The organism is Yoonia maritima, assembly GCF_003003285.1.
GTDB classification, from domain to species: Bacteria; Pseudomonadota; Alphaproteobacteria; order Rhodobacterales; family Rhodobacteraceae; genus Yoonia; species Yoonia maritima.
In genome coordinates this window covers 1-112509 of sequence record NZ_PVTP01000006.1, presented here as the reverse complement: position 1 = coordinate 112509, position 112509 = coordinate 1, and the positions used below count along the sequence as shown (strand labels likewise).

General features: G+C 53.3%; 118 protein-coding genes and 1 pseudogene (1 of these 119 only partly in view). 77 read left to right on the top strand and 42 right to left on the bottom strand.

The genetic code is table 11. The features are described from left to right. The 4 genes from CLV80_RS10555 to CLV80_RS18750 all read left to right on the top strand — a co-directional run. Positions 1 to 326: the final stretch of an aldo/keto reductase gene (locus CLV80_RS10555; RefSeq protein WP_106357891.1), read on the top strand. The gene continues 484 nt to the left of window position 1, outside the view; 326 of the gene's 810 nt are visible here — the last part of the coding sequence; the start codon falls outside the window, past its left edge; it ends in the stop codon at positions 324 to 326. Continuing rightward, positions 323 to 751, top strand: a complete 429-nt coding sequence (locus CLV80_RS10550) for a VOC family protein (RefSeq protein ID WP_106357890.1) — start codon at positions 323 to 325, stop codon at positions 749 to 751. The genes CLV80_RS10555 and CLV80_RS10550 overlap by 4 nt, the downstream gene beginning before the upstream one ends. 460 nt (positions 752 to 1211) lie before the next feature. Then, positions 1212 to 2417 carry an aminopeptidase P family protein gene (locus CLV80_RS10545; RefSeq protein ID WP_106357889.1) on the top strand — a complete coding sequence of 402 codons (1206 nt, stop codon included), beginning with the start codon at positions 1212 to 1214 and terminating at the stop codon, positions 2415 to 2417. Between the two features lie 228 nt (positions 2418 to 2645). Beyond that, on the top strand, positions 2646 to 3857 hold the full coding sequence (locus tag CLV80_RS18750; protein WP_279338298.1) for a Hint domain-containing protein: 1212 nt from the start codon (positions 2646 to 2648) through the stop codon (positions 3855 to 3857). A gap of 122 nt (positions 3858 to 3979) precedes the next feature. Here the strand turns inward: CLV80_RS18750 and CLV80_RS10535 are convergent, their stop codons facing one another. Further along, positions 3980 to 5419 carry an IS1182 family transposase gene (locus tag CLV80_RS10535; protein WP_106357887.1) on the bottom strand — a complete coding sequence of 480 codons (1440 nt, stop codon included), beginning with the start codon at positions 5417 to 5419 and terminating at the stop codon, positions 3980 to 3982. A 36-nt stretch (positions 5420 to 5455) separates the two neighbouring features. Here CLV80_RS10535 and CLV80_RS10530 point away from each other — a divergent pair, with 36 nt between their 5' ends. From CLV80_RS10530 to CLV80_RS10480, 11 genes are all read left to right on the top strand, one after another. Next, complete coding sequence (locus CLV80_RS10530; RefSeq protein ID WP_106357886.1) at positions 5456 to 5899, top strand: Hint domain-containing protein; 444 nt, start codon at positions 5456 to 5458, stop codon at positions 5897 to 5899. Between the two features lie 134 nt (positions 5900 to 6033). Beyond that, entirely contained in the window at positions 6034 to 6822 is a 789-nt protein-coding gene (locus tag CLV80_RS10525) for a L,D-transpeptidase (RefSeq protein WP_243394510.1), read from the top strand. A 131-nt stretch (positions 6823 to 6953) separates the two neighbouring features. Beyond that, on the top strand, positions 6954 to 8036 hold the full coding sequence (locus CLV80_RS10520) for a coiled-coil domain-containing protein (RefSeq protein ID WP_106357885.1): 1083 nt from the start codon (positions 6954 to 6956) through the stop codon (positions 8034 to 8036). Next, positions 8033 to 8392 carry a hypothetical protein gene (locus CLV80_RS10515; RefSeq protein WP_106357884.1) on the top strand — a complete coding sequence of 120 codons (360 nt, stop codon included), beginning with the start codon at positions 8033 to 8035 and terminating at the stop codon, positions 8390 to 8392. Before CLV80_RS10520 ends, CLV80_RS10515 begins: the two co-directional genes overlap by 4 nt. Then, positions 8385 to 9500, top strand: coding sequence for a hypothetical protein (locus CLV80_RS10510; protein WP_106357882.1), 1116 nt, complete (start codon positions 8385 to 8387; stop codon positions 9498 to 9500). The genes CLV80_RS10515 and CLV80_RS10510 overlap by 8 nt, the downstream gene beginning before the upstream one ends. A 74-nt stretch (positions 9501 to 9574) precedes the next feature. Further along, entirely contained in the window at positions 9575 to 11515 is a 1941-nt protein-coding gene (locus CLV80_RS10505; protein ID WP_106357880.1) for an AAA family ATPase, read from the top strand. Continuing rightward, positions 11512 to 11889, top strand: coding sequence for a hypothetical protein (locus tag CLV80_RS10500; protein WP_106357878.1), 378 nt, complete (start codon positions 11512 to 11514; stop codon positions 11887 to 11889). Before CLV80_RS10505 ends, CLV80_RS10500 begins: the two co-directional genes overlap by 4 nt. Beyond that, complete coding sequence (locus tag CLV80_RS10495) at positions 11882 to 12226, top strand: hypothetical protein (RefSeq protein WP_106357876.1); 345 nt, start codon at positions 11882 to 11884, stop codon at positions 12224 to 12226. The genes CLV80_RS10500 and CLV80_RS10495 overlap by 8 nt, the downstream gene beginning before the upstream one ends. Before the next feature lie 22 nt (positions 12227 to 12248). Continuing rightward, a complete protein-coding gene (locus tag CLV80_RS10490) occupies positions 12249 to 13598 on the top strand; it encodes a DUF6638 family protein (RefSeq protein WP_106357873.1) in 1350 nt (449 codons plus the stop codon). Beyond that, on the top strand, positions 13598 to 13873 hold the full coding sequence (locus CLV80_RS10485) for a hypothetical protein (protein WP_106357870.1): 276 nt from the start codon (positions 13598 to 13600) through the stop codon (positions 13871 to 13873). Before CLV80_RS10490 ends, CLV80_RS10485 begins: the two co-directional genes overlap by 1 nt. A gap of 10 nt (positions 13874 to 13883) precedes the next feature. Then, on the top strand, positions 13884 to 14564 hold the full coding sequence (locus CLV80_RS10480; RefSeq protein WP_106357868.1) for a DUF1523 family protein: 681 nt from the start codon (positions 13884 to 13886) through the stop codon (positions 14562 to 14564). Positions 14565 to 14621: 57 nt separating this feature from the next. On the opposite strand, the gene CLV80_RS10475 is transcribed toward CLV80_RS10480, so the two are convergent. From CLV80_RS10475 to CLV80_RS10465, 3 genes are all read right to left on the bottom strand, one after another. Then, entirely contained in the window at positions 14622 to 16937 is a 2316-nt protein-coding gene (locus CLV80_RS10475) for an aldehyde dehydrogenase family protein (protein ID WP_106357866.1), read from the bottom strand. Between the two features lie 4 nt (positions 16938 to 16941). After that, positions 16942 to 17946 carry a deoxyribose-phosphate aldolase gene (gene deoC, locus CLV80_RS10470; RefSeq protein WP_106357864.1) on the bottom strand — a complete coding sequence of 335 codons (1005 nt, stop codon included), beginning with the start codon at positions 17944 to 17946 and terminating at the stop codon, positions 16942 to 16944. 98 nt (positions 17947 to 18044) lie between these two features. Continuing rightward, on the bottom strand, positions 18045 to 18881 hold the full coding sequence (locus CLV80_RS10465; RefSeq protein WP_106357862.1) for a helix-turn-helix transcriptional regulator: 837 nt from the start codon (positions 18879 to 18881) through the stop codon (positions 18045 to 18047). Positions 18882 to 18990: 109 nt separating this feature from the next. On the opposite strand from CLV80_RS10465, the gene rpe reads away from it, so the two are divergent. The 3 genes from rpe (at position 18991) to CLV80_RS10450 (ending at position 21505) form a co-directional block, all read left to right on the top strand. Next, the gene (rpe, locus tag CLV80_RS10460) at positions 18991 to 19674 is read left to right on the top strand and encodes a ribulose-phosphate 3-epimerase (protein WP_106357860.1); all 684 of its coding nucleotides are present in this window, start codon (positions 18991 to 18993) and stop codon (positions 19672 to 19674) included. A 242-nt stretch (positions 19675 to 19916) separates the two neighbouring features. Next, on the top strand, positions 19917 to 20597 hold the full coding sequence (locus tag CLV80_RS10455; protein WP_106357858.1) for a response regulator transcription factor: 681 nt from the start codon (positions 19917 to 19919) through the stop codon (positions 20595 to 20597). Beyond that, the gene (locus CLV80_RS10450) at positions 20582 to 21505 is read left to right on the top strand and encodes a sensor histidine kinase (protein ID WP_106357856.1); all 924 of its coding nucleotides are present in this window, start codon (positions 20582 to 20584) and stop codon (positions 21503 to 21505) included. The genes CLV80_RS10455 and CLV80_RS10450 overlap by 16 nt, the downstream gene beginning before the upstream one ends. Before the next feature lie 23 nt (positions 21506 to 21528). On the opposite strand, the gene CLV80_RS10445 is transcribed toward CLV80_RS10450, so the two are convergent. After that, positions 21529 to 22749, bottom strand: a complete 1221-nt coding sequence (locus CLV80_RS10445; protein ID WP_106357854.1) for a urate hydroxylase PuuD — start codon at positions 22747 to 22749, stop codon at positions 21529 to 21531. Positions 22750 to 22839: 90 nt separating this feature from the next. Here CLV80_RS10445 and CLV80_RS10440 point away from each other — a divergent pair, with 90 nt between their 5' ends. The 10 genes from CLV80_RS10440 (at position 22840) to CLV80_RS10390 (ending at position 33024) form a co-directional block, all read left to right on the top strand. Further along, positions 22840 to 23760, top strand: coding sequence for a LysR family transcriptional regulator (locus CLV80_RS10440; RefSeq protein ID WP_106357852.1), 921 nt, complete (start codon positions 22840 to 22842; stop codon positions 23758 to 23760). Between the two features lie 60 nt (positions 23761 to 23820). Then, complete coding sequence (gene puuE / locus CLV80_RS10435; RefSeq protein ID WP_375342196.1) at positions 23821 to 25221, top strand: allantoinase PuuE; 1401 nt, start codon at positions 23821 to 23823, stop codon at positions 25219 to 25221. Then, the gene (locus CLV80_RS10430; RefSeq protein WP_106357848.1) at positions 25218 to 25691 is read left to right on the top strand and encodes an ureidoglycolate lyase; all 474 of its coding nucleotides are present in this window, start codon (positions 25218 to 25220) and stop codon (positions 25689 to 25691) included. The genes puuE and CLV80_RS10430 overlap by 4 nt, the downstream gene beginning before the upstream one ends. 44 nt (positions 25692 to 25735) lie before the next feature. Next, positions 25736 to 27151, top strand: a complete 1416-nt coding sequence (locus tag CLV80_RS10425) for a uracil-xanthine permease family protein (RefSeq protein WP_106357845.1) — start codon at positions 25736 to 25738, stop codon at positions 27149 to 27151. A gap of 584 nt (positions 27152 to 27735) precedes the next feature. Next, positions 27736 to 28557: a phosphonate ABC transporter ATP-binding protein gene (gene phnC, locus CLV80_RS10415; protein ID WP_106357842.1), complete on the top strand. Its 822-nt coding sequence runs from the start codon at positions 27736 to 27738 to the stop codon at positions 28555 to 28557. A 59-nt stretch (positions 28558 to 28616) separates the two neighbouring features. Then, the gene (gene phnD / locus CLV80_RS10410) at positions 28617 to 29525 is read left to right on the top strand and encodes a phosphonate ABC transporter substrate-binding protein (RefSeq protein ID WP_106357840.1); all 909 of its coding nucleotides are present in this window, start codon (positions 28617 to 28619) and stop codon (positions 29523 to 29525) included. A gap of 71 nt (positions 29526 to 29596) precedes the next feature. Continuing rightward, positions 29597 to 30466 carry a phosphonate ABC transporter, permease protein PhnE gene (gene phnE / locus CLV80_RS10405; RefSeq protein WP_106357838.1) on the top strand — a complete coding sequence of 290 codons (870 nt, stop codon included), beginning with the start codon at positions 29597 to 29599 and terminating at the stop codon, positions 30464 to 30466. Then, complete coding sequence (gene phnE / locus CLV80_RS10400; RefSeq protein WP_106357836.1) at positions 30463 to 31764, top strand: phosphonate ABC transporter, permease protein PhnE; 1302 nt, start codon at positions 30463 to 30465, stop codon at positions 31762 to 31764. Before phnE (CLV80_RS10405) ends, phnE (CLV80_RS10400) begins: the two co-directional genes overlap by 4 nt. Continuing rightward, positions 31764 to 32408: an SDR family NAD(P)-dependent oxidoreductase gene (locus CLV80_RS10395; RefSeq protein WP_106357833.1), complete on the top strand. Its 645-nt coding sequence runs from the start codon at positions 31764 to 31766 to the stop codon at positions 32406 to 32408. Before phnE (CLV80_RS10400) ends, CLV80_RS10395 begins: the two co-directional genes overlap by 1 nt. A 1-nt stretch (position 32409) precedes the next feature. Continuing rightward, positions 32410 to 33024 carry an LbetaH domain-containing protein gene (locus CLV80_RS10390; RefSeq protein WP_106357831.1) on the top strand — a complete coding sequence of 205 codons (615 nt, stop codon included), beginning with the start codon at positions 32410 to 32412 and terminating at the stop codon, positions 33022 to 33024. A gap of 133 nt (positions 33025 to 33157) precedes the next feature. On the opposite strand, the gene CLV80_RS10385 is transcribed toward CLV80_RS10390, so the two are convergent. The 3 genes from CLV80_RS10385 to phnF all read right to left on the bottom strand — a co-directional run bounded on the left by CLV80_RS10385 (position 33158) and on the right by phnF (position 35925). Continuing rightward, complete coding sequence (locus CLV80_RS10385) at positions 33158 to 33697, bottom strand: cytochrome b (RefSeq protein ID WP_106357829.1); 540 nt, start codon at positions 33695 to 33697, stop codon at positions 33158 to 33160. Positions 33698 to 33953: 256 nt separating this feature from the next. Further along, on the bottom strand, positions 33954 to 35144 hold the full coding sequence (locus CLV80_RS10380; protein ID WP_106357827.1) for an alpha-D-ribose 1-methylphosphonate 5-triphosphate diphosphatase: 1191 nt from the start codon (positions 35142 to 35144) through the stop codon (positions 33954 to 33956). A gap of 70 nt (positions 35145 to 35214) precedes the next feature. Continuing rightward, complete coding sequence (gene phnF, locus CLV80_RS10375) at positions 35215 to 35925, bottom strand: phosphonate metabolism transcriptional regulator PhnF (protein WP_106357825.1); 711 nt, start codon at positions 35923 to 35925, stop codon at positions 35215 to 35217. Positions 35926 to 36030: 105 nt separating this feature from the next. Here phnF and phnG point away from each other — a divergent pair, with 105 nt between their 5' ends. The 7 genes from phnG to phnN are packed head-to-tail and all read left to right on the top strand — an operon-like array spanning position 36031 to position 41034. Continuing rightward, on the top strand, positions 36031 to 36486 hold the full coding sequence (phnG, locus tag CLV80_RS10370; protein ID WP_106357823.1) for a phosphonate C-P lyase system protein PhnG: 456 nt from the start codon (positions 36031 to 36033) through the stop codon (positions 36484 to 36486). Continuing rightward, positions 36486 to 37061, top strand: coding sequence for a phosphonate C-P lyase system protein PhnH (gene phnH, locus CLV80_RS10365; RefSeq protein ID WP_106357821.1), 576 nt, complete (start codon positions 36486 to 36488; stop codon positions 37059 to 37061). The genes phnG and phnH overlap by 1 nt, the downstream gene beginning before the upstream one ends. Continuing rightward, positions 37061 to 38143 carry a carbon-phosphorus lyase complex subunit gene (locus CLV80_RS10360; protein ID WP_106357819.1) on the top strand — a complete coding sequence of 361 codons (1083 nt, stop codon included), beginning with the start codon at positions 37061 to 37063 and terminating at the stop codon, positions 38141 to 38143. Before phnH ends, CLV80_RS10360 begins: the two co-directional genes overlap by 1 nt. Beyond that, entirely contained in the window at positions 38140 to 39009 is an 870-nt protein-coding gene (locus CLV80_RS10355) for an alpha-D-ribose 1-methylphosphonate 5-phosphate C-P-lyase PhnJ (protein WP_106357817.1), read from the top strand. Before CLV80_RS10360 ends, CLV80_RS10355 begins: the two co-directional genes overlap by 4 nt. Beyond that, a complete protein-coding gene (gene phnK / locus CLV80_RS10350) occupies positions 39006 to 39776 on the top strand; it encodes a phosphonate C-P lyase system protein PhnK (RefSeq protein WP_106357815.1) in 771 nt (256 codons plus the stop codon). Before CLV80_RS10355 ends, phnK begins: the two co-directional genes overlap by 4 nt. A gap of 35 nt (positions 39777 to 39811) precedes the next feature. Next, the gene (gene phnL / locus CLV80_RS10345; RefSeq protein WP_106357812.1) at positions 39812 to 40495 is read left to right on the top strand and encodes a phosphonate C-P lyase system protein PhnL; all 684 of its coding nucleotides are present in this window, start codon (positions 39812 to 39814) and stop codon (positions 40493 to 40495) included. Next, positions 40492 to 41034, top strand: a complete 543-nt coding sequence (gene phnN, locus CLV80_RS10340) for a phosphonate metabolism protein/1,5-bisphosphokinase (PRPP-forming) PhnN (protein ID WP_106357810.1) — start codon at positions 40492 to 40494, stop codon at positions 41032 to 41034. The genes phnL and phnN overlap by 4 nt, the downstream gene beginning before the upstream one ends. Here phnN and CLV80_RS10335 read toward each other — a convergent pair. Continuing rightward, a complete protein-coding gene (locus tag CLV80_RS10335; RefSeq protein WP_106357997.1) occupies positions 41016 to 41693 on the bottom strand; it encodes a DUF1045 domain-containing protein in 678 nt (225 codons plus the stop codon). The genes phnN and CLV80_RS10335 overlap by 19 nt on opposite strands. Before the next feature lie 34 nt (positions 41694 to 41727). Between CLV80_RS10335 and CLV80_RS10330 the strand changes: the two genes are divergently transcribed. After that, complete coding sequence (locus CLV80_RS10330; protein ID WP_106357808.1) at positions 41728 to 42873, top strand: alpha-D-ribose 1-methylphosphonate 5-triphosphate diphosphatase; 1146 nt, start codon at positions 41728 to 41730, stop codon at positions 42871 to 42873. Between the two features lie 72 nt (positions 42874 to 42945). On the opposite strand, the gene CLV80_RS10325 is transcribed toward CLV80_RS10330, so the two are convergent. Both CLV80_RS10325 and CLV80_RS10320 read right to left on the bottom strand, forming a co-directional pair. Beyond that, a complete protein-coding gene (locus CLV80_RS10325; RefSeq protein WP_106357805.1) occupies positions 42946 to 43155 on the bottom strand; it encodes a cold-shock protein in 210 nt (69 codons plus the stop codon). Between the two features lie 239 nt (positions 43156 to 43394). Beyond that, on the bottom strand, positions 43395 to 43601 hold the full coding sequence (locus CLV80_RS10320) for a cold-shock protein (RefSeq protein ID WP_106357803.1): 207 nt from the start codon (positions 43599 to 43601) through the stop codon (positions 43395 to 43397). Positions 43602 to 43875: 274 nt separating this feature from the next. On the opposite strand from CLV80_RS10320, the gene CLV80_RS10315 reads away from it, so the two are divergent. Both CLV80_RS10315 and CLV80_RS10310 read left to right on the top strand, forming a co-directional pair. Next, the gene (locus tag CLV80_RS10315) at positions 43876 to 44289 is read left to right on the top strand and encodes a BrnA antitoxin family protein (RefSeq protein ID WP_106357801.1); all 414 of its coding nucleotides are present in this window, start codon (positions 43876 to 43878) and stop codon (positions 44287 to 44289) included. 366 nt (positions 44290 to 44655) lie between these two features. Next, on the top strand, positions 44656 to 45315 hold the full coding sequence (locus tag CLV80_RS10310; protein WP_106357799.1) for a hypothetical protein: 660 nt from the start codon (positions 44656 to 44658) through the stop codon (positions 45313 to 45315). Positions 45316 to 45552: 237 nt separating this feature from the next. On the opposite strand, the gene ettA is transcribed toward CLV80_RS10310, so the two are convergent. From ettA to CLV80_RS10290, 4 genes are all read right to left on the bottom strand, one after another. Then, the gene (gene ettA, locus CLV80_RS10305) at positions 45553 to 47208 is read right to left on the bottom strand and encodes an energy-dependent translational throttle protein EttA (RefSeq protein WP_106357797.1); all 1656 of its coding nucleotides are present in this window, start codon (positions 47206 to 47208) and stop codon (positions 45553 to 45555) included. Between the two features lie 71 nt (positions 47209 to 47279). Further along, on the bottom strand, positions 47280 to 47678 hold the full coding sequence (locus CLV80_RS10300) for a hypothetical protein (RefSeq protein WP_106357794.1): 399 nt from the start codon (positions 47676 to 47678) through the stop codon (positions 47280 to 47282). Positions 47679 to 47762: 84 nt separating this feature from the next. After that, complete coding sequence (locus tag CLV80_RS10295; RefSeq protein WP_106357792.1) at positions 47763 to 48083, bottom strand: KAP family P-loop NTPase fold protein; 321 nt, start codon at positions 48081 to 48083, stop codon at positions 47763 to 47765. Positions 48084 to 48169: 86 nt separating this feature from the next. Continuing rightward, positions 48170 to 48604 (bottom strand): P-loop NTPase fold protein, encoded by a 435-nt coding sequence (locus CLV80_RS10290; protein ID WP_106357790.1) that lies wholly within the window; start codon positions 48602 to 48604, stop codon positions 48170 to 48172. A 352-nt stretch (positions 48605 to 48956) separates the two neighbouring features. Between CLV80_RS10290 and CLV80_RS10285 the strand changes: the two genes are divergently transcribed. Both CLV80_RS10285 and CLV80_RS10280 read left to right on the top strand, forming a co-directional pair. After that, positions 48957 to 49397 (top strand): universal stress protein, encoded by a 441-nt coding sequence (locus CLV80_RS10285; RefSeq protein WP_106357788.1) that lies wholly within the window; start codon positions 48957 to 48959, stop codon positions 49395 to 49397. Positions 49398 to 49409: 12 nt separating this feature from the next. Further along, positions 49410 to 50963: an alanine/glycine:cation symporter family protein gene (locus CLV80_RS10280; RefSeq protein WP_106357786.1), complete on the top strand. Its 1554-nt coding sequence runs from the start codon at positions 49410 to 49412 to the stop codon at positions 50961 to 50963. A 118-nt stretch (positions 50964 to 51081) separates the two neighbouring features. On the opposite strand, the gene CLV80_RS10275 is transcribed toward CLV80_RS10280, so the two are convergent. From CLV80_RS10275 to CLV80_RS10230, 10 genes and pseudogenes are all read right to left on the bottom strand, one after another. Then, positions 51082 to 52509, bottom strand: a complete 1428-nt coding sequence (locus CLV80_RS10275; RefSeq protein WP_165793367.1) for a type IV pili methyl-accepting chemotaxis transducer N-terminal domain-containing protein — start codon at positions 52507 to 52509, stop codon at positions 51082 to 51084. Positions 52510 to 52728: 219 nt separating this feature from the next. Beyond that, on the bottom strand, positions 52729 to 54321 hold the full coding sequence (locus CLV80_RS10270; RefSeq protein WP_106357781.1) for a phosphate ABC transporter substrate-binding/OmpA family protein: 1593 nt from the start codon (positions 54319 to 54321) through the stop codon (positions 52729 to 52731). 553 nt (positions 54322 to 54874) lie between these two features. Next, entirely contained in the window at positions 54875 to 55948 is a 1074-nt protein-coding gene (locus CLV80_RS10265) for a BMP family ABC transporter substrate-binding protein (RefSeq protein ID WP_106357778.1), read from the bottom strand. 24 nt (positions 55949 to 55972) lie between these two features. Continuing rightward, positions 55973 to 56887 carry an ABC transporter permease gene (locus tag CLV80_RS10260; protein WP_106357775.1) on the bottom strand — a complete coding sequence of 305 codons (915 nt, stop codon included), beginning with the start codon at positions 56885 to 56887 and terminating at the stop codon, positions 55973 to 55975. Continuing rightward, positions 56887 to 57967: pseudogene (locus CLV80_RS10255) on the bottom strand (ABC transporter permease). Before CLV80_RS10255 ends, CLV80_RS10260 begins: the two are co-directional and overlap by 1 nt. After that, positions 57954 to 59477 carry an ABC transporter ATP-binding protein gene (locus CLV80_RS10250; protein ID WP_106357772.1) on the bottom strand — a complete coding sequence of 508 codons (1524 nt, stop codon included), beginning with the start codon at positions 59475 to 59477 and terminating at the stop codon, positions 57954 to 57956. Before CLV80_RS10250 ends, CLV80_RS10255 begins: the two are co-directional and overlap by 14 nt. After that, complete coding sequence (gene xdhC, locus CLV80_RS10245) at positions 59474 to 60214, bottom strand: xanthine dehydrogenase accessory protein XdhC (protein ID WP_106357770.1); 741 nt, start codon at positions 60212 to 60214, stop codon at positions 59474 to 59476. The genes CLV80_RS10250 and xdhC overlap by 4 nt, the downstream gene beginning before the upstream one ends. Then, positions 60211 to 62511 carry a xanthine dehydrogenase molybdopterin binding subunit gene (gene xdhB / locus CLV80_RS10240; RefSeq protein WP_106357768.1) on the bottom strand — a complete coding sequence of 767 codons (2301 nt, stop codon included), beginning with the start codon at positions 62509 to 62511 and terminating at the stop codon, positions 60211 to 60213. The genes xdhC and xdhB overlap by 4 nt, the downstream gene beginning before the upstream one ends. Beyond that, positions 62508 to 63863 (bottom strand): xanthine dehydrogenase small subunit, encoded by a 1356-nt coding sequence (locus CLV80_RS10235; RefSeq protein WP_106357766.1) that lies wholly within the window; start codon positions 63861 to 63863, stop codon positions 62508 to 62510. Before CLV80_RS10235 ends, xdhB begins: the two co-directional genes overlap by 4 nt. A gap of 161 nt (positions 63864 to 64024) precedes the next feature. After that, a complete protein-coding gene (locus CLV80_RS10230) occupies positions 64025 to 64351 on the bottom strand; it encodes an ArsR/SmtB family transcription factor (protein ID WP_106357764.1) in 327 nt (108 codons plus the stop codon). A gap of 496 nt (positions 64352 to 64847) precedes the next feature. Between CLV80_RS10230 and CLV80_RS10225 the strand changes: the two genes are divergently transcribed. Continuing rightward, a complete protein-coding gene (locus tag CLV80_RS10225) occupies positions 64848 to 65840 on the top strand; it encodes an isopenicillin N synthase family dioxygenase (RefSeq protein WP_106357762.1) in 993 nt (330 codons plus the stop codon). A 38-nt stretch (positions 65841 to 65878) separates the two neighbouring features. Here CLV80_RS10225 and CLV80_RS10220 read toward each other — a convergent pair whose 3' ends face one another. Continuing rightward, positions 65879 to 66268: a RidA family protein gene (locus CLV80_RS10220; protein ID WP_106357760.1), complete on the bottom strand. Its 390-nt coding sequence runs from the start codon at positions 66266 to 66268 to the stop codon at positions 65879 to 65881. Positions 66269 to 66364: 96 nt separating this feature from the next. On the opposite strand from CLV80_RS10220, the gene CLV80_RS10215 reads away from it, so the two are divergent. From CLV80_RS10215 to CLV80_RS10175, 9 genes are read left to right on the top strand one after another with little or no spacing between them, the layout of a single operon-like run. Continuing rightward, positions 66365 to 67354 carry an ABC transporter substrate-binding protein gene (locus CLV80_RS10215; RefSeq protein ID WP_106357758.1) on the top strand — a complete coding sequence of 330 codons (990 nt, stop codon included), beginning with the start codon at positions 66365 to 66367 and terminating at the stop codon, positions 67352 to 67354. Positions 67355 to 67407: 53 nt separating this feature from the next. Next, on the top strand, positions 67408 to 68193 hold the full coding sequence (locus CLV80_RS10210; protein ID WP_243394508.1) for an ABC transporter ATP-binding protein: 786 nt from the start codon (positions 67408 to 67410) through the stop codon (positions 68191 to 68193). Then, positions 68190 to 69047 (top strand): ABC transporter permease, encoded by an 858-nt coding sequence (locus CLV80_RS10205; RefSeq protein ID WP_106357756.1) that lies wholly within the window; start codon positions 68190 to 68192, stop codon positions 69045 to 69047. Before CLV80_RS10210 ends, CLV80_RS10205 begins: the two co-directional genes overlap by 4 nt. 2 nt (positions 69048 to 69049) lie before the next feature. Beyond that, positions 69050 to 70339: a cytosine deaminase gene (locus tag CLV80_RS10200; protein WP_106357754.1), complete on the top strand. Its 1290-nt coding sequence runs from the start codon at positions 69050 to 69052 to the stop codon at positions 70337 to 70339. Beyond that, a complete protein-coding gene (locus CLV80_RS10195; RefSeq protein WP_106357752.1) occupies positions 70336 to 71739 on the top strand; it encodes an FAD-binding oxidoreductase in 1404 nt (467 codons plus the stop codon). Before CLV80_RS10200 ends, CLV80_RS10195 begins: the two co-directional genes overlap by 4 nt. Beyond that, positions 71740 to 72318, top strand: coding sequence for an NAD(P)H-dependent oxidoreductase (locus CLV80_RS10190; RefSeq protein WP_106357750.1), 579 nt, complete (start codon positions 71740 to 71742; stop codon positions 72316 to 72318). Further along, positions 72318 to 72914 (top strand): NAD(P)H-dependent oxidoreductase, encoded by a 597-nt coding sequence (locus CLV80_RS10185; protein WP_106357748.1) that lies wholly within the window; start codon positions 72318 to 72320, stop codon positions 72912 to 72914. Before CLV80_RS10190 ends, CLV80_RS10185 begins: the two co-directional genes overlap by 1 nt. A gap of 23 nt (positions 72915 to 72937) precedes the next feature. Continuing rightward, on the top strand, positions 72938 to 73861 hold the full coding sequence (locus tag CLV80_RS10180) for an isopenicillin N synthase family dioxygenase (protein WP_106357746.1): 924 nt from the start codon (positions 72938 to 72940) through the stop codon (positions 73859 to 73861). Next, a complete protein-coding gene (locus CLV80_RS10175; protein ID WP_106357744.1) occupies positions 73858 to 74640 on the top strand; it encodes a creatininase family protein in 783 nt (260 codons plus the stop codon). The genes CLV80_RS10180 and CLV80_RS10175 overlap by 4 nt, the downstream gene beginning before the upstream one ends. A gap of 119 nt (positions 74641 to 74759) precedes the next feature. Here the strand turns inward: CLV80_RS10175 and CLV80_RS10170 are convergent, their stop codons facing one another. The 5 genes from CLV80_RS10170 to CLV80_RS10150 all read right to left on the bottom strand — a co-directional run bounded on the left by CLV80_RS10170 (position 74760) and on the right by CLV80_RS10150 (position 78932). Beyond that, positions 74760 to 76379, bottom strand: coding sequence for an ATP-binding protein (locus CLV80_RS10170; protein ID WP_165793366.1), 1620 nt, complete (start codon positions 76377 to 76379; stop codon positions 74760 to 74762). 125 nt (positions 76380 to 76504) lie between these two features. Beyond that, on the bottom strand, positions 76505 to 77044 hold the full coding sequence (locus tag CLV80_RS10165; RefSeq protein ID WP_106357740.1) for a heme NO-binding domain-containing protein: 540 nt from the start codon (positions 77042 to 77044) through the stop codon (positions 76505 to 76507). Positions 77045 to 77385: 341 nt separating this feature from the next. Next, entirely contained in the window at positions 77386 to 77724 is a 339-nt protein-coding gene (locus CLV80_RS10160) for a phage holin family protein (RefSeq protein WP_106357738.1), read from the bottom strand. Further along, positions 77724 to 78047, bottom strand: coding sequence for an ElaB/YgaM/YqjD family protein (locus CLV80_RS10155; protein WP_106357736.1), 324 nt, complete (start codon positions 78045 to 78047; stop codon positions 77724 to 77726). Before CLV80_RS10155 ends, CLV80_RS10160 begins: the two co-directional genes overlap by 1 nt. A gap of 69 nt (positions 78048 to 78116) precedes the next feature. After that, entirely contained in the window at positions 78117 to 78932 is an 816-nt protein-coding gene (locus CLV80_RS10150; protein ID WP_106357734.1) for a response regulator, read from the bottom strand. A gap of 127 nt (positions 78933 to 79059) precedes the next feature. Between CLV80_RS10150 and CLV80_RS18460 the strand changes: the two genes are divergently transcribed. The 4 genes from CLV80_RS18460 (at position 79060) to CLV80_RS10135 (ending at position 81604) form a co-directional block, all read left to right on the top strand. Beyond that, entirely contained in the window at positions 79060 to 79215 is a 156-nt protein-coding gene (locus CLV80_RS18460) for a NepR family anti-sigma factor (protein WP_165793365.1), read from the top strand. Further along, positions 79202 to 79780, top strand: coding sequence for an RNA polymerase sigma factor (locus CLV80_RS10145; RefSeq protein WP_207766558.1), 579 nt, complete (start codon positions 79202 to 79204; stop codon positions 79778 to 79780). The genes CLV80_RS18460 and CLV80_RS10145 overlap by 14 nt, the downstream gene beginning before the upstream one ends. A gap of 1 nt (position 79781) precedes the next feature. After that, positions 79782 to 81338, top strand: a complete 1557-nt coding sequence (locus CLV80_RS10140) for a phospholipase D family protein (protein ID WP_106357728.1) — start codon at positions 79782 to 79784, stop codon at positions 81336 to 81338. A 92-nt stretch (positions 81339 to 81430) separates the two neighbouring features. Further along, positions 81431 to 81604 (top strand): DUF1328 domain-containing protein, encoded by a 174-nt coding sequence (locus tag CLV80_RS10135; protein WP_106357726.1) that lies wholly within the window; start codon positions 81431 to 81433, stop codon positions 81602 to 81604. A 57-nt stretch (positions 81605 to 81661) separates the two neighbouring features. Here CLV80_RS10135 and CLV80_RS10130 read toward each other — a convergent pair whose 3' ends face one another. From CLV80_RS10130 to pedA1, 9 genes are all read right to left on the bottom strand, one after another. Continuing rightward, on the bottom strand, positions 81662 to 83386 hold the full coding sequence (locus tag CLV80_RS10130; protein ID WP_106357724.1) for a sensor histidine kinase: 1725 nt from the start codon (positions 83384 to 83386) through the stop codon (positions 81662 to 81664). Between the two features lie 234 nt (positions 83387 to 83620). Next, on the bottom strand, positions 83621 to 84424 hold the full coding sequence (pedC, locus tag CLV80_RS10125) for a lanthanide ABC transporter permease protein PedC (RefSeq protein ID WP_106357722.1): 804 nt from the start codon (positions 84422 to 84424) through the stop codon (positions 83621 to 83623). Beyond that, positions 84421 to 85149, bottom strand: a complete 729-nt coding sequence (gene pedB / locus CLV80_RS10120; protein WP_106357720.1) for a lanthanide ABC transporter ATP-binding protein PedB/LutE — start codon at positions 85147 to 85149, stop codon at positions 84421 to 84423. The genes pedC and pedB overlap by 4 nt, the downstream gene beginning before the upstream one ends. A 3-nt stretch (positions 85150 to 85152) precedes the next feature. Then, positions 85153 to 85578, bottom strand: coding sequence for a cupredoxin domain-containing protein (locus tag CLV80_RS10115; RefSeq protein ID WP_106357718.1), 426 nt, complete (start codon positions 85576 to 85578; stop codon positions 85153 to 85155). Then, positions 85575 to 86183, bottom strand: coding sequence for an ABC transporter ATP-binding protein (locus tag CLV80_RS10110; RefSeq protein WP_106357716.1), 609 nt, complete (start codon positions 86181 to 86183; stop codon positions 85575 to 85577). The genes CLV80_RS10115 and CLV80_RS10110 overlap by 4 nt, the downstream gene beginning before the upstream one ends. After that, the gene (locus CLV80_RS10105) at positions 86180 to 86917 is read right to left on the bottom strand and encodes an ABC transporter permease (protein WP_106357714.1); all 738 of its coding nucleotides are present in this window, start codon (positions 86915 to 86917) and stop codon (positions 86180 to 86182) included. Before CLV80_RS10105 ends, CLV80_RS10110 begins: the two co-directional genes overlap by 4 nt. Continuing rightward, entirely contained in the window at positions 86917 to 87906 is a 990-nt protein-coding gene (locus CLV80_RS10100; protein WP_243394506.1) for an ABC transporter substrate-binding protein, read from the bottom strand. The genes CLV80_RS10105 and CLV80_RS10100 overlap by 1 nt, the downstream gene beginning before the upstream one ends. 22 nt (positions 87907 to 87928) lie before the next feature. Then, positions 87929 to 88915, bottom strand: a complete 987-nt coding sequence (locus tag CLV80_RS10095; protein WP_106357712.1) for a YVTN family beta-propeller repeat protein — start codon at positions 88913 to 88915, stop codon at positions 87929 to 87931. Positions 88916 to 88925: 10 nt separating this feature from the next. After that, on the bottom strand, positions 88926 to 90113 hold the full coding sequence (gene pedA1 / locus CLV80_RS10090; RefSeq protein ID WP_106357710.1) for a lanthanide ABC transporter ABC transporter substrate-binding protein PedA1: 1188 nt from the start codon (positions 90111 to 90113) through the stop codon (positions 88926 to 88928). Between the two features lie 207 nt (positions 90114 to 90320). Here pedA1 and CLV80_RS10085 point away from each other — a divergent pair, with 207 nt between their 5' ends. The 22 genes from CLV80_RS10085 to CLV80_RS09980 all read left to right on the top strand — a co-directional run bounded on the left by CLV80_RS10085 (position 90321) and on the right by CLV80_RS09980 (position 109662). Next, positions 90321 to 90854 carry an SRPBCC family protein gene (locus tag CLV80_RS10085; protein ID WP_106357708.1) on the top strand — a complete coding sequence of 178 codons (534 nt, stop codon included), beginning with the start codon at positions 90321 to 90323 and terminating at the stop codon, positions 90852 to 90854. Positions 90855 to 90873: 19 nt separating this feature from the next. Further along, a complete protein-coding gene (locus tag CLV80_RS10080) occupies positions 90874 to 91800 on the top strand; it encodes a YVTN family beta-propeller repeat protein (protein WP_106357706.1) in 927 nt (308 codons plus the stop codon). Then, positions 91801 to 93396, top strand: coding sequence for a sensor histidine kinase (locus CLV80_RS10075; protein WP_106357704.1), 1596 nt, complete (start codon positions 91801 to 91803; stop codon positions 93394 to 93396). It abuts the gene before it with no gap. Positions 93397 to 93405: 9 nt separating this feature from the next. After that, positions 93406 to 94068 (top strand): response regulator transcription factor, encoded by a 663-nt coding sequence (locus CLV80_RS10070; protein WP_106357702.1) that lies wholly within the window; start codon positions 93406 to 93408, stop codon positions 94066 to 94068. An 89-nt stretch (positions 94069 to 94157) separates the two neighbouring features. Further along, on the top strand, positions 94158 to 94259 hold the full coding sequence (gene pqqA, locus CLV80_RS10065) for a pyrroloquinoline quinone precursor peptide PqqA (protein WP_106357700.1): 102 nt from the start codon (positions 94158 to 94160) through the stop codon (positions 94257 to 94259). A 23-nt stretch (positions 94260 to 94282) separates the two neighbouring features. Then, the gene (pqqB, locus tag CLV80_RS10060) at positions 94283 to 95179 is read left to right on the top strand and encodes a pyrroloquinoline quinone biosynthesis protein PqqB (protein ID WP_106357697.1); all 897 of its coding nucleotides are present in this window, start codon (positions 94283 to 94285) and stop codon (positions 95177 to 95179) included. Further along, on the top strand, positions 95176 to 95931 hold the full coding sequence (gene pqqC, locus CLV80_RS10055; RefSeq protein ID WP_106357695.1) for a pyrroloquinoline-quinone synthase PqqC: 756 nt from the start codon (positions 95176 to 95178) through the stop codon (positions 95929 to 95931). Before pqqB ends, pqqC begins: the two co-directional genes overlap by 4 nt. Continuing rightward, entirely contained in the window at positions 95928 to 96212 is a 285-nt protein-coding gene (gene pqqD / locus CLV80_RS10050) for a pyrroloquinoline quinone biosynthesis peptide chaperone PqqD (RefSeq protein WP_243394504.1), read from the top strand. The genes pqqC and pqqD overlap by 4 nt, the downstream gene beginning before the upstream one ends. Continuing rightward, positions 96212 to 97345 carry a pyrroloquinoline quinone biosynthesis protein PqqE gene (gene pqqE / locus CLV80_RS10045; protein WP_106357689.1) on the top strand — a complete coding sequence of 378 codons (1134 nt, stop codon included), beginning with the start codon at positions 96212 to 96214 and terminating at the stop codon, positions 97343 to 97345. The genes pqqD and pqqE overlap by 1 nt, the downstream gene beginning before the upstream one ends. A gap of 103 nt (positions 97346 to 97448) precedes the next feature. Beyond that, positions 97449 to 98363 carry a hypothetical protein gene (locus tag CLV80_RS10040; RefSeq protein WP_133169771.1) on the top strand — a complete coding sequence of 305 codons (915 nt, stop codon included), beginning with the start codon at positions 97449 to 97451 and terminating at the stop codon, positions 98361 to 98363. Between the two features lie 54 nt (positions 98364 to 98417). Further along, positions 98418 to 99398: an AAA family ATPase gene (locus tag CLV80_RS10035; RefSeq protein ID WP_375342197.1), complete on the top strand. Its 981-nt coding sequence runs from the start codon at positions 98418 to 98420 to the stop codon at positions 99396 to 99398. After that, positions 99395 to 100270: a DUF58 domain-containing protein gene (locus tag CLV80_RS10030; RefSeq protein WP_106357684.1), complete on the top strand. Its 876-nt coding sequence runs from the start codon at positions 99395 to 99397 to the stop codon at positions 100268 to 100270. The genes CLV80_RS10035 and CLV80_RS10030 overlap by 4 nt, the downstream gene beginning before the upstream one ends. Continuing rightward, a complete protein-coding gene (locus CLV80_RS10025) occupies positions 100271 to 100642 on the top strand; it encodes a hypothetical protein (protein ID WP_106357681.1) in 372 nt (123 codons plus the stop codon). After that, positions 100635 to 101591 carry a VWA domain-containing protein gene (locus tag CLV80_RS10020; protein ID WP_106357679.1) on the top strand — a complete coding sequence of 319 codons (957 nt, stop codon included), beginning with the start codon at positions 100635 to 100637 and terminating at the stop codon, positions 101589 to 101591. Before CLV80_RS10025 ends, CLV80_RS10020 begins: the two co-directional genes overlap by 8 nt. Next, complete coding sequence (locus tag CLV80_RS10015) at positions 101588 to 102514, top strand: vWA domain-containing protein (RefSeq protein WP_106357677.1); 927 nt, start codon at positions 101588 to 101590, stop codon at positions 102512 to 102514. The genes CLV80_RS10020 and CLV80_RS10015 overlap by 4 nt, the downstream gene beginning before the upstream one ends. Continuing rightward, positions 102514 to 103197 carry a tetratricopeptide repeat protein gene (locus CLV80_RS10010; RefSeq protein WP_165793364.1) on the top strand — a complete coding sequence of 228 codons (684 nt, stop codon included), beginning with the start codon at positions 102514 to 102516 and terminating at the stop codon, positions 103195 to 103197. Before CLV80_RS10015 ends, CLV80_RS10010 begins: the two co-directional genes overlap by 1 nt. After that, positions 103191 to 104408 (top strand): BatD family protein, encoded by a 1218-nt coding sequence (locus CLV80_RS10005; protein ID WP_106357675.1) that lies wholly within the window; start codon positions 103191 to 103193, stop codon positions 104406 to 104408. The genes CLV80_RS10010 and CLV80_RS10005 overlap by 7 nt, the downstream gene beginning before the upstream one ends. Positions 104409 to 104482: 74 nt before the next feature. Continuing rightward, positions 104483 to 105208 carry a response regulator gene (locus CLV80_RS10000; RefSeq protein WP_106357673.1) on the top strand — a complete coding sequence of 242 codons (726 nt, stop codon included), beginning with the start codon at positions 104483 to 104485 and terminating at the stop codon, positions 105206 to 105208. 7 nt (positions 105209 to 105215) lie between these two features. Then, positions 105216 to 106382, top strand: coding sequence for an FIST N-terminal domain-containing protein (locus CLV80_RS09995; RefSeq protein WP_165793363.1), 1167 nt, complete (start codon positions 105216 to 105218; stop codon positions 106380 to 106382). After that, on the top strand, positions 106379 to 108637 hold the full coding sequence (locus tag CLV80_RS09990) for a hybrid sensor histidine kinase/response regulator (protein ID WP_106357671.1): 2259 nt from the start codon (positions 106379 to 106381) through the stop codon (positions 108635 to 108637). The genes CLV80_RS09995 and CLV80_RS09990 overlap by 4 nt, the downstream gene beginning before the upstream one ends. Positions 108638 to 108682: 45 nt before the next feature. Then, positions 108683 to 109318: a hypothetical protein gene (locus CLV80_RS09985; RefSeq protein WP_106357668.1), complete on the top strand. Its 636-nt coding sequence runs from the start codon at positions 108683 to 108685 to the stop codon at positions 109316 to 109318. Continuing rightward, entirely contained in the window at positions 109315 to 109662 is a 348-nt protein-coding gene (locus tag CLV80_RS09980) for a hypothetical protein (protein ID WP_106357665.1), read from the top strand. The genes CLV80_RS09985 and CLV80_RS09980 overlap by 4 nt, the downstream gene beginning before the upstream one ends. Here the strand turns inward: CLV80_RS09980 and CLV80_RS09975 are convergent. Then, complete coding sequence (locus CLV80_RS09975; protein WP_106357663.1) at positions 109659 to 110456, bottom strand: quinoprotein dehydrogenase-associated SoxYZ-like carrier; 798 nt, start codon at positions 110454 to 110456, stop codon at positions 109659 to 109661. The two genes, CLV80_RS09980 and CLV80_RS09975, sit on opposite strands and share 4 nt — an antisense overlap. A gap of 129 nt (positions 110457 to 110585) precedes the next feature. Between CLV80_RS09975 and CLV80_RS09970 the strand changes: the two genes are divergently transcribed. Further along, on the top strand, positions 110586 to 111629 hold the full coding sequence (locus CLV80_RS09970) for a quinoprotein relay system zinc metallohydrolase 2 (protein ID WP_106357991.1): 1044 nt from the start codon (positions 110586 to 110588) through the stop codon (positions 111627 to 111629). A gap of 4 nt (positions 111630 to 111633) precedes the next feature. Here CLV80_RS09970 and CLV80_RS09965 read toward each other — a convergent pair whose 3' ends face one another. Then, the gene (locus CLV80_RS09965; RefSeq protein WP_243394502.1) at positions 111634 to 112248 is read right to left on the bottom strand and encodes a hypothetical protein; all 615 of its coding nucleotides are present in this window, start codon (positions 112246 to 112248) and stop codon (positions 111634 to 111636) included. Between the last annotated feature and the right edge of the window lie 261 nt (positions 112249 to 112509).

Here is a 112509-nt window from a genome sequence, read left to right as displayed (position 1 = left end):
ACAAACCTATCGTGGATTATTGCCGCGCTAAGGGCATTCCACTGACCGCGTTTTCTCCGCTTGCGCGTGGTGCTGTTGTTGACGATCCTGTTCTGACGACAATTGGCAAAAGCCATGGCGCGACGGCTAGTCAGGTCGCCTTGGCATGGCTGTTGTCCGAAGGGCACATCGTCATCCCATCGTCAGGTAATCCTGACCGTATTCGTGAAAACCTAGCCGCCGCTGATCTGCAACTAACGCCAGAAGAACTAAAACGGATCGAAGGCTTAGAACGCGGTATGCGCCTTGTGAATGGCCCGTGGTGCCCAGAGTGGGACATCGCATGAGCACCCCACCATTTTCCCTGGTCGGTATTGACCACGTGGTGTTCATTGTTGACGACATGCCCAAAGCGCTGGCGTTTTATCACGATGTTCTTGGCTGCGTTCCCGGCTATTCATATCCCGCGATGGGGATGGAGCAGGTTTGGGCTGGCGCTGCACTGATCGTGTTATGGGATGTAACGCATCCGGGTGCCGCCAGCGCTGTGCCGCCTGTACCCGGCGGGCGGAACGTAGATCACGTCTGCATCGCCACCAGCCCTTTTGACCCGGCCGACATGCGCGCGCATTTATCAGCGCACGGTGTCACAATCGACCGCGAAGCCCAACACGGCGGCGCGCGCGGTGTCGGGCATTCGTTCTACATCTATGACCCATTCGGCAATAAGCTTGAGGTCAAAGGGCCAGCGGAATATCCTGACGGGCGATGAGTTGGGCTGGAGCCTAACGGCAGCTTTGAGGCTAAAGTTACGTTGGTTGACGCGTCGGGCGGTTACCCTCCACCGCTATCAGGTGGGCGATTTTACGACCCTAATTGTCACCGAAATTGTTTATTTACTGGCGCGTCATCGTTTTAATATCGCTTAGGTCAAGCAAAATCAAGTTTGGGAGATGAGGCTTTTGTTTTCTTGATCAACGGTAGTTTCGTCCGCACAGCAGACATTCCCTCAACTCAGCTTGTTGAGTTTTTAGCGTGGTGTGTGCCCGTAATCGGATCACGTCCACGGCGCTCAATATCCAGCATAGCGTGACGATGTGGCTTTCCGCTTAACCAATGACGGGCATTGATTTGGGTACGCACGCAGCTTAGCATTTTAACAACAACGATGGCGTCGTTGTGATTCCATACATGATGTCCTGAACGCCGGGACCTTTTCGCGAGGGTCTGACATGACTGCACGTCCGCAATTTTACCGTTTTCACCAAGGTGCCGAAGTCCTGCCATTTGCTGCTTCTGAATACGAAGCTCGGCTGGCTGGCCTGCGTCTTATTATGGCGCAACAGGGGATTGAGGCCGCTGTTTTCACGTCGATGCACAACATCGCCTATTATTCGGGGTTTTTGTACTGCGCTTTTGGGCGGCCTTATGGGCTGGTTGTGACGCAGGCGGATTGTGTGACGATTAGCGCGGGGATTGATGCCGCGCAGCCTTGGCGGCGCTGCTATGGAGACAACATCACCTACACGGATTGGGAGCGCGACAATTTCTGGCGTGCGATCGTCTCGGTGACGGGGCAGGGCCGGCATGTTGGGTATGAAGGTGATCACCTGACGATGCTTCAGCATGAAAAGCTCAAGGCATTCATGGCCCCCACTGCAATGACCGACATTGCCCCGGCGGCAATGCTGCAACGGATGCATAAGTCACAGGCAGAGCTGGACCTGATCCGCGCCGGTGCTGCTGTTGCCGATGTCGGCGGCTTTGCTATTCGTGACGCGATCAAGCCCGGCACCCGCGAGATTGACGTCGCAATGGCAGGTCGTGACGCGATGGAGCTTGAGATCGCAAAGCGTTTCCCGGACGCCGAATACCGCGATACGTGGGTCTGGTTCCAATCGGGGATCAACACAGATGGCGCGCATAACCCCGTGACGAGCCGCGTGTTAGAGCAGGGTGATATTCTGTCCCTGAATACTTTTCCGATGATCAGCGGGTATTATACAGCACTTGAGCGGACACTGTTCGTGGGGGAGGTCGATGATGCGAGCCTCGCTATATGGGAAGCAAACGTAGCCGCCCATGAGTACGGCATGTCGCTGTTGGTGCCGGGTGCAAAGTGTTCCGAGGTGACAGCCAAGATTAACGCCTTCTTTGAGGAACGAGATCTGCTGCAATATCGTACCTTTGGTTATGGGCATTCGTTTGGCGTGCTGTCGCATTATTATGGCCGCGAGGCGGGACTGGAGCTGCGTGAGGACATCGACACGGTGCTTGAACCTGGCATGGTGATCTCAATGGAGCCGATGTTAACCATTGCGGAAGGTCACCCGGGAGCAGGCGGATATCGTGAGCACGACATCCTATTTATTACTGATACGGGAAATGAGGATGTTACAAGCTATCCTTACGGTCCTAAGTATAACATGATCGGATAAGGTCGCATTGCCTGCCGTTTGGGTCGTTCGGCAGGCAATTTTCACTATTTTCCATTTGTCTAGGGTAAAATCGCAACAAAACTCCGCTTTGAGGCCTATACCTAAGAGTTTATTGTCTAATCCTATTACGCTTTGCTAAATAAAGGTAAGTGGTAAACATCTTTTGCGAGGATTGCCTGTATGGCAGATAACGATAGCACAAACCCTGCAACACAGGGTAATTAGACTATTTCTGGATCGAATGATGCTGACCAGCTTACAGGCGGGTTGGGTAACGATACTATAAATGGCGGTGCTGAAGATGGTGTCCTTCAGGGTGACGGCCCAGTTGCGGGTGCGTGGCACTTTGAAACCTTTGATCACAATTTTGGTTCAGGGTCCAATCAGGCTTTTGATATTGGTAGCGATGCGTCTGAACGGACCGCTTCTGGATATGTGACAGATTTCGATGTCGAGGGTATTACGAACACCGTCCGCGGAGTGGGCGGCAACCCAAATGATTTTGGCGTCATATACACGAACACGATTTCGGTTGGTTCTGGTGGATCGTATACTTTCTCGACAAGCTCAGACGACGGATCGACGCTTCAGATATTTGACTCTTCCGGTAATCCGGTCATTTGGGATTCACAAAGTTCCCCGATTGGCGATAATAGCTATTTGAATAATGACTTTCACCAGCCAGATACGTCACGTAGTGGGGCGATAACGCTGAACGCGGGTGAAACGTATACTGTTCAAATTCGATATTGGGAAAATGGTGGCGGGAACGTTCTTCGGGCAACTGTGAACGGGCCTGATACGGGCGGGGCAACGCAGGATTTACTGACAACGCCGATGCTGAACGGTGCCCCCGATCCTGACTGCTCTACAACGGGAATCGCAGCTGGTGTCGAAGGTAACGATATCCTGAATGGTGGCGCCGGCAATGACACTATTGATGGTGACGGCGGCGATGATACTATTACCGGCGGTGCCGATAACGATACCCTGACGGGTGGCGACGGAGATGATACGTTTGTGTATAATGTGGGTGACGGTAATGACGTTATCACTGACTTTAACACAGGCACTGGTCAAGACATCAACGACGGTGATCAAACGAACAACGATTTCCTCGACCTATCGACGTTTTACACGAACCTTGCCGAAGCACGTGCCGATCTGAATGATGATGGGGTACTGAATAATGCGTCGTTAGGTGGCGGTTCGATCACGTTGACCGGGGTTGCAGCCGAAGATCTGACTGCTGATAACGTCAATCTTGCATGCTTCACCCGCAGAAGCAGGATAACAACAACACGGGGTGAGGTTGAAGTCGAAGACCTACGCGCCGGCGACATGGTCCATACCGTAGATAACGGGCTGCAACCCGTACTGCACGTTGTTTCACGCAAAGTGTCTGCAACGGGCCGAGGCTGTGTAAAAACTCTTCGTTGAGCCTTCGGATTTTTCGATTTTATCGTCTGCGTTTTTTTCTCCGAACAGAGGGGCGCCAATTGGGTTCTAGTTTGATCCCGCGGTAGCATTTTGGGAACTAAATTGCGCCGGAATAGCTGCAATTAGGCCGTGATGGCCTTCATTAACGTGCCAACTCCGATCATGTTGATCATGCGTTTGATGTTGTAGGCAAGGACGTTCAGTGCCATTTCAGCGCCGACATTCGTTAATCTCCGTGTTAGGAAATGGGTGGTTCCCATCCAGGATTTCAGTGTCCCAAAGGGATGTTCGACAGTGCAGCGTCGCGTCCGCATCAGGTCTGGGTCACGTTCCATCCGCGCGGCTGCTTCGTTGATGAGATGTTCATGTTCCCAGCGCGTGATACGACGCTCTTTTCCCGTCGTGCATTGGGGCTGTAACGGGCATCTTTGGCATTCGTTTTGCCAATACCGGCGTTGCATCAGACCGCCTTCTTCGCGCGTGTATCGATATGTGAGGTGCTTGCCAGCGGGACAAATGTAGACATCGGTCTCGGCATTATAGGCAAAGTCTGCCTTCACAAACATACCCTTCTTACGGTTGCCAGAAGTCTCTGGGCGCGGAACAGTTGCCGTGATTTTAACTTGATCACAGGTCAGAATTTGTGACCCGTTGAAATAGCTACGATCAGCAATTGCTTCCAGTTTGTCGAGCTTGAGCACAGCTTTCGCAGCCTTGGCCATGGGGGCGAGTTGGGTGCGATCATTGCCGACCGTTGTGACCTCGTGTGCCACGATTAAATGCGTCTGGGTATCGACCGCTGTCTGAACGTTATATCCAACTAGCCCGGTGCCTTTGCCACGGGTTGCCATCGACCGCGCATCAGGATCCGTCAATGATATCTGGCCATCCGGCGTATCTTTCAACTGTTCTACTATGCTGTTCAGGCGATGTACCTCTGCCTGAACACGCTTAAGTTTGGTTTCCAAGTGGCGGACTTTATCAACGCGTATTTCGCGTGCTTCTTGTCGATCAACCCGAGTCATCTCTTCAAGATAACGAGCGGCACTTTGTTCAAGGTGGCCGATACGCAGCGCAATCTTTCGCGGTGTGAAGTTTCTATCTCGGTTGTTCACGGCCTTGAATTTACTCCCATCAATGGCGACACACCCGCCACCCAGAACACCAACCCGACGACAAAGTTCAACAAATTGCGCGCAGGTCTTTTTGATAGCGGTTGCGTTATACCTACGGAAATCTGCAAGCGTTTTGTGATCCGGTGCGAGGCGACCCATCAACCACATAACCTCAACATTCCGATTGGCCTCTCGTTCCAGGCGACGGCTGGATGGGACCCGGTTCAGATAGCCGTAAATGAAAAGCTTCAACAAAACGCTAGGATGATATCCTGGTCGACCCGTGTTGGCCGGAGCCACACGACCAAACCCGAGATCACTCAAATCCAATGCATCCACAAAAACATCGACGACACGAACTGGATTGTCTTCGCAAATCCAATCCTCCAAACGCGCGGGAAATAAACTGGCCTGACTACGGCCTGAACCTTCAATAAAACCTGACATAACGACCTCCAGTCCACGAGGTCACCCTATCAGAAAATACAGTTTTTACACAGCCTCGGCCGTTTTGCGCCGATTGTTATTTCGAAGGGCGCGCTGGGCAACGAGCGTGATCTGTTGGTGTCCCCACAGCATCGGATGCTTATGATCGGTTGGCAGGCGCAGGTCATGTTTGGTGAAGGTGAGGTTCTTGCCGCGGCTAAATATCTGGTCAACGGTGACACAATCTATCAAAAATTTGGGACCGAGGTGGAGTATTTTCACATCGTCTTTGAACGGCATGAAATCATCTATGCAGAGGGCATCGCCAGTGAGAGCTTTCTTGTGTCTGCTGAAAGCGTAAGCCAGCAAGAACAGCATACGTATGATGAGCTGATAGCGCTGTTCCCAGAGCTTACCACATCGCCAGAGCGTTTTAACAAATCGGCGCGGCGGACACTAAAGTCGCATGAGGCCTCTTTGTTAAGCCAGACAAAACACTAACTGCGTTGGAAACATGCTGCGTCAGTGCGTGATTGTCACGATTTGTAATGCATTCGCAGAAATCCGCTTGCTGGCTATTTTGCCTTGCCTAACTGCAGTGCTAAGACGGCAAAAGCGAAATATTGGGTGAGTGTATGCGATCTTTGACAATTCTAACGCGTCGATCTTTTGGAGCGATGATGCTGGCCAGCACCGCAGCGGCTTGTACGCCACGCGTTGCCGAAGAAGAACTGCCGCCTCCAGTAGAGTTTCTCGATGGGTATGGACCAATCGAGGACGCAGGGTATCGGCTGCCCGGAATTCCGTCAAAATACCTGCAAGGTGTAAACCGTCGTGTATCCGGAATTTATAACGGAGAGCAGCGCGGAAATACGATAGATGTGGATCCATACGCCAAGTTTTTATACCATGTCCGCGACGATGGTACGACGACACGCTACCCCGTTGGGGTTGGTCGCGCCGGTAAATCGATACGCGGAAACGCGACAATCCGTATGAAACGAAAGTGGCCGGGCTGGACACCGACCGCGAATATGTTGCGTACTGAACCTGAAGTGTATGGGGATTTGGCTGCTGGTATTCCAGGTGGTCTGCGTAGCCCGCTGGGCGCACGTGCATTGTATTTGTACCGTGGTTCGCGCGACACTTACTATCGCATCCACGGCACGAACGATTTGGAATCTATCGGGAATTCTGGTTCCGCCGGCTGTATTCGTATGTTCAATCAAGATGTCATTCACCTGTTCGATCAGATCGATACGCCGATGAAGGTCCATATCCGTGGACAAGAGGAATCTTTACGCGTTGACCCCGAAAACTTTGAGCGCGGCATTGAATTGCCGCCTAAAATTATCGACGCAGAAGAACTGTTGGGGCCAGAAGCCGTAGCGATGGACCACCCGCCAGTTTTTGACGACGCTTAAGCGCTTTATTTTGCTGGTAGGTCTTGTAAGAATTGCGCCCGAACGGGTGCGGTTTAGTATACCGTGCGTTTGAAAAATACAGTGGCAGTCCCTACATGACTGTTAACACAGAATAAAAGAGGGATATTTTAATGGCCGATTTTCAGACCCAGATTCAGGAATCGCAAGAACAGGTTGCAGCCGCACAAAGCAAGATTTCAGAACTGACAAGCCGCATTGAAACGGCGCGGACAAAAATGGCCGAAGGCACTGACATCGCTGTCGATATTGAGAACGCCAGCCTTGATGAAGTGCACGCACATACAGACCTCATGAACGCAAACATCGCAGAGCTGATTATGGGCTTGGACGATGTGACATCCGCATTTTCCAAAGACTTTGATGAAATGCGGTCTAAGACTGGCATGGAAACCTTTATCGGGATTTTCAGCAAGGCCAAGGCCGACAGCATGCGCCAGGAACGTATGCGCACGGCATCAATTGATGATAAATTGCAGGATTTGATCAGCAAATCTGACGTGATCATGAAGCTGCTTGAAGGCCAGCTAGCTGTGCTGAATGAACAGAAAACTAGTGTCGAAAAGAACCTTGGTGGTACCTTGCAAGAACGCGAAGCGGTTGTTGGTGAGCTGGAAGCAATCCGCGCTGACATCTTGGCCGTTGACCCGCAGATCATCACGCTTGAAGGTAAAATTTCAGTTGAACAAGACGCCGCGGCGCGTACGAAACTGGAAACCGAATTGGCTGGGTTGAATGCCAGCTACAACGACATGGTCCAGCAAGAGCAAGTGAAACTAGCAAAATCCCAGACGCTAGAGCGTTATATCGAAAAGGGTAAAACCTGGATCGACAGTTTGCAGAACCAAGCGGCGACGCAGATGGTGCTGATCAACAAACTGCAAACAGACACGAAGCAGCGTGTTGTGCTGTACGACGCCCTGTCCAAGTCTTTGAAAACTGCACAGCAGCAGGACGTCGCGCACAAGATCAACGAAATCGGCGTAAAAACCGACCAAGAGGCCCAAACCGCAATGGCCGCCATCGGTGCCGCGACTAACGCGCGCATGGCCGACATGATGGAAGCTCACGAAGACCACATGGTCTTTGCCCGCGAGATACTTGAGCAAAAGGCGAAAGCAGACGAACGCTTTGTGCGCCGCTTCCAACAGATCGTCGAAAAGCACGACAGCAATCAATATGGGGCTGATTCTTGAGCGACAGCGGATTTAGCTTTGTGAGCTATTTCAACGCTTGGATCGGATTGTGCCTGTTCATGCTACTTACCACTATCTTTATGAGTCCGCTTATCTTTTTGCTACACTTTTTACATGCTTACGAAGCCGAAGGTTCAGATTTGGTGAAATTTACCTTTATGTTCGGCGCAATGTTTTGGTGGATGTGGGTATTTTTTCTATTTTTTGTCCCGACAGGATTGCAGTTGATGAAGCGGGCTAAACGTTCAGTATATCACGGAACGGAACTCGAACTTGGCGAGATTATCCGCATCCTTTGGAAGGGCATAGCAAATACTCTCCCGTTTTACGGGAGTGGTGAGAAACATAATGACTAATCTCCAAGCCGACCACATGAAACTCGAAGATACCCGCGTGACCCGTCGGTATTTTGGCAAGTTTCAACGGATCACGGGCTATCTAACCAAGGTCGCCGCGACGATGGAGGCCGAGGGGCGTTTCTCTCGGCGTGATATCGAGGCCTTGGCGCAATACCTTGTTGGTTTGAATTGGACCTTCACAGCGCTGGCCCACAAATACCATTTTTCGGGACGGTTTGCCTATGCAGGCAAGTTGACCTTCGACCGGGTGGAAAGCGGGTTTCCTGTTTACCAAGAATTGCTTGAGATGGCGAATGACGCGCTTCAGGCCGAACGCCATCTTGGGTCGATGCCAAGTACGGATGATCTGAAGGACCAAATGGTGCGGGTCATCCTAAGCGAACAGGAAATCCCGACGAAGCTGCAATATGCGTTGTCACAGCGACTATATTACGAAGAGCTTTTGCGCGGTGACCAGTTTTGGGCACGTAACGATCCGCAGGCTGTTTGGGTCGAAAACAAGGCCGACCGCCGTGTGTTTCAAGTGCACTGGGCCGTTTATGATAGCCAGATCAATCTGCCGACGATCTATATCATGGACGTCGAAGATACTGGCCGCACTGGTCTGCCCAAAGATGAACGCCGCTGGCCCGAAGCCCAAGCGCATCTGATGGCGCAGTCGGTTGCAGGGTTAAAGCTGCTGACGATCGCAAAGGGCTTTGACGAAGATTTCGACGACCTGCATCCAACGCGCCTGCGCCGGTTCCACATTGGTCCGATGTATAGCAACGCCTTTACTCGCCAATCGGGTCCGCTACGCGAGGTACTAGAGGCAGCGAATGCCCCTGTCGGTGAAGATTGGGCGCTTGTGTGGTCCGAAGAAGAACTGGTCGCCGAACGTGTTGAGCATGTGAAGTCAGGCTGGTTCGGGTCGGTTGAGCGACAGATTTTTGCGCGCGATGTGTTCGAGCAGGGTGGTGCGAACTTGGGTGCCACTCGGTTGGAACGATCCCTTATTATGCCAGAGCGCCCCTATCAGGCGCTTGCTGAACGGAACCCGCATGGATTTAGCGATATCCGCAAGTTTGTCGTCAGCGATAGCGGACGCGTGCTGAGCTATCGTTAGCGAGGAACAAATTTAGCTAAATTTGTTGGCCTCCGGCGGGAGTATTTTAAGCAAGATGAGTTGAAAGAAGAGATATGAGCCAGACAAGCGATCAAATGGAACTGCGTGAAGACGATATCCGCAAACACTATATGCCAGTGGCCGAGATGTTGATGCGGTTGGATCATAGTCCTCGTTTGGCGAAGGCGCGTTTGTCATTGGAAACGCCCGAGAAGTCGCCGGATGTGGCTGCGACCCGTCGTCGGTTCCGTTCTACAACACCTGGATTGCTGTCGCGTACATCGGCACCTGCTGGTGGTGTTCGCCTGCTTGATCGTCTTGCGGAAACGGACGACGATGATCCGCTGACTTCACCTGCGCAGGCATCCGTGGCGCATGCGTTGCGCCGTGCGATGTCCATCGCTTTGGCCGTGGCAGAGGCTTATTCTGATCAGACGCCCTTGACCGAGTTAAAACGCGTCAATCTTGAGGGGCGTTTGCCATCGGAAAGGTCCGTCGAATTTGCAGAGTATCTGGCAGCCGAGAGTCTGATCACACTGTATACATTAGCGAATGCCACGTCATTTTTGTTGGCAAGCCATGGCACAGAAACCAGCGTTGAAGTCGGGCCTGTCGATGAGGTTTTGACCGATAATGCCCCCTTAGCATTGCACGGTGCGATTTGGGAGCTGGATCAGAAGCTGGGTCAATTTGCCAAGGACGAGGCCACTTTGATTGCGACTATGCTGGCTTATTGCGAGCAACTGATGGATCGAGTGGCGCAGCGTGCAAGCACGGCCCCGCATATGGTCGCGTTCAATAATTCCAGCTGGCATGTTGAGGCTGACGATTTCACCGTTCAGGGCTTTACCCCAGCCCGCAAGGCCAAGGGTTCTGCCCTGACCATGACCTTTAAGAAACCGAACGAGGTCGTCGGTAACCACATTGCCAAATATCAGGCGATGAAACTGGCCAAAATGGTCATGGCCTATGACTTTGATCGCAAGCTGAACCCGTTTGCGGAACTTGGTGGGTTTATCTTTACCTTTATGGGTGACGGTAAGCCGGGGACGGGTAAGACGACACTGATTCAAATGATGGCTGGCTTGGTGAACGATTACTGTCAGGTCGCGGGCTATCCGTTCCGCTATCAGAACCTTTCGACCGACAATATTGATAGCTATCAGGGTAAATCTGGTCAGAACGCCAAGGCGTTCATCAACAACGTGCTTGATCCGCATGTGATCGGCTTTGGCACGATTGATGACATTGACCAGCTTGCGGGGAAACGGGGGGACCGTCAGTCATCTGCTGGCCAGCTAGAAATCACCGCCGTGCTGATGGAAAGCTTTGCCGGTGCGAACACCGTTGTCCGCGGCAACTGTACGTTTGGCATGTTCTCAAACTATCCTGAAAACGTCGATGATGCACTGCGTCAGCGCGCTGGAGTGCGTTTCTTGGTCGATGGTCCGCAAACGCGCGAAGACTATATCGACATTCTTTACTTGCTGATGGGCAAGAACCACGAGATCCCAGTCGGTGCGCATGAAGTGTTTAGCGCGCAAGAGATCAAAAAGGCAGTCGCCGCATCGTTCGAGGGACACTCGCGGCCCAAAGAGGTTGGCTTGCTGAATGTCTATGACCGTGTTTCGTCTGAGATTGGCACGCTTGATACAATTGCCAAAATGGGGACCTATCTGAAAGCGATTCAAGAGGCTGATCCGCGTTTTACAGGCCGTGCGATTAAGAACATCACTGACGCGGTGAAGGTTCGCGCGATGGACTTTGAACTGCCTGACGAATGGATGGAAAATCCCGATCTGTTTATGTTCAAAGACTATGACACTAAGAAAGCCATGATTTCCGACCTGCGCGTGCCGATCACGGTTGACATGGTGATCCAAGAAATCAACCGCTACGCAGACAGTGAGTTCCGCTATGCAGATAAGTCTGACGAAGTCGCGATTGAAAACATGGTCCGCGATTTTGGTCGTCAGGAAGAAGCGAAGAAGCGGTATCTAGGGGGCAAAGGTTGAGCCATCAATCGGCACATGATGTCTATGTTATGGCGGCAGGATCGCTTTCGTTAGGTGCAGTCGGCTGGTGGGCAACTGGCCGTTTAATCACGCAGAAACTGCATGTCCTTTTGGCGTTGCCGTTCGCAATGATTGGAGCTTTGTGCGTAACGCTTATTGCTTCGTTTCCGGTTGGTTTGGTGGCCGTTGGCTGGGACCATTTTGAACATTCTCCAACCTATTTGGGGGCGCTCGGATTTGTTGTAGAGCATGGTCTGGGAATGTCGTCCGGTGGTGTCGCTGCTATTTTGCTACGCGCCGTATGGATCATCGGCCGTTATGTTTGGGCATTGCTAAGCCCCAACTTGACGATAAAGGCTTCGCTGGATGGGTAGTTTTGTTTCTGACAGCTTATTTGTTCCGGCCGTGACACTTGCGTTGCTCGCTTTTGGTGTGCCGCGTCTTATGTCAAAGTTATTACCTGAAGGCGTGAGACCACTACTGCTAAACGCCTTCGTGTCGACGGTCTTGCTGTTTGTGATTTCAGCGACTTTTTTCGCTGTTCTCTACATATGGCAAGGGGTGCCATTCGCGGAAATGATGGTACCCGGCTGGTCTGCGAACATCGCATTCTTCGGGCGTCTCGGCCTAATCGCAGCAATTATATGGACGCCCATTATGCTATTGTCTTTGGCTGGCTTACCCAAAAAATGGGTGAGCGAAACATGGTAGCGTTATCCAACGGAGTTGCAACATGCATCGACTAATCGAAAAAGGCCTGATGTTTGGCAACCTGATCCGGGTGGATAGTCCGGTGTTGGTTGAACGCTACAATCGTGCGCTCAAGCATCTTATTGGGCGTAAAACGGCCCAGAACGTGTTCCATATTGATATTTCTGGATTCAGCCCCGAGTTGGGTGAAGAGTTCGGTGATGATCTCTATCTGAACCACGCAGGTGTGAACCGCCAGTTTATTCTGCTGACGACAGAGCAGGCGACCGCACCGCTGTTGAATGCAAAGTTTTCGACTGCGCGCAGCATCCTCAAACAGTTTATCAACGAAAACAGATCAGAGTTGTTTGCCTTGACCGCGCGCGATGCCGTTGCGGGCGAATTGGTGAACTCTGTCTATTTGGCCGATAGTCCGGCGCGCCTTTTTGATATTCGTAAAGTCCGGATCGAGGCTGATACGACCAGCGGCACAGTGGCGATGGCTGATAAGCTGGGTAAGATGATCGATCGGTTTAAGTCTGAACAGGATGCGTGGTTCGATGATGTGCTGATCGCGGATATGATTGGCATGGCGAAAAAGACGGGCGATGTCGTGCGCAACCCGGTCCGCCTAAAGCAGATGGAATTCGATCAGGACAACTATTGGACAGATCTGTTTGGCGGCATGTACCTGTTTCGCGGTGTTGAACATCCTGCGGCGATTGTCGCGACCGATAAGGACGACTTTGACGACCTGCCTATTCGGTTTACCTTCGACCTTAGGGATCGTTCGGCCATTGCAAAGTTCCTAAGCATTAACGATCTGGTTGAACCCATTATCGACGCACGTGGTGTCGATGCCGCCGCGATTTTGCATCAGAAGATGGATTTCATCGTGATGGAGGTCGCCGCCGCGATGGGTGAAAACCTTGCCGGTGCGACCCGTCGCGACCTGCGCCGATTGGGCAGACAGTATGCGCAGAAACTGCCAGAGGCTTGGCAGGGGCTTGCCGCGTTGTTGCGATGGGCCGAAGAGGACGGTCCGTGGCCCAAGATCACGTCTGAACACCCGGCGTATTTCTATACGCTTCGCGCTAAGCCACACGCGGATGCAGATTTGGTAAACATGTTGTTGGCCGAACTTACGCCGCTTGATATCAGGCAACTGTTCATCTGCCATAAAGAGGTGTTCTATCGCGCCTACGCCACATGGCCGGACGAAAAGCGGGCTTATGTCGTTGATTTCCTTGATCGCGAATATCAGGTAGATAAGGCTGGAACCCGACAAGCGCTTTACGGTCACGAGGCCCCGATGGAGGAGCCAAGGCCGCAAGCGCAACCTGATTTGATTACCCGCGTTGGCCCGTGGGGCGCGCTCGGTAGGAGGAGCTGATGGGATTTATTCGACTAATCGTGTTCGGCTTTGTCGGGCTAAGTGTGCTGTATCTGATGATCTCGGTCTATTCGCGGTCGGTCAGACGTGAGCGGCTAGAAAAAGAATTTGACGCCGATCACCCAGACAATGTTGATGAAGACGCCCGTGATGCCTATGTCGCTGAGGGAATTGCGGCCTATAATAGTTCGATCCGACCCAAATTGATCGGGCTTGTTTATGTCGTTCCTACCATCGCCATCGCCGCCATTATCTATATGATTAACGAGAACTAAAGGAATTCCTATGCACCGCATTAAGATCGCTTTTCGGGTTCTTGTATTCATGTTTGGCTGGGTCATCCTGCATTATGCTCTGCCGCAGCACGACATAGTGCGCGTTGTGAACACATACCAAGAACGCCAAGATCTGAACGATTGGACCCGCATTTTTTGGGCGCGTCCGGATGACCAGTCTGCCACGATCATCAATCGCGACGTTCAGTTCATACAGACGGTTAAAAAGAAAACCTACCTTCTGGGATTTGTGCCGCGCGATACAACCGAAGTTATGGTTTATCGTAATGAGGATACAGGATGGTCTTGGCCGTTCTATTTCAAGTTCGACACGGCATCGCTACAAACCGAGGCTGACGATTTGCGTTCGACCCCTGAACAACCGAAATGGGCAGTAGTGACCCATTACGGTTGGCGCAACGAATACTTCTCAGCTTTTCCCAACGCAGTCGCGATCCGTCCTGTTGATAGTCCGAACGTGACTATCATTCCTTGGTTCAACATATTTTTCTTTGTCGCCCTTATGGCAGCCATTGCGTTTATACGTGCTATGTGGCGTCAGTTTCGTGAACGTACGGTTGATCCTATAATGGATAGCGCTGGTCATCGTGTGGACGAAGTTCAGGCAGATATCGCGGAGAGTAGGGGCCGCATCTCGCGATGGCTCGGTACTTGGCGATCAAAGAAATAAAACAAAAGGCCCCGAAAAATCGGGGCCTTTTTTGTATTGTGAATTGGCGAAGGTTCGTTACTCGCCGTATGGGATCCAGATGTTTTTGATCTCTGTCGCGGCCTGAAGATAGTCGTGAGTTGCTGGGTTTGTCGCCAAACCATTGTTCACCCATGTGCGTTTCAGGTTCCCCGCACTAGCCTTTTCTACCGCTCCGCTGACATCGCTGCTTGAGAATGACCAGACAGCGTCTAAATCCATATGGCTAGCGAGCGTCGGCGCAAGTTCTGCGTGGTCGCCTGTGATGATGTTCACCACGCCCGCAGGAACGTCTGATGTTTCTAGCACTTGGTAGAAATCAGTCGCCGCCAGCGGGAATGCAGCGCTTGGGATAAGGACGGTCCGGTTGCCCATTGCGATTGCGGGTGCCATTGCGCTGATTAGCCCAGATAGTGGGGTATCGTCGCAGAGGATGCCGATGTTTCCGACCGGTTCTTTCATTGCTAACGCGACACCACGGATCGGTACGCCATGCGCCTGACCATCGTATTTGTCGGCCCACGCGGCGTAAGTGAACAGCGTTTGGATGGCTGTTTCGACCTCTGCCGCGCCGGATTTTCCACCAACAAGGGCGTCAATCCTTGCCACAAATTCGGCGCCCCGTGCCGACAGGTTTTCTGCAATGTAATACAGGATTTGCGCACGTAGGTGGCCAGTTGTCTTGGACCAGCCTTTGGCTGCGTTACATGCCTCGACCGCGTTGCGGATGTCTTTGCGATTGCCAATGCCACTATGGCCCAGCAGCTTGCCTTTGGCGCTGTAGACAGGGTTTGAATAGCCACCGTCAGGTCGTGCTTGTTTGCCCCCGATATACAGTTTCGCTGTACGGTCGAGAGGGTCCGCAGGCTGTCCGTCAGTAGCTGCAAATGGCTTGGCTGGTTTGACTGGCTTCGCAGATGCCTTTGGTTTTGTGTAACCTGTCAGACCTTCCCAGCCGCCTTCACGGCCAAAGCCGCTTTCGCGTACGCCACCAAAGCCAGCAGCGGCATCCATCATGTTGGTGCCATTGATCCAAACGATGCCGGCAACCAGTTTAGGCGCGATATCGAGCGCAAGATTGATGTTTTCCGACCAGACCGATGCGGCAAGGCCATAGCGCGTGTTGTTCGCGACTTCGACAGCCTCGGATGGCGTGCGGAATGTTGTCGCGGCCAGAACTGGTCCAAAGATTTCTTCCTGCATCAGTGTCGATGCGGACGACAGGCCAGTGATCAGTGTTGGGGGATAGAAGCAGCCTTCGGGTGCTGCGACCTGATAGGTTTCGCCTTCTGTATTAGCGCTGACCATCTTGTTGATCTGGTCCAGCTGAACCGGGTCCACGATGGCGCCGATGTCGATGCATTTGTCGAGCGGGTTACCGATGCGCAGCCCATCCATCCGGGCTTTGAGTTTGGCATAGAATCGATCAGCGATGCCTTCCTGGACCAACAGACGCGATCCGGCGCAGCAAACCTGGCCTTGGTTGAACCAGATCGCGTCAACCAAGCCTTCGACCGCGCTGTCGATGTCGGCATCGTCGAATACGATGTAGGGGGATTTGCCGCCCAGTTCGAGAGATAGCGCCTTGCCTGATCCGGCCGTTGCTTCGCGAATTTTACGGCCAACTTCGGTGGATCCAGTGAATGCGATTTTATCGACATCAGCGTTGACCAGTGCTGCACCTGTTTCGCCGTCGCCAGTCACAATGTTCACGACGCCCGGCGGTACGCCTGCTTCGGTGCAGATTTCGGCAAAGACCATCGCGGTCAGTGATGTGTATTCTGCTGGTTTCAGAACGACCGTGTTCCCCATTGCCAGCGCAGGCGCGATTTTCCACGCAAGCATCAGCAGCGGGAAGTTCCATGGGATGATCTGACCGCAAACACCCAATGCCTCGCGGCCGGGCAGTTCCTCGTCCATCAACTGGGCAAAGCCCGCGTGGTGGTAAAAATGGCGGATCGCCAGCGGCACATCAATGTCGCGGCTTTCGCGGATCGGTTTGCCGTTGTCCAATGTCTCCATCACGGCCAGCAGACGGCTGTGTTTTTGCAAAAGGCGGGCGATTGCATAAAGGACACGCGCACGTTTATGGCCCGACTTGGCCCATGCAGGTTGCGCCTTGCGGGCGGCTTTGACAGCGGCTTCGACCTCGGCTGCGGTGCCTTTGGTTACGCCTGCCAGCTTTTCGCCTGTGGCTGGGTTGTTCGATGGGAAATCATCGCGCAACGCACCCCATTCGCCGTTGATGTAATGGCCCGCGATGCCGCCACGATCGGCGATCCACTGCAGCGCCTCTTTGCTACTTTCAGGGGCAGGGCCGTATTCCATGGTGTCGAAGATTTCTTTGATGGTCATGATCTTATCCGATCGCGTGACGCCAGGATGCCGAATAGGCGCCTGTGACGTGATGTTCGAGTTGCCGTTCGATGTCGCCCAGTAGGCTGGATGCGCCAAAGCGGAAAAGGTCGGGTTGCAGCCAACGGTCGCCCAGTTCGTCTTTGATCATGGATAGATAGACCAGCGCGTCTTTGGCTTTGGAGATGCCACCCGCAGGTTTGTACCCGACCTTGATCCCGGTACGTTCCTGATAGTCGCGGATCGCGCGGATCATGGTTAGCGTGACGGGCAAGGTGGCGTTGACCGGTTCTTTGCCAGTGGACGTTTTGATGAAGTCAGCTCCGGCCATCATGCAGACCAGAGACGCGCGCGCGACGTTGCGCAGCGTGCCCAACTCGCCGGTGGCAAGGATCGCTTTGACGTGGGCGTCGCCACAGGCCGCGCGCATTTCCTTCATTTCATCGTAAAGGGCCTGCCAATTGCCTGTCAGCACGTGGCGGCGCGAAATGACGATGTCGATTTCTTCGGCCCCCGCTTTGACGCTTTCGCCGATTTCAGCGATGCGCAAGTGAAACGGCGATAGGCCCGCAGGAAAGCCGGTGGAAACAGCCGCCACGGGGATGCCGGATCCTTGCAGGGCATCCACGGCAGTTTCGACCATGTCGTGATAAACACAGACCGCACCTGTGGTCAGGCCAGTCATGCCAAGTTTTTCAAGGATGTCCGCCCGCACTGGTTGGCGTGCCTTGGCGCATAGGCGTCGTACGCGCCCTTCGCTGTCGTCCCCTGAAAGGGTCGTCAGGTCGATCAGACTGATCGCTTTGCATAGCCAAGCGGCTTGGTAATCTTTTTTGACAGACCGTCGACCGGGCAGCGTGGCTGCGCGTCGTTCGATGGCCGATGTATTCGCTTGGACAGCCATCACCCAATCAAGGTCAAGTGGCATGCCGTCGTTACGCTGTTCTTGCACCTGCGGAAGCTGGTGCAAAGTGGTGGAGTGAGTAGTTTGCAAGGGGGCCTCCTGCATTGCCGGAACAGAGTGCCAGTTTGGCCGATGATTGGCAAGTTTTGATCAATTGATCAAAACCGTTTTTTGAGTATTTGACGCAAGGTGATGGGGATCATTTAGCCTTGAGGCTGGACGAGTTCGTGCTGGTATTTGTGCCGATATTGGAGTGGCGTCAGCCCATATGCGTTTCGGAACAGTTTGTGGAAATGTGACATGTTTGGAATGCCTACGTTGCGGGCTATTTCGCTGATTGGGTCGCTATCGGTGATTAACACGCGTGCTGCATACGTCATGCGCAAATTGTTAATGAAATCTGACGGCGTTTGGCCGTAGTATTTACGCATGCTGCGCGAGACATGCGGGTGTGCTTTGCCCGTTATCGCGACAAGACCAGCGGAGCCTTCCCGAAACACGGCGGGGTCTTTGGCCGTCTGGCAGGCCTGCGCCAGCCATGCGGGTGCGTCCTTTGGCTGAATATCACTCGTTAGGTCGGCGCAAAGCGGTAGTAAGAATGCCTCTGCGTGCAGTGCAGTGCATGTGCTGCGTTCCAAAAGGACGGCGGCGTGGTTTAGTGTGGCCAATTGGCGAATATCGCGTTGGTGTAACGCGATCTTGGCGTCGGACCAGAAAAGGTGACCTTGCAGGTCTGGATGGCGTTTCCCAAGATTAGCAATCGTATCAGGGTGGATGCACAGTGAAACAACAAGCGCATGTTCGCCGCGACCTTGTAGCGCATGATGCTGACCGGGCTGTAGAAAACAAACGGTTCCTTCGTCCAGCGTGTCGGTGCGGTCGGGTAAGTGATGTCTGACCTGCCCGTTTTGAACCCAAAAAAGTTCGAAAAAGTCATGTGTGTGCAGGGCTTTAGGGCGTTGAGGCGTCAAGGTCGCGCGCGTCAGGTGAATTTGCGCGCGGTTTTGCAGAATGTCTTTGTGATACAAAGTCTGGACCATACCGCAAATTAACACAGCCCTTGCTGCATTGCAGCATATATCTTCACGGCGTGACAAATGGGCGGACTATGACTATTTGCTGTGGCAAATCCAAATATGAGGTGCGCCCATGTCCTTTGATCGTTCTTTGAAGATCGCTCCGTCAATCCTATCGGCTGATTTCGCCAACTTCGGCAAAGAGTGCGAGGCGATTGAGGCGCAGGGTGCTGATTGGGTGCATGTTGACGTCATGGATGGGCATTTCGTGCCAAACATCACTTTCGGTCCGGCGACTTGCGCTGCGATCCGCCCGCATATCAAAGGCGTCATGGACGTGCATTTGATGATTGCCCCGGTGGATCCATATATCGAAGCCTTTGCAAATGCGGGCGCTGATGTGATCACCGCCCATGTAGAGGCTGGCCCGCATATTCACCGCACGTTGCAGGCAATCCGTGCAGCAGGTGCCAAGGCAGGCGTTGCCCTGAACCCCGGCACGCCAGCAAGCGCGGTCGAATATCTGTTGGATATGGTTGATCTCGTCTGTGTGATGACAGTGAACCCCGGATTTGGTGGTCAAAAGTTCATCCATAGCCAAGTCGAAAAGGTACGCCAGCTGCGCCAGATGATCGGTGATCGCCCGATCCATATTGAAATTGATGGTGGCGTCGATCCGACGACAGCGCCTTCGGTTGTCGAGGCAGGTGCAGACGTATTGGTCGCAGGTTCCGCTGTGTTCCGTGGCGGGAGCGTCACTGATCCGACCCCATATGGCGACAATATGAGGGCTATTCGGTCGGCTTGTTCTGGCTAATCGTAAATCTACGCAAAATCTGCACAATTCACAGGGATAGTGTGCACCATGCTTTCTTAAGTCTGCCTGAGAGCAGTAACAAAGAGGCAAGAAAATGGTTGTACGTGGTATTCCAAAAAGACTGGCACGGGATGCGTGGTGGCTGGATGATGAATAAACTTGGCTCATTAGGCTGGATGCCGCAAATTGCGCTACCTAAACGAATGCTGACACCGTAGTTTGGCATTGATGGAGGTGGGGCAATGATATTGATCGCAGATGATGATGCGCAAATTCGGGACGTATTGCGCATTGCGCTGGGGCAGGCAGGTTTCGGTGTGACTGAGGCAGCTGATGGTCGCGCGGCGCTAGAAGCTGCACAAAGCCTATCACCTGACTTGATCGTTCTCGATATCGGCATGCCCGAGATGGACGGGCTTTCGGTGTGCCGTGAATTGCGCAAGACTTCGCAGGTGCCCGTGCTGTTTTTGACCGCGCAAGCGGATGAAGTCGACCGGATTGTCGGCCTTGAACTGGGCGCAGATGACTATGTGTCTAAACCGTTTTCACCGCGAGAGTTGGTGGCGCGTGTCCGTGCGATTCTGAAACGCAGCGGACCAGTTGAAACGCCGCAAGCCGTCTTGCGCCGGGGCTTGCTGAGTATCGATCCAGAGCGACACCTTTGCCACGTGAATGATGCGCCGGTGACGTTGACTGCCCGTGAAATGGAACTAGCGCTGCATTTAATGCGACGCCCGGACAATGTGTTGTCCCGCCCACAATTGGTCGACCAAATCTATGGCACCAACGTACATGTCAGTGATCGTACGATGGATAGTCATCTACGAAATTTGCGGGCCAAGCTGGCCGAGGCGGGCTGCGCCGACGCGATTGAGACTGTACATGGTGTTGGCATCCGGATGGGCGCATGCCGCGGCGCGTAATTGCCAAATGGCGACCGCCTTTGGCTTTTGTGCTGGGGGGCACCTTGGCTGCAGTGTTCTTTTTACCGCTTATTGGTATCGGTTATTTCCGTGTCGCTGGTGGCGTTCTTGGCTGGGCCGAGACGACTTGGATGATTGCCTGGATGGCCTTCGTTGCGACGGGTGTGCTGGGGTTCTTTTTGTGGCGACTTGTGTTGCGCCCTGTACGCGCCATTACGGATTACGCGCAGGCCGAAGGTGATGCCAAAGTACCGACCCATTTCGGTACACCTGAGTTTTCCAAGCTAGGAAGCGCGGTGTTCGCAATGACCGAGACCCTACAAGGTCGTGAGGCGGTTCTGCGGTCTTATGCAGATCACGTGACCCATGAATTTAAGTCACCTTTGACTGTCGTGCGTGGCGCGGCAGAGCTGCTGGATGACCCAAGTTTGCCCGCGGCAGACAGAACCAAAATGCTGCAAAACATCACCGATGCAGTGGCGCGGATGGAGGCGCTACTGGATGGTCAACGCGCCCTTGCGCGTGCACAGGACCCGTTGCCGCGAGGGAGTTGCGTTCTTTCTGAGGTCGCTGACTTTTATGGTGCGCGTGTAATAAAGGATGGCAAAGTGCCGTTTTCACCAGAAGTTCTGAAACTGGTTTTGACCCATCTTGTTGGAAACGCCAAGGCGCATGGCGCAACAGAAATCCAAATCACGCATCATGATGATCGGGTCGTAATCGCTGACAACGGGCCCGGCATCTCCGAAGGTAATCGGGACCGCATTTTTGATCCGTTTTTTACAACGCGTCGTGACGTCGGTGGGACAGGTATGGGGCTGCCTATTGTGGCGCGAATGCTTCAGGCGCAGGGAGCGCAGATCAGCTTATTGGACGGTCCGGGGGCTGCGTTCGAAATCAGGTTTTAGGGCGCGGTGGGTTAAAACCCACCCTACGACCCTGCGCGGTACCAAGCGATCAGTTTAGCGCGGTCTTCGTTTTCGATATGCGTAATGTTTGCGGGCGGCATTGCTTGGCTAACCCCTGCTTGCAAATAGATTTGTCGTGCGTGTTTTGTGATGTCCCCTGTCGTTTCTAGGAACACACCTTTGGGCGCATGCTGCATATTGCCCCAGACGGGTTCGCGGGCGTGGCACATTGAACAGCGGCCAATAACAATGTCGTGGATTTCGTCGTATCCTTCGACACTCGCAAAACGTTGTTCGTATGCGGTTAATTCACGCGCCTCAGCCTCTTCATAGCTGTCATATCCGCGCTGTGAGGATAGCCATGCAATGATGAGGAACAGTATGACGGTGACGGCCCACGTCCAGCTTGGTTTGCCTTTGCGAGCGTGCATTGAATTGAAATAGTGGCGGATCGTAACGCCCATCAGAAAAACGAGTGCCGCGATAATCCAAGCGTATTGCGTCCCAAAGGCCAGAGGATAGTGGTTCGACAACATCAGGAATATCACGGGCAGCGTTAGGTAATTGTTATGCGTCGACCGTAGTTTTGCGATTTTGCCATATTTCGGGTCCGGCGTGCGCCCGGCCTTTAGGTCCGCAACGACGATCCGTTGGTTCGGCATGATGATAAAGAACACATTGGCCGTCATAATCGTAGCGGTGAACGCGCCCAAATGGAGCAATGCCGCGCGGCCGGTAAAGACTTGGTTATAGCCCCACGACATGGCGACCAGCAGGACAAACAGTAGCACCATCAATACGGTGGGCGTGTTTCCAAGCGGAGATTTGCAAAGGTAGTCATAGATCAGCCAGCCTACGGCAAGCGACGTGGCGGAAATAAAGATGGCCTGCCAAATCGCGAGGTCGGCTTTGGATGGGTCGATCAGGAATAGCTCAGCCCCGGCCCAGTACACGACCGCGAGCATGGCGAAACCAGACAGCCAAGTCGAATAGCTTTCCCATTTGAACCAGGTCAGGTGTTCTGGCATCGCCTTTGGCGCGACCAGATATTTTTGAATGTGATAGAATCCGCCGCCGTGGACCTGCCATTCTTCGCCATCGGCGGGGCCGTCGATATCGCGGTTCAGCGACAGATCAAGCGCGATGAAATAGAAGCTGGACCCGATCCAAGCGACAGCCGTGATCACATGCAGCCAGCGCACTGCAAAGGCCAGCCAGTCCCATAGAATTGCCAGATCATACATGCGTGTCCCCTTTTTGCGCCCAGTCTAGTCAACGGCTTGGTTTTCTTGTATTCCCTGATACTGCCAAGCTCTATCAAAAATTGCAGAATAATGTCTTACTTTGAGAATATCCGGACTTTTGTCCGTGTCTATGAACTGGGGTCGATGTCAGCGGCGGGGCGCGATTTGCGGATTTCGCCAGCGGTCACATCTGCCCGGATTTCGCAGCTAGAGGACCACCTGTCTGTGCGTCTGTTCCAGCGCACGACCCGAAGCCTTACACCGACAGCGCAGGGCAAGGCGTTTTATGGGGGCGCTTGCAGTGTCTTGGATGCTGTCGATTATGCCGAGGCGCAGGTTTCTGATCTGACCGAAAACCCCAAAGGGCAGCTGCATGTTGCAGCACCGCTAGGTGTTGGGCGTCGATTGATTGCGCCGCATGTTCCGGAATTTACAGCGCAATACCCGTTGATTGACGTGCGGCTGCGTATGACTGACCGGACGGTAGATATGACCACCGAAGGGTTGGATTTGGCGTTTCATCTGGGCCAGCCCGCAGACAGTAATTTGCGCCAACGCAAGATTTCAGATGTCGCGCGGGTGCTGGTTGCATCACCCGATTATATCGCTGCGCGGGGGCATCCCGCGGATGGTGCTGCGCTTGTGAATGACAAACATGAATGTCTGAACCTACGCTTTCCCGGTGCGCTTGAATTCCAGTGGCAGCTGATGACCGAAGACGGCCCACAACGTTTTCGCGTCAGCGGTCGCTTAGAAAGCGACGATGGTGATGTTCTTACAGACTGGGCGCTAGCAGGGCAGGGGGTTGCGATGAAACCGCGTTTTGAGGTGGCGGAACATCTGTCGAACGGTGCGCTTGTGGTTGTAGCTGCGGACACGCCGCCGATGCCGGTTCAGATGTCGTGCCTTTATACCCATCGTCGGCACCAAGATCCAAAGACCCGCCTGTTTATGGAATTCATGATTGATCGGATCGGTGATGCTATTCGAACTGCCGAAAGACTTTCGTAAATATTTTGAAAACAATCGGGATTATTTCTGATTAACATGGCAATGAAATAGGAGACACCGGTGCAAAGATATCCGCGTGACATGATCGGCTATGGGGCGAACCCTCCGGCGGCGAATTGGCCTAACGGGGCGCGGATCGCTGTGCAAATTGTTTTGAACTACGAAGAAGGCGGCGAAAACAACGTGCTGCACGGCGATGCCGCGTCAGAGGCGTTTTTGTCTGAGATCGTAGGTGCCGCGCAATGGCCCGGCCAGCGCCATTGGAATATGGAAAGCATCTATGAATACGGTAGCCGTGCTGGCTTCTGGCGGTTGCATCGGCTGATGGCCGATTTGCCGATCACCGTTTACGGGGTCGCCACTGCTTTGGCTCGCAGCCCGGAACAGGTCGCCGCGATGATGGATGCAGGCTGGGAAATCGCGAGCCACGGTCTGAAGTGGATCGAATACAAAGACGCCCCTGAAGATGTCGAACGCGCCGATATGGCCGAGGCGATCCGCCTGCACACCGAGGTCGTGGGTGAGCCGCCGCGCGGCTGGTACACGGGTCGTTGTTCTGACAACACTGTGCGACTAGCTGCGGAAACGGGGCAGTTTGCCTATGTGGCGGATACCTACGCCGATGACGTGCCATATTGGTCAGAGTTCGGTAAAACCGATCAGCTGATCGTGCCTTACACATTAGACGCCAACGACATGCGTTTTGCGACGCCGCAGGGCTTCAATTCTGGCACGCAGTTCTTTGAATATCTAAAGGCTAGCTTTGACGCGCTATACCGCGAGGGCGGGCGGATGTTGTCGATTGGCCTGCACTGTCGCCTGATTGGCCGCCCCGGCCGTGTCGAGGCTTTGCGTCAGTTTATCGAATATGCGCAAAGCCAAGGTGACGTTTGGTTCGCTACCCGTGAACAGATCGCTAATCATTGGGCGACCGAGCACCCGCATCAGCGTTTTGTCCGCCCATCGCAAATGGGCCGTGATCAGTTTGTGCAGGCATATGGTGGTGTCTTTGAGCATTCGCCTTGGATTGCCGAGCGCGCCTTTGATCTAGAGCTTGGGCCGGCGCATGACACCGCCGTAGGTTTGCAAAATGCGTTTGCCCGGATGTTCCGATCCGCCAGTGAAGACGAAAGACTGGGCGTACTGACAGCGCACCCGGACTTGGCAGGGAAACTGGCGGCAGCGAAACGCCTGACAGCAGAAAGCACGGCAGAGCAAGCAAGCGCAGGTTTGGATGCGTTGACCGACAGCGAACGCACGGAATTTGGAGCAGGCAACATGGCCTATACCGACAAATTCGGCTTTCCCTTTATCATTGCCGTACGCGACCATGACAAAGCGTCGATCAAGGCAGCAATGCAGTCACGTTTAAGCAACGACCGGGCAACAGAATTCAAAGAAGCCTGCCATCAGGTCGAACGCATCGCATTGCATCGGCTTAAGGATATGTTGCCAAGATGACCCAAAACATCAGCATATCCCCTCTGACGGAAGTGGCGTTTGCGTCATATGGGGATGTGCTGAATTGCGATGGCGATCCTGATAAAATCATCAACGCTGGCCTATGTGGGCGGTTCCACGACCGCGCAACGGTTGATGTTGGCAATGCACGGGTGGGGATAAGCCTGTTCCGATCGGAATTGCGTCAACTGCCCTACCAGCTCGATCTTGTTGAGCGCCACCCAGACGGATCGCAGGCGTTTATCCCGATGAGCATGGACCCGTTTTTGGTCGTCGTCGCAGACGCTGATCTGCAGCCCCATGCATTCATCACAAACCCCGGAGAGGGGATCAATTTCCACCGCGGTACGTGGCACGGCGTCCTAACCCCACTGGCAGGGCCGGGCCTATTTGCCGTGATTGACCGTATCGGTGACACCCCAAACCTAGAGGAGCATCACTACGACACACCCTATTTCATAAATTTCTAAATTTGACCGGCGCTAAGATCGGCAAACCATCAGGGACGAAAATAATGACAGATAATTCAATCGGGACGCCAGAACAGCTGCGCGACCCAGACTATTTCCCAGGGATCGCAAAGGCGGTCCCACTTGGCATTCAGCACGTATTGGCGATGTTCGTATCGAACGTGACACCTGCCATCATCATTTCAGGGGCAGCTGGCTTTGGCTTTGGGTCCGATGCGGGGGCGCTAGGGTTCCCGGATATGACCTATCTTATCCAGATGTCGATGCTGTTTGCGGGCATCGCGACACTGTTCCAAACAATCGGCATGGGTCCTGTTGGCGCACGCCTGCCTATCGTGCAAGGCACGTCGTTCGCGTTTATTCCAATCATGATCCCACTGGTCGCTGGCAAAGGGGTAGAGGCAATGCCCGCCCTGTTTACCGGCGTTTTGATCGGTGGCCTTTTCCACGCGTTGCTGGGCACAGTGATCGGCAAAATCAGATTTGCCCTACCGCCCTTGGTGACTGGGCTGGTCGTCGTCATGATTGGTTTGGCACTGGTTAAGGTTGGTATCCAATATGCGGCGGGCGGTGTTCCTGCAGTGAATAGCCCAGAATACGGCAGTCTGTTGAACTGGGGTGCGGCTGGTACGGTGATCATCGTGACCCTCGCGCTAAAGTTCTTTGCCAAGGGCATGTTGTCGATTTCTGCTGTGATCATCGGGTTGATCGCCGGCTATATCTACGCGCTGATTTTCGGGATGATCAGCTTTGGCGGTGATTTCGGGATCGCGGCCAAAGTCAGCAATGCAGCTACTTTCGCAGCGCCGATGCCGTTCAAATATGGCTTTGAGTTCAGCGCGGCAGCGGTCATAGGCTTTTGCATGATGGCGTTTGTGTCAGCGATCGAAACCGTCGGCGACGTGAGCGGGATCACCAAAGGCGGTGCGGGACGCGAAGCAACCGACAAAGAAATCCAAGGCGCGACCTTTGCTGACGGTTTCGGCACTGCGATTGCTGGCATCTTTGGCGGCTTCCCCAACACATCCTTTAGTCAGAATGTTGGCCTGATCGCGATGACCGGCGTGATGAGCCGCCATGTCGTGACCGTCGGCGCCATCTTCCTGATCATCTGCGGCTTGGTTCCCAAGGTGGGCGCGATCATCAACACCATCCCTATCGAGGTTCTGGGCGGCGGTGTGATCGTCATGTTCGGTATGGTCGTTGCCGCTGGTGTGTCCATGCTGTCCGAGGTCGACTGGAACCGCCGGAACATGGTGATCTTTGCAATCGCCCTGTCGATTGGCTTGGGCCTTCAGCTAGAACCAAAAGCGGTCCAATACCTGCCAGATACGCTGCGCATCCTGATGACATCTGGCCTGTTACCATCAGCCTTCATCGCGATTGTGCTGAACTTGGTGCTGCCCAAAGATTTGGACGGCTCACCCGACATCGCAGGCGGTCTATCCGGCGATAAATAAAACGCAAAGGGCCTCGCATTCGCGGGGCCCTTTTTAACGCTGACGAAAGAAAGATTTTGAGCTTAAGATGACGGCTAGGCTCGATTGGGTTATGTCTTATTGCTAGACTACTTCATTTCTTCGTACACGCGTAGCAGGCAGGCGTCGCCCAAATCCGTATTCGAAATTAGACACGGGTCGTTCCACTCATCTTGGTAAATAAATTTAGCGCCGCCGAAGTATACTTCGGCAGCCATAATGTACGGTTTATGCGAGACCTCGCCGAAAAGCTTGGTTGCGGCCATCGCAACAAGTGAAACATCTTTTTCCCCGAATTCAAGGGAAATGTGACCATTGCTTAGTTCTAGAATTCTGACGTTCATAAGTAGCAGTATTTGTTGTCAGAATGTGTAAAGTCAAATGCCTAGCCGAATCAACGAATGGAGCTCCGTTCGAACGGCTATTGCCAGGTGGCAAGACGGCAAGCACGCGCGATGACTAATCTGGCTGCAATATACGTTATCCCCCGTCACAAAACCTTCACCATTCTTTAACAAATCTGCAAAGCGAGAGGGTCACATAGCACAAGACTTTGGAGAGCCTTGATGCTGCGTATTGATGACCTGACTAAGGCCTTTGGCCGGAATAAAGCCGTAGATGCGGCGAGTATTGTTGTCGATAAACCCGTAATGATCGGGATTATTGGGCGGTCGGGGGCGGGCAAGTCGACTTTGCTGCGGATGCTGAACCGTCTAACCGATGCGACGTCTGGCGCGATCATGTTTGAAGGTCAGGATGTCACGCAGTTGCGTGGTGCGGCCAAGCGCAACTGGCAATCCCAATGCGCGATGATCTTTCAACAGTTCAATTTGGTGCCGCGTATGGATGTTGTGTCCAATGTCCTGCACGGCACGTTGAACCGTCGTTCGACCTTTGCAACGATGTTCAACCTCTATCCGACCGAAGATATCCACCGCGCCATCGAAATCCTTGACCGTCTTGGGATCGCGGAACATGCCCCCAAACGCGCCGAAGCTCTTTCCGGTGGTCAACAGCAGCGCGTCGCGATTGCGCGTGCGTTGATGCAGGACCCCAAGATTATTCTGGCCGATGAACCTATCGCGTCTCTTGATCCGATGAACGCGCAAGTCGTGATGCAGTCCTTGCGCGATATCCACGAGCAAGACGGCCGCATGGTGATTGCGAACCTACACACGCTTGATACCGCGCGGCGTTATTGCGACCGGGTGATCGGAATGCGTGCAGGGCGGATCGTATTTGACGGGACGCCCGAACAGCTGACCACTGGCGTGGCCCGCGACATTTACGGCGCGGACGAGACATTCTCGGAAGCGGCCACATCCACCGAAATTGAAACCCTTAGCGAAGAAGTCGCGAAACTAGCGGACATCGCCGAAAGCGTCTGAGCGCAAGATTTAACCCCAAAGCCCCGTCTGCTTGGGGCGTTTTGTAAGAGAGAAGACCAATGAAAAAACTGATTGCTGCCGCGCTTGCGACGACATCACTGACGGGCGCTGCCTTTGCTGAAGGCCACGCCATTGACGAATTCCGCATCGGCATCTTGGGTGGCGAGAACGCACAAGACCGCATGAATTCATACGAATGCCTGCGTGGTTACACCGAAGAAGAGTTGGGCGTAGAAACAAAGCTTTTCGCACCAGCGGATTATAACGGCGTTATTCAGGGTCTGCTGGGCGGTACGCTTGATATGGCTTGGTTGGGCGCGTCATCTTATGCTGCGATCCATATTCAAGACGAAACAGCTGTTGAGCCTATTTTGGTTAAGATCAATCTTGATGGCTCTTACGGCTACCATTCTATCGGTTTTGCACGTGCTGACAGCGGCATCACATCGCTTGAGGACATGCAGGGCAAAGTGTTTGGCTTTGGAGACCCAAACTCAACTTCTGGCTACCTAATCCCATCCATCGAGATCCCGCAGCAGACCGGCGCGTCCATGGAATCCGGCGATTACTTTGGTGAAGTCAAATTCACTGGCGGTCATGAGCAAACAATCGTTGCTGTGAATAATGGTGACGTTGATGGTGGTGTGACTTGGGCTGACGGCCAAGGCGAATGGGAAGACGGTTTCAATTCTGGCGCATTGCGCAAAGCGGTTGATGCTGGTCTGGTCGACATGAACGATCTGGTTGAAATCTGGCGTTCCGCGCCGATCCCGGAAGGTCCGGTTGTTCTGCGCAGCGCGCTGCCACAAGATGTCAAAGACAAGATGACTGCGCTGGTTGATGGTCTTTATGATGCGGACCCAGATTGCGCTTACGGCGTTGCCGCCGGTGAAACACTTGGCTTCGATCCAATCACACATGACGCATATGTTTCGATCGTCGCGGCCCGTCTCGCGAAATCGAATTGATCGGTTTTTTATGAAGTTCTGCAGGTCCCGGTTTTCACTGGGGCCTGTAATTTTATATTCAGGACAAACTGATGGCAGAGCTGACGACAGCAGATATCCAGTCAAACTATTTGGCGCAGGTTCGTAGCAAGCGGATCATGAATACAATCTTGTTGATTGTCTTTGTTGCGCTGATGGCTAGCGGTTTCGCGACCGCAAACGACCGGAATGCAGGTGGCTTTTGGAACGGGTTGCCGATGCTTCTCGACTTTCCGGGTGATGTGATATCCGAAGCCGTTGAGCGCGCGCATCTTCTGCCTGGGTATTTCGTTAAATACCTGCCGTCACTGATCGAGACGGTTAATATCGCCGGGGCCTCGACGCTGCTTGGTGGGATTGTCGGGCTTGTCATGTCGTTGCTCGTAACACGTGGTCTTGCGCCTTCGCCTTGGCTTGTTGGGCCGCTGCGCCGCGTTCTGGATGTTTTGCGGGCAGTGCCCGAAATTGTTATCGCGCTTGTGCTGATCTTTATCTTGGGCGGTGGCCCAGTGCCCGCGATGATCGCCATTGCGCTGCATACGGTTGGTGCACTTGGGAAATTGTTCTCCGAAGTAAATGAAAACGCATCGCTGAAACCTATCGAAGGATTGGAATCGGTCGGCGCAGGCTGGGTTCAGCGGATGTGGCTTGGTGTGATCCCACAAGTCGCCCCGAATTACCTGAGCTACGCGCTGCTTCGGTTTGAGATCAACATTCGCGCCTCTGCGATCCTTGGCTTTGTGGGGGCAGGTGGCATCGGATACGACCTGCGCAACACCATGAGCTGGGGGCAGGGCAAATTCGACGAGGCCGCAGCCATTTTCTTGCTGCTTTTTCTAACCATCGTGGTTGTCGATCAAACATCAAGCAATCTGCGTAATCGGCTGACGCATGGCTCTGCCAAAGGGGAGATCCACGCATGACTGTCATGCCGCTTCAAATCCGCACTGCCGGGCACTTTCAACGCAAGCGGATGATGTCGTTTGCTGTGCCTGCGGTGATCCTCTGCTATTTTGCCTATATCTTTGTTGCGTTTGATATCGGCGGGTTGGCAGAACGCGCCAATCTTCAAAACGCGCGTACCTTGGTGTCAGACGCCTACAGCTACAAAACCCATGTGACCCGCGACAACCGTGATGGTTCGATTGATGTATCCATTGAGGGTGAACGTAAGGGGCGTTATCTGGACGGCAACAGCCCAGCTTGGGTCACCATGGGTAATGAAACTGTCGTCGATCTAGGTAATCACCACATCGTCACATTTCGCGAAACCCAAGTGACCTATGACATTCCGGGGTATGGCCTGATTGTTACTGAACCCGGCCGTAGCGGTGTAAACGCGGAATTCCCGACAAACGAATTGCCAGACTGGATCAACGCGTCGAAAAATCGCGTGACGATCTCAACAGACGCGGGTCGCCTTACCGTTACCCGTAATCGGTCTGAAGTTTTTCGCTATTTCTTGGGATGGGAGCTGTTCTTTTTCACACTCGATAGCCCGTACCATGGGATGGCCCTTGGCACGCTGCTTCGTCATGCGGTTCATGGTGAAGCAGGTGCCATTTGGTCCGAGTTTTGGGCGAACAAGATGTGGCGCCATGGCGATGTCGCATGGGCCCTGTTTGAAACGATCCTGATGGCGTTTCTGGGTACGTTTGGTGCCGCGATGGTTGCACTGCCACTTGGCTTTTTGGCCGCAAAAAACTTCAGCCCACTCGGCAGTCTACGTTTCGCCGCAAGGCGCGGGTTTGATTTTTTGCGCGGCGTCGATGGGTTGATCTGGACGATTATTTTATCGCGGGCCTTTGGGCCGGGGCCGTTGACGGGTTCATTGGCGATCTTGCTGACGGACACCGGGTCATTCGGCAAAATGTTTTCGGAAGCATTAGAAAACGTAGACGGCAAACAGATCGAAGGCATTACCTCTACTGGGGCGAAGCCACTACAACGCTATCGTTTCGGGGTGATCCCACAAATCACGCCAGTCTTGTTGAGCCAAATTCTTTACTATCTGGAATCCAACACACGTTCGGCGACCATCATCGGTGCAATTACCGGGGGCGGGATTGGTCTTATGCTTACTCAAGCGATCAACACCCAAAAAGACTGGGAAGAAGTCACCTATTATATCGTCCTGATTATACTGATGGTGATGCTGATGGATACGTTCTCGGGTTGGTTGCGCCGTAAGCTCATAAAAGGCGACGAGGGGGGACATTGATGAAAACAGTTTTGATTACTGGTGCCAATCGTGGGATTGGCGCAGCCTTAGCCAGTGTCGCAGAACAAAGTGGTTTCGATGTTATTCGTGCGACGCGTCCCGGTCGAGGTGGTGATGTCGAGTTTGACGTTACAGACCCATTTGCCGTTAAAAGGGCGATTGCAGCTATCGACCTGCCTATTGATATCTTGATTAACAACGCAGGGATCATCGGACCAAATCGCCAAGCGACGACCAACATGGATTATGCGGGGATGGCGCAAACGTTTGCGGTGAATGTTGCTGGACCATTGGCGGTTAGCAATGCTTGTTTAGAACTTCTGCGGCAAAGCAATGCCCCGCGTATTCTGACCATATCAAGCCAAATGGCTTATATGGGCTACGCAAAATCAGACCGTATAGCCTATCGCGCATCTAAGGCTGCGGTGAACAAAGTCATGCAGGGGCTTGCGACTGATTTGCGTCCGGATGGCATCACTGTTGCTTTGGTCGACCCCGGCTGGGTGCGCACCGATATGGGGGGGGCAGACGCTGATCTGGATGCGGCGGATGTTGGTGCTGGAATAATTGCGCTCGCTGAAAATTTGACGCTGGGGGATACAGGTAAATTTTTCACTTGGGACGGTAAAGAAAGAGAGTTCTGATATGGCGCGACTTACTGCGGACGCCCCCTTTGTACATCCTGATTGTGAAATCACGGATACGACTTTTGGCCGCTATTCCGAGGTTGGGCGCGGTACGCGTTTGACGCATTCTCATTTGGGTGATTATTCCTATTGCGACCGTTTTGCCGATATCGCGAATGCGCAGATAGGCAAGTTCGCGAACATTGCTAGCTATGTACGGATCGGTGCGACGGATCACCCGATGGATAAGGCGAGCTTGCATCATTTTCACTATCGGTCGGCGGACTATTTCGATGACGCGACCGACGACGAAGATTGGTTCGCGCATCGCCGGTCGCGGCGTGCTGTGATCGGGCATGACACTTGGATCGGGCACGGTGCACAAATTCGGCCGGACGTAACGCTCGGGCATGGTTGTGTTGTTGCTGGTGGGGCTATCGTAACCAAAGATGTGCCGCCCTATATGATTGTCGCAGGGATACCGGCGGCGCCCCTGCGCGCGCGTTTTACCGACGATGTCGCCGAGCGTATGATGACGCTCGCATGGTGGGACTGGTCGCACGATAGATTGCGGGCCGCACTATGTGACTTTCGCGAAATGACAGCTGAAGCGTTTCTCGAAAAATACGCTTAGTGGAAATGGCGTCTGTATCGCAATCGATCGCGAAGCCGTGACCCGTATTCCAATTGGACGCTCCAAGCACAGATATTGACAATGCAGGTCCTGTAGCCATAGAATAAAAACCTCGGAAGGCCGGGCGTCGATTTTACCCGACCATACGTTTGAGGGTATCATCACGCAGGATAATTCGGTGCCAGATGCATGCCATAGCAATATGCCCGACAACCAAAAACGCGAGAACCCAGCCTAATTCACCGTGCCACCCGCCGAGGGCCTGCATCCAGCTAATCTCTGTGATGCGTGCAGACAAAATTTCGATGCCCAGATAAGTAAATCCGCGTGTACCACCTGCGTATGCCAGCAGTTTTAACGACGGAACGACTGCCATTAGCAGGTATAAAGCGATATGGCCAACTTTGGCCGCTTGACCCATCGTTCCGCTGTGGGATGGACGCCGCGAAATATTTATCAATCCCCAAATGCCGCGTAAAATGACTAGGATTAATAGGGTTGTTCCCAGCGTCGCATGGTAACTCCAAAGAGCCTCACGTAACGCGTTCTCGCGCGGGAGGGCCCAATGCGCTGCCGCCGACAAGAACTGGACAGCAAACAAAGCAGCCATGCCCCAATGGAGTGCGCGACTTACGAGGCCGTAACGTTTCGGAGTGTCTGATAGCGTGGTCATTACGGATTCCATCTTCGGTTTGGTTTTACATCTAACGGTCAACGCAGGTATTTCCGTCGTTAATAAACCTCTGCAGCGTTTTCTGCGTGAAGGATGATGTTTACCTTTATTAAACCTCAGCAGCTGAGAACACTACATACATTACGAAAGGCGGCTTATACTTTCGCTAAGAATTGCAGACATCTCGTTTGGTTGCCTCACTGATTTTGTTGGCTTGCGAGGCAAAGAACAGAGCGACCTAGTGTTCAAAATCTAGTTACTCTGCTGCGATCCTCAGTTTTGGCGCTGCTTGGGTTAACCGATGGGCAAGACCTCCGGCGAGATATGACCAGCGGCCTGCTGCCATGGTGCCTTCGACTTGGCGGGTGCTTGCGTTGATGATGGTTAGGTCGGCGCGTTTGCCTTCGTCGATGATGCCGCGGTCGCCTAATCCCATTATCCGTGCAGGGCGGCTTGAGATCATTCCCCAAGCACGGGCGAAATCCATGACTTCGGCATCGGCTAGGGAAAATGCAGCCTGCGCCAATGTGGGGTAATGGTAGTCGGACACAAGTGCATCGCACAGTCCTTCGCGGATCAAAGACACGGCAGCGATATTGCCCGATTGTGATCCGCCGCGCACAACGTTTGGCGCGCCCATGATCACCGGATCAGCCCATGTTTTTGCGAGCGCTGCCGCGCTTCGCTGCGTGGGGAATTCACATATTTTCGCGCCAATCATTGAGTAATATTCGCGTGTGCGCCCATCCGGGTCGTCATGGCTACCATATCGTACTGCGAGCCGGTCAAAAGCTGCGGCAAGATTGCACAAATACCGTGGGACTTGCGTGCTTTGGTCCCGAGTTGCTTCGACAAGTGCCATATGCTCTGCTGTTGTTCGCCCTGCGCGTGACGCCCACGCGGCAATTCGGTCAGGTTGCGCCTTTGCAATCTCGACCGCCTCATCAAGGTGGTTGTTGAACACGACGTAGTCGATGCCATAGGTTTCTATAGCGTCAATTAACCTATCTTGGGTATCGACAGTATGTGTTTCACATCGGATTTGTATCCGCAGGTCTGTCAACATACTGCTACGATAGTCGGCATGGGCTTGCATGAGTCTTTCTGCAAAGTCTGGCCCGCGACCGCCACCTTCCCAAGACCAGCTTTGCGCCATCCAAGCAGTCGTTATCCCATTTGCTGCGGCGTCTCTGTCTGTGCCTGCTAGCCCAAATTTGATGGGAAACGGCGCGGTTGGGCGCGGAGCAAGGTGGTGTTCAAATGCGTCACCGTGTAGGTCAATGATCCCTGGCAATACGTAATACCCAGCAAGGTTTATGCTTGGCCCCCCCGGCCTACTATCGTCGCGCATAAATCCTTCGCGTACAGTTATGTTGCCTGTCGTGATTTGTCCGTCGCGTAATATTTGTGCGCCGTTCAACGAAAGAAATGCAATCGGGGGTGTCATCGATTTGCTCGCCTGAAGGTTGTTTCAGGTGTTATCGCGTATCGATGTATCGTGCGTATGACATTTTGAGTTACGAGTTGTTAACGGTCAACGTGACGCGGTCTCCTGCGAACCAAGTATGGCCGAATTCAATGGGTGCCCCATCAAGATCGACGTTGATACCGACTGACCGTAGTATAGGCGCACCCTCAGTAATCCGTAGGTGCAACGCCTGCGTCGGATTGGCGAGCTTCGCCGTCATCCTAGTAGAAGCGCGCGTATAATCCGTGACGCCGTGCCGTAAGAGTGCGGCTGTGACTGATTTGGTTTCGTCTACGTCTCGCAAAATGTTGGGAAAGCGCTCTGCCGGAAAGACGCTGCGAAATAGCGCAATAGCCTGCCCATCAGCGAGCGACAGCCCGTCGTAGACATGCACAGAAGCACCGATCGCAATGTCGAGCGCTTCTGCCTCGCGTTCATCTGCGGTACGTGTTTCTAAGGACAGGATTTCTTTGGCCGGCGCGCGCCCGGCGGCGGTCAGGTTCTGGTGAAACCGGACCCGGCGACCAATGGGATAATCCGTTGGCGTTTGCGCAACAAAAACGCCTGCGCCACGCCGGGCATGCACAAGACCGTCATCTGCCATCGCGGCCAAAGCGCGCCGAACTGTGTGCCTGTTCACTCCAAACCGGGCGGAAAGCGTAGCTTCGGTCGGAAGTTTGTCACCGGGGCCGTAACGACCTTCGGCAATATCAGTGGTCAGCGTGGTGCTGATCGAAGTCCAGATTGCAGTACGGGCCATGGTGTCACGAAAGTTTCACATCATCAGGGATTGCCAGCCGCAAGCGACTCGGCCTAATATTTGTCTAGTTGTATATTAATTTAGACAAACAGGCAAGGTGTCTAGATGGAAGAAATGAACGATCGAAACGCGGCGCGAAAAGCATGGATGAGCCTGTTGGCTAAGTCCGACACTAGCACGTTGACGCAAGTCTGGGGTGCGTTAGGTATCGCGCCTGACTTTAGTTATCTGCGCGCGCCAGAGATCGGTGGCGTAATGGTGCGCGGGCGGGCGGGTGCGGTTGGCGCAGCTTTTAACTTAGGCGAAATGACCGTGACGCGTTGTTCCGTTAAATTGGCCAGCGGCGTTGTTGGTCATGCTTATGTCCAGGGGCGTGACAAAGAACAGGCACGGATCGCAGCATTAGTTGATGCGCTGATGCAGACGAAAGATGCTGCTGTTGTCCAAGCGACGGTGATTGATCCGCTTGCCGAAATTCGTCGTTCATCACAGGCCAGTCGCGCGGCAAAAGCCGCTGCAACCAAGGTCGATTTTTTCACGATGGTCAGGGGCGAGGATTAATGCAAACAACGACTTTAATGGGTGGTTTTGTCAACGCGCCGCTCGATTCCGCACGTGCGTTTCGGCAGATTATGACTGCAGTTGCGCAACCGGGTATCATCAATGATGCCGTGGGCGCGACCCCGCCTGCGCCGTTGTCCGTGGCTGCTGGTGTGGTTTTGCTCACGCTATGTGATCCGGATACACCTGTTTTCCTGACCGCTGAGTTTGACACAGATGACGTAAGGGCGTGGATTACCTTTCACACTGGCGCGCCATTGGTTGATGCCGCAAAGGCGAGTTTTGCGGTTGGTTCTTGGGGCGATTTGCCGATTACTGACTTTGCTATTGGAACATCAGAATACCCCGACAGGTCCGCGACATTGATCGTCGAAGTCGCTTCGTTAAATCCCGAAGGGGCTGAACTACGAGGTCCGGGGATCAAGGGCAAAGCAACGCTTTCGTTGCCTGAAACGGCGGCGTTCCAACAAAATACGGCGCTGTTTCCGCTTGGGCTTGATTTTGTTTTCACGTGTCAAAATCGTCTTGCTGCGCTGCCACGTACGACCAAAGTTAACGCGATAAAGGTGTCCTGATGTATGTTGCAGTAAAGGGCGGCGAAAAGGCGATCGATAACGCCCATGCGTGGTTGGCCGAAGAACGGCGCGGCGACACATCGATTGCTGAATTGTCGGTTTCGCAAATTCGCGAACAGCTTGCGCTGGCGGTAAACCGGGTCATGGCTGAAGGGTCTCTCTATGATCCCGATTTGGCTGCGCTTGCGATAAAGCAATCGCGCGGTGATTTGATCGAGGCGATCTTTTTAATCCGTGCTTATCGTACGACATTGCCGCGATTTGGTGGGTCTAACCCTGTTGATACGGAGCAAATGATCTGTGATCGACGTGTGTCGGCGACGTTTAAAGATGCACCTGGTGGGCAGGTGCTTGGGCCGACATTTGATTACACACATCGTTTGCTGGATTTCAAATTGGCCGCAGACGGGGAAGTTCCACAAGCGCCAAGCGCGGAAATCGCGCAAGCTGATACCCCGCACATCATGTCGTTCTTGGATCGCGAAAATCTGATCCAAACCGAACCCGAGGGGCCAGAGACACCGCCTGATTTAACGCGCTCTCCGCTTGAACTCCCCGCGACGCGTTCGCTTCGTTTGCAAGCGCTGACGCGTGGCGATGAGGGGTTCATCCTTGGCATGGCCTATTCCACACAGCGTGGATACGCCCGCAATCACGCCTTTGTCGCAGAGCTGAGGATCGGTGCCGTGTCTGTTGAAATGGATATTCCCGAACTAGGTTTTGCCATCGACATTGGTGAAATCACCCTAACAGAATGCGAAACGGTAAACCAATTTAAAGGCTCCAAAACAGAACCTCCACAGTTCACGCGCGGATATGGTTTGGTGTTTGGCATGACCGAACGCAAAGCGATTTCCATGGCGTTGGTTGACCGTGCGTTGCGCTGGAAAGAACTGGGCGAAGATAATGTCGGTGCGCCCGCGCAGGACGAAGAATTCGTATTATACCACGCCGATAATATCCAAGCGACGGGGTTCCTCGAACACATCAAACTGCCGCATTACGTTGATTTTCAATCTGAATTGGAACTGATCCGCAAGCTACGTCGGGCAGCGATGGGCGAACAGGAGGCCGTAGAATGACTGACTATAATTTCGCTTATCTCGATGAACAAACCAAGCGGATGATCCGTCGTGCGATCCTTAAGGGGCTTGCGATACCGGGGTATCAGGTGCCTTTTGCGAGCCGTGAAATGCCGATGCCTTATGGCTGGGGGACGGGTGGTGTACAGGTTTCAGCGGCGGTACTGACACCGGACGATACGTTTAAGGTCATCGACCAAGGCGCGGATGATACGACAAACGCGGTGTCGATCCGTCGTTTTTTTGAAAAGACAGCAGGCGTGGCTGTAACCGAAGCAACGGTCGACGCCAGCGTGATCCAGACACGGCACCGCATTCCTGAACAGGATCTGCGGAGCGATCAAATTCTTGTTTATCAAGTACCGATCCCCGAACCTTTGCGGTTTTTGGAGCCTTCAGAAGTTGAGACACGCAAGATGCACAGTCTTGAGGAATACGGGCTAATGCACGTGAAGCTATACGAAGATATTTCCCAGCATGGCGCGATTGCGACGGCCTATGCCTATCCGGTGAAGGTCGAAGGGCGCTATGTGATGGACCCATCTCCAATTCCCAAATTTGATAACCCGAAACTGAACATGGCGGGTATCCAGCTGTTTGGTGCGGGCCGGGAACAACGGATTTACGCGGTGCCACCCTATACGGATGTCGTCAGCCTCGATTTCGACGACTATCCCTTTGAGGCAAGCAAAGCTGACCACGCTTGCGACTTGTGCGGCGCCGAAGACAGCTATCTGGACGAGTTGATCGTCGATGACGCAGGCGGGCGCATGTTTATGTGTTCTGACACAGATTATTGCGCGGGCCGCCGCAAAGCAGGTTGCATTGGTGCACAGGGTGTCCCCTATCAGGAGGATGTCGCATGAACCCGTTGTTAAATGTAACTGGCGTGTCAAAATTCTATGGCAACCGCATTGGCTGCAAAGACGTTTCGTTTGATCTGTACCCCGGAGAAGTCATGGGGATTGTCGGAGAAAGCGGGTCAGGAAAGTCAACGCTTCTTAATTGTCTCGCGGGTCATCTTGGGCCTGATACTGGTGCCGTTAACTTTGATACGCGCATCGAAGGTATGCGTGACACGATTACGATGTCGGAACCTGAACGCCGGATGTTGTCTCGCACTGACTGGGCTTTTGTGCATCAACATGCGCGTGACGGGCTGCGCATGAACGTTAGCGCAGGCGGCAATGTAGGTGAACGGCTCATGGCTGTCGGCGCACGTCACTACGGCGAAATTCGTGATCAGGCGACAGATTGGCTTAGCCGAGTTGAGATTAACGCCGACCGCGTAGACGACCGCCCCAGTGCTTTTTCGGGGGGGATGCAACAGCGCTTGCAGATCGCGCGAAACTTGGTGACAGGCCCGCGGCTGGTGTTCATGGATGAACCAACAGGAGGGTTAGACGTCAGCGTCCAAGCGCGGCTTCTGGACCTGCTGCGGGGGCTTGTCCGTGAAATGAACCTAAGCGCGATTATTGTCACACATGACTTGGCTGTTGTGCGGCTTTTGGCGGATCGACTGATGGTCATGAAGGATGGGCATGTTGTTGAAACCGGTCTGACCGATCAGGTGCTGGATGATCCGCAGCATGGCTATACCCAGTTGCTGGTGTCCTCTGTGTTACAGGTTTGAGTTTTGAGTATTTTGAACAAAGCGAGGATAGGACGATGATCACTGTCGATAACGTATCAAAGTCATTTACGCTTCATAACCAAGGTGTCGCGACGATTCCCGTTATGGTGGGCGCGTCATTGCAGGTGCAGGCCGGTGAATGTGTGGCGCTTGTCGGGCAATCGGGTTCTGGAAAATCAACCTTGATGCGGATGATTTACGGGAATTATTTGACTGCGAGCGGGCGGATTATGGTCGGTGACTTGGACGTCGCTGCTGCTGCGCCGCGCGACATACTTGCGTTGCGCCGCTATACGCTGGGCTATGTGAGTCAGTTCTTGCGAGTTGTGCCGCGTGTGCCAACGGTCGAGGTGGTCGCGGAACCATTGTTGGCAACAGGGACAGGCCGTTCGGCTGCAATTGCGCGGGCGGAAGTATTGTTGGATAACCTGAATATTCCCGAGCGGCTATGGAGCCTAAGCCCAACGACGTTTTCAGGGGGAGAACAGCAGCGCGTGAATATTGCTCGTGGGTTTGCCTATAACTATCCCGCGCTTTTGTTGGATGAACCGACCGCGAGCCTAGACGGTGTGAACCGTGAGGTTGTCATGTCGATGATCGAAGAGGCTAAGGCGCGCGGCGCGTCGATTGTTGGTATTTTCCATGATGAAGCCGCGCGGGACCGTGTCTGTGACCGCGAAATCGATGTGACAGGTTTCACGCCGCGGACAGCCATATGACGGGTCGGTTTATTGCTGTTGTTGGTCCATCGGGTGTGGGCAAAGACAGCGTCATGTCTGCGATGGCACAGGCAGAGCCGCGCCTGGTGCTTGCCCGGCGTACTATCACGCGACCAAGTGCCGCTGTCGGCGAAGATTTCGATGGTGTCACTGAAGACCGTTTTGCACAGATGCGGTCAGCGGGTGAGTTTGCGTTGTCTTGGCCAGCACATGGCCTGCAGTACGCTATCCCTATTGGCGTCGATCAAACTCTTGCTACTGGGTGCGATGTCGTTGCGAACCTGTCGCGTGCACAGCTTGTCGCCGCGCAGGATAGATTTGAGCGATGTGAGATAATATCGCTAAGTGCCACACGCGAGGTGCTTGCGCATCGGCTAACTGCGCGTGGTCGTGAAACTAAGGAACAAGTTGAACAGCGTCTTGATCGGGCGCGCTATGCGTTGCCAGAAGGCGTGATGGCCCATGTCATCGATAATAGTGGGGCATTGGATGAAACTGTGCAGGCTATACTTCGCCTGCTTTATCCGGTGAGGTCATAACGATGAATTTCATGGAACATCCCTTCGGTGTCCTCTCCCATCAGGGTAATCTGATCGATTGGAAACGGACGAGGCACCAGCGGCAAAAGATGCGGCGCCAATGCATCGGTTACGTCAGCACCAAGGCCAGGGTCAATGCGTCCGGACAGGGTCAGATGAAAATGAAAGTCTTCATCAACGTAGGGGTAGCCCCAAGTTATCAGGTTTTTATCTTGCCGTTCAGACAGGTTGGCTTGTCTACGGCGCGCCAATTCGGAAGCGGCAGCCGGAGCGCGGAAGTGATCAAGTGTTTCGACGATATGTTGGGCAACACTATTCAGCGTGTTGATATTGCCGCGCGGACGAAGTGCCATAAACCCGCGATGATGTTTGAGAGACAGCCCATCCAGACGGAATGCAGGGATGGTTTCAGCCATTTGTACGATTGCCGCCTCCAAGTGGCTCTGCGATGCCCCCTTGATCAATCGAAAAGGGGCTTTCAAGGTAGCGTGAATGCCGTATTTTCGGGGTGTTTGCGTCAACTTAGCGACTTCGAGATCACCGATTTGAGGATGCGCGATTTTACGACCAATCCGATTATCCCAGCCCAGCCAAGATGCGCAGAAATCGGCGAATTCGCCGGGGGGAGGGGTATAGAAAATTGCGTATCGTTCGAACATGAAACACTCTTTGCCAAGATTGCGTGACAAATCCATGACACAAGAAATTACACTCGCCAATGCTCAGCTTATCCTTGCTGATGAGGTGATCACCGGCAGTTTAAAAATGCAGGGGGGTATCATCACTGATATCGCCCAAGGCACAAGTATACCAACAGGGGCCATTGATTGTGGTGGCGACTTTGTATGTCCCGGTATGATCGAACTGCACACCGACAATCTTGAACGGCATATTAGCCCACGCCCCAAAGTCGACTGGCCACACCGTGCAGCAATCGTTGCACATGACCGAGAGCTTGCTGGCACGGGAATTACAACGGTGTTTGATGCGATCCGCGTCGGGTCGATCACGTCTGACCACGGTAAACGGTATGGAAAATATGCGCGTCAGGTCGCGGATGAGATTTTGCAAATGCGCAATGCGGGCGCTCTTAAAATCAGTCACCATATTCATCTGCGCGCAGAGATTTGTTCGGAAACCCTTGTGGATGAACTCGCAGAGTTTGATGAATCTGACCGCATCGGAATCGTATCGTTGATGGATCATACTCCGGGGCAGCGTCAGTTTAGCGATATTCAAAAGTATGAAGACTATGTTTGTGGAAAGCACGGAATGGATCGTGCCGCATTTCCGGCCTACGTAGATTTTCTATATAACCTGCAGGCCCGTCTCGGCACGTTGCACGAAACGGCGGCCGTTGCGGCTGCGCATCGGTATGGTGCGACCATGGCGAGCCATGACGACACAACCGCGAGCCAAGTTGCTGCAAGCCATGCGCACGGGATTACATTGGCTGAGTTTCCGACAACTGTTGAGGCGGCCAATGCATGCCATGCGTCAGGGATTGCAACAATAATGGGTGCGCCAAACCTTGTACGTGGCGGGTCACATTCCGGTAATGTTGCGGCTCACGAATTGGCTATGTTGGATCGACTAGATATATTGTCGTCCGACTATGTTCCGGCGGCATTGTTGCTGGGAGCAGTGCAGCTTTCACAGGCGTGGGGAAACTGGTCGCGGGGCATGGCGACCGTTACGTCACAGCCCTCCAAGCATGTGCATCTGACTGATAGGGGCGTGCTGAGCATTGGACAACGTGCGGATGTGTTACGCTTTGGCTTAGTTAATGATCTTCCGCTTGTTCGGTCTGTGTGGGCGGCAGGCAGTCAGGTCTCTTAACGTTATTGAAGCAAAGTCCGACCGAGAAAGGGCGCCTAAATGAGGCGCCCTAAGCTATTCTATGTGTGCCGATTAATCTGCGAGTGTCAGGTTGACGGCGCTTTCGCGACCATCGCGACCAGCTTCGATGTCAAAGTTAACTTTTTGATCATCGCGCAAACCCGTTAGACCTGAGCGTTCTACAGCAGAAATATGGACAAATACGTCCTTAGTTCCACCATCTGGGGCAATAAAGCCGAAGCCTTTAGTTGTGTTGAACCATTTCACGGTGCCTGAAGCCATGTGAGTGTCTTCCTTCAAAATCATCCGCTCGCGGAACTGCAGCGGGTTGGCTCGGTCAAACTTAGATCGATTGACTGGGCCGAAAGGGAGACAGTGGTCGATAATTTAACGTCGCGAATCAACCATGGCAGAGTGTGCAACAAAATCAACAATTTTAAGGGATTGTATGTAAAAAGGCGTTAAATTGCCTTTGGATTGTGGCGCGCGTGAAAACGCACGCCACAAAATTCATTAGACGCTTATGCGAGTGCGAGGTTGATCGCAGATTCGCGGCCGTCGCGGCCAGCTTCGATGTCGAAAGTAACTTTCTGATCGTCGCGCAGGCCAGTTAGGCCAGAACGCTCAACAGCGGAGATGTGAACGAATACGTCCTTAGAACCACCATCGGGAGCGATAAAGCCGAAGCCTTTAGTTGTGTTGAACCATTTCACGGTGCCAGTAGCCATCGTGTTTTCCTTTATTTATCAGTACCATCCGCATAATTGCGACAGTTTGGCTTAGTCAGTGCAAGATCGAAAGACTGTAGCCGGATAGGAAAACAGTGGTCGAGTTGGATAACGTCTGCCAACCCCATGTGGTACCTTATGACCAATAAATCAAGTAAAATCGACGTGTCAGTGTTATATCGGATAGACGTCGGCATCACGTCGGACCCCAACGCACGGTTGTTTTGGTGATTCTAAATGCGCGTATATGATATTCACCTGAAAGGAGAAATTCATGCCGCGGATGACCAAAGCAGAGCGGATCGCACGTCAAAAGATGATGCGATACCTGTACGAAGAAAATGTTGATGCGACCGACCTGTCGCTGGAACTGCGCGATAAGGTGCCGCTGGCGTGGCACACGCTGGAGCATGATCTGGATGTCGAAGAACCCAAGGTGAAGATCACGCTGCGGTTGGATGAGAGCGTCGCGAAATTTTACCGGGCGATGGGGCCGGGGTATCAGGCGCGGATCAGCCGGATACTTGGACTATGGGCCAATATGAAAATCGGAGAGGCGCTGCGGATGGAAGAAGCGATCTATGCGCAGATGAAGATATTGAACCGATTAGACCGAGAGGCCGCCGCGCGGGGTGAGCCGCCTAAGAGTTTTGGGGCGGATGTGAAGCAAGATGTCTTGCCCGACTGATTAGTCGGGCAGCCCCCGGTCCGGGGCTTCGCCCGTTTTCGGTCAAAAAAGGTCCATCGGATATTTTCCTACCCTCACCCCCCCCCCCCCCGGGGGGGGCTTCCCCCCCCCCCGGGGAAACCCCCCCCCCCATGGAATCATGCGACGTGGACGTCAACGGGAATTATGTGTGAACATGTCGATTGCGTCGACGGCATTGGTCGGTCTTCAGCTGAGAAACTTTCGTAGCTGGTTGTCACCGCTTTCAGATGATGTGAAACAGGAAAAAATTGATGCCTATAGCGACTTAGCCAACGCTGGGCGGATCTAGGGAAATTGAACCAAGCGAAAGTGCTTGCTCCGCAATTAAGGTTAAGAGAATTTATCATGCTATCTAAAACGAAGCTTATTGGGGTTTGTGCCGTCGCGCCGTGGATGGTTTCAACAGCTGCAGTCGCGCAAGATGCGATCTACCCTGCGCCGGGAACGGTGTTCACCTATGACATGACCGAAACGATAGGCGACGCAGACGGCGATCACATGGTCAACTCTTGGCGGGAGAGTACTGAAATTCTTATGGTGGAAAACGGTGTTATCTTGCACCAACGATGCCGGGAAGGCAGGCCGGCTTGCAATAATTTCGTAAGCGATGGTGCCGCTGTGAAATATGTCGGGTCCCAAGAAAATGGTTCTCCCTCAGATGACACTATTCCACCGCAAGATGTTACATATCTCGCCGATGTGATCGCTGACGACCAACCTGCCTTTTATCCCCTAGAGGATGGGAAAACGATTGCTTGGGTCGACCCGGAGTATGGTTTTGAGATCAATCTGCGCATGGCCTGCTGTGAGGCCGATGAAAACGGTGACAGCCGCTTATGGGCGTTTTCTATCACCCGCCCCTCAGATGCGGACAATGACACTGCGGTCGTGCAATTTTTCGATCCGGATTTGGGGTGGTATGTCGGCAGCCGCAGTGTGAACGCAATGCCCCGCTTTCCAAGACGGGTCACCGTTGAGACCTTGATCGAAATCGAACATCCATAGTGGCGCGCGGTTCATGGACGGCCGCTCAGGATACTGGGAGGATTGGGGGTATTCCGCAAACCGCTCTCTGCATCGATGGTATCAAGAAACTTACCTGCTTTGAGTGTCGCAAGGTGAGCCGTGTAAGGCACTGATCCAATAGGTAAAGGGCGGCCCGAAAGCCGCCCTCACTATCTCACGCTGTGCGCCCACAATTGCTTCGCAGTCGCTTTCGCGCACCCGTTGATTGCGATTTGATCAGCGCACAAATTTCTTATGCTTCATCCGCTTTGGTTCCAGCGCGTCTGCTCCTAGCCGTGCTTTCTTGTCTTCTTCGTAGTCGGTAAATCCGCCTTGGAACCATTCGACGTGGGCGTCGCCTTCGAATGCGAGCATGTGTGTGCAGATACGGTCGAGGAAGAAGCGGTCGTGCGAGATGACTACGGCGCAGCCTGCGAAATCGACCAATGCGTCTTCCAATGCGCGCAGTGTTTCGACGTCGAGGTCGTTGGTAGGTTCATCGAGAAGCAGGACGTTGCCGCCGGATTTCAGCAGTTTTGCCATGTGCACGCGGTTGCGTTCACCGCCTGATAGCAGTCCGACTTTTTTCTGCTGATCGCCGCCTTTGAAGTTGAACGCTGAGCAGTATGCGCGCGAGTTCATAGACGCATCGCCAAGTTCGATGATTTCCGCGCCGCCGCTGATTTCTTCCCAGACCGTGGTGCCTTCGGATAGCGCATCGCGTGACTGGTCCACATAGGACAGTTTCACGGTTTCACCGAATTCGACGGTACCTTCATCAGGTTCGATCTGACCTGTCAGCATGCCGAACAATGTGGATTTACCTGCACCGTTGGGGCCGATGACGCCGACGATGCCGCCGGGCGGCAGGTCAAACGACAGCCCCTCGACGAGCAGTTTGTCACCCATCGCCTTTTTAAGGTCTTCGACCTCGATCACTTTGTTCCCGAGGCGTGGCCCGTTGGGGATAATGATCTGGGCGCGGCCCATTTTTTCTTTTTCAGACTGGTTTGCCATTTCGTTATAAGCGCTGATCCGGGCCTTGGATTTGGCTTGGCGGGCTTTGGCGCCCTGACGCATCCAGTCCAATTCGCGCTGAAGTGTGCGTTGCTTGGATTTGTCGTCTTTGGCTTCGCGTTCCAGACGCTTTGCTTTGGCTTCGAGCCAGCTGGAATAGTTGCCTTCGTGTGGGATGCCTGAGCCGCGGTCCAGTTCCAAAATCCAGCCCGTGATCGCATCAAGGAAGTAGCGGTCGTGGGTGACGATCAGGATCGTGCCTTTGTAGTCGATCAGGTGCTGTTGCAGCCAAGCGATGGTTTCGGCGTCTAGGTGGTTGGTCGGCTCATCGAGCAACAGCATGTCAGGCGCATCAAGCAGAAGCTGACACAGCGCGACACGGCGTTTTTCACCACCAGACAGGGTTGTGACGTTTGCATCGTCAGGGGGGCAGCGCAGGGCCTCCATGCTGATGTCGATCTGTGCGTCGAGGTCCCACAGGTTTTGCGCGTCGATCTGGTCCTGAAGCTGCGCCATTTCATCGGCGGTTTCTTCGGAATAGTTCATGGCGACTTCGTTATAGCGATCAAGGATCGCTTTTTTGTCGGCCACGCCCAGCATGACGTTTTCACGCACGGTCAGGTTCGGGTCGAGTTCGGGTTCCTGTGGCAGGTAGCCCACGCGCGCACCTTCGGCAGCCCATGCTTCGCCCGCGAAATCTTTGTCCTGTCCGGCCATGATCCGCATCAAGGTCGATTTGCCGGTGCCGTTCACACCGACCACACCGATTTTCACACCGGGGAGGAAGTTCAGGCGGATGTTTTCGAATACCTTTTTCCCACCGGGATAGGTTTTGGACACGCCGTCCATGAAATAGACGAATTGATTGCTGGCCATGTTGGGCGGTTCCTTATCATAAAGCTTGTTCCCCACTTAAAAGGAGAGCGCGGCGTAGGCAAGGGGAGCGGTTAGCGCGGGAGCTCAAAAGCGTCGAGAGATTGGGCGATGATGTTAGAGACAATTGAAGAGCTTCCTTCGTGAAAGAAGTATGGCCCAACGATGTCTTCTGCGACTCTGTCTTCGTTGGTTAAATGGGCTTTATCCAAGCAAAGCTTCCAGCACCAATAGGCCCTCTGACCGATTTCACCATCTGCAAAGCTATCGAAGAGTTGCAGAACTGCTGCGTAGGGCAGTTCTTTCATTCGCGCTTTATCGATCCATTCTGGCTTTGCAACCTTCATAATCAGTAACCCAGCAAAGATGTAATATTCGTCGTCTCCTCGGCGCAAGTCGGTTGGGGTTACGGCAATAAGCGTTGCTAAATGCTCCACATCTCTGAGCGTGAAGTGGACATTGCTGTTAATCATTTGCAGGTACTGATTGAAAAACTCCAGGTGTTGCCATCGATTTCCAGCTTCTCGGTAATTGAAGCGAAGTAGCTCACTGCATCGCTATTGCTGGCTATTGCTGGGCTTGTTGTTTGATTGTTTCATCGGCATAGTAATCTGCACAAATTTATGCAGATACCTGTCCGCATCTATTCCTGCCCCGTAACGTGCCCGCACGCTGTTTGCCAGTTCTTGCATGTTCGTGCCCAGCACAAAGTGGATGCCAGGGGTGGCGAAGAAGTGTTTGATGACTTCGAGCAGTTGCAGCGCATAGTCCGGGCGGCAGCGGTCAAGTTCGTCGATGACGATGACCAGTTTCTTTTGCGGGGTACCGTCTGCATTGGGTTCGGTCAGGCTAGTGAGTGCTGCACGGAATTGATCCATCGCGCCGCGGCGTCCGTCTTCGCGTTTCCAATAGGCTTCGGCGGCTTTTTCGACGTTCTCTGCGGATTGGTTGATCAGTGCATCGCCTACAGCGCCTGCAATCTCGGTACCGCCCGCTGTCGCTGCGCGAGCCCGATGCGGGCGGCCATTGGCATGAGGCGGTAGGCGGCGTTTTTGAGTGCCTTTAATGCAGCGGGCTTTTGATCCGATTTCTCTAGCCGTTCAGCCAGCGCCCCAGTCAGCGCGATCAGCGGGTCTTCTAGATAGTCATGTGCAAACGCATCAAAATAGAGCGTCGTGGCCTTATCTGGATGGGTCTTAAGGTGTTCACCGACCCAGCATTTCAAAAAGACCGACTTGCCGCTGCCCCAGCCGCCATCAAGCGCGATGACAAGCGGGTCGTCGATGCGTTCGACCAAATTAGAGAGTTTGTCCGCCATAGGTTTGCGGTTGAGTTTATCGTGCTTTGCCAGCCCATCTTCATACAGCGTGATATCGGGTTCGGGGAGAGTGAGTATCAACGTAAATTCCTATACAAGTCCGGGGAGTATGCGATGGTAGCGCTTACAGGTGTCGATTGAATAGGGATGATTTTTGGAAGAAATGCCTGATTTTACGGCGGATTGGTGACTGAGTCGTCTTTGTGGTGATTGGTCTAATGTGCTTAATTGGCGTGTTTATGAGGTCTATTATCCTTAATGAGTTTTGCAATTACGCAGTCTGTACTGTAATTTGTTCGTTTTGCAATTTTTTTATGTTGCAGAGTGTTGTTGGCGTATCATTGATGGCATCAGCCGACAGAAGCTGAACCTTCCCGCTGGTTAATTTATCGGTCGGGGCATTTTAACAGCCAACTTAAAACAGGGATTTGCAATGACTGAAACAGTATTTGTCGTCGGGATTGACGGCTCTGATGCGGGAGAGCGAGCGCTTGCGTTTGCCAAAGACCGCGCCAAAGCGGTGGGCGATTGCACGATTGTGCTTTGCTACGTGATCGAATGGTCGCCGTTTAGCTTTCAAACACCAGAAGAAAACGAAATGCGGCACAAACGCCGCGAAGAAGAGATCAGCATGGCGCATTCGCGCGTTCTGGACCCTGCTGTCGCAGAGACCTCGAAAGACGGAGTGAACGTGATTGGCGTCGTTAAGCATGGCGACGTTGCCGAAATATTGGATGGCTTAGCCAAAAAACACGAGGCAGCCCAGATAATTGTTGGGCGCGTCGGTGTGCGCGGTTTGAGAGAACGCGTGTTTGGCGGTGTAACAGGGCGACTTGTGGCTTCGGCTTCGGTGCCTGTGACGATCATTCCATAAGGGGACGGAAATATGAAAAAGCTATTAACAGCGGCCATGTTTGCAGCGCTGTCTCCTGCGGCAGCTGCCGCGCAAGAGATGTCGCTTGAAGATAAGGTAAATCAAGTATTTGCTGACTGGACCGGGCCATTCGTTGGGTTCATTTTTCGCCCTCTGCCTTTCCAAGTTGGTGGAGTGGACTTTCCTTGGATTGTTATGTGGCTGGTGATCGCCGCCACGATTTTTACAGTTTACTTCGGAGTAATCCAAGTGCGTGCCTTTGGGCATGCGATTTCGTTAGTAAAAGGTGATTACTCTGACCCCGACGATGCTGGTGAAGTTAGCCACTTTCAGGCGCTGACCACTGCGCTTTCTGGGACTGTGGGGTTGGGTAATATTGCTGGTGTTGCTGTTGCTGTTGGTATCGGCGGGCCGGGGGCGACATTTTGGATGATCCTTGCGGGGCTTTTGGGAATGGCATCCAAGTTTACCGAATGTACCTTAGGGGTGAAGTATCGCAACGAATATGCAGATGGTTCGGTCTCGGGTGGTCCAATGTACTACATGACCAAAGGCTTCAAAGAACGTGGCTTGCCGGGGGGCAAGGTGCTTGCTGTTGTCTTCTCCATCTTTACTATTGGCGGAGCATTGGGTGGCGGAAACATGTTCCAAGCCAACCAGGCTCATGCCCAAATTGAGGGAATTGTCGGTGATTTTTCTGGGCTGATTACCGGCGTAATCTTTGCCATCGTCGTCTTTGCGGTCATCGTAGGTGGGATCAAATCCATCGCGAACGTGACTGAAAAAGTGGTCCCATTCATGGGCATTATGTACGTCGTTTGTGCTCTGATTATTTTGCTAGTGAACTATGATCAAATCGGTTGGGCGTTCGGCCAAATCTGGGCTGGTGCGTTTACCGGGCTTGGTGTTGCTGGCGGCTTTGTCGGGGCGTTGATCCAAGGCTTCAAACGTGCTGCGTTCTCGAATGAGGCGGGTGTCGGTTCTGCGGCGATTGCCCACTCTGCTGTGCGGACCAAAGAACCGATTACCGAAGGGGTCGTTTCACTGCTAGAGCCGTTCATTGATACGGTCGTTATCTGTACAATGACTGCGTTGGTGATCACGATTTCTGGTGTGCTGGTGATGGACCCTGCATCGGGTAACTTTGTCCTGAACGAAGCAGGTACCGCGATCCAGACAGTGGACGGTTCATCAGGTGTTCAGCTGACTTCGGCGGCGTTTGCGACTGGGTTTAGCTGGTTCCCTTATGTGCTGGCTGTTGCGGTTGTACTGTTTGCGTTCTCAACTATGATCAGCTGGTCATACTATGGCCTTAAGGCGTGGACCTATTTGGTTGGTGAAGGGCAGGCGCAGGAACTGGCGTTCAAGATCATTTTCTGCATCTTCATCGTGATTGGTGCGGCGGCCCAATTGGGCGCGGTCATCGACTTCTCAGACGCGATGATTTTTGCGATGGCCGTTGTGAACATCACCGCGCTGTATTTCTTGATGCCAATCGTGAAGGCCGAGATGAACAGTTATTTTGGTCGACTGAAGTCGGGCGAGATTGTGAAGCATAAGCACTAGGTCAAGTGTAAAGCGAAGATTGCGCGCCGTAAAATCGGCGCGCCTTTTGTTGCATACTCAAAACAAAAGGCGCGGGCATTGCTGCACCGCGCCTCTCCGTAGACTTGGTTGGAAGATTTTACATCAGGTGCTGCACATTGATCCCAAAGGTCATTGCGCCGATTACTTCGCCGGTTGCTGGATCAACTACGGGCAAGGATGCCTGTGCCTGATAAAAGCCAGTACTGTCATCAAACTCTATATCACTAATGTGAAGCGCATCTGCCCCGACATGATAGGTTTCTTGGTGCTTGGCTTCGTCGCCCTGCCAGTAGTCTGAGGTTGCCACGCTTTGCGCGACGTTCAGGCCAAGGTGATCCATGATGAATACTTCGGTCACAAAACCAGCTGTTTCGTCTTGGTGTGCACGTAACCATTCAGACACCGGATTATCCAGCACAGCAGTCATGAGTGGGCCACCGTCGCCAGATGCTTCTGCGCGCCACTGTTGGTCAAGCGCGATGACAGCATCTTCGGACATGTTGGCATGCGCTATGTTCTGTGCGTTGACCGCGTCGATCACGCGTTGGTCTGATGCCCATGTGCGCAGTTCTGCATCTGCGTAGGCCTCAAGCGGAACGCGGTAGATGCCGTCTTTGCCGGGGGTCGCGATAAGATACAGTGTAATCGCGTTGTTCATTCCAACGCTAAGTTCTTGTGTGAGCGCATTTGACGCGATGACATCGTCAGCCGTTGGAGTTGCACCATCCTTGATCGCATCATAGATGCCACGTCCAGCTTGCCAGATTGCATAGGTGCTTTCTAGGCTGCCTTTGACCGTGTCATTGGGCGGAGGATTGACGCCTGCGGCCGGGTAACCGTCACGAAGCGCAACGAGGGATAATTCGAACATATCGACTGTTGCAATCAGTTCGCCAAGTGCGGCTTCGGGGTTTGTGTCTGTCGCAAGTTCACAAACCGCGCGGGTCATACGTTCCGCGAGCGCGCGTTGACGGCCAGCAAAGTTCAAGACTGTCGCGTCGCTTTGCAGTAATTCCTGCGGGTTCGTGTATTCGCCAGATACATCGGCAGCTAAGTTGGTCGTCTGATCAAATAGCGCGTGATAGCCATCGGTGATGATTGCGGCATCATCAGGGGATGCTGTTCCGCCAAGCATCTCAAGCGCGGCATGCTCCATTGGGTCCCAAATTTCATGGGTCTTTTTGATAGCGTTCAGGATGCGAGGTGTTGTTTCTGCCCCGGGCATACCCAATGCGCGATCGCCAAATTCCAGCCCAGCCAGAATTGCATCAAAGTTATCATGAACATGTTGTAGATCGTATTCCGCAGTCGCGAGATCGATGCCTGCATTGTAGCGGCAGCTTGCTGATGCGACAGACTCTGACAGGCCGCGAAGTGCAAGTGACCTGTTTACGCGAGCTTTCCCACCGTCATAAAGTGCGGGATCTAGTGATTGAGCTTGTGCCGTTGTTGCGCCAAATCCCATTAGGGCAATACAAGCGGTTGTTGTCAGCGCCAACCGGCGTGATCGGGGTTTTGTCGACATGCAATTCTGCATTGTGAACTCCTATGCGTCCGACCGGGGCAGCACGTAGATTGCGGCTGTCGGTCGTGTTTATGGATTTCTTGACGCTGCAAAGGCTGTAACTTTGGTCAAAGTTGGAGCTTTGATAGGGTCAAGCAAAGAAACGTTGCTGCGTGTTATCGCGAAGAAAGTGCAGCTAGGTGTGCGGGCGCTGGTGTACTTGCGCCCGCATGCGTACGCTTAGCCGTTAGCGGCTTCGATCCATACCTCAACGCGGCGGTTGATCTGGCGTTCGTTTTCCGAAGTGTTACAGGCAGATGGTGCGATTTCGCCGTAGCCTGCTGTCGCCATTTCGATGTTTGTCAGGCGGTCACCGGCGACGTTTTGTAGTTCTGCGCGAACCTGTTCCGCACGTGACTGAGACAGTGAACGGTTGCTGTCAAATGCACCCACATCATCGGTAAAGCCGACAAATAAGATTTTTGTGCCTTCTGGCTGCGTTTCTAGGAAATCGGCCAGACGCTCTAGGTTTAAGACACCACGTTGGTCGAGATTTTGCGACCCAGTGCGGAAGCGGAATGTTGTGGACAGGCGATCATAGTCAACCATCTGTGACAGCATTTCGCGCATGAAGCCGCCTTCGTATGCGTCGACATTTGGGTTGAGCAGGGCACGTGCACGATCACCGTCGAGCGCTTGTTCGCGACGATCAATACCAAGGTCGATAAACCCAGCTTTGGCGATGACTTCGTCTGCGGCGGATGATTCAGCGTAGTGGATGAAATCCATTGTTGCTTCGTCGGCAGTGTCGTCACGTGTGTAAAGGTACATAAGGCGCTGTAGTGCGTATTCCTCTGTACGTGCCGAAAATGCGTCTGGGATCATTGTTAGGCCACAGTCGTTGACCAATGACAGCGCGCTTGCACCACGTTGGAATGCGTAGCCCACAAACCCGATTGCAGTTTCGTCTGCGTTAACCTGTGCAGCCATTTGGTTGTTGTCGGCTGCGACGATTGTGTCGGCCAATGGTGCAGGTGCTTGATCGCCATACACACCGTTCATAAACACTTCGCGTGTGCCAGAGTCGACCGCGCGGTCAACAAGCGTGATTGCCGCATTTTCCCCGCCAACTTCGGACCAGTTGGTGATGCTGCCGTTATAGATGTCGCGCAGTTGCTCCAAAGTAATGGATTTTACTGGGTTGTTTGGGTGGGTGATTACAACAAGGCTATCGACGGCAATGATGTGTTCGCTATCCGTGCTGACCATGTTGCCAGCGCCGTCAGCGCGCAGGGCGCGTGCTTCGTCAGGCGTGATGCGTCGTGCCGACATGCCAACTTGCGATGTGCGGTCAAGCAAGGTGCGGAATGCATCGCCAGAGCTTGTTGAGGAAACAAGGTAGGATCCCATCGGATCGCCAAAACCTTCGTCGCCAACCATCTCGGTGATGAACTGACCGTCAACGCCAGTCGCGGTTTGTGTTGCTTCAGCGCCAAGACTTGCGCCGTATCCAGACATAAGTAGCGGCATAACTCCTGTACCGATCGCGTCAGAACCGGCGATTGTGATGTCTGCGTCGGTTGAGCCAAAGTCTGGGCAGTCTGCGCCAGCACAGCTTACGCGAGACGCGGAGATGCGCAGGTCACCAAGACCTGTGCGGATAACATAGTTGTTGTCTGTAAATTCAATAAATTCGCCTACTAGGTTCACAGTACCATCGGCAGATTTCAATGTAACTTCACCAGCCATTGTTGCAGCGGGCGTAATAAGTGCTGCTGACAGGGCGAAAGATGATACTAGGTTCTTGTATTTCTTGTAGACGGTCAGGTCCATAAATTCTCTCCATAACTCATTGAGATGTGTACGCTTTACAGTAGGCGGTTTCCCGCCTTCCTCCCTTAAAAACAACCTGTACTTTTGTGTAAGTCGATTGCCTTATTGTGCTTTCAGCTTTTGGTTGCGTTTTTATCAGCGCATTAACTATGGACGAAAAAATTTACATTTTCCCCCTTACGCGAGGCGTTATTAAATTGGGGAGAGGAACTAAAATCGTTTAGACAATTGCAATTGCCAGAAATGCAATTAATTCTGTATTTTGCACAAAAGCTGCAGGTGGGGCTTCGCTATAAAGCAATGCCGCTGTCCGATGCGATTTGGGTTGCTAAATAATCACACCACTTACACCCTCCAAAACGCACAACCTAAAATTGTTTTTGTGTCCCAAATGTGGCCGCGTGATTTGCGATAGCCACAATATATGCTCGCAAAAATCATCTAAACCCGTACTGACTCGCAGTTTTTCGCCTGCTGGCTGACCGTGTTTTGTACTGAAAATGCAAAAAAGCCCCGCCAAAGACGGGGCTTTTCCAGATCATTAGTTGCAGATTTACTGCGGGATATCGCCAGTCAGGCCTTCAACGTAGAAATTCATGCCTGCAAGAGTACCATCGTCTGCAGTTTCGCCTTCAGCCAACCATGCTGTGCCGTCTTGCTTGTTCAGCGGGCCAGTGAACGCGTGGTATTCGCCAGAAGCAAGGCTATCGCGCAGGGCTTCTGCGGATGCTTTTACGTCTGCAGGTACTGCGTCGGTGATTTCACCGATGCCAACCATGCCAGCGCCGATACCATCCCATGTGTTTGTGCTTTCCCATGTGCCGTCCATGACGGCTTGGGTGCGCGCAACATAGTATGGGCCCCAGTTGTCGATGATCGAAGATACGCGTGGAAATGGACCGAATTCAGCCATGTCAGACGCCTGGCCGAAGGTCACGACATTGCCAGCCGCCTGCGCTGCGGCCTGTGGTGCAGTTGAGTCTGTGTGCTGCAGGATCACGTCAGCGCCTTGTTCGATCAGAACAGTTGCTGCTTCGGCTTCTTTTGCAGGGTCAAACCATGTGTAGGCCCAGACCACTTTGAATTCGACGTCAGGGTTTACAGCCTTAGCGTGGATGTAAGCAGAGTTGATGCCGCGGATAACCTCGGGGATTGGGAAAGACCCGATGTAGCCGATGACGTTGCTTTCGGTCATGTGACCAGCGATGTGGCCCTGAACAGCACGGCCTTCGTAGAAACGTGCAGAATAGACGGACACGTTGTCGGCTTGCTTATAGCCAGTCGCGTGCTCGAACTTCACGTCAGGGAATTTTTCTGCAACGTTGATCGTTGGGTCCATGTAGCCGAACGACGTTGTAAAGATCAGGTCAGCACCGCCAAGTGCCATTTGCTGTAGAACGCGTTCTGCGTCAGCGCCTTCTGGTACGTTTTCAACGTAGACAGTTTCAACTGCATCGCCGAATGCTTCTTCTACGGCAAGACGCCCTTGATCGTGTTCGTATGTCCAGCCGCCGTCGCCCACGGGGCCGACGTAGATAAAGCCAACCTTCGTTGGATCTTCAGCAAAGGCTGCTGTGCTAAGGCTTGCGGCAAATGTTGCCCCGGCCATAATTGATTTGATAGTCATACTCATCCCCTTGGTGGTGACGCCTCAACGTGAGGCATGGAAAGATTGGCCCAGTGATCCCGGCGCCCGTCCAGCACGCATAATAACCAGAACGGCTATTGTTGCCAGATACGGCGACATGGAAAGATATTCTACCGGGATCGCCATCCCGGCTGCTTGTAAGTTTAGCTGCAACACGGTCACGCCGCCAAACAAATAGGCGCCAAGCAAAAGCCGCAGTGGTTTCCAGCTTGCAAAGACCACAATCGCAAGTGCGATCCAGCCCGCGCCGGCGGTCATGCCTTCGGTCCATTGCGGCACGCGGACAAGGCTAAGGTAAGCCCCACCAAGTCCAGCACAGGCCCCGCCAAACATAATGGCAAGCATCCGCACGCGGACCACGTGATAACCCAAGGCATGTGCTGCTTCGTGGTTTTCACCGACGGCACGCAGGATCAATCCCGCGCGGCTGTATTTCAGAAACGCCCATACGACGACGACGAGTAACAGCCCAACGTAGACCATTGGATCATGCTGAAACACGATTGGGCCAATAACTGGAATATCGCCAAGCAACGGAATGTGCCAATCAGGGAAATCCGGGGCTTTGATCCCGATATAGCTTTGCCCCATCAACGCCGACAGGCCTAGCCCAAATAGCGTGAGCGCAAGACCAGTGGCGACTTGGTTCGATAATAGAAATTGGGTGAGGAAGCCAAACAGCAGTGACAGCATCGCACCACCGATCGCGGCACCAATAAAGCCAAGCACGGGAGACCCGGTATTGACCGCAACGATAAACCCGCAAACAGCACCGGTGATCATCATACCTTCGACGCCAAGGTTCAGAACGCCAGCGCGTTCAACGATCAATTCGCCGACTGACGCCAATATGATTGGAGTTGCTGCCACCATTAGTGACGCAAGCAACAGGATGGGGTTGATTGCGGTCCAGTCCATTAGGCGATTGCCCCCTTGCCAAACCGCACGCGGTAATTTGTCAAAACATCCACCATCAACAAGAAGAACAGCAGCATCCCTTGCATCAGTTGGATCGCTGCGCCGGGTAGGCCAAGGTTGGATTGGGCGATCTCGCCCCCGATGTAGGTGAGGGCCATCAGGCCTGCAGCTAGCAAAATGCCAATAGGGTGAAGACGACCGAGAAAGGCGACAATAATCGCTGTGAACCCGTAGCCGACGTTGAAATCAATGCTGATCTGCCCAGCAGGGCCTGCGACCTCGAATAGGCCCGCGGCGCCAGCAAGACCGCCCGAAATACCCATACAGATCAGCACTAAGGTGCTGGGGTTCACGCCAGCAAAGCGAGCGGCGCGCGGGCTTTGCCCGGCGAGGCGGACATTAAAACCAAACAGATGGCGCGACAGCGTCACATAGGCAAAGATGACAGCGATCAGGGCAACGACAACGCCCCAATGCATGCCTACATATCTCTGATATCCAACTGGTGGCGCTGTCGTATTTGGCTAAGTTGCGCGATCCCGGAAAGCCCATGCCATCAGGGTTACGCAGTGTGCCCAGCGCCATAGATGCCAGTAATTGTTCTGCCACATAGACGAGCATAAGCGACACTAAGATTTCATTCGTGTCGAATTTGACTTTCAAAATCCCTGGGATCAGCGCCCAAAGCGTGCCACCCAACACCCCAGCAACAATCATCAGAGGAAAGATAAAGATCGATTCAGTTGGGTAAAACGCCAGCCCAACAGCTGCGCCGCAAATTGCACCGACGATATACTGACCTTCGGCGCCGATGTTCCAAATACCTGCGCGAAAGCCAAAGGATAGCCCAATCGCGATCAGCACAAGCGGTGCGCCCTTGATCAAAAGTTGTGGGCGGTAGAACCACGCAAATTCAGAAAACAATGGGTCAAAGAAAATCGTGCGGATGGTTTCGAACGGGTCCTTGCCCAGCGCCGCAAACAATAGCCCACCACATATCATCGTCAGCAATACTGCAAAGATTGGGGCGGCCAGTGTCCAGACGCGCGAAGGCTGCGCACGTTTTTCAAGCGTCAACATGGGCGATCTCCATGTCATGCGCACCACCAAGCATCAGGCCGATTTCTTCGACCGTGAGGCCCTGCGCTGGGCGTGGGGCTGATAGCCGGCCTTCGTTTAGCGCGGCAAAGCGGTCAGAGATTTCCATCAGTTCGTCCAAGTCTTGCGAAATACAGATCACGGCGGTGCCTTTGGCGGCCAGATCAAGAAGTGCCTGACGAATAGATGCTGCTGCCGACGCGTCAACACCCCATGTTGGCTGGTTTACTACCAAAACATCAGGGGTTTGCATGATCTCGCGGCCGATCACGAATTTCTGCAGGTTCCCGCCAGACAATGATCGCGCTGCATTTTGTGGGCCGGGGGTGCGCACGTCAAAGGTGCTGATGACTTCCTCAGCAAAGCTGCGTGCCTTGCGCCAGTTTACGAAACCTTTATTGGCCAGTTTCTGGCGCGTTGTCGCGGTCAGAACGGCGTTTTCGGTTAGGCTCATGTCGGGGGCAGCGGCGTGGCCCATCCGTTCTTCTGGTGCGGTTAGAAGACCAAGCTTACGCCGGGCGTTGGGCCCAAGCTGGCTAATGCTTTGTCCTTGATAATTTACCATGCCTTTGGCGGTACGCATTTCGCCGGATAGGGCTGCGACCAATTCGTCTTGGCCGTTGCCTGCAACGCCACCAATTCCCAGAACTTCGCCTTTTTGCACCTCAATCGAAATATCGCGTAGGGCGGTGCCAAATCGGTGCGGTGCCTTTGCCGACAGTCCCTGAAGTGACAGGACCGTTTCGCCTGTTGGGCGTGCCGCGCGTTCAGGCACAAGCAGGGCGGACCCTACCATCAGCTCTGCCATATCGCGTGCGCTTGTCTCGCGTGGATCACAGGTGCCAACGACTTGGCCCAACCGCAGCACAGTCGCGTTTTCACACAGCGCCCGAATTTCTTCGAGCTTATGCGAGATGTACAAGATCGCGGTGCCTTCGGCGCTTAGCTTGCGCAGGGTCTTGAATAGGATGTCGACCTCTTGCGGGGTCAGAACCGAGGTGGGTTCATCCATGATTAGCAGTTTTGGGTCTTGCAGCAGGCAGCGAATGATTTCCACCCGCTGGCGTTCACCGGCTGACAATTCACCAACGATCCGAGAAGGATCAAGCGGTAACCCATATTGGTCGGAAACGGCACGCACGCGTTCTGCGATCTCGCGTTGGGGCGGTGGGTTTTCCATACCAAGTGCGATGTTTTCGGCCACGTTCATCGCGTCGAATAGCGAAAAATGCTGGAACACCATGGCCACGCCTGATGCGCGGGCTGCGCGTGGTTCGGCAGGCGCATAGGGGGCGCCGTTCAGGGTCATGGTGCCGCTATCGGGTTTCACCAGCCCATAGATCGTTTTGACCAATGTCGACTTGCCCGCGCCGTTTTCACCAAGCAGCGCGTGGACTTCGCCGGGTGCGATTTCGAACGACACATCTTTGTTGGCGACTACACCGGGGTAGGCTTTGGTCAGCCCGGACAGGGCAAGCAATGGCTGGTTCATGCGGTACGGTCCTTGGTCCGGTGCGTTTGCGGCGCGATCATCGCGGTTGCGACGCCAAGCGCAAGGGCCGCCGGGTGTTTCCCAAGAGATGGATCGCCGATTGGACACGCGATGCGCGAAATATGTTCCGGCGCGTGCCCCAATGCGGCGAGCCGTGTCCGAAAACGTGCCCATTTCGTCGCTGATCCAATGAGTCCGGCGTTGTGAAAGTCACGTGATAGAATCGCATGGCACAGCGCGAGGTCCATGTCGTGGCTGTAAGTCAGGATCAGGTGATCTGCATCGTCGGGCGCGTGTTTGACGACTTGGGATGGATCGTTCGCGACCAATGTCGTGGTCTCTGTTTTGGGAAACCGATCTGCGCTGGTGTCTACCCAAGTGATCGTAAAATCGGGCAGGGGGGCCATGACATTGACGATGGCCCGACCGACATGGCCCGCGCCGTAGATCCAAAGTGGTCGTGCTTGGCCTGCGATCATGCCATCAGCACGTTCCCACGACAGCGTCACGGACCCGCCGCAACATTGTCCAAGTCCGGGCCCCAGTGGGATCGTGCGGGTTTGCGTTGTTTGCCCGTTCATCAGCATGCTGCGGGCTTCGGCAATTGCATCCCATTCGAGCCGCCCACCACCGATGGTGCCTTCGGTCCTATCCGGCCAGACCATCATTTGTGTGCCAGCATCGCGGGGCGTTGACCCGGCGGTTTTGGTAATGGTGATCCGAATGCCGTTGGTCATCCGCGTGCCCTGTGGATCGCCTTCAAGACTTCTTCGGCAGTCGCAGGGGCCTGAAGGTCGGCGTAGTTCGGACCGCAGGCACCGATCGCATCGGAAAGTGCTAAGAATGCGGATATGCCCAGCATGAACGGTGGTTCGCCCACCGCTTTGGAACGATAGATCGTCTGAGCGGGGTTTGGTTCATCCCACAGCTCGACATTGAACACATCAGGCCGATCTGAACAGGCCGGGATTTTATAGGTTGATGGTGCGTGGGTCCGCAGCCGCCCCTTGTCATCCCAAACGAGCTCTTCTGTCGTTAGCCAACCTGCGCCTTGGACATAGCCGCCCTCGACCTGACCGATATCCAAGGCGGGGTTTAGTGATGCGCCCGCGTCATGCAGGATATCTGTGCGTAGAATCCGGTTTTCGCCAGTCAGCGTGTCGATGACGACCTCGGTGACGGAGGCCCCTTGTGCGAAGTAAAAGAATGGTGTGCCAGTGCCTTTGGTCCTATCCCAAGCAAGACCCGGTGTTTTGTAAAAACCTGTGGCCGATAGGCTGACCCGGTTTTGATAGGCGGTCATTGCGGCCTGCGCGAAGGACATGGTTTCGCCTGCAACGGTGACTTGGCCCTCTTCGAACAGCACGTCCTCTGTCCGGCTTTGATGCAGTTCGGCGAGGCATGCGGCGATCCGGTCGCGGATTGTGTCGCAGGCGTTCGCGACTGCCATACCGTTTAGGTCGGACCCTGACGACGCTGCCGTGGCTGACGTGTTCGGTACTTTGCCCGTATCGGTCGCGGTGATCTTGACCGCGCTGACATCAATGCCAAAACGGCTGGCGGCGACCTGCGCGATCTTTTGAAACAGCCCTTGGCCCATTTCTGTGCCGCCATGGTTCATATGAACAGAGCCGTCTTGGTAGACATGCACCAGCGCCCCGGCTTGGTTCAGGTGCGACAGGGTAAAGGAGATGCCGAATTTGACCGGGCTGATCGCGATCCCTTTTTTCAGGATCGGTTGGTCGGCGTTCCATTGTGCAATGGCTTCGCGTCGTTTTTTGTAATCTGACGTTTCAATCAGCCGTTCCGTCATCTCGTTCAGGATGAAATCAGTGACCGGCATGTGATACGGCGTAGTCTGGGGGGCGGGTGGATCAAGATCCACCCTACGGTCTGCCGCCGCGTAGTAGTTGCGTTGCCGCACAAGGACGGGATCGATCCCGAGTTCGCTTGCGATATGGTCCATCACCCGTTCAATGCCGAGCACCCCTTGGGGGCCACCGAACCCGCGATAGGCGGTCGCAGATTGCGTGTTGGTTTTTAGACGGTGGGACGTGATGCGCACTGCTGGCAAGTTGTAGGCATTGTCGGCGTGCAACATGGCGCGGTCCGCAACAGGGAGCGATAGGTCTTGCGCCCAGCCACAACGCGTGGCCTGTGTGAAATCAACGCCGCTGAGTTTGCCAGTGTCATCATAGCCAGCGACATAGTCGATCCGGAAGTCATGCCGCTTGCCCGTGATCATCATGTCATCGTCGCGGTCGTAACGCATTTTGCAGGGGCGACCGAGCGCCCGCGCAGCGACGGCGCAAGCGACGGCTAACGCGTTACCTTGGCTTTCTTTGCCACCAAAGCCACCACCCATGCGCCGGACTTCGACGCGTACGGAGTGCATTGGAACCCCAAGCGCCTCTGCCACTTTGTGTTGGATTTCGGTGGGATGCTGGGTGGAACTGTGGACGAGCATATCGCCGCCCTCTTGCGGAAATGCGAGGGCGGCCTGACCTTCGAGGTAGAAATGTTCTTGGCCGCCCATCGTGATGCTGCCACGCAACTGGAGCGGGGCATTTGACAGCGCGGTATCAACGTCGCCTTTTTTCCAGATAACTGGGCCTTCTTCGAAGCGGCTGTTGGCGGCAAGCGCCTCATCAATCGTCAGGATTGGCGTTTCTTCAGTATAGTTGACAGTGCCAAGCCGTGCAGCCTTGCGCGCGTTCAGGTGGCTGTCAGCGACGACCAAGAATAGCGGCTGACCCAGATAATGTACCGCACCCGTCGCGAGGAACGGTTCGTCATGGACAGAGGGCGACACATCATTGGCAAAGGGCAGGTCATCGGCGGTAAGCACAGCGACCACGCCGGGGGCTGCGCGAACGGCGTCTAGGTTCATGGTATAGCTGCCACGCGCGATTTCGGACATGCCGAACGCCAAGTGTAGCGCATTTGCAGGTGTCGGAATGTCGTCGATATAGCGGGCAGCGCCCGTCACGTGCAGTTTGGCCGCATCATGCGGAAGGGGTTTTGCGACGCTCATGCGGTGACCTCTAGCACGTTAGTGGCCTGTCCGGTGCGGTCAGCAAAGTAGCGGTGCAGTAGGTTTTGTGCGATCTTGAGCCGATACGCGGCTGAGGCGCGCATGTCTGACAGGGGTGTGTAGTCGTCACCGAATTTTGCGGCGGCTTGGGCGATTGTCGTGCTGTTCCATGGTTGGCCGATCAGGGCGGTTTCTACGGCGGTGGCGCGGTGTGGGGTGCCCGCCATCCCGCCAAATGCGATGCGGGCATCGGCGACGGCGCCATCAGATACGGTGACGTTAAAGCACCCGCAGACTGCAGAGATATCTTGGTCAAACCGTTTCGAGATTTTGTAGCATCGCAGGTCGGGTGCTGCTTTCGGGATCGTCACACCTGTTACCAGTTCGCCGGGCACACGGTCTTGTTTGCCGTAGGCAATAAAGAAGTCTTCGATTGGCATTTGCCGTTCTGCGTTGCCGTGGCGCAGGTGCAACGTTGCGCCCATTGCAATCAGCGCAGGCGGGTTGTCCCCAATTGGTGAACCATTGGCGATGTTGCCACCGATGGTAGCGGCGTTGCGCACTTGTTCGGATCCATAGCGCCGGATCATCTCTGCCCAGTGTGGGTGATGGGCGCGGGCCAGTGCAAGCGTTTCGGTCATCGTGACCGCCGCGCCAATAAAGATATCGTCGCTGCCGATGGTCGTTTCGCGTAGTTCTGCGCAGCGGTTTAGGAACGCAATGTTTGGCAGGTCGCGCAGTTGCTTGGTGACCCACAGCCCAACGTCAGTGGCCCCGGCGATCAGGGTAGCATCAGGGTTGGCAGCGTACCATGTGGCAAGCTCTTCAAGGTTTCGCGGCGCATAGGGAGCAGGGGATACGCTGGGCAGATCATCGTTCAGCCACGTGGGTACTTCGGCCGTTTCTGCGGCTTTGGCTGCGCGAATGATTGGGGCGTAGCCTGTGCAGCGGCACAGGTTTCCGGCAAGGACATCATCATGGTCGGTGCGTCCTTGGCTGTGCCCTGCGGCCATCGAGGCAATAAAGCCCGGCGTGCAGAAACCACATTGCGATCCGTGGTGACTGATCATTGCCTCTTGGACGGGGTGCAGTTCGCCGTCAGGGCCGCTGATCCCTTCGACGGTACGGACAGATTTTCCATGAAGTTGTGGCATGAAAAGAATGCAGGCGTTCAGGGCTTTGTCGCCGGTGTCATCGCGCACCAGAACGGAACACGCGCCACAGTCCCCTTCGTTGCAACCTTCCTTAGTGCCGCAAAGCCCGCGTTCCACGCGTAGCCAGTCCAGCAAGGTCTGCGTCGGTTCCGCATCCACCTGCACGGTTTCCCCATTCAGAAGAAACGTGACATCCATATTGTAAACCTGCCGCCTTACCAAAACATATATCCCAGCCTTGAGCGTCGATGCGGCGTAGACGCTTTGGCTAAACTAGCGTCCATGAAAGCGTTGCGGGGGCGATTTAGCAAGAGAAAATGCGCAGTGCCGCGCTGCATTTTTGACTTGATGGTCAAAAATTAGGCAATTTGATCGGCCTGTTTTTGTCGTTTGTCAGAGTTATCTGGACGATGTTCCCATAAGTGCCTTTGCCACGCGAGCCATCCTTGGGCTTCGATCAGGGGGGCATATTCGATATGGCAGGTTCGCACCCGACCTTTTTTAACTGACTGTACAATGCCAGTTTTTTCCAGAACCCCAAGGTGCCGCATAAACGTCGGCAGCGCCATGTCATGAGGCGCGTGTAATTCGCTGACGCTAGCGGGTCCACAAACAAGCCGTTCAATCACCGCCCGACGGGTCGGGTCGGACATGGCTGCGAAGAATGCGTTCAGTTGCTGTGTCATAGGATCGTCATATTTCCTATTCCATAGGTCCGCGTCAATGCATGTGGTTATGCATCGGCAGGCTTTTGTCGTCAGCATTGGGGTTTAAATGTTCACACCATTAGCTGACCCTTGGTTGGGATATCTGTTGGCACATTTGTCAAACTTTGGGAGATTTTGCGTTTAGTTTTTGTGCGCAACGGCTTGGCGGGCCTAAAAAATGATCAAGATCGTGGAGTGACCGACACTGGTGGGCCCAAAATTCATGACAGAGATCATTGAGGTGCCGTAGCGTTTGATAGTGGTTTCTCAAACAAGAAGCTTCCAGTCGGTGGTCGAAACAAGAAAGCCGGATTGGCTGTGTAGGGTTTGTCTACGATCGCCGTCTACAATCATTGACCTTGGCCTAATGGCTGGGTGTCACATCTAGCAGGAGTAGAAGCTGGCAGCGCCCCATGTGCGTAGGTCATTGCTCCCTTTGAGAGCTGCGCAGACTTCTGCGCGGCAAGGAGGGAATATGACGAATGAAGTACGACTAAAAGAGCTTGAAAAAGAACGGCACATTGGCAGCGCTGGGGTAACTATCGAGAGAGATGTTCCTCAAATCGATATGTCTGATTTCCACTTGCGGCGCGCCGAGATATCAGAAAGTTTGTGGGAAGCCGCAACAGACATCGGCTTTTTCCAACTTATCAATCACGGTATCCCGCAAAGCCTGATCGACGACGCATTTGATCGTTCGGCAGCATTCTTTGATCTGGACGCACAGGAAAAAGAAAAATTCCCGCTGAAACCCGGCACGAATGCGGGTTGGGAATACAAAGCGCAGGTGCGGCCGTCCACAGGAACCGCAGATCAAAAAGAAAGTTATCAAATCACGTTGCCACGCATGGCCAATCTTTGGCCCCGCGAGTCTGATGTGCCTGATTTTAAACCCACAATGCTAGCGTTCGAACGTATGAATTGGGCTTTGGCGATGCGTGTTTTATCATGCTTTACGTCGAAGTTAGGTGTCGCGGATGACCTGTTTGTCGAGGGCCATGATCCACTATCGCCACAGTACCAATCGACGCTGCGCCTGATCCATTACCTCGGGATGGAAGATGCCACACCAGAAGATTTTAAATACTGGCGTGCAGGGGCGCATACGGATTTTGATTGTCTGACCTTGCTGCATCAAAAACAGGGGCAGGGTGGGTTACAGGTTTGTCCCGGCAAAGATGCGGATGGCAGGGTTCTAGGCTGGACAGACGTGCCCCCTGTTGGCGGGGTCATCACCTGTAATATCGGCGATATGTTGATGCGTTGGAGCGATGATAAATTGTTGTCGAACCTTCACCGCGTACGCATGCCAAAGCCGGATGAAAGTCTCGGCCCACGCTATTCAATCGCTTATTTTGCGCAGGCCAATATGGATACTGTGCTGCAAGGACCCAAAGGCATTTACGAGCCGATAACGGGCCATGACTATATCCAAATGCGCCTTGGCGCGAATTTCGGGAAAAAGTGATGGCGCGTATCAACTCTATTGATGGCGCAAGCCTTGGGTCACGGCAATCTGGCTGTAACCTCAATCTCGACCACGAATTCGGGGCGGGTAAAGCCACTGACGATCATCAAGGTCGAAGCGGGCAAATGCGGAATATCCGCAAGCCAAACATCGCGCGCGGCCATGTAGTCCGCCATGTGACTGCGGTCGGTGACGTAGGCGTGCACCTTCAACACGTGGGATTTATCTGTCCCGGCCTGCGCCAGGATTTCGTCGATGTTCGAAAAGATCAATTGCGCCTGTGCTTGGGCCCCATCGGGGATCGTGCCGTCAACGTCCAGCGCCAACTGTCCCGACGTCAAAACGAGGCCAGACTGCGTATCGGCAATGCCGTGGGCGTAGCGGGCAAAGGGCGGCGCCATGGTTTCAGGGGTTACGCTTTTGATCATGAGGCACATCCTTTTGCGCTGGTTCCTTACCAACCATCGCGCAACTTCAAACCAAAAAACAATACCTAAATCACTGTTCAATATGGAGAAAATGTTATGAAAAATCTTATCGCAATGTCATCTTTCGCTGCATTATGCGCAACCACTGCATTAGCAGATACCACCGATGTATCGTTTGGTACGAACTGGTTGGCGCAGGCAGAACATGGCGGGTTTTATCAGGCAGTTGCCGATGGCACCTACGCAGAATGCGGTCTGAACGTTAGCATCGTTCAGGGCGGCCCACAGGTGAACAACCGTGCTTTGCTTTTGGCTGGGCGTATTGATTACCACATGGGGGGTGACTTGACGGGTGTCTTTAACGCCGCAGAAGAGAATATCCCGGTTGTCGCTGTCGCCGCGATGTTCCAGAAAATTCCCCAAGTTCTGATCACCCATCCCGGTGCGGCAACCACCTTTGAAGACCTCAAGGACCTGACGCTTTTGATTGGGGACAATGGTTATCAGGGTTTTTACCAGTGGATGATCGCATCTTATGGGTTCACCGCCGAGCAACGTCAACCTTACACGTTTAACCCCGCGCCATTCCTAGCCGACGAAACTATGGCGATGCAGGGGTACCTATCATCTGAACCATATTTGATCGAAAAAGAAGCGGGCTTCACCCCAGAGGTCTTTTTGATCGCTGATGCTGGTTATTCTACCTATGCCACGACCATCGAAACCATGGCAGATACAATCGCCGGCAAACCCGAAGAAGTGACCTGTTTTGTCGAAGGCTCCATCCTTGGCTGGTATAATTATCTGTACGGCGACAACGCTGCTGCGAACGCGATGATCATGGCCGATAACCCTGAAATGACACAGGACAAAATCGACTACGGTATCGCGAAAATGATCGAAGCCGGTATCGTGATTTCTGGCGATTCCGAGACCATGGGTATCGGTGTCATGACCGATGAAAAGATCGCGGATTTCTATGACAAGATGGTCGATGCTGGCGTGATTTCCGCAGGCCTTGATTATAGTGCGACCTATTCGACCGCATTTGTCGGCAATGGTCTTGGTGTCGAATTAGCAGACTAAACCGCACCAAAATGAGGGTGCGGCTGTCGCGCCCTCACATCGGAGAATTTTGAATGACTGTTAATCGTGCCCCTCTGCGCGAACGCCCAGAGCTTCTAAAGATGTCGCACATTGAAAAGACCTTTCGCGGTGACGTGGTCGCCCTGAAAGATATGAACCTTACGGTGAACCAAGGCGATTTTATTTCGCTGCTCGGTCCGTCAGGTTGCGGAAAATCCACTGCGTTGCGATTGGTCGCAGGTCTTATGCGACCAACCAACGGCGTAATCGAATGGAGCGGTGGCCAAGGCGAGGGCGATCTTGGTGTTGTGTTCCAAGAACCAACGCTGATGCCGTGGGCCAAGGTGAAAGATAACGTTTGGCTGCCATATCGGCTGCGCGGGAAAAGCTATTTTGAGGTCAAAGACGAGGTGCTGCAAACACTTAAGCTTGTCGGATTAGAGCGGTTTCAAAACGCGTATCCGCGTGAACTGTCCGGGGGCATGAAAATGCGTGTCGCGATTGCGCGGGCGATGGTCACTAAGCCGCGATTGATCTTGATGGATGAACCTTTTGCCGCGCTTGATGAAATTAGCCGCCACAAGCTGAACAATGACCTTTTGGCGTTACGCGATGCCGTCGGTTGTACAGTGATTTTTGTCACCCATTCCGTATTTGAATCGGTGTTTTTATCTGATCGCATCGTTGTCATGGCTGCACGTCCAGGCCGCGTTATTCGGGAACTGAACGTCGAAGCACCTTACCCACGCACGGAAGAGTTCCGTACATCTGCTGACTATGCCGCATTTGCGCGCGAAGCATCCGATGCGCTTCATCAGGCTATGGAGGTCGCAGTATGAGTCGTGAAAATGCTCAGATGGTTGAAGACAAAAGCGTCGATATCGAAGAAGAAAATATTGCCAGAAAAGAACGGCTTTTTGCCATTGCTCGCTGGACGCTGCCATCATTGATGATGGTGCTGTTTATCTGTGGCTGGCAGGCCTACGTGACGATTGCACAGGTTCCGCATTACATTTTGCCCTCGCCGTTGTTGATCGCGAAAACGCTGGTCGCGGACTGGTCACTTCTTTGGCCAGCGATGCTGATGACCGGGCGTTTGACGGTGCTTGCGTTGCTTTTTGCTGTCATTGGTGGCTTGGCCATTGCAGTGTCTTTTACGCAATCAAAACTGGTCGAAATGGCCATGTTTCCCTATGCGGTGATCCTGCAAGTGACGCCTGTTGTTGCCATCGCGCCTTTGCTTCAAGTTTATGTTGATAATGCCTTTGTTGCAGCGTTGCTTTGTGCATGGATCGTGGCGTTTTTTCCGATTTTGTCCAACACAACAATTGGACTGAAGTCGACAGATCACAATCTCGAAGACTTGTTCACAATCTATGGCGCAACTCGGTGGCAAAGGTTGCGGTATTTATCTGCCCCGTCGGCGCTGCCCTACTTTTTAGGCGGGCTCAAAATTGCAGGCGGCTTAGCGTTGATCGGCGCGGTTGTCGCGGAATTTGTTATCGGTCGCGCGGGTACCGGGCTTGGTTTGGCGTCAACGCTGCTTGAGGCGTCTTATCGCTTTAACTTTGGGCGGCTCTATGCGGCGCTCATTTTGATCTCAGTTATGGGGGTGGCGATCTTTGGTTTGATGAGCCTGATCAGTCACCTTTGTCTTTATCGCTGGCACGAAAGTGCCCTGAAACGAGAGTGAATATGGATTTTAAGACACTTCCTAAAGGGCGATTTACGTTGCTCAATACGACAGTACCCGCATGTTTATTAGGACGAAACGGCGACCTAATCTGCGTGGATATCGGTATTGATGACGGCAAAATAGCGGCGGTTACTGATACGGTGGATGGCGCATCGCACCAAGAAGCTGTCGACATGCAAGGGGCGATGATTTTGCCTGCTTTTGTCGATGGGCACACCCATTTGGACAAAGGTCACATCTGGCCACGTGCAAGCAACCCTGACGGGTCGTTCTGGGGCGCGAAAGACACGGTCATGGCAGATCACGCCAATTGGACCGCCGATGATGTTTTCGCGCGCGCCGATTTTTCACTTCGCTGTGCCTATGCGCATGGGACCCGTGCGGTGCGTACCCATCTGGATTGCCCACCGGATCAAGACGAAATTTCGTGGCCAGTACTATCTGCTTTGCGGGAAAAATGGGCCGGAAAAATCGCGCTACAAGGTGCAAGCCTATCCACTAGCATCGTCGCTGACATTGATGGCCGGTTTCTGCGTACGGCCGATCTGGTCCAAGAACACAAAGGCGTATTGGGTATGGTTACCTTGCCGATGGATGGGCTTGATTTGTTCTTGCGTAAATTCTTTACCATTGCTGGTGAACGCGGGCTGGATGTTGATTTTCACGTTGATGAAACGATGGATCATTCGGTCGAGACATTGCGCGATATTTGCGACGCAAAAAAGGCGACAGGATATACCGGGCGCGTTCTGGTTGGGCACCTGTGTTCACTATCGACCCAAGACGAAGCCCGCGCATTAGACACGCTAGACAAGGTAGCTGACGCCGATCTGGACGTCGTCAGTTTACCCATGTGCAACATGTATTTGCAGGATCGTCATGCAGGGCGCACGCCGCGCAATCGCGGCGTCACGCTTGTTCATGAAATGAAGGCGCGCGGTATTTCTGTCAGCTTTGCGTCGGATAACACTCGCGATCCGTTTTATGCCTACGGCGATTTGGACATGATTGAGGTTCTGCGCGAAGCCACACGCATTGCCCACCTTGACCATAGTGGACCCGATTGGATCAAATCCTTTAGCGCCACGCCCGCACAGGCCTGCGGGTTTGACGTGGCTGGCCTGACTGTTGGTGCGCCTGCGGACCTTGTGGTGTGCCGCGCGCGCAGTTGGACCGAATTTATGGCGCGCCCTCAATCCGACCGCATCGTGTTGCGTGACGGTGTGCAAATTGAACGGACGTTACCGGATTATTCTGAACTTGATCACTTGTTTAAGGCTACGACATGACCCCCAATATTACGGCCGCAAAAACGGCGCTTTCACATCTTGATGTCGAAGAAAATCCACACGCTATTCGTACCGCATCGCGTGATTTCTTTTGGTATTCTCCGGTGCTGAAGGCGCGGATGGATCACCTCTTGGCAGATTTCGTGGTGCGCCCGCGCAACGAAGCGGAAGTGATCGAAATTCTTAAGGTATGTTACGAACATGACGTCCCGGTTACGACGCGTGGTGCAGGTACCGGGAACTATGGTCAAGCGATGCCAATGCGCGGCGGCTGTGTCATGCATCTGGTATACATGAACCAAGTCACATCCTGCGAACCGGGCCGCGTTGTTGTGCAGCCGGGGTGTTTGCTAAAAGACCTAGATGCTCATTGCATCGCACATTGCGGCCATGAGTTGCGGATGTTTTCATCAACCTGGGCCACGGCGACCGTGGGCGGGTTTGTTGCCGGTGGGTCTGGTGGGGTTGGTTCGGTCACTTGGGGGCAGCTGCGTGATTTGGGCAATATCATCCGCCTACGGGTTGTCACGATGGAGGCAGAACCACGGGTTCTTGAATTCCGCGGAGAAGAGCTCGCGCGGGTGTCACATGCGTATGGTACCAACGGGATTATTACCGAACTCGAACTGCCATTGGCGCCAGCATATGATTGGGTGCATTGCTTTGTCGCGACCAAGGACTTTGCCGCAGCCATGGATTGCGCCGAAGGATTAGCGAACGAAGACGGAGTGCTGCTTAAGATCGCTTCAGTCTACGAAGCACCTGTGGCCAAGTCGTATTTCCAACGTGTTTCCCCACATGTGGCCGAAGATGACGCGCTGGTAGGGTTGATGGTTGCCCCACAAAGCATGGATGCCTTGGTGACGTTTTTGACCCGCCGCCCAGAGCTGTCGTTGATCTACCGTTCCGACGATACGGATTGGCCGCGCAATCCCGGTTTGGTCTTTGAATATGGCTGGAACCACACCACGCTGCGTGCGTTGAAATTTGACCCTAGCATTACATATTTGCAGGTGCGCTATGCCTATCCCGATCATAATGCCTTGATCGAGAAAATGCGCGCGACCTTCCCCGGAGAAGTCTTGCAACATCTCGAAGCGATCCGCGTGAATGGCAAAGTGTCGTTTGCGGGTTTGTCGCTGGTCAAATTTACGACCGAAGAACGCCTAGATGAAATTATTCGTATTCACGAAGACGCAGGCGCGCAAATTTTCAATCCACACCGCTATACATTGGAAGAAGGCGGGCGCCAGCATTCTGACCAACGCCAATTGTCTTTCAAAAAAGAGGCTGACCCAAAGGGGCTTTTGAACCCCGGGAAAATGATCTCATTCGACACACCGGATTGGGATTACGCTAAAATATACGACTACCCATCCATGACACCAAAGGAGGCATAGATGCGTGTTTTGGTTTTATTTGCGCATCCTTGCCCAGAGAGCTTTAACGCGGCTGTGCACAATGTTGTGGTTGAAACGTTGGAAGCCAAAGGTTGGGACGTTGATGATTGTGATTTGAATGCAGAGGGATTTTATCCTGTTCTTTCGGAACTAGAGCGCCGTGAATATCACGATACGCCAAGCAACATTGATAAAGTACGCCCCTACGTCGAACGACTGCAGGCCGCTGATGCGATGGTCATGGTGTTTCCTGTTTGGAACTTTGGATATCCCGCGATCCTTAAGGGATTTATTGATCGGGTCTTTCTGCCCGGTGTCAGCTTTCATTTGGCTGATGGTGGTATCCGACCGGGGCTGACAAACATTAAAAAATTTGCTGCCTGTACGACATATGGCGGTACGCGGTTTCGGGCATTTTTGAACGGCGATCCACCGCGTAAATGCGTCACGCGCCATATTTGGTATGCCTGCGGTATGCCCAAGAAACGGTATATTCCGCTGTACGATATGAACAACAATCAAACGCCAGCCCTTGAAGCACACCTTGACCGCGTTCGCCGCGAGATGGAGGCGTTTTAATGAAGGCGCTTGTTGTTTACTGCCATCCACGCGCGGAAAGCTTTAATCATGCTATCAAAGATACGGTCATTGCACGGCTGACGCATGCGGGGGCCGAAATTCGGTTGTTGGATCTTTATGCTGATGGCTTTGATCCACGCATGACGGCACAAGGATTAGAGTTCATTGAAGACAAAAGGCTAAACCGCGTCGGGATCGAAAATCATTGTGCAGCGATTGAATGGTGCGACACGATCATCTTTGTCTACCCAACATGGTGGTACGGTTTACCAGCTGTTTTGAAAGGTTGGTTGGACCGGGTATTGGTCTCGGGCGTTGCGTTTCAAATGCCGCCCCCAGAAGGCGGGGATATCATTCCGAACCTGACGCATATTAAACGGTTCGGGGTTTATACGACCTGCGGTGCCAGTTGGTGGCTCACACGGTTTATCGGTGCTCCGGGGCGCCGCACATTGATGCGCGGTGTACGTCTACTTTGTGCAAAACGGTGCCGCACCAGTTTTGCCGCACACTACCTCATGGACAGTTCAACCGATGCCAGCCGCAAGGCGCATCTGGCGCGTGTAGCACGCAAAGTTGATCGACTTGTTGCATGATCGCATATTAGAAAGGCTAGAAAATGGTTCCGATTTTAGACTGGAATGAATTCACCAACGCGCCCGATGCTTTTGCCGCAAAACTGGGCCCGATTTGTCGTGACCATGGTTTTTTCGTTATAAAAAACCACCCGTTATCGGCATCATTAATCAATGATATGTTCGTACAAGGCGACATATTTTTCGCACTGCCTGACGCGGTAAAGAAACCGCTGTCTATTGGCCTTAATCCACACAATCGTGGATGGGCGGCGCAAGGTACGGAAAGCCTTGATGAAACGTCAGGTCAGATGGATCAAAAGCAGGCTTTTAACATTGGTTATGACCTTGCTGCGGATGATCCACGCATTATTGCCGCTGAGCCATTTCGCGGCGTGAATGTCTGGCCTGATTTGCCTGGCTTTCGTGATACGGCCTTGGCGTATTTCGACGCGGCCTTAGCAATGGGTATTCAATTACATCAGGCTTTTGCAGCAGATTTAAACTTGCCGCCCGACTATTTTGATCGGCACTTTGATGCACCAATGGCGACGCTGCGTTTGTTGTCGTATCCCAAAGGGAATGCCGAACAGGATGCCACAATCGCGGCAGGCGCACATACCGATTACGGGTCGGTTACTTTGCTGATGACGGATGGTGCGCCGGGGTTACAGGTGCGGCCACGTGGGCAAGACTGGATGGATGTTCCCCAAGTGGACGGGGCTATTATCGTCAATATCGGTGACTGTTTGATGCGTTGGAGCAACCGCGTCTATGTCTCGACCCCACACCGGGTACTCGCACCGCCACGCCCGCGACGGTCAATCGCGTTCTTTTTAGATCCGAACCCTGACAGCGTGATCAAGGCGCTGCCCGGAACTGGCGACCCACACTATCCCCCAATCATGGCCGCCGATTATCTGCGCGCGCGTTTGGATGCGACATATATTACGAAGGAACCATCATGAGAAACCTCGATTGGGCCGATCGCCGCGCCCCTGATTTCAAAGCCATTGATCCAGAAACGGCCATCGCTATTTTGCCAACGGCTGCGATTGAACAGCATGGGCCACATTTGCCCGTTGGCACGGATACGATGATCATGCAGGGCATGCTTGATGAATTTCGTGCGCAATGCCCAAGTGATCTTGATCCATGGATTTTGCCAATTCAGGCGGTTGGAAAGTCAAACGAACACCTGTGGGCGCGTGGTACACTAACTTTGACAGCCGCGACGGCCTTGGCTGCTTGGACGGAAATTGGCCTGTCTGTCGCGCGTGCAGGGTTCAAAAAAATCGTGATCGTCAATAGCCACGGGGGAAATCTGGACCTTATTTCGATTTTATCACGCGAATTACGTGTTCAGGCGGGAATGCTTGCGGTGAAATGCCAATGGGGCAGTTTTGGCCACCCAGAAGGCATGTATAGCGCGCATGAACTGGCTTACGGCATTCATGGGGGCGACGTTGAAACATCCTTGATGCTGGCCATGCGACCAGATTGCGTAGATATGGCGTATGCAGAGAATTTTAAATCAATTGCTGAAACGGATGTAATTGCGCCGACCGGATCAATCAGCCGTGGTTGGATTGCCTCTGATCTGAATCCTGACGGAACGGTTGGCGATGCATCTATTGCAACTGTCAAAAAAGGCGTTGCGACGCGCGGGCATCAAGTCGCTGGATTTATTGACCTTTTGCGTATCGTACGTGCAACTGAGTTACCTTTGCAAAATGCTTTGCGATGATAGTACTCGATGCAACGCATGTTGAGTGACGACTGCAGAACAACCAAAACGCAGAATACTGGCTAGGAACCGGTGGCGGTAAAACATTTGTTGCATATCAATGTCGTGTGAGCGATGCTCTAACGTGTCGCGCATGCGCTGATGGTTGTTAAATTGTCGGCGATTACTTTCACGATTTCAGCCATTTTTGTAGCTTCGATATCGGTGGAACTTTGTTCTATTTCAAAGGCTAACGCCGCTATTTGTGTAAAACCAAGCGAGAGTGACGACCCTTTTAGTGAATGAGCTTGCGCTCGCAGATATTCACGTTCTTCTTCATCATATAGTGTCGCCATTTTGTCTAAGATGCTTTCTGCATCCTGGACATAACGTAAGACGAGATTTGTTAAGTCGGTGATTGAAAATGTTTCAAGCAACTGTTGGGCCGTGTCATCTGACATGAGCGAACATAGGCTCGCCGCGTCATCCACGTCTTTTGTGATGGCTGACGCGTGCGCCACGTTTGTCTGCTGGTTAGCGATTTCCACTTCGATCGCCGATTTTAAGTCTTCGTATGGAATTGGTTTGCACAGGACCGTTTTGATCCCAACTGAGGCCGCTTTGTCTTGGATCGCATCCATAACATGGGCGGTTAGCACTAAAATTGGCGGTATATCTTGGGCGTTCCATCTTTCGTTTATTTGGCGGGTTGCATCTAGGCCGTCGACTTCGGGCATTGCGACATCCATCAGGATTAGATCGTACTTTCCGGGAGCAAATTTTTCGATCGCCACACGACCGTTTTCGGCTAAGTCTACTTTGATGTTCATGCGTCTGAGGTAAGTGAGCAATAGCTTTTGGTTGATGATGTTGTCTTCGGCTAGAAGTACGCGTCGTCCATCAAGGCACGCATGTGGCAGGTCCTTGTTGGTGATCGGTTCGGATTGCGCCATAGGTTGGTCTGTGGGAATCTCCACGGGGAGTTCGAACCAAAAAGTTGATCCCGATTGTGGTGTGCTTTCGACGCCAATCACGCCACCACATCCTTCGACGATGCGTTTGCATATCGCTAGGCCAAGACCAGTACCCTGCGCTGCAGCTGTGAGCGATGTCGATATCTGTGAAAAGTCTTTGAACAAGTTATCGATCTGATCACTTTCGATTCCGATACCAAAATCTTCTACCTCCACCCTTAACAATACACCATTCGGGGCAGGCATGGCCTTGGCGCGCAAAATAACCGGGCCTTCAATAGAGTATCGCAAAGCGTTGCTGACTAGGTTCGAGATAACTTGATGGATACGTGTCGCATCACCAAGAAATAATGGCGGAACGGAGCGATCAATTTTTGTCAAAATTGTACGACCCGCGCCCTTTGGGTTGGATCGTGTCAGCGCCATGATACTGTCAGACAACGCTCTTATGTCTACGTGTTCCTCTTCGAAAACGAACACACCAGCATCCATTTTTGAGAAATCAAGAACGTCATTCACAATTCGGTTTAATGCCTCACCCGAGGTGTGCGCGTACTTAAGCAATTCGAGCTTGGAGGGGTTGGTTTCGTCGTTGGTAAGAAGCTCGATCATGCCAAGCAGACCACCCAGAGGGGTACGTATTTCGTGGCTCATCGTGGCGACAAAGCGGGACCGCGTCGTTGAAGCTGCTTCTGCCTTTTCAAGCGCATTGCTGAGTTCAACTGTGCGGTCCAACACGGCGGCTTCCAGCGTGGCCGAGTATTCATTCAACTGTTGATTAGCCATAAAAAGTTCGCGACTCTTTTTTTCCAGCAGATTTTCGGCTTCTGCACGGGCACGTAGTTCTCGGTCGTATCGTTTCCTCGATACGCGTTCGTTTGATCCAGTCGACATATTTGAAACCTGATCTATCAACGAATTACAATTTGAAACGTTGTGCTGCCATCGGGGGGGAGCGCGGATGCACGTTGAATGTCAGCGGTTTGCCCAAAACGCTTTACGCATGCCTCGATAAGACCATGGCAGAATTCCGCGATCGGTCGTTGCGATGAATATGTCATCTCAAAGTGTTTCGCGGATTTTTTGGTAATTTCAAATTCGGGGAGTTCGGCGTCAGGGTATAACTTGCGGACTTCGACCTGAATTTCACCGTTAATAGCTTCGAGTATCGCGAATGAATCAGGTTTTCCAGTAAAGAAGTGCGGATAGTTTTCACCAAAATGGTCGAGCATCCAAGCGCCGAACCGCCGTTCAAGTTCTTCTTCGCTGAGGCCAGATGTATAGCTGAACGCTTTGGTTATCTTAAATAGGTCCGCGCAAGGGTAGTTGCCAACTGTTGTAAACGCACCGTCATTTTCGAGGTCGGTCTTGTCCAACATATCGTCAACAACGTCTTCACCAAATGCTTCCTCGGCCATTTTGATAAGCTCAACGAATACCGTACCTTTCATGCCTATCCCTTTCTGTAACTAATGCTAAAGAGCGCCGAAAAGAACTTTCGGCCCAGCAAAGTTCGCGTGCCATTTAAAACAATCGCGTTCAAGAAAGACGTTTTTCACGTCTCTAAGGGTTCTAATATACACCGCCGAAATCCATGTGGGCAAAGGCCCAAATGGATAATCGGTGATCCTTAAGAATGTTGACAATCCACGTTTAGGCACGTGGAATGTCCTAAAAAATGATAAAAATGGTGAGCAGAAATAGGCATTGGTATGGCCAACTAATGCATGATTTCGTTTTGCCGCGCGTTGCATTGGGCGGGTGTTGTTAGACGGAATGCCCGTTTGATCGATCAGGGCGCACGTTTTGCGCGAGCGCCCTGTTCTAGGCCTTGAATGAATGACACAGCAACAAGCTGCATTGGCGAAAGATCGTTTGGGTTGTGACTGTTGAGAGGTTTACGGCGCGAATGGTTCCGTGACCGAGATGCAAAAGCGGCGCCGATTAAGGCAAGCCCAAGATAGACTAAGCCAATCACCGTCGCAGCGAATAATGCTGACTGCTGTTCAGTCATCACAATCCATGCGGCAGCGGTTAGGAAGCCGGCTCCGACCACTGCCAGTATGGCGCTGACAGAGAACAGAGCCGCTTTTTGGGCGGTCTCTGCTACTTTTCTTTCGATGCCAAACATTAGCGGCGCGATGTCAGCATGCCGACAACAAAACCAAGACCCGCGGCAATACCAACCGCTGCACCTGGGTTTGCGCGGACCGCGTTTTCAGCCTCGGCATATTTGGCTTCTGCTGTTTGCTTTGCCGCGCTTGCAGTTGCCGCACCTGCCGTAGCGGCGTTTGCAGCTTTATCCATTGCGACGGATTTCAACTGGGTGCCTTGCGCCTTTCCGTAATCCGCGACGGTCGCAGTTAGGTTCGCAATGTCTTCGCGCAGAACTGCCATTTGTTTGTTAATGTCGCCACCAAGATCGGAGACGTTGCTTTTTGTGGACTGTGCCATTGGAATTCTCCAGTGTTTGTTACGTTCGTAAAACCAACTGGCAACAGTCCTAAAAGTTCCCACTTTTCTTTAAGAAATTGTGATTTCTTCGCTAGACGAAAAGAACATTGCTTGGCTTACGGCCGAACGAACTTGTTCTTCTGTATAGGGCTTACTGATCAAGAATGCGGGCTCTGGTCGTTCGCCCGTCAGCAAGCGTTCTGGGAAGGCGGTGATAAAGATCACAGGGATATCACCTGCGTCTTTTAGGATGTCGTTGACGGCATCAATGCCAGACGAACCATCCGCGAGCTGAATATCCGACAGGATTAGGCTCGGGCGTTTTTTACCCGCCAGTTTCACCGCTTCGGTGCGTTTGCGGGCAACACCTGTTACGTTGTGCCCCAATTCGGTGACGATCTGTTTGATGTGAAGCGCAATGATCGCCTCGTCTTCGATCACCAAAATGTCGCCAGATACGGATTGTTCCATCTCGTCCAAGGCAACGCGCAGCAGATGATTGATCTCATCTTGATCAGTTTCCATGATTTCGGCGATTTCGGAAACAGAAAACCCTTCGATCGTGTGCAACAACAGCGCCTCACGGGTATTCACGGTAAGGCGCGCTAAATGCACAAGCGCTTTGCCAGATAGACCTGTTGAATCGTTCTGGACCGGTTCGCCTAGGCTTTGCCAAATGCGGTGGAACGCCCCGAACAACGCAACCTTGTGGCTTGATGCTTCATCAAAGATGCTGCGGTCGGTCAAAAGTGCCTCAAGAGTCATAGCAGCATAGCGGTCGCCGCTTTTTTGTGACCCCGTCAATGCACGCGCATAGCGGCGCAGGAATGGCAAAAGTTCAGCTACAACGAGTGACAATTGCTTTTGTGATGCATCGGATGACATTTATCGTCCCTTTTTTCAATTTCTTTGGAACCAAACGCGGCTAGCCTAGTTTGGTTCCATGAGATGTAATTTTTTATTCTAAGATGGCGAGGCGGTAAGTTGGCATGGGAAGACTAGAGGCAGATCAATGAACAAAGACAAGAGAGAAAGTCGGGCGGACAACCTGATCAAAGAAAATCTTCGCCGAGCGTTCGACGACAAGGCATCAGAGGAACTACCAACAGAGCTTATCGCGCTGCTGGCCCAACTGAGGGATCAGGATGACCAGAATGGTACAAAGTGACTTTGAGGGATCGATGGATCCCCGTGACGAACTGGTCACGCACATGGGTGTGCTGCGCGCCTTTGCATTAAGCTTATGCCGCAATTCGGCAACTGCTGACGATCTTGTCCAAGACACGGTGATGAAGGCTTGGAAATCGATTGGATCGTTTGAAAAGGGCACAAACATGCGTGCCTGGTTGTTCACGATCTTGCGCAACACTTACTATACAAATCACCGTAAAACGCGTCGCGAAGTTATGGATACAGACGGGCACTTTGCAGCGACAATGTCTGTTAAACCAGAACATGACGGTGCACTTGCGATGACTGACTTTCTTGTCGCGTTTAACCAGCTGCCTGATGAACAACGCGAGGCGATAACTTTGGTCGGTGCATCTGGGTTTGCTTATCAAGAAGCCGCAGAAATGTGTGGCGTTGCGACAGGCACGATGAAAAGTCGTGTAAACCGTGCGCGTCAACGGTTGGTAGAACTGCTTGATCTATCAGATGAAGATTCAATGGAGCTGACGGATTCCGGAACTATGGCTGTGCTGACTGCGCATCTTCCAGTTAGGCGCGCCTAACGTGACGGCCGATAATGCGGGTGGCGTAACCGTTCTTGTCACCGCCAAAGAAGCATACCCCGCATTTGAGGCGCTGTTTCTTGCTGCGGAACGCAAGATCGAACTTGGGTTCCGCATTTTTGACCCGACAACAAAACTACGGTCCACCGATGCACTACAGGTTGGGACAGACTGGGCAGATTTAATTGTCGCAACGTTGAACCGTGGGGTTTCAATTGAATTGCTGCTGTCTGATTTCGACCCCATCGTCGGATATGATCTGCATCGGTCCGGATCAAAAAGCATCCGAATCTTACAGGCTCTGAACGATAAGACCGAACCGGGTGCCGCAATGCTGATGGTGCGTCGCCAATTGCACCCGGCAGTAGGCGGGATCGTTCCACGTATGCTATTTGCTCCTAAGACCCGCCAAAAACTGCGTGAAATCGCAGAACAAATGAACGAAAATTCAGACCCTGCCAGCGCCTTAAGTGATGCGCCGGGTTTGGAACCCGTGCTTGATCTGATTGACGGTAAAGTATGCGTGCGCCCTAAGGTGCTGCCCTCGCTTAACCCGGTTACACTTCATCATAAAATGGCGGTGTTCGATGGTGCGACAACCTATGTCGGTGGGCTTGATCTGAATGATCGACGCTATGACGATCAGAAACACGATCAACCCGCGCAAGACACTTGGCACGATGTACAACTGATAATTCGTGACAAGGCAGTCGCGCGAGACGCGTCTGCATTTTTGCAAAGCTTGCCGGATACGATTGCTGGCACATCTGAATTACCTCAAACGAATTCGATGTTCTTGCGGACCCTGTCGCGGAAATGGAAGAATAACACCTTCGCCTTGGCACCTGACAATATCGCTGACGATTTGTTGCAGGAACATTTGCGCCAAATTAAAGCTGCGAAACAGCTGATCTATTTGGAAACTCAGTTCTTTCGCGATCGGCGTATTGCATCGGCTTTGGCAAAGGCAGGGCGTGATAATCCTGACCTAAAGCTGTTGTTGCTGCTACCCGCTGCGCCCGAAGACATTGCGTTTGAAGCGTCGCGGGGCGTTGATGCCCGCTTTGGTGAATACCTTCAGGCGCGCGCAATTCGCAGGGTTCGCCGGGCATTTGGTGATCGGTTTTTGGCGGTGAGCCCAGTGCAGCCCAGACGCCCGACGGATAGCGACCAAGATATGGCTAGGGCCGCATTATCCGGTGCACCCATCATTTACGTGCATGCAAAAGTGTCTGTTTTTGATGACACATCTGCGATCGTGTCTTCGGCTAATCTGAACGGGCGTAGCATGAAATGGGATGCCGAGGCCGGCGTGGTTTTAACAAACAAGCCAGATGTCGAAGCAGTGCGGCGCAAAGTCTTGGGCCACTGGTTACACGATACTGCTGGACCTGAATTTTACGATATTGGCTCTGCGTTTGATCATTGGAAGAAACTAGCGATAGACAATGCCACGCAATCGCCAGAAACGCGTTCCGGGTTTATTGTTCCTTACGCCTTAGCCCCAGCAAAGGCATATGGGCTGGTCGTTCCGGGCGCGCCAGAGGAACTTGTTTAGTAAAGCAGTACTCGCTTTCTTTGGAACCAAATCCACCTTCAGCGGTTGTCTTATCACAAAGACAAACGAAATTTTCTTGAAGGAGAAAGACAATGCTAACTTGGGCACTTACTTTTCTTGTTGTGGCGCTGATCGCAGCAGCACTTGGTTTTGGCGGTATTGCTGGCGCATCTGCTGGTATCGCAAAAATCTTATTTCTGATCTTCTTGGTACTGTTCGTGGTGACAATGATTGCACGCGCGGTACGAGGTCGTCCGCCAGTCTAAGCAATGCGCCATAGAAGACCTTAAAAAGGGCGGCACGTTCAGCGTGCCGCCCTTTTTCTATTCTCCTGGCTTGGGTGTTAATTCTTCGACAGGAAAGCCAACCTTGACGGTAAACCATTTACCATCATCAGATTTTTCCATTTCACCATAAAGCTGCTGGCAAAACGCCTCTAACAGCTGACTGCCCAACCCTGTCGACTCAATTTTTTCTGGTGGTGCCACAACCGATGGCAAAGTATTCTTCACCAGTACTTCTGCCATGTCACCATCAAGCGATCTTAATTCAACTGTTAGCTTTGGCTGCTGGCCTTCCTGTGCGCCAATATACTTAAGCGCGTTGGTCAACGCCTCTGTGACCATCAGTGAAAGCGGTACAGCTTGATCTGGGTTTAAGTGTAACTCGTCCAGCTGAGTTTTCACCTCAATGGCTTTGTGGTCGACTGCACCGATGCGCACAACCTGTTGCACAATTTCAGCAAGCAATTCATCGACCCGCACATCGGCAAGACCCGTGGTTTGATATAGACCACGGTGGATCGTCGCTAGGCTAATAACGCGGTCATGTAGCCCACGCATCAACTGATGCACTTCGGGAGATTTCGATCCGCGCATCTGCATATTCATGATCGACGCAATGAGCTGAAGGTTGTTTTTCACGCGGTGATGGACCTCGCGCAACAAAACCTCTTTTTGCCGCACAGTGTCTTCTAATAACGCTTCGTCACGCATCAACTGATCGGTCATATCAGCATGTGCTTGCGCGACCTCGCGCAATTCTTGCGGTGCATTACGAAAGCTGGCTATGTCCGTGGGACTGCGGTCTTGGGTAAAGCTGCGCATCGCATTGCGCAGTCGCAACACATGGCCCGTGACCAGCAATGACGACGCAAACCATGCAACAGCTAAACTTGCCAACCACATAAGCGCTGGGAACATGCCCGGGCTGCTCATGTAGAAATTGTTTTTGCTGATGCTTGCCTCTGGCCAGGTGCCTAGCGCGTAAATCTGCCCATTTAAGATTGGCACAACAGAATAAGTTCGCAACACGCCCGTGCGGTCTTTGCGGGTGAATGGCTCTAGTCGACCTAGGTAATCAATAATTTCGCCGTCAATGGGAAGCACCTGATCGGCACGGTCTAAGGGCATAGTGGACGTCAGGATTTGACCGTCCCAGTTCAGGGTCAAAAATGCAACGTTGCCAGTGAATTTTTCTGATGCAGCTGCCAGCGCCTGGTGGGGTACCGATACCGCAGCAAACCCAGTCAATTCTTCGGTGTCTTCGTTATACATAGGAGAGGTCGCATATAGAACCGAAGTCCCCGAAACGGGTGCATCCCTATTGACTAAAACCGTCGTCCGTGGGTCGGAAATTTGCGCTTTAAGATCTTCAGTCAAGCCAATGCTAAATGGTGCGTCAGCGTTTGAACAGGCAATGTAACCGGTCAAATCGTAGTAGCCTGCGAACGAAAAAGGCTGCGCGTCTACGATACGTTTCATCGATGTCATGCAGCTTTCGGGGTTCGCCATAAGCTGTGGTATAACTTCCGCTAACGCAATGGCGGCACCCTTCGCTTCTTCGATCAACGCGAGCTCACGTGAAACCACGCGAAGCGTCTCGCCGTCCAGCGCCGCCTCGGACTGAGAGCGCGCTTCGCTAATGACGCTTTGTGAGCGCAGCACAGACACGATTGTCAAAGGCAAAAGAGCGACCGCAAGCACGACGGCGAACCGAACGCCCAATTTGTCCAAAGCTGACCTGGCGGCGCGGAGTACGTTCATCATGTAGTTGTGCCTATTTGTTGTATTTTGATAACAGCATCCGAGGTGAACGCACGACGGTAAACTATGGTTCCCACGGCTTAACAGATTTGTGGGATAATCTTTATAGCGAAGTTGGGCCAGCAACTTCTAGATCTCAGGCGATGCCTTAAAATATAGAAAATCCGCTCGCGCATATCTCGGGGAAATGGCGTAGGCATCGTTGCAAATGGGTAGTGATGTGACGGATTGCTATGCTTACGGCCCGTTCGGGCGTCGCGATCGCCTTAACCCAGCCGCGGGATCATAGCCGACTAAGCTGCCACATAGGAAAATGATAAATGCCAAGATGACCCAAAGCAGGGCTGTTCCGTTGAATTGTTCGTACATTGCAAAACGTATCAATTCGACGGCATGGGTGAATGGGTTTAGGGCGCAGATGTCGCGTAGTAGTGGAGAGCTTTCTGCCATTTTCCAAAGTGGATAAAGCGCGCTCGACATAAAGAACATCGGGAAGATAACGAAGTTCATGACGCCTGCAAAATTCTCTAGCTGTTTGATGGTTGATGAGATTAGCAGCCCCAGTGCACCCAGCATCAGGCCACTGAGAATGAGGGTTGGGAAGACGTAAACATAGCCCATCACTGGCAGCGTGATCCCGAACATCGCTGCGATAGCGAGGAATGCGTAGACCTGTAAAATGGACACTGCGACTCCGGCCATAAGTTTGCTAAATAATAGCCACCAACGAGGAAGCGGGCTGGTTAGGAGTAGCCGCATTGACCCCATCTCGCGGTCGTAAACGAGGCTAAGTGACGATTGCATCCCGTTAAAAAGCTGGATCATGCCACATAGGCCGGGCACGATGTAGACCTCATAGGTGATGTAGGTTTGGTAGGGTGGAATGATCGATAACCCCAATGCCGCTCGGAAACCTGCGGCGAAGACCATGAGCCAGACCAGTGGCCTAACCAGTGCTGCCAAAAACCGTGACCGCTGGTTCACAAAGCGCATCGCCTCGCGCAGGGTGATGGCCCACAGTGAAACAAGATACGGCTTCATAGGCTTGGCTCTGGTGTGGTGTCGGTCATGTGCATGAATGCATCGATCAACGTGCCATCTCTGGCGATTTTACGGGCATTGTCATGGGCAAGGATGCGCCCCTTGTGCAGAACCACCACGTCGTCATTGTCTTGAATTTCGTCAACAAGATGGGTCGCCCAGAAAACCAATAAACCGTCATCAGCGAGGTCATGCACATGTTGGGTGATGGCTTGCCGCGTTGCGGTGTCTAAGCCGACGGTGGCCTCATCCAGTAGCAATACCTCTGGTTCATGGATAAGCGCGCGGGCGATTTCCATGCGGCGACGGTGACCGCCGTTTAGGCTGCGCGCCTTTTCTTTGGCCCGTTCACGCATCGACAGACGATCAAGCGCGGCGTCGATGTTGCGCTGGGCCGCGCGCCCCGAAAGGCCCTGCAACGCGGCAAAATACCTTAAGTTTTGGACAACCGACATATCCAAATCGAGCGTCTGTTGTTGAAACACGACGCCGATCTTGGCCAACGCTGCACGGGGTTCACGTGCGAGGTCATGTCCGGCGACGCTTATGGTTCCCTGTTTTGTCACAAATAGCCGTGTCAAAAGGGAAAATAGCGTTGATTTGCCCGCGCCATTCGGTCCCAACAGCGCACAAAAGCGGCCTTTTTCTAGCTCAAAACTGACGTCATCCAACGCCGTTTTTGCGCCATAACGGTAAGTCACATTTTGTACGCTTAGGGTGCTCATAAGTTACTGGATCACAATCTCGATGCGTTGACCATCGCCTGTCGATCCGGGTTGGCGCAATTCATAGCGGCCCGGTTTGATTGCGATGAATTCGATTTCCACTGTGCCTGCCTCGTCGAATTCGATGCTGTCGACACCCAGTGGGCGAATTTCGATCCCATTTATGACGATCTCATTGATCCAGATCGCGCGAAAGAAACCCGCACCTTCAAGCGCAAGTTCGCCTGTTCCGTCTGCCTCAATCTCGATTTCATAGGCGGTGCCGGATTTGAGCATCAGCGGGGCATCCGCAATTGGCTGCCCAACGGAAAGGGTTAGCGGTTCGAGGTCTTCTTTGTTGTTGTTGGACAATAACCCGGCAAAGCCCAAATCATGTGCCACAACCGGTGTTGCCAATGTTAGCGCGGCAAGGATGGATAAAATCTTCATTTGAGTGTCTCCTTAATTTTCAATGTTGCTGGTTGACCATCTAGGGTCAGAATTTGGGTGGCTAATCTGGCTGCCTCTGTCGTGTCGTGCGTAACGAATATTGTCGCTGGTTGGGTTTTGCTGATCAGACGTTCCGTAAGGGTTAGCATTTCATCGGCTGTTTTTTCGTCCAGTGATACGAATGGTTCGTCCATAATCAGTAAATCCGGGTTCCCGGCAAAACCGCGTGCAAGCGATAGCCGACGCTGCTGGCCGAGCGATAGCTGGCCCGGGAATAGGTCGGCTTTGTCGGCCAATCCGACCTCGGATAGGGCCTCGCGTACGGCGCTCTCGCTCAGTTCTGGATGTATCAATTGGATGTTGTCAAAGACTGAACGCCACAAAAGCAACGTTGGTTCTTGAAAGACGATTGCCATGTTCTTAGGCCTGCTGACGGTGCCTTCGAACTTGGGGTCAATCCCGGCGATCAGACGCAATAGGGTCGATTTACCGATGCCTGAAGGCCCCAAGATGGCAACTGTCTGTCCCTGTTCAACGTCAAACTGGATGTCCTGCAGAACGGGAACATCGCCATAGGATTTGGACCGCACATCGACGCTAATCATGCTGTCCTCCAGCGCCGAACGCGCTTTTCCCATGGCTGTAGGATAAGCCATTCGACCAGCAGCATGACTGTGATGAATGACAGCGCATAGACGAGCACCAACCGTACATCGAACAGTTGAAAATAGAGGTGTATTTGGAACCCGATACCGTTTGATCGCCCCAAAAATTCGACCACTAGAACAATCTTCCAGATGACCGCGATGCCCGAACGTGCAGCGCCTGCGATAAATGGGGCAAGTTGCGGTAAGATCACATGTTGCAGGACGCTTTGTTTGCGCATGCGGAACACTTGCGTCATCGCCTTTAGGTTCGGATCAAGTGACCGCGCACCTTCGCGAATGATCGTTGTGACGTTGGGAATTTTATTCAGGGTTACAGCGATGATTGCGGCCGTTTCGTTCAGGCCGATCCACAGATAGCACAGCACAATCAGGACCAGGGCCGGCAGGTTAAGAAACACAACCAGCCAAGGGTCTAGCCAGCGATCCACGTGTGGAAATAGGCCCATCACCAACCCCAAGGCCAAGCCAAGGCTCATCGCGAGGGTAAAGGCCCAGATCACGCGGATCAGGGTTCTGCTAAGGTGGAATAGTAATTCACCAGATTTCAGTTCAGCCCAAAGAGGGCTGAACAGTTCTTGGGGCATTGGCAGCACAAGCGGGTCGGCCGCGATCCAAGCGACCAAGAACCAAAACCCCAAAAGGCCCAAAAGCGAAAAGGCGCGAACGGACATTACTGGATCGCGGCAAACAGACCATCTGGTAGTGTTGTCGCCTCTCCAACAAGCCGCTCACCGCCAAGCTCTGCCATCAACTGCAGCATTTTATCTGCGCTTGAAGGGTCTACTGGGCCGGGCTTTGGGATACCTGCGCGGAAATCGGTGCGTAGTGCTTCGAACTGGGCATCGTTATTTGCGTTCATCATCGGGCGGATGGCATCCCATGCGGCATCGTCACTGGCAAGAAGGTCTTTTGCATCACGCGACGCACCGTATAGCGCGGCAGCAATGCCGGGGTTTTCAGCGATAAAGCTTTCTTTCATCACGTAGCCCAGCAGTGGAACCTCTGGATCGAGGCCAAGCGCGACTGATGCTTCCTCGACCGAAATCAACTGACGCATTCCGGCTGATTTCATCTTGGCTAGGAAATGCCAAAAGTTGATCGCCCCGTCGGTTTCGCCCGAAAGACCGCTTTGGAATATCAAAGGTGGCGCGCCAAAGACTTGTTCGGTTTCTGCGGCAAGATCCATGCCGTATTCTTGCTGCGCATATGCGCGAAGAATTAGCCAGCTTTTGTCGACTGGTCCGCCCGCGATCCCAATGCTGCCACCTGCAAGATCAGCCAATGTTTGGGCGGTGCTATCGGCGGGCACGACTAGTCCGCCTACCGCTTTAGAATAAGGGATAAAGACATAGTCTTTGCCCGCAGCGCGCTGCCGAGCAACCCAGATCCAGTCAGCAACCGCGACGTCGGCCTCTCCGCCCTCTAACGCAACACGGGTCGCGCCGTTGTCGGCGTAGGGTTGGACATCAAGAGTAAAACCGTTCGCGGTGTCGAAACCATTGCGGGTAATCGTGTCGAGTTCCCAGTTGACGGTTCCAATCTTAAGAACAGCAGCACGAATAACGGGCAGATCGGATTGGGCCGTTGCCACCACAGGCGCGCACAATAGGGCCGATATGGCGAGTGCCGAAAAGACGCGGCGGCGCATATTTGAAATCATTTAATTTTCCTCCCCAGGATATTTATTCGGGCGTCACTGCCACGCCCCAAGGCTGCTGTCCGACCTGTATCGATTTGACTGCTTTCTGCCGGGCCACGTCAATCACGGTCACATCATTTGAATTGCCGTTTGTGGTGATCAGAAATTCCTGTCCCGGCGTAAATTCCATCTGCCAGACGCGTTGACCGACAAGGATGTAATCAACGACCTCAAGGCTTTCGACATCAATCACAGCGACCCGGTTTGCAGGGCCAAGGGCAACGAATAGCCACTTATTGTCGGCCGTGACTTTCATGCCAACGGGCTGAAGCCACTCTGGCTGTACACCGGCCACTTCAAACCCGATTTTGGTAGTCAATTCAGGGCCGTTTGCGGCAAGCGGATCAATCACACTGACCGTGCCGCCGATTTCAGAGCTCACAAATAGCTTTGTACCGTCATCCGTATAAACGGCATAACGCGGGCGTTGATCGACAAGTATGTTGTGTTTGATCTGATAGTCAGACGTATCAATGAAATGCGCCATATTGGTCGTTTCAGACGTGTTAATCACAAACGCCGCATCGGGGCTGATCGCCATGCCTTCGGGTTCGACACCGACAGGGATTTCAGCAACAACTGTACGGCTTTGCGTGTCGACGACGGTGACCAGATTGTCGTCTTCGTTGGCGATATACAGCAACTCTCCGGTTGGATGAATTGTGAACAGTTCGGGGTCTGGGCCTGATGGTAGCGTCCAGACTTCTTCGTAGGTTTCAGTGTCAAAAACGCGGATCGTATCGTCGTCGGAGGCGCAGACGTATAGGTACTTTCCATCAGGGCTAACGCCAATTCCGCGCGGTCGGTTGCCACCGGGGAATTCTGCGATCGCTTCCCAGCTATCGCTGTCGATGACCGTGATTGTATTGCCGCGTTCGTTGCTGACGAATACCTTGTTTGCTGCGGCTGGGTTAGCGAAGCCAAGCATTGCAACGCTAATACTCGCAATAAACTGGATCGGTCGTTGCATGGTTTTTTCCTTATTCAGCAAAGGCATTGCAGGCGCTTTCGGGTTGGTCCAATCCAAGCGTATCGAGCGTCGAAACCTGATGCAGATATCCATCTTGGGGTGAGACGCTTACGGTGATTTTACTATCGGTTAGCAACACTGGCTGGCGCAGCTGGCCGTTCCACGGGCGGAAATTGACTTTCCTACCCTTGAACGCGGCCAATTCAAAATCGTCGCTTAAGATGTAGTCGCGCAGCGCGGCCGGATCGGCGGCGTTGATCCGAATGACCGCTTCGCCGATGACGCGCAGAGAAAGCCAAACTTCGTAGTCGGCTTCTTGAACAAACCGACCAGAGGCCTCTTCGAACCGGCGTTGAAACTGTGTCGCGCCCCATGCTTCGTGGGCGGCGTGCATTGTGACCGGGCGCAATCCACCAGAGCCCATGACCGGGCGCGGCGTCCAAAGGTGAAACGGCAGATAAAGCGCGAAAAGATCAGAGTTATCCGCGGCGATGACAACGTCGTGGTCTTCTGCGTTCTGTGTAAAGACGGGAATCTGGCGTTGGACCAGTACGTGACCAGTGTCGGTCCTGCGTGATCCACCGGTGTCTTCGAATTCGCGTTCTTCAACAACTTGTGCACCAAATTTGTTGGCTGCACGGCGGTAGGCATCACCCAATGTGCGGTCAGCTGGGTTTGATCCTTGAATGAGGAACACCTCGCGCCACTGCTTCCACATGGCGAATTGCACGACCGCGTCAGCAAGCATCATTTCACTGGGCGCGACGTGCAGTAGGTTTGCGCGGCACTGATCGTCACGGACTGACATATCGCGGGTCGTTGCGTTGATCACCAATACATCGGAGCCTGCGCGGTCCGCGATCTGTAGCAGGTCTTCGGCGTTGGCCATAACCACGAGCAACGTTGTTCCGTTCGCAATAAGTTCTTCTAATAAGGCGTCAATTTCTTCGGGGGTGGTTGCGACGTAGTTTGTGTTGAACGTCATGCCCATGAAATTGCCAGTGGTTTGGTTGTCTTCATCAGCCAAAGCACCCCCGGCAAAGCCCAGGTCATCGGGGATCAGATCGTAGCGGGAAATCGGCAAACGCTGGGGGTAGTCGACGCGCAGAACGGCGGCATTGATATCTAGGGCGTAGGCACCAAAGGCAGTGCAAAACAGGCATGCAAAGGCCACAATCAAGCGTGCAAATACCATCATCCTAGATGACCTCCCCCTTTGAAATTAACCAAGAAATTCGCGTAATTGGTTCCCTTTTCGAATGCTGCAACGATTCAACTTGGAAAAAAACCGATACTTTAGGCTTATTGTCAGCTTCACATAAGCTCAGCTACGGTCAAGGTAATTCAGCACGAGCCACGTTTGCTGTGATGTTAATTTGCCATTTTCCAACACACGAGCCAGTCAATGAAAATACACCGAAGAACTCTTATCCTGCTTGCCGCCTGCCTACCAATGGCGGCCCACGCACATGGTCCAACCCGTCAGAAAGTGACCCTTTCCGCTGAGGTAAGCGCCACACCAGAAGAGGTTTGGGCCGTGGTCGGCAACTTTCAGGACATGAGTTGGCACCCAGCGGTTTATTCCAGCACCGGAACGGGTGGTAACGAAATAGACGCCACGCGCTTGCTGGTGTTGGGCGAAGAAGGTGGTCCGACGATTGACGAAATCTTGTACAAATACTCTGACGAAAAGATGAGCTATTCGTACCGGATCACCGATGTATCCGTCGACGTGTTACCAGTTACAAATTACTCCTCCCACATAACGGTCACCGCGACGGAGGGTGGTGGGTCACTGGTCGAATGGCGCGGCGCGTTTTACCGTGGCTACCCGAACAATGACCCGCCACCCGAACTAAACGACGAAGCTGCGATTGCTGCAGTGTCGGGTGTTTATCAGGCTGGTTTGGATGCACTTGTTGCCCGCTTTGGTAGCTAATAGGACGATTTGCCTGTCGATGTTTTTTGCCCTCGCTGTGACGCAGGTTGTAGCGGGGGATTTGGCTTATGTGACTAACCAAAACGACAGCACGCTTAGTGTTATTGATCTAGATGATCACCGCGAAGTCAGACGTATCGATGTGGATGGTTCACCGGCCGGTGTCGCCGTTGATCCTGCGGGCAGTTTTTTCTTAACGGTGAGTGCTGACAGCAAGGCAATTCGCAAATTTGACAGCAATACATTGGAATTGCTGAACGAAGTGTCCCTTGATGGTGGGCCAATTGGCGTCGCCATTCACCCAGATAGCCAGACCATTTATGTGACCGACTGGTTCAATGCCCGAATTTGGGTGCTAAGCGCAGCTGATCTAGCCGTCATCAATACGCTGGAAACTGGGGCAGCCCCTGCCGGAGTTGCTGTGACGCCGGATGGCGCTTGGCTTGCCTCAGCAGATAAAGAGGCCAATCAGGTTTCGATATTTGATCTGCGGACGAATACGGTCGCCCATCGGGTTCCGGTCGGCGTGCGGCCCTTTGGGGTTACGGTGGGACCGCGGGGCCGGTTGTTCACGGCTGATGTTGGATCAAATTCGGTGACGGTTGTTGATCCGGTAGCAGGTAAGGTCGTTGGCACAGTTTCAGTCGGTGAACGCCCATATGCGGTGACATTCGCCCAAGGTGCTGGTTTTGTGACGAACCAATATGCCGACAGTGTCAGCGTGTTTGACCTGACTGACCTGACTGTGAAGGCAACAATTGACGTTGGTGAATATCCCGAAGGGATCGACACAACGACTGACGGTAATCAAGTGATTGTCGCAAATTGGTTTTCGAATACAGTCAGCGTAATTGATGTGCACAGCCTAAGTGTTGTCGCGGAAATCGATACGGGCGATGGCCCAAGAGCCTTTGGTCGCTTTATCGTTGAGGGGGGCGAAGAATAGGTGCGCAGTTTACGTGCGAGGCTGGCAATTGGCGCAGCGATCATTGGTCTGGTCGCGGTACTGTCGAGCGCACTGACTATTCGCGGGATGGCCTTAATGTCCGCGCAGGTGCAAGTCGCAGTGACGGCCGAAAAGCGGATACAACGATTGTCGGATCTTGCGACCCAAGTCGGTTCGCTGATCGTCATTCTTTACGAAGCGGCGCAATCCGGCGTCGATGCGGATACTCGGAATGCGCGGTTAGAAGGGCTAACCGCAGGTATACGTCGGAACTTTGCGGCCATTCGTGCGGACCTTGATCAAAACGTCGGGGATGTTGCCCAATCTGATCTGGACGAACAGTCACGTCGCGCGACCCGCAGTATTGGTGTTGCGCGGATGGAAGCTTTGTTCGAGGGCACGTTAGAACAATTTGACGAAGCCTCTGAAATAACAGCACCTGATCAACGCGCGGCGCAATTGCAGGGGCTGATCAACGCATTTTCGATTGGTTTTGATCCGCTGTTAAACGCGGCTGTCACCGAAGATCGCCGCGCGCGTGAAGCCGCAATCGCGCAGGTTGACGCCTTGCGTGACCGGCTTACGCGGGCAGCCTTTGCTGTTGGCGTTTTGGCACTGCTGCTTGTAGCCGGGTTTTACTATTTCTTGGTTCGCCCGCAGTTGTCGCGTTTAGATCAACTGCGCGTTGCTTCCCGGTCGATCGGGAATGAGAACTTCAAAGTCAGCCTACCGGATGAACAAGGCGACGAAATCGGCCTTTTGTTCAAAGCGACAAACGAAATGGCAGCGTCATTGGCTGCACGCAAATCCGCAGTCGAAAGCGAATGGGGACGGCTAAACCAAACCATCGCGGACCGGACAGAGGCGCTACGTCATGCCAACGAGGCACTGGCCAAGACAGACGAAGACCGGCGCAGGTTTTTTGCTGATGTCAGTCACGAATTGCGCACACCGCTGACAGTCATCTTGATGGAGGCAGAGCTGGCCCTGAAATCCGGCGCGCCACAAGATGGTCCATATGGGGTGATCCACGGTCGTGCACGGCGATTGAACCAACGTATCGATGATTTGCTACGTATCGCCCGATCTGATGGCGGGCTGCTGAGCCTGGAGCGCTCAACATTTGACTTACACCGCGCGGCACAAGCTGCCGTCGCCGATATGCAAAGCCTTGCAGACAATGCGGGGGTAACGATCACGCTAGATGGTGTTTCTGGGACCAACGTCGAAGGCGACGAAAACTGGACGCGGCAAGTGGTGACTGGGCTAATCGAAAACGCGTTACGTCATGCTAAAGACGGCGGTTCTATCGCTTTAAACATTAACGCCACGGCAAGAGAAGCAAACCTGCGGGTGATCGACAACGGGCCTGGAATGTCTGAGGAGGATCTTAAAGTCGTGACGAACCGATTTGCGCAGGCCTCTACCGGGAAGGCAGCGTCAAACGGCTTTGGAATTGGCCTGTCACTGGCGCATTGGGTGATGACCGAACAAAAAGGCAAACTGACGATCCAAAGCCCGGTCCCGGCGCCTTTCAATATCGGTCCGAACGCCGGGACCATGGTGACGGTTTCGCTTTTGCGAGCAAGCGGTTAGCGTGATGTGATGGCTGATACAACGATCCTTATTGTTGATGACGACCCCGAGATCACAGATGCGCTGGCGCGTGGTCTACAGATGCACGGATATGCCACGCTGGCCGAAAGCACGGTGGAGGCGGCGGCAAAGCGGTTTCCAGACGGGCAGGTGGCTGCAGCAATCATTGATGTGATGATCGGACGCGACAGCGGCATTGATCTGGTGCGTGCCCTTAGGGCGGCCGGACATGCAAAGCCGATACTGATGCTTTCCGCGCTAACGGAAGTCACTGATAGGATGGCCGGGTTAGAGGCGGGGGCCGACGATTATGTCGTAAAGCCATTCGCGTTTGACGAACTCGTTGCCCGTTTGCAGGTTCAATTGCAGCGCTCGGTCACTGCGCATTGTGTGCTTGATCCGGCGTCGCGCACAGTGCGTGGCCAAACCCGCGAGGCGATTCTGACTGAAAGAGAATTCGACCTATTGGCGATGCTGCATGATAAGGCGGGTACTGTTATTTCTCGGGGTGAAATCTTTGATACGCTGTGGGCGAATGAAGGGTCTTCATCCGAAAATGTCGTTGATGTTTACATCGGATATTTGCGCAAAAAACTGGCGCCTATGGATGATTTTCACTTTGGCATCAATACAATAAGAAACCGTGGTTTCGTTTTTCAGCACCTCGATTAAGTGTCCGTTCTTATTTTTTCTTAGAACATAAGATTTGACCGAAATGCCCAGCAGGGCGCACATTTATCTGACACAGAGGAGGAACTATTATGGCTTGGACGAAACCAGTGATCCGCGAAATCGAATGCGGCATGGAAATCAACATGTACGGTCCTGAGAACGACGAACGTAACAACGACGACCTGTTCTAAACATATAAGCGCGGAGCACGCAGATGGTATTTCGCGCTTGTATTTTAGGGGCAGCTGCCGGTGGTGGCCTGCCCCAATGGAATTGCGGTTGCGAAAACTGCAATTTGGCACGTAGTGGTAAAATACCCTCCCAATCACAGTCTTCGGTAGCGGTCAGCGCGAATGGTTCTGATTGGGCAATCCTGAATGCGTCTCCCGACATTCGTGATCAAATGGCGCGTACGCCTGCACTGCATCCCACAGATTTGCGCGTCAGCCCGTTGAAATCCGTTCTTTTGACAAATGGTGACATTGATCACGTCGCGGGATTGCTCATCCTGCGTGAACAGCAACCGTTCAACCTGTTCGCGACCCAAGATATCCACGATGTCATCGACGCGAACCCGATTTTTGGCGCCCTAAAGCCTGATCTCGTAATTCGCCGCACCATCGCGCTGGGCACACCATTTGAGCTTGTGACCGGGGTTCTGGCCACTCTTTTCTCTGTGCCAGGTAAGGTACCTCTCTATCTGGAAGGTGATCATGTACAGACAGACCTTGAAGGCGAACAAACTGTTGGCGTTCACCTGAAAACGGACCAGCGAAATGTATTCTATATCCCCGGTTGTTCGACCCTAAAACCGGACCTGCGTGAGCGACTATCGGGTGCCGATATGGTCATGTTTGACGGTACGCTGTGGCAAGATGATGAAATGGTCACTGGCGGGCTAAGCCAAAAGACGGGCAATCGGATGGGACATATGTCGATGTCTGGCCCTGATGGGTCAATGGCTGCCTTTGCCGATCTTGAGGTAGGTAAAAAGGTCTATGTCCATATGAACAATACGAACCCTGTTTTGCGCCCATCATCCGACCAACGCGCCACCGCCGAAGCATCTGGTTGGACTATTGCCCAAGACGGGATGGAGTTTGAATTATGACCCTAAGCAAAGAACAGTTCGAAGCACGGTTGCGTCAGATTGGTGCAGAACGGTATCACGACAAACACCCGTTTCATCACCTTCTACACTCTGGAGGATGCACGCCCGATCAAGTTCGAGCATGGGTCATTAACCGGTTCTATTATCAGTCGCGTATCCCCATGAAAGACGCCGCATTCATGAGCAGGGTCGATGATCCTGCACTGCGTCGCGCATGGCGTTCCCGGATTGAGGATCACGATGGCACCGCCGAAAACGAGGGCGGTATTGAGCGGTGGCTGCGGCTTGCCGAAGCTGTCGGGCTTGACCGTGATTATGTTGCCAGCGCCGAAGGCGTCATGCCCGCGACCAAATTTGCGGTCGACGCTTATGTACGATTTGTTCGGGATGAAACACTGCTAGAGGCCGTTGCGGCGTCACTCACGGAATTGTTCGCACCAAAGATTCACGCCCAGCGAATTGAAGGCTTGCTTGCCAATTATGCCTTCGCGGATGATTCTAGTCTGGCCTATTTCAAGAACCGATTGAAAGAAGCCCCCAAAGACGTGGCCTTTGGTCTGGCTTGGGTGTTGGACAAAGCTGACACACAAGAAAAACAAGACGCGGCGGCGAAGGCATTGATCTTTAAAACCGATGTGCTGTGGTCGCAGCTAGATGCATTGCATGCCGCATATGTTGATCCTGCAAGAATTCCGCCGGGTGCATGGCAACCGGGTACGTTTCTTGCGCAGAACGTGGCGGCCGCATCATGACCGATGGGCTGTCCCCTGATGTAATTCCCGTAATCCCGCGTGGCGTGCGGTTGCATTGGGATCATGTCCGCGAAAAATGGGTCTTGCTTGCGCCAGAACGGGCGGTCGCGCTGGATCCGATTGGTCATGCGATCATGACGGAAATTGATGGTGCGCGTAGCTTTGGTACGATTACGACCGCTCTGGCTGATAAATATGGCGCCCCGCATGAACAGGTCGCGGCGGATGCGGGTGAATTTCTGCGCGGTCTGATGAATCGCCGCATTTTGGAGGTCGCATAATGGACGGTTCAGAGGTCCGAGACTGGCGTGCAGAGGGCAAGGCGAACGGTATTCCTGCGCCAATAGCCATGCTGGCTGAACTGACCCATCGCTGTCCGCTATCATGTCCGTATTGTTCTAACCCTGTCGAATTGGCGCAAAAGTCACTTGAGCTTGATACATCTGACTGGGTTCGCGTGTTTCAGCAGGCCGCAGAACTGGGCGTGCTTCAGCTTCATCTTTCAGGGGGTGAACCCGCAGCTCGTCGTGATCTGGTTGATCTTGTAAAGGCCGCGCGTGATGCGGGGCTTTATACGAACCTGATTACGTCTGGGATTGGGCTGACGGAACGGCGCTTGCAGGAATTGGATATGGCTGGCCTCGATCATATTCAGCTTTCGTTGCAGGGCACTGATGCTGACATGGCGGACCGCATTGGCGGCTATAAAGGTGGCTTTCAACGCAAGATGCAGGTTGCCGCATGGATCAAGGATATCGGTTTTCCACTGACGTTGAACGCTGTCGTCCACCGCCAAAACCTTCACCAGCTTCCACGCGCGATTGAGATGGCTTTGGAAATGAATGCAAGGCGTATTGAGGTCGCCATTGTCCAGTTCCACGGTTGGGCGATGTCGAACCGTGATGCGTTGATGCCGACAAAGGAACAGGCACAGGAAGCCAGCCGCGTCGTGGCCGAGGCCCGTGATCGGTTAAAAGGCCAACTGGTGCTAGATTACGTTCCTGCTGATTATCACGCTGATTACCCCAAGCGTTGCATGGGTGGCTGGGGTACAACGGGCCTAAACGTCGCCCCCGACGGAGAGGTGCTTCCGTGTCACGCAGCCCAAACCATCAAGTCGTTGAAGTTTGATAATGTACGCAACAAAAGCCTATCTGAAATTTGGTATCGTGGGTCAGCATTCAACGCCTATCGCGGTGATGATTGGATGCAAGAACCCTGCCGTTCTTGCGACCGCAAGAAGCTGGATTTTGGCGGATGTCGTTGTCAGGCAATGGCATTGGCCGGTGATCCAAATGCGACCGACCCAGTTTGCGTGAAATCACCACTACATGCAGAACTTCAAAAGCGCGCCGTCGCGTTCTCGCATCATGATAACGCCGAATTGACCTATCGTCAGCAGCCGCCAGCGTAATTGAGGGCGGCAATATATGATCCAATATGCTATGGTCTTGCCGACCAGCGTTTGGGTAATGAGCATAGTGCGTATTCGTGAAAGACTGATCAAATGCCTTTTAATGGCACTTCTGGCAGCCGTTCCCTTTGGTGCGCGCGCGGATAATACGCACCCTACGCGGGGTGAATTTCTAGCGCTTGCAAAGCAAGGCTGGGTCTTTGACCTTCATTCGTCCCGCCATCGCCGCGACCCAGATTTTCCTCCTGTCCAGTTCAACAGCAGCGAAGTCGCCATGGGTGAAATCTGCGTCATTGGCGAACCGGCAAACCGGCTATCAGAACGTGTCATTTCGAGCTTTGTAGGCCTGCTAGGTGATATCTACGGCCGTCGGTTGTCGGTCACTTATGCGAACCGCAGTATTTCAAGCTGCCCAACGCGCCCCCGCGTCTATGTCAGGCTGTATTCTGGGCGTCCGCCGTCTGCTTTGTTTAATGCTGATTTGCGACAGATGGATCGGGATTTCGATATTCGGTTTCCGCCACAGTGGCGCGAACCCGTCTATTCCCCAGCGCAAGCAAACGGCTTTTTTGGTCATGAGGGCGCAATCGCGCATTTGTTAGTCCGGCAGGCACCACATGCGAACCTAACTCCGTTGCAGCGGGATTTTTATACATCGATTTTGACCGAAGAACTGTTTCAGGTGGTCAGTTTCGGGGCAGATATTCTTAAGTTTGATCGCGACGCCCCATTCAGATCGAAGCTGCAGGAACATCCCGTTAATTTGCGACGTGTGTCGTGGCAATCTGACCAGTTCATGACCGGGTTGCTTTCGAGCAATCCGAACGGTTTGTGTGGGTTTGACGTTTTTATGCTGCACGCGCTTGCTGGGTCAGGGCTAGAAACTGTTAATTCGGCAGAGCTGATCATGTTTATCGAGACAAATTTCGATGTGTTGAAAGACGCTGCCGAAAAGACGGTCGCTAATCCAGCGTATGAAATGCTGCTTGATAATAGCTGTTTGGCGTTGCCCGACTAATCTACTACCTTTGTATAACTAGATTTGGTGCGTTTTCCCGGTCAGGGTTTGGCCATTAATCTGGGGGGACTGGCCGTGCTTGATGGTAAGTCACGTGAGTGTTTTGAACAAATTTCGGCGCTTAAAGAATGGCTTGAAACGGGGCTGATCGGTAGCGATCAGTTAATTGAACGACTGCTGATTGGCGTTCTGACAGGGGGGCATCTTCTGATTGAAGGGCCGCCGGGGTTGGCGAAAACCCGTGCTGTGAAACTGCTGTCGCGCGCTCTTGGTGGATCGTTTGCACGGGTACAATGTACGCCGGATTTGTTGCCAGCGGATTTGACTGGAACTGATGTGTTTAACCCCGAAACGGGTAAATTTGCGTTCGCGCAGGGCCCCGTATTTCACAACCTTGTACTGGTCGACGAAATCAACCGCGCACCGCCCAAAACACAGTCTGCCCTGCTAGAGGCAATGGCCGAAACCCAAGTCACCAGCGGCGGCACAACCCACACCTTGCCGGAACCGTTTTTTGTTGTCGCCACGCAAAATTCCATCGAACACGAAGGCACGTTCCCGCTGCCAGAGGCGCAGCTAGATCGTTTCTTGCTTCACATCGTTCTGACTCAACCCAATCTAGAGACCGAGCGGCGCATTCTGGATTTGGTCGAAAATGAACGGGTTAAGGGCGATGCAACCCCGCCGGAATTGGGGCTAGATGTAGTGCAGGTCGCCCGACGTGATGTGGACAACGTGTTTCTGTCGCCTGCCTTGCGGGATTACATTGTCAGGCTGGTCGTGGCGACCCGTGTCGCTCCGTTTGATACACAAATTGAACATTCAGTTTCTCCGCGTGGATCAATCGCGCTGGCGGCTTCGGCGCGTGCGCGTGCGTATTTAAACGGACGTAATCACGCGATCCCCGAAGATGTCGAAGCGGTACTGCCCGATGCGCTTGCCCATCGGATGGTTCTGAACTGGGCGACCGCCGCCGAAGGTGTGACACCCCGGGCCGTCGTCGCTGACATCATGCAACAAACCCAAGCGTTATGACGGATGTGTCGGGCACGCAGGTGACAGCACAGGCGTTAATTGCCTTGCAAGGTGCCGTCGCGGAAAACATGCGCCGCGACGTACCAACAAGCGGCCTGCCCGGTGGGTTTCCAATCAAAAAACGTGGCCAAGGTCAGGTGAACGCCGATAGCCGCCTCTACATTCATGGCGATGAAATGCGGTACATCGACAAAGGTGCGACCGCCCGGACTGGCGATCTGCATGTGCGGACCTTTCACGAAGAACGCGACAGGGTGACATTTTTGGTGGCTGATTTCCGGCCATCGATGCTGTGGGGCATGCGTCGCGCGTTCCGTTCGGTTGCCGCAGCCGAGGCGCTTGCATGGATTGGTTGGCAAGCCGTTGCAGTTGGTGGGCGGGTCGGTCTGCTGGCAATCACGACAGGTGAACCCACCATCGTGCGGACGCGTACGGGTACCCGTGGGATGCTGTCGGTGATTGGCGGGCTGGTGCGCGCCCATGAATTCGCGACCTCTGTCGTTGGCCCCGATCAGTTTATTGATCCACCGCTAGATATGGCCGTCGAAGGTCTACATCGGATCGTACCCAAAGGTGCGTCAATCATCATCGCAAGCGCTTTTGATCAACGAGGCGACAATTTCGAAGGCACCATGAAACGGCTAGCCCAGCATCGCGCACCGTCATTTGTGATGGTCGAAGATAGCGGGCTACAATCACTGCCGCCGGGGCATTACCCAATTCGGTCGCCAGACGGATACCGCCGTTCAATCAAACTGCGACAAACACTGCCGCACGATCATGCGTTACCAGAAATTCCGGGTTGCGCGGTTATGCACCTGGATACCAGCCTGCCAACGCGGCAAGCCATGACGCAGGCAGGAGTATCGTGAATGGCAGAGGGCATCACCACAGTTGATGCGATGTTGTCGGGTTTGCACGACATCCGATTGCCAGAGGCCGCGCCCGGCGGGCTGATTTCAGAGATATTGGTCGCCGTTGGTTATGGGCTGTTGTTGGCATATTTGACGTCATTGGTACTGGGGTATTTCCTGCGAGGCCCTGCAACGGACGCTGGTTCTTTGACCGACCAGATCGCGGCGCTAGCTGACTTACCTGAAGATGACCGTGCAGTTGCGCTATTGCACATGATCCAAATTCACGCACCTGCTGCCTTACCTACTGAACTGTATGCTCGCGCAGGTATCCCACCGATCGACGAGCTTGAAGCCATGCTTCTTAAGAGCGAGGCGCAGAATGCTTGAGTTCGCAAACCCATGGTTTTTCGTACTGCTGCCGCTGCCGGTCGTTGTGTATTTTTTGGCACCGCCGCAGACACCCAGTGGTGCCGTGCTGGTCGTGCCCGAAGGTATCGAGCGTCGAATGCTTAGTGGCGGTGCAGGTGGTCAAAACCCGCTCCGCCATATTGATATGCTGACGCCGATTTGCATTTGGTTTCTGTTGGTCGTCGCCTTGGCCGGTCCGCGTGTCGTTGCGCCACAGCAAGCCTTACCAATGTCAGGGCGCGATCTGATCCTTGCGTTGGATTTGTCGGGGTCGATGGTGCGCGATGACTTTGCGCTGGATGGGCAAACTGCGACGCGACTTGAGGTCGTCAAAGCCGTCGGCGCAGACTTTGCGCGCGCACGGGCAGGGGACCGGGTGGGGTTGGTCGTGTTTGGGTCCGACGCATATGTTGCGGCAGCGCCTTCGTTTGATACTGATGCTGTCGCCCAGAAAATCGAAGACATGGTGATCGGCATTTCTGGGCGGGCAACCAATATCGGTGATGGCATTGGGATTGCGCTAAAACGGTTAGTGGCGTCAGACGCAGACACCAAAGTCATCATTCTTTTGTCGGACGGTGCCAATAACGCGGGTGCCGCGATGCCACGCGATGTTGCGGCGCTTGCGGCGGATATGGGGGTGCGTATCCACACGATTGCGCTGGGACCGATTGCGTTAGAGGACGCACCCGATCAGCGCGGTGTTGTCGATGTGCGGACGTTGGATGCCATTGCCAAGATCAGCGGCGGTCAGATGTTCCGGGTCCGTACGACAGATGATCTGCGGGCGGCGGCGTCTGAATTAGATGCGTTAGAACCAACAGCCCGTGCGGGTCTATCGGCGCAGACCTACCGCGCGTTTTGGATTTGGCCAGCACTATTGGCGGGCCTTTTGGGGATCGGACTTGGGGTGCGGTCAAAAGAATGAGTTCTATCGCCGATATCACCTTTCTGCGTCCCTTTTGGTTCGCCGCAATTCCCGTGCTCGTAACGCTTATGATTTGGCGTTTGCGCCGATCCGGTCAGCCGGGTGATTGGCAGGCCAGCATCCAGCCGCATCTACTGGCCGCAATGACAGCTATGGGGCGGATCGAACCCGCAGGCAGTCGGTTTTTTGCCGCTGTCCCATTTGTCATTGCGATGTGTGTTGCGGTGGCGCTGACAGGGCCATCCATTGAAAAACGCGGCGCGCAGACCTTCCGTAATTTGGATGGGGTTGTGTTTGTTATCGATGTGTCGGGATCAATGGTGCGCGATGAAAGCTGGCCATCGGTCGTAAATATGGCGCATGCGGGTCTTAGCGCCTTGGGCAGTAAACCCGCTGCGTTGATTGTCTATGGTGGGGATAGCTATCTGGCGTCGCCGTTGACCACCGACCACAGGCAGTTGGCGCAAAGCATCTCGCTGATTGACGAAGATTTCATTCCCGATCGGGGCAACAGGCCACACCTTGCATTGGAACGCGCTGCTGACGTGCTGCAGAATGCGTTGGTACTGTCGGGTGATGTCGTTTTGATGACGGATGGGGAAGGGCTTGGCGACGACGCGATTGCCGCCGCTATGCGGATAACAGAGTTGGGCGCACGGCTGTCTGTGGTGCTGGCCAAAACAACCGTATCCGGCAACCCGCCGATAAGCCCGGCAACCTTTGAAAGCTTGGTAAGCGTCGGTGGTGGCCAAATCTATGAAACACCCGATCTCATTCGGTTCATGGCCGATTTTGGCGATGCAGCGGCGTCGCGCACTGAATTGCAGGACCTACAGCTTGTTTTGCGTGCGGACATCGGGCGGTATATTCTGTTCCTTGCGCTGCTTCCTGCGCTTTTGTTGTTCCGAAGGAGCCGCGCCTGATGAAACGGATGCTGCCTCTGTTTGCTGTAACATGTTTGGTTCTTGCGGCATTGTTGGGCGGGGCGGCGCCATTTGGGCGGGTCGCATTGTCGCTCGGGATGCCACGCACTGCCGCGAGCTTGTTTGCAGATCCGGGCTGGGTGGGGGTTGCGCTCTACCGCGCAGATGATTTCCAAGGGGCGGCAGATGCCATGGAACAAGCAGGCGCAGATGCGTTTTATAACCTTGGCAATGCTCATGCACAGCTAGGCGAATATGCGGCGGCGCTGGAAGCCTATGATCTGGCGGTTGCTATCCGGCAAGACCCGCAAGCGCAGCAGAATTTTGATCTGCTGCGGGCGTTCTACGCATCCACGACGCTTGACGTGGATGGGGTTTTCTTGACCGAGGATCGCGAAGGTTCAACCACAGACGCGCCAATTGCGCGGGGTGATGCGCGCGCCTCTGGAACGGGGGATGAGGTTACTAATACATCCGCGACGCCAGCCCTTGCTGAGATTGTAAGCCGTGGTGAACAGCGGGTGCGGCAGGTCTTTGATGCGCAATCCATCACGGCAAACGCCCGCTGGCTTGCGACGCTAGAGGACGTGCCTGGCGCGTTTTTAGCAGAACGTATTTACCACGAACATAAGGCGCGTCGCGATGCAGGAACTGGCCAAGAGCAGGAGGACACCGAATGGTAAGAGCATTCTATGCGATCTTGCTGGCGGCATGGTGGGTGGTGCCCGTTTGGGCGCAAACCTCGACGGTTGACCCTGACGATCTTACGCTTTCAGTGACGGTCGAACCGTTACCCGATCCGTTGATGCGCCAAGAAATGGTGCTGATAACTATCCACGGCATCTACAAACGCCACATCACTCTAGAAAGTTTGGAACAGCCGGATTTCGATGGTTTTAACTGGATGCAATTGGGGCAGGACCATTGGTTCGAAAGTCTGCTGGATGGTCGCCCGGTCAAGAACATGCGACGACGGATGGCCGTTTTTCCTGATAAAACGGGGACATTGGAAATCGGGCCGTTCAAGCACCATCTGACGTTGTTAGATGAAAACAACAAATGGTTCGAACATACGATCACGTCAGAGCCGGTCACTATTAATGTAACGCCAGAACCTCAGAGCGATGATTGGTGGTTTCCGGTTCGGGGTTTGCGTGTCTCCGACGACTGGTCAAATGCACCTGATCAACTATCCAAAGGCGAAGGTGTGCTACGCGTGATCCGCATATCCGCGCTGGGCGCGAGCCCCGATATGATTCCGCCGATGCCGGAATTGACATCGCCTTCCGCCCTCATCTTTGCGCATCCCGAAAAGCGACTGGTTGATTTAACCTCGCGAGGACCAGAAGCGATTGCGTTTTGGCGTTGGACAGTCACCCCGACGAATGGTCATTCTGCGATCCTTGAACCGATCACGTTTAGCTATTTCGATACGGTCGCACGCGAAATGCGCGAGGTGTCGATTGCTCCACAACGAGTCGCCTTTGGTGATGTTGTCGGCGCACCGGTTTCGGATCAGCGTACACCCGTTGAAACGAGCCGGATTCATCCGCTTGTCTTGCGTATCTGCGGTATTATTGCATTTCTTTCCGGGGTGTTGGCTGTAACGCGAGGTGAGACGCTTTCACGCTATTACCTTCGCCAAAGGCTACGCAGTTGGCGGCTTCAATGCCAACTTCGCTGGGCGATATGGCGTCATGATATGGCGGGGGTTAGAGCGTCTGCCCATGCGATTGATCAACTATACGGATACTCAATAGAGCGCTCAGAGTTACTGTCCGAACTGGATAGTCATCTCTTTGGTCGGTCGTTTGATCCAAATATACCTGAAAAATTTGCTTTTCGATTGCGACAAACACTGTTGATTGGTGGTTTGCACACGAATGTGCACTGAAATATGCCGACTCGCCCAAAAGGTGCTTTGTGGAAACCAGATGTTCCGCTACGCTTTTGCTGGGAGGAACTAAAATGTCTAATTTTGCGAGTGCAGAGAAGCATTTCTCTGCCAGCCATATACTCGTGGTGGATGATCATCCGCTGTATTGTGACGCGATGGCAGCATCGCTGTCATCCGCCTTTAAGATTAAACAAGTCAATTCGGTGAATTCATTGGAGGGAGCGATGAAAGCACTGGGTGCAGGGCCGACGCCAGATTTGGTTTTGCTGGATTTGGGTTTGCCAGATGCGACAGGGTTAAGCGGCTTTTTCCAACTTAAGGAACATTGTCAAGACATGCCAATCGTCGTCATTTCGGCGGATTCATCAGATGATACGATTCAGGCGGCGATGGATGCTGGGGCGATGGGGTTTGTACCAAAAGACGCGCCGCGTACCGTGATCGGGGATGCGCTTGCGCAGGTTCAGGAAGGCGCACGTTATCTACCGCCTTGCTATTGCCCAAAGCCAAGACAGACCGCGCAGGACCCGGTTAGTATGCAAGAAGCATCAAAGCGAATTGCGCGCCTTACCCCACAGCAGCGCCGGATTATGGAGCTTATTTCAGCAGGCAAGCCAAACAAAGTGATCGCTTACGAACTTTCGGTCGCCGAAGGCACGGTCAAGGCACATATCACAGCGTTGCTGCGTCGGTTGGGTGTAAGCAACAGAACCCAAGCCGCTGTTTTGGTAAACAGTGCAACGTTAAATCGTCCGCAGTCGTTGTCAGATACAAACGCGCGTGCGCAGTTAAGCTAGTTTAATTATGAATATGGTTGATGGTGACTTTACTGGCGCAAGTATTGTGTCGGTGGGCGTTTCTATGTCTGCCGATCCTGATATCGCCGTATCAGAAGCAGTGGCGCAATTGCCGGCTGAAGGCATTTGCTTTGTTTTGGTCTTTGTTCCTGAATGCTTAGACACCAGCAAGGTCGCCGCTAGTCTTGCGCTGCATCTGCCGCAAACATTGGCATTCGGATGCACCACTGGCGGGCAAATTACACCGCAAGGTTATGCTGATAATGCACTAATGCTTGTGTCGTTTCCACGTGATCATTTCAGATGTTCATCTAAGCTGTTTAGCCCGCTCAAGCCGGTTTCTATTGAGCAAACCGCATTGGCGGCGCAAACGCTTGCCCAGCGTTTCCAAACCACAGCCGGTTGGCGCAGGTTTGCAATTACGATTGCAGATGGGCTGTCTAAGCAAGAAGACGTTTTGGTCGCTGCATTGGACGCAGGCCTAGGTGATATTCCAGTCTTCGGGGGGTCCGCGGGGCATGGGCTCGCGTTTGATGGTACCTATGTTTTGCATGGTGGCGCATTTCATGAAGACGCAGCACTTTTGCTGATCGTTGAAACGGACCTTGTATTCGAAGGCGTTGAATTCGATCACTTTATGCCGACAGAACGCCAGTTGGTTGTCACGCAAGCACGCCCTGACGATAGGATCGTGACGGAAATCAATGGCGCAGTTGCAGCAGACGAATATGCGCGTTTGATCGGCTATGATGTTGCTGATCTATCCCCACGGGTTTTTGCAGAAAATCCGGTGTTGGTGCGCAATTTGGATAACTGGCACGTTCGCGCAATCCAAGAGGTACTTGATGATGGTGCTTTGACGTTTTTGTCTGCGATCGAAAACGGTCTTGTGCTGACGCTTGCACGGGGGAAAGAAATCATCAAAACGATGGATGCGGAACTTGCTGTTACTGGCCCACGCGGGGAAACGCCGCATTTCATTTTAGGTTTCGATTGTGTGCTAAGGCGGCTTGAAATTGAACAAAAACAGTTAAGTGGCGAAGCATCAAAGGTGCTGCGCGACAGGCGTGTGTTGGGGTTTAATACATACGGTGAACAGCACGGCGGCGTTCACATGAACCAGACCTTTGTCGGCATTGCGTTCTTTTCGTCTAGTCTCAAGATGGATTTATGATTGATCGTGATCTCCCACTTGATGTTCAAGTCGCGCAACAAGACAAGATCATCAAAGCGCTTGTCCAGCGTGCCAACCAACGGCATGAATTAGGCCGTTCGGCATATTCGTTGTTTCAGTCAGCGATTACGCTGCAAAGCAAAGTATCAGAGAAAACGCGCGACCTAGAAGCAGCGCTAAACACGCTTGGCCAAACCAGCACAGAGCTGGAAACATCAGAAGAAGCGCGTAACCAAACCGAACAAAGCCTGACCGACGCGTTAGAGTCGATGGAAGGGGGGTTTGCGTTATTCACAGGTGGTCGTTTGCGCGTTTACAACGACTATTTCAAAAAGCTGATTCCGGACGTTCACGATGTTATTGGTCCAGGGCTATCGTTAGAGACATATTTCGATAGTCTGACAAAAAGCACCTACATCGCCCGCGATAGTGACGCCGAAAAACTTGCCGGTAATGCAGCCCAAGCGAACGAAGCGCCCGCGCCATTTGTGTTTGAAATCAAGAATGATCGTTGGTTCGTCATCAATTATCGGCAAACGAGCCACAATAATATTGTCGTATTTCAAACTGAAATCACGTCGGTCGTGCGGTCCAATCGGCTGGAAAAAGACCAACTTATCGACGCGCAAGAGCATTTTTTAAGCGCAGCATTTGATAACATGCCGCAAGGTGTGTGTACGTTCTCGTCCGATGGCACGATGTTGTTTGGAAATGCACGTTTTACGAGCTTGCTTTCTCTCCCCGGTCGTCTTGCTTGTGTTGGGACTTCGTATGCCCAAATTGTTGAGCATCTGAGCGCGCATTCAATCATGGGCGACTTGCGGCACGATAACTTTACAACTTTGCTGCGGTATCTACGCCGCAAAGAAAGCCTGCATCTCCGCCGGCGCCAGAAAAACCATACTGTTCTAGAATTCGTAGTGAACCCGCTACCAGACGGTGGCTGCATCGTGAACGTGATGGATGTGACTGTGCAGTCTCAGACGACAGAACAGCTAGAAAACAGGGTCCAAGAGCGCACGCAAGAGCTGACTGATTTGAACAAAGAATTGCGCGGGCAATATACGGCGCTAGAAAGCATCGAAGAGGATCTACGGCAGGCAAAAGCCGAGGTCGAAGCCGCGATGAGTTCAAAAACGCGGTTCTTTGCGGCGGCTTCGCATGATTTGTTGCAGCCCATCAATGCGGCAAAACTGTTGATTTCATCATTATCGGATATGGCGTTAGCAAACGACGTACGGGATACTGTTCAAAGGATTGATCATTCATTCCAATCTATGGAATCGTTGCTTCACGCGTTGCTCGATATTTCGCGACTTGAATCTGTGGATATGAAACTTGCGGTGACGGATTTTGCGCTTGATGGCATCATGCGCAACATCGCGAATGATATGGGGCCGTTGGCTGTCGAAAAAGGTCTGCGGCTTGAGGTGGTTCCAAGCCGCGTATGGGTACGTAGCGACCAACGTTATCTATCTCGATCGGTTCAAAATTTGGTCAATAACGCGATCCAATACACAAAGTCAGGTCGTGTACTTTTGGGGTGCCGCCGTCGCGGAAATTCCGTTGTGATCGAGGTCTGGGACACGGGTGTTGGAATAACAAAGGCCGACCAAGAACGGGTTTTCCAAGAATTCACGCGGGTTGATGGTGGCAGCGGTATGGGTATGGGCCTAGGGCTATCGATTGTGCAGCGGGCATGTGCGCACTTAGGGCATAAGGTGTCCGTGCGCTCGCAGCCGGGCAAAGGGTCGGTGTTTTCGATTACCTTGCCGATGGTAACTGCAGGCGTGGGCGCGCATTCAGACACGCCAAATGTCACGTCACAAACATCAGAATCCTTGGATTTGATTGTTGTGATGATTGAAAATGACCCTGGTGTGCTGTTTGCAATGTCACGCCGACTAGAGAGTTGGGGCGCAAGCGTTCTTGCGTGTACCTCGACCGAACAAGCTGTTGAAATGGTGGCAGAGTTGGGGATGAGCCCAGACGTGATTTTGGCAGATTATCAATTGGATCATGGTGATACTGGCATCGAAAGCATCATCGCACTACGTCAGCAAGCTGGTGCAGGACTGCCCGCAATAATTATCACCGCCAATCAAGAAACATCCATAAAGGACCTGTGCGCCCAGCTGCGAATATCAGTGCTGACGAAGCCGGTTAACCTGTCGCGACTGCGGTCGCTGATAGATTGGAAAACCCGGCAGGTGCCACGAGCGCGCAGCGAAGGATACGACCAAAGTCTGCAATGACGTCGTGCAATAATTGAATACTCTGCTGATAGCGAAAAGGGGCGAATGAAGTTGTTAAGATACATGCTTATGGTGTTGCTTCTTGCGACGCCGGTTCACGCAGAAGAAATCTATGATTTGATCTTTAAGCAGGGTACCTTGACCGGGGTTCAGCACGATCTGCTTTATGACCGCGAAACCATTGTCGCCAGCAATCCTGAATATGGACAACGCCATTCGGGTGACGTGGCGCTTAGTTTTGCACCTGATGACATGGCTGTGCTTCGGTTTTTGCAAGGAGATCAGCATCGTAATCTGGGACAGTTTCCCGCGACTGTTGGAAACCCAATTATCATGTATTTCGTTGAAACAGTGCTACGTGATGTCGCCCACGAAGCTGGCGGAAGCCCATTTTATATTCGCAACCGTATCAAAGAAGCGCTGATCACCCCTGCGCCGATTGACGACGCAATGATCCCTTTTGGGGACGGTGAAGTACCGGTTAAGCAAATCACATTCCGTCCATTTGAAAACGATGAAAACCGCGAGCGCATGGGCGTTTATGGCAACCTAGAAATGACCTTTGTCATGTCTGAGGCAGTGCCGGGTTGGTATGTATCGCTGTCGGCAGTTGCATCGGATGCCAGTGGCGATGACGGCTACAGCAACACCCTGAATTTGATGCCTGAGGTGGCAGAATGAAAAACCTTCTTGCAAGCGCACTGATACTGCTGGGGAGCTCTGCTTTTGCGCAATCCGTCAGTGATCAATTGAATGACTACCCAACAATTGCACGTGCAGACTACGTTTTCGGCTGCATGGCGGTGAACGGGCAGGGGCGGGATCAGTTGGCGAAATGCGCATGCTCCATCGATCATATTGCCACGATCCTACCCTATGAACGCTATGTCGAGGCCGAGACCGTGCTTTCAATGCAGTTGGCTGGGGGGGAACGTATGGCGATATTTCGAACGGCATCTATGACGCAGGCCATCGTTGCCGATTTACGGCGTGCACAGGCCGAGGCCGAAATTCTTTGTTTTTAGGCACCGTCGTCTTTTGCGAGAACCTGTTCGAAAATGTTGCCTTCGGTGTCACGCGCCCGAATGCGGATTGTTGGTGCACCGTTGTCACGGTAACCGAACCGAAAAACCGGATTTTCACTGACTGATATCCCGCCCTCAAGCGTGAATAATATTTCGTCACCTTGAAAAACTTCGATCAGGTTGATGAAATGCGCGCTGACGAACAGCTGGGTTATTTGGTCTCTTTGAAGGCCGGAATAGTTTGGATGTCGGATCATGACCTGGGCTTCGCGCCGTTGCCCTGACATGCGCGGCGTGTCGTCAAAACTACGCAGCCGCATTTGCCCCATCGACGCTAAGGCAACTTCGGGATCACGCGATGCGGGGGCAGAACAGCCACCGGATGCTTTGACATATCCACCGTTCATAAACAGACCATCATCAGTTTCTGCAATGACACGGATGTTCGAGTATTGGTTGACTCTTACCCGTAGTTCAAAATCTAGCGGCCACATGGCTTCGCTGAATGTTAAATCTGCGGCCAGCGGGGCAGGGTTTTCGTCGATGATCACCAGTGCGCCGTGGATCGGCGTTGCATCCGCCGATTGCGAAATAACAATGGGAACCGTGGCAGCATCATGCGCGCGATACGGCGTCTCAACCGTGAACAATGCGGCACCGTCATGCAATGTGGTGTCACCGACGAAATCAAAGCGTAGCTCGTTCCAGCTTTCGCTTTCGATCAGGGCGTTGCCTTGGGCAATGGCGGCCTGCGACAAGACCGCAAACAAAGATGCAGCAAGAAGACGTTTCATCGGTTTCTCCTCTTTTGATCGATGTTTTGTAGCACAAATGGCAAAAATACAGGAGTAATCCTTAGTATCGGTTCGCGTTTTCGTGATCAATTGCTACTGAATTTGCATTATGAAAGCGAAGGCCGCCCCATGTTTGAAGCGATCGTCAGTCTGTGCTTGCTGTCTGATCCGGCGGTTTGCCGCGATGTCTTAATCCCCGGATATGAGTCAATATCGGTCGCCGAATGTGATGCGCAACTTCGGGCTAATCCACCGGATTTGAAACTGTTTTTAAATGAAGAGCCGCACGGGATGGCTGCCTGCGCACCTGTTGGTGATACGTTGAGATTTCAGCAAGCTGCGCGGGGTGTTTTTGTCCATCGAGGCGCGATCAGTGATGCCAATCCAGAAAATGAAGGCGACGTTGCAAACGTCGCTTTCGTAATAGGGAAAAGCGCGGTTGCCGTTATCGACAGCGGTGGTTCGCGTCGCGTTTCTGAACAAATTTACCGGGCCGTTCGGTCGGAAACAGGGCTTCCGGTTCGGTACGTTGTTTTAACACATATGCACCCGGATCACGTGTTGGGCGCATCATTATTTGCGCAGGCAGGTGCTGAGATCGTTGGTCACAGTGGCCTCGCGCGTGGGCTTTCGGATCGAAGCGACGCCTATATGAACAGATTTCAGGACTTGATTGGCGCTGCAGGGTTTATCGGCACCCAAGTTGTTATGCCCGATATCGGTGTCGAAAAGATGCTGGATCTTGATCTAGGTGATCGCGTTTTACATCTGCGATCTTGGCCAAACGGGCATTCTATAAACGACCTGACAGTCGGAGACCCAACAAGCGGTATTTTGTTTACGGGAGATTTGATGTTTCATGAATACACGCCTGCTTTGGATGGCAGTGTTCTGGGTTGGCAAACGGTTCTGACCGAATTGCAGGCGCTTCCCTATCATACAATCATGCCCGGGCACGGCGGTCCGATATTAGACTGGCCAGATAGTGCTGGCCCTCTCAATGCGTATCTTGCGCTGCTTATCTCGGACACGCGTTCTGCGATCGTTCGCGGCGATAGTTTAGGGGACGCTGTGCGGGTAATCGGTCAAAGCCAAGCCGCTGATTGGGATTTGTTCGATCAGTTCAATCCGCGCAATGCCACTGTGGCGTTCACTGAATTAGAATGGGAATAGTGGCCTAACCGGGCAGGTGATGCGATAGTGTTTGGGCAATGGCATAGGCGCGTTTTTCCAAGATGACGGGCGTTTCACAGACGTACAGCAACGACTGTGCACGGTCACGATAAATGCGCTGGTCCCAGTCTAACTGTTCTTCAAGCGCATCAACCTTATCAAAGTCGGGGTCCTGTTTCGCCATTTCATTATCCATGTCGATCCGGGCTGTTTCTATCCGTGTGGCTAAGTCGATCTGGGACAGCGAATAGCGACCGATACCTGCGATGATATCGGTGCGATCCCTGTTAATTCTGTTGAAAATCGCCTGAAAAATAGCGGTGTAATCATCTTGGGTAAGCTGAGCGTTGGTCGCTGCGAAGTCAGCTGTGATATCTTCAACTTCGTCAATAGACACACGGCGCAATACCAACGTGTCCACTAAAGTTGCGGCAGCAGGTGTTAGATCTTGCACGGCTTCGTTTTCAGGTGCTTGGTGCGGCCACATCAGACCCAAAGATAGTTGTTCGACCTTTCGTTGGACACATGGCCATGTCGGGTCAGAGTAGTCTTCGGCAAAAACAAAAGCCGGCTGGCCCAGGAATAGGGCTGCGATGAGTGTCATACGCATTTTCGACATGTGTTCCCCCGTCAGTCGTACAAACGACCATTATCGCGCGCGAATCTATATCATATTTAGAGCGTTGTTTCAGTTGTTCTGTAACAGCGACCAAAGTCGTAATTGTCGGATGAGACCCGTATTGACTAACTTTTCCCTGAAGAAGAATTGCCTTTGGGGGATAGATAATGCGTACACGTGCCGCGGTCGCTGTTGCAGCTGGCAAGCCACTTGAAGTGATGGAAGTGAACCTCGAAGGGCCGCGTGCCGGTGAGGTTTTGA

What these genes read in the sequence shown, in the direction of transcription:
- CLV80_RS10110 (WP_106357716.1), bottom strand. Translation starts at nt 86,183, where the DNA reads ATGATTAGCGTCGATGTGCGGTCCAAATCCTATGGCGATGTTCCCGTT.
- phnH (WP_106357821.1), top strand. Translation starts at nt 36,486, where the DNA reads ATGCAAACAACGACTTTAATGGGTGGTTTTGTCAACGCGCCGCTCGAT.
- CLV80_RS10490 (WP_106357873.1), top strand. Translation starts at nt 12,249, where the DNA reads ATGCATCGACTAATCGAAAAAGGCCTGATGTTTGGCAACCTGATCCGG.
- CLV80_RS10360 (WP_106357819.1), top strand. Translation starts at nt 37,061, where the DNA reads ATGTATGTTGCAGTAAAGGGCGGCGAAAAGGCGATCGATAACGCCCAT.
- CLV80_RS10130 (WP_106357724.1), bottom strand. Translation starts at nt 83,386, where the DNA reads ATGATGAACGTACTCCGCGCCGCCAGGTCAGCTTTGGACAAATTGGGC.
- CLV80_RS10150 (WP_106357734.1), bottom strand. Translation starts at nt 78,932, where the DNA reads ATGTCATCCGATGCATCACAAAAGCAATTGTCACTCGTTGTAGCTGAA.
- CLV80_RS10225 (WP_106357762.1), top strand. Translation starts at nt 64,848, where the DNA reads ATGACGAATGAAGTACGACTAAAAGAGCTTGAAAAAGAACGGCACATT.
- CLV80_RS10425 (WP_106357845.1), top strand. Translation starts at nt 25,736, where the DNA reads ATGACAGATAATTCAATCGGGACGCCAGAACAGCTGCGCGACCCAGAC.
- CLV80_RS10280 (WP_106357786.1), top strand. Translation starts at nt 49,410, where the DNA reads ATGAAAAAGCTATTAACAGCGGCCATGTTTGCAGCGCTGTCTCCTGCG.
- CLV80_RS09965 (WP_243394502.1), bottom strand. Translation starts at nt 112,248, where the DNA reads ATGTCGAAAATGCGTATGACACTCATCGCAGCCCTATTCCTGGGCCAG.
- CLV80_RS09990 (WP_106357671.1), top strand. Translation starts at nt 106,379, where the DNA reads ATGATTGATCGTGATCTCCCACTTGATGTTCAAGTCGCGCAACAAGAC.
- CLV80_RS10330 (WP_106357808.1), top strand. Translation starts at nt 41,728, where the DNA reads ATGACACAAGAAATTACACTCGCCAATGCTCAGCTTATCCTTGCTGAT.
- pqqB (WP_106357697.1), top strand. Translation starts at nt 94,283, where the DNA reads ATGGTATTTCGCGCTTGTATTTTAGGGGCAGCTGCCGGTGGTGGCCTG.
- CLV80_RS10015 (WP_106357677.1), top strand. Translation starts at nt 101,588, where the DNA reads ATGAGTTCTATCGCCGATATCACCTTTCTGCGTCCCTTTTGGTTCGCC.
- phnL (WP_106357812.1), top strand. Translation starts at nt 39,812, where the DNA reads ATGATCACTGTCGATAACGTATCAAAGTCATTTACGCTTCATAACCAA.
- ettA (WP_106357797.1), bottom strand. Translation starts at nt 47,208, where the DNA reads ATGGCCAGCAATCAATTCGTCTATTTCATGGACGGCGTGTCCAAAACC.
- CLV80_RS10465 (WP_106357862.1), bottom strand. Translation starts at nt 18,881, where the DNA reads ATGGTCCAGACTTTGTATCACAAAGACATTCTGCAAAACCGCGCGCAA.
- CLV80_RS10020 (WP_106357679.1), top strand. Translation starts at nt 100,635, where the DNA reads ATGCTTGAGTTCGCAAACCCATGGTTTTTCGTACTGCTGCCGCTGCCG.
- CLV80_RS10160 (WP_106357738.1), bottom strand. Translation starts at nt 77,724, where the DNA reads ATGTTTGGCATCGAAAGAAAAGTAGCAGAGACCGCCCAAAAAGCGGCT.
- phnE (WP_106357838.1), top strand. Translation starts at nt 29,597, where the DNA reads ATGGCAGAGCTGACGACAGCAGATATCCAGTCAAACTATTTGGCGCAG.
- CLV80_RS10190 (WP_106357750.1), top strand. Translation starts at nt 71,740, where the DNA reads ATGCGTGTTTTGGTTTTATTTGCGCATCCTTGCCCAGAGAGCTTTAAC.
- CLV80_RS10085 (WP_106357708.1), top strand. Translation starts at nt 90,321, where the DNA reads ATGAAAATACACCGAAGAACTCTTATCCTGCTTGCCGCCTGCCTACCA.
- xdhB (WP_106357768.1), bottom strand. Translation starts at nt 62,511, where the DNA reads ATGAGCGTCGCAAAACCCCTTCCGCATGATGCGGCCAAACTGCACGTG.
- phnE (WP_106357836.1), top strand. Translation starts at nt 30,463, where the DNA reads ATGACTGTCATGCCGCTTCAAATCCGCACTGCCGGGCACTTTCAACGC.
- CLV80_RS10105 (WP_106357714.1), bottom strand. Translation starts at nt 86,917, where the DNA reads ATGTCCGTTCGCGCCTTTTCGCTTTTGGGCCTTTTGGGGTTTTGGTTC.
- CLV80_RS10535 (WP_106357887.1), bottom strand. Translation starts at nt 5,419, where the DNA reads ATGTCAGGTTTTATTGAAGGTTCAGGCCGTAGTCAGGCCAGTTTATTT.
- CLV80_RS10185 (WP_106357748.1), top strand. Translation starts at nt 72,318, where the DNA reads ATGAAGGCGCTTGTTGTTTACTGCCATCCACGCGCGGAAAGCTTTAAT.
- CLV80_RS10040 (WP_133169771.1), top strand. Translation starts at nt 97,449, where the DNA reads ATGGCACTTCTGGCAGCCGTTCCCTTTGGTGCGCGCGCGGATAATACG.
- rpe (WP_106357860.1), top strand. Translation starts at nt 18,991, where the DNA reads ATGTCCTTTGATCGTTCTTTGAAGATCGCTCCGTCAATCCTATCGGCT.
- CLV80_RS10270 (WP_106357781.1), bottom strand. Translation starts at nt 54,321, where the DNA reads ATGGACCTGACCGTCTACAAGAAATACAAGAACCTAGTATCATCTTTC.
- CLV80_RS10230 (WP_106357764.1), bottom strand. Translation starts at nt 64,351, where the DNA reads ATGACACAGCAACTGAACGCATTCTTCGCAGCCATGTCCGACCCGACC.
- CLV80_RS10295 (WP_106357792.1), bottom strand. Translation starts at nt 48,083, where the DNA reads ATGGATCAATTCCGTGCAGCACTCACTAGCCTGACCGAACCCAATGCA.
- CLV80_RS10220 (WP_106357760.1), bottom strand. Translation starts at nt 66,268, where the DNA reads ATGATCAAAAGCGTAACCCCTGAAACCATGGCGCCGCCCTTTGCCCGC.
- CLV80_RS10235 (WP_106357766.1), bottom strand. Translation starts at nt 63,863, where the DNA reads ATGGATGTCACGTTTCTTCTGAATGGGGAAACCGTGCAGGTGGATGCG.
- CLV80_RS10310 (WP_106357799.1), top strand. Translation starts at nt 44,656, where the DNA reads ATGCTATCTAAAACGAAGCTTATTGGGGTTTGTGCCGTCGCGCCGTGG.
- CLV80_RS10495 (WP_106357876.1), top strand. Translation starts at nt 11,882, where the DNA reads ATGGGTAGTTTTGTTTCTGACAGCTTATTTGTTCCGGCCGTGACACTT.
- pqqE (WP_106357689.1), top strand. Translation starts at nt 96,212, where the DNA reads ATGGACGGTTCAGAGGTCCGAGACTGGCGTGCAGAGGGCAAGGCGAAC.
- pqqA (WP_106357700.1), top strand. Translation starts at nt 94,158, where the DNA reads ATGGCTTGGACGAAACCAGTGATCCGCGAAATCGAATGCGGCATGGAA.
- CLV80_RS10525 (WP_243394510.1), top strand. Translation starts at nt 6,034, where the DNA reads ATGCGATCTTTGACAATTCTAACGCGTCGATCTTTTGGAGCGATGATG.
- CLV80_RS10080 (WP_106357706.1), top strand. Translation starts at nt 90,874, where the DNA reads ATGTTTTTTGCCCTCGCTGTGACGCAGGTTGTAGCGGGGGATTTGGCT.
- CLV80_RS10335 (WP_106357997.1), bottom strand. Translation starts at nt 41,693, where the DNA reads ATGTTCGAACGATACGCAATTTTCTATACCCCTCCCCCCGGCGAATTC.
- CLV80_RS10550 (WP_106357890.1), top strand. Translation starts at nt 323, where the DNA reads ATGAGCACCCCACCATTTTCCCTGGTCGGTATTGACCACGTGGTGTTC.
- CLV80_RS10510 (WP_106357882.1), top strand. Translation starts at nt 8,385, where the DNA reads ATGACTAATCTCCAAGCCGACCACATGAAACTCGAAGATACCCGCGTG.
- CLV80_RS10355 (WP_106357817.1), top strand. Translation starts at nt 38,140, where the DNA reads ATGACTGACTATAATTTCGCTTATCTCGATGAACAAACCAAGCGGATG.
- CLV80_RS10385 (WP_106357829.1), bottom strand. Translation starts at nt 33,697, where the DNA reads ATGACCACGCTATCAGACACTCCGAAACGTTACGGCCTCGTAAGTCGC.
- CLV80_RS10195 (WP_106357752.1), top strand. Translation starts at nt 70,336, where the DNA reads ATGACCCCCAATATTACGGCCGCAAAAACGGCGCTTTCACATCTTGAT.
- CLV80_RS10095 (WP_106357712.1), bottom strand. Translation starts at nt 88,915, where the DNA reads ATGCAACGACCGATCCAGTTTATTGCGAGTATTAGCGTTGCAATGCTT.
- CLV80_RS10260 (WP_106357775.1), bottom strand. Translation starts at nt 56,887, where the DNA reads ATGGACTGGACCGCAATCAACCCCATCCTGTTGCTTGCGTCACTAATG.
- pedA1 (WP_106357710.1), bottom strand. Translation starts at nt 90,113, where the DNA reads ATGATGGTATTTGCACGCTTGATTGTGGCCTTTGCATGCCTGTTTTGC.
- phnK (WP_106357815.1), top strand. Translation starts at nt 39,006, where the DNA reads ATGAACCCGTTGTTAAATGTAACTGGCGTGTCAAAATTCTATGGCAAC.
- CLV80_RS10395 (WP_106357833.1), top strand. Translation starts at nt 31,764, where the DNA reads ATGAAAACAGTTTTGATTACTGGTGCCAATCGTGGGATTGGCGCAGCC.
- CLV80_RS10135 (WP_106357726.1), top strand. Translation starts at nt 81,431, where the DNA reads ATGCTAACTTGGGCACTTACTTTTCTTGTTGTGGCGCTGATCGCAGCA.
- CLV80_RS10300 (WP_106357794.1), bottom strand. Translation starts at nt 47,678, where the DNA reads ATGATTAACAGCAATGTCCACTTCACGCTCAGAGATGTGGAGCATTTA.
- phnN (WP_106357810.1), top strand. Translation starts at nt 40,492, where the DNA reads ATGACGGGTCGGTTTATTGCTGTTGTTGGTCCATCGGGTGTGGGCAAA.
- CLV80_RS09975 (WP_106357663.1), bottom strand. Translation starts at nt 110,456, where the DNA reads ATGAAACGTCTTCTTGCTGCATCTTTGTTTGCGGTCTTGTCGCAGGCC.
- CLV80_RS09970 (WP_106357991.1), top strand. Translation starts at nt 110,586, where the DNA reads ATGTTTGAAGCGATCGTCAGTCTGTGCTTGCTGTCTGATCCGGCGGTT.
- CLV80_RS10200 (WP_106357754.1), top strand. Translation starts at nt 69,050, where the DNA reads ATGGATTTTAAGACACTTCCTAAAGGGCGATTTACGTTGCTCAATACG.
- CLV80_RS10025 (WP_106357681.1), top strand. Translation starts at nt 100,271, where the DNA reads ATGGCAGAGGGCATCACCACAGTTGATGCGATGTTGTCGGGTTTGCAC.
- CLV80_RS10180 (WP_106357746.1), top strand. Translation starts at nt 72,938, where the DNA reads ATGGTTCCGATTTTAGACTGGAATGAATTCACCAACGCGCCCGATGCT.
- CLV80_RS10210 (WP_243394508.1), top strand. Translation starts at nt 67,408, where the DNA reads ATGACTGTTAATCGTGCCCCTCTGCGCGAACGCCCAGAGCTTCTAAAG.
- phnF (WP_106357825.1), bottom strand. Translation starts at nt 35,925, where the DNA reads ATGGCCCGTACTGCAATCTGGACTTCGATCAGCACCACGCTGACCACT.
- CLV80_RS09980 (WP_106357665.1), top strand. Translation starts at nt 109,315, where the DNA reads ATGAAAAACCTTCTTGCAAGCGCACTGATACTGCTGGGGAGCTCTGCT.
- phnC (WP_106357842.1), top strand. Translation starts at nt 27,736, where the DNA reads ATGCTGCGTATTGATGACCTGACTAAGGCCTTTGGCCGGAATAAAGCC.
- CLV80_RS10445 (WP_106357854.1), bottom strand. Translation starts at nt 22,749, where the DNA reads ATGTATGATCTGGCAATTCTATGGGACTGGCTGGCCTTTGCAGTGCGC.
- CLV80_RS10440 (WP_106357852.1), top strand. Translation starts at nt 22,840, where the DNA reads ATGTCTTACTTTGAGAATATCCGGACTTTTGTCCGTGTCTATGAACTG.
- CLV80_RS10205 (WP_106357756.1), top strand. Translation starts at nt 68,190, where the DNA reads ATGAGTCGTGAAAATGCTCAGATGGTTGAAGACAAAAGCGTCGATATC.
- CLV80_RS10145 (WP_207766558.1), top strand. Translation starts at nt 79,202, where the DNA reads ATGGTACAAAGTGACTTTGAGGGATCGATGGATCCCCGTGACGAACTG.
- CLV80_RS10480 (WP_106357868.1), top strand. Translation starts at nt 13,884, where the DNA reads ATGCACCGCATTAAGATCGCTTTTCGGGTTCTTGTATTCATGTTTGGC.
- CLV80_RS10215 (WP_106357758.1), top strand. Translation starts at nt 66,365, where the DNA reads ATGAAAAATCTTATCGCAATGTCATCTTTCGCTGCATTATGCGCAACC.
- CLV80_RS10285 (WP_106357788.1), top strand. Translation starts at nt 48,957, where the DNA reads ATGACTGAAACAGTATTTGTCGTCGGGATTGACGGCTCTGATGCGGGA.
- CLV80_RS10325 (WP_106357805.1), bottom strand. Translation starts at nt 43,155, where the DNA reads ATGGCTTCAGGCACCGTGAAATGGTTCAACACAACTAAAGGCTTCGGC.
- CLV80_RS10455 (WP_106357858.1), top strand. Translation starts at nt 19,917, where the DNA reads ATGATATTGATCGCAGATGATGATGCGCAAATTCGGGACGTATTGCGC.
- CLV80_RS18460 (WP_165793365.1), top strand. Translation starts at nt 79,060, where the DNA reads ATGAACAAAGACAAGAGAGAAAGTCGGGCGGACAACCTGATCAAAGAA.
- CLV80_RS09985 (WP_106357668.1), top strand. Translation starts at nt 108,683, where the DNA reads ATGAAGTTGTTAAGATACATGCTTATGGTGTTGCTTCTTGCGACGCCG.
- CLV80_RS09995 (WP_165793363.1), top strand. Translation starts at nt 105,216, where the DNA reads ATGAATATGGTTGATGGTGACTTTACTGGCGCAAGTATTGTGTCGGTG.
- CLV80_RS10380 (WP_106357827.1), bottom strand. Translation starts at nt 35,144, where the DNA reads ATGACACCCCCGATTGCATTTCTTTCGTTGAACGGCGCACAAATATTA.
- CLV80_RS10485 (WP_106357870.1), top strand. Translation starts at nt 13,598, where the DNA reads ATGGGATTTATTCGACTAATCGTGTTCGGCTTTGTCGGGCTAAGTGTG.
- CLV80_RS10170 (WP_165793366.1), bottom strand. Translation starts at nt 76,379, where the DNA reads ATGGCTAATCAACAGTTGAATGAATACTCGGCCACGCTGGAAGCCGCC.
- CLV80_RS10265 (WP_106357778.1), bottom strand. Translation starts at nt 55,948, where the DNA reads ATGACTATCAAATCAATTATGGCCGGGGCAACATTTGCCGCAAGCCTT.
- phnD (WP_106357840.1), top strand. Translation starts at nt 28,617, where the DNA reads ATGAAAAAACTGATTGCTGCCGCGCTTGCGACGACATCACTGACGGGC.
- CLV80_RS10000 (WP_106357673.1), top strand. Translation starts at nt 104,483, where the DNA reads ATGTCTAATTTTGCGAGTGCAGAGAAGCATTTCTCTGCCAGCCATATA.
- CLV80_RS10250 (WP_106357772.1), bottom strand. Translation starts at nt 59,477, where the DNA reads ATGAACCAGCCATTGCTTGCCCTGTCCGGGCTGACCAAAGCCTACCCC.
- CLV80_RS10475 (WP_106357866.1), bottom strand. Translation starts at nt 16,937, where the DNA reads ATGACCATCAAAGAAATCTTCGACACCATGGAATACGGCCCTGCCCCT.
- CLV80_RS10070 (WP_106357702.1), top strand. Translation starts at nt 93,406, where the DNA reads ATGGCTGATACAACGATCCTTATTGTTGATGACGACCCCGAGATCACA.
- xdhC (WP_106357770.1), bottom strand. Translation starts at nt 60,214, where the DNA reads ATGACCAACGGCATTCGGATCACCATTACCAAAACCGCCGGGTCAACG.
- CLV80_RS10165 (WP_106357740.1), bottom strand. Translation starts at nt 77,044, where the DNA reads ATGAAAGGTACGGTATTCGTTGAGCTTATCAAAATGGCCGAGGAAGCA.
- CLV80_RS10520 (WP_106357885.1), top strand. Translation starts at nt 6,954, where the DNA reads ATGGCCGATTTTCAGACCCAGATTCAGGAATCGCAAGAACAGGTTGCA.
- CLV80_RS10155 (WP_106357736.1), bottom strand. Translation starts at nt 78,047, where the DNA reads ATGGCACAGTCCACAAAAAGCAACGTCTCCGATCTTGGTGGCGACATT.
- pqqD (WP_243394504.1), top strand. Translation starts at nt 95,928, where the DNA reads ATGACCGATGGGCTGTCCCCTGATGTAATTCCCGTAATCCCGCGTGGC.
- pedC (WP_106357722.1), bottom strand. Translation starts at nt 84,424, where the DNA reads ATGAAGCCGTATCTTGTTTCACTGTGGGCCATCACCCTGCGCGAGGCG.
- CLV80_RS10315 (WP_106357801.1), top strand. Translation starts at nt 43,876, where the DNA reads ATGCCGCGGATGACCAAAGCAGAGCGGATCGCACGTCAAAAGATGATG.
- deoC (WP_106357864.1), bottom strand. Translation starts at nt 17,946, where the DNA reads ATGCAGGAGGCCCCCTTGCAAACTACTCACTCCACCACTTTGCACCAG.
- CLV80_RS10320 (WP_106357803.1), bottom strand. Translation starts at nt 43,601, where the DNA reads ATGGCTACTGGCACCGTGAAATGGTTCAACACAACTAAAGGCTTCGGC.
- CLV80_RS10175 (WP_106357744.1), top strand. Translation starts at nt 73,858, where the DNA reads ATGAGAAACCTCGATTGGGCCGATCGCCGCGCCCCTGATTTCAAAGCC.
- CLV80_RS10010 (WP_165793364.1), top strand. Translation starts at nt 102,514, where the DNA reads ATGAAACGGATGCTGCCTCTGTTTGCTGTAACATGTTTGGTTCTTGCG.
- CLV80_RS10005 (WP_106357675.1), top strand. Translation starts at nt 103,191, where the DNA reads ATGGTAAGAGCATTCTATGCGATCTTGCTGGCGGCATGGTGGGTGGTG.
- pqqC (WP_106357695.1), top strand. Translation starts at nt 95,176, where the DNA reads ATGACCCTAAGCAAAGAACAGTTCGAAGCACGGTTGCGTCAGATTGGT.
- CLV80_RS10100 (WP_243394506.1), bottom strand. Translation starts at nt 87,906, where the DNA reads ATGATTTCAAATATGCGCCGCCGCGTCTTTTCGGCACTCGCCATATCG.
- CLV80_RS10450 (WP_106357856.1), top strand. Translation starts at nt 20,582, where the DNA reads ATGCCGCGGCGCGTAATTGCCAAATGGCGACCGCCTTTGGCTTTTGTG.
- CLV80_RS10430 (WP_106357848.1), top strand. Translation starts at nt 25,218, where the DNA reads ATGACCCAAAACATCAGCATATCCCCTCTGACGGAAGTGGCGTTTGCG.
- CLV80_RS10030 (WP_106357684.1), top strand. Translation starts at nt 99,395, where the DNA reads ATGACGGATGTGTCGGGCACGCAGGTGACAGCACAGGCGTTAATTGCC.
- CLV80_RS10390 (WP_106357831.1), top strand. Translation starts at nt 32,410, where the DNA reads ATGGCGCGACTTACTGCGGACGCCCCCTTTGTACATCCTGATTGTGAA.
- CLV80_RS10505 (WP_106357880.1), top strand. Translation starts at nt 9,575, where the DNA reads ATGAGCCAGACAAGCGATCAAATGGAACTGCGTGAAGACGATATCCGC.
- CLV80_RS10115 (WP_106357718.1), bottom strand. Translation starts at nt 85,578, where the DNA reads ATGAAGATTTTATCCATCCTTGCCGCGCTAACATTGGCAACACCGGTT.
- pedB (WP_106357720.1), bottom strand. Translation starts at nt 85,149, where the DNA reads ATGAGCACCCTAAGCGTACAAAATGTGACTTACCGTTATGGCGCAAAA.
- CLV80_RS10545 (WP_106357889.1), top strand. Translation starts at nt 1,212, where the DNA reads ATGACTGCACGTCCGCAATTTTACCGTTTTCACCAAGGTGCCGAAGTC.
- CLV80_RS10275 (WP_165793367.1), bottom strand. Translation starts at nt 52,509, where the DNA reads ATGTCGACAAAACCCCGATCACGCCGGTTGGCGCTGACAACAACCGCT.
- phnG (WP_106357823.1), top strand. Translation starts at nt 36,031, where the DNA reads ATGGAAGAAATGAACGATCGAAACGCGGCGCGAAAAGCATGGATGAGC.